This window comes from Marinomonas transparens (assembly GCF_016463975.1).
GTDB classification, from domain to species: Bacteria; Pseudomonadota; Gammaproteobacteria; order Pseudomonadales; family Marinomonadaceae; genus Marinomonas; species Marinomonas transparens.
Window position 1 is genome coordinate 1 of the sequence record NZ_JAEMNX010000019.1, and the last position, 115,343, is coordinate 115,343.

Sequence of the window (115,343 nt, forward strand, 5' to 3'; positions counted from 1 at the left end):
TCGCCTTTACCGCCTTCGAGATGATCGTCGCCCGTTGAGCCACTTAAGGTATCATTAGCCTCTGTACCCCTTATCCAAGAAGCATACTCAGCAATATCCTCTTCCGACCACTGTTCATCATTAGCAAAAGTGATTGTATTAATAACACTAAAAAGAAACTGATTACTTAACCTAATAGTTTCCCCTGTTGGATTAACTGTGATAACAGCATCATTACCTTCTCTAGAAATACTTACCTCACTAGCATTAATGTCTTTTAAAATGAGAACATCACTACCAGAGAAATCATCAATAACATCATTACCATCACCTTTTTGGTAATGATAAGTGTCGTTACCATCGCCGCCGTATAAAGCGTCATTACCTTCAGCACCGGTCAACACGTCATTACCACGCCCTGCACTTAAAATATTATCAGCCTGATTACCAATCAATTGATCATCACCGATTCCGCTCACAGCATTCTCAATCAAGGCATTAGAAGCAATAGAGGAAACACTTGATAACTCATCTTCCAACACTTGCAACTCTTGTTGAAGAGTCAGAACTTGGTTTTCTAACTCAGCCACTTCCGCTGCTAAAAGAGGAATACTCTCTTCAACAGCAAGCAGTTCGCTATACAAAGCATTATGAGTGTCAATGCTACTGTTATAATCATTATTCGCATTGTTGTAGATATTGATCACATTTTGATAAGCACTATAGTCAGCCTCATATTCACTAATACCAAGATTCCCCGCACTATAGGTTTTTACAATATAACGAGGATCGCTAGCATCAAGTGTATTGTCTAACAACAAAATAGAGCCATTACTAATAAGCTCATTACCGCGACCAAAACTCTCATACCAAGCGTTATAATTAGCAATAGCCTGATTAACAATAACTTCTTTTTCTGTTACAGCTGTATATAAATTACCAAGGGTGATAATTCCATCTGCTAAAGTAATATTTGCCGCTTCCAACTGGGTTTCTGTGGCGGCTAAATCGCTATTAACCATACTGAAAGAGTGTTGTGTCTCTGCCAGTGCGGCTTCAATCTCAACAATTAAAGCTTCTTTTTCATCCTCTGAAATTTGTAGAGAAAAGTCATGGCCATTGATATGACTAACGCCATCAAGATTAATAACCGTATTACTGGTTAGTGCCGCGGTATTGATGGTATCGATACCGCCAATTTCTCCCTGCAAGCCATTAATCTGTCCATTAAATTCACTGGTAAAAACATACAAGTCATCTTCACTGCCTTGCTCACCATAGAGCCGCAGCTCCCAGCTCTCTAATGTGCCCGTTTCACCCGTCACTTTGTCGCGCAAGACCAGTGTCCAATCACCGGCGCTGTCTTCCCCCCAATGATGAGTTGATGATGTTGTCCATGTACCCTCAAATTCACCCTGACCGCGGCCCGCTGTCTCACCACTTGGGGCCACTCCCGGACGATTAACTAAAATGCTTTCCGTGCCATCAGGACTGATTAATACAATCTCTACATCACCCATTTGCGCATGTTGTAAATCAAAGGTGACTTCTATGCTTTCTAACTGGATAGAATCTGTAACCGTGATCGTACTCGATAGCTCATTGCCATCATCAGGAATGGCCAAATTTACCTCACCACTCTGATAGATAGCTTCTTCTTCATTAGCAGAGGTATTTTGATACGACCAAGATTCTGCCAATCGCACTGCGGCCTCAGCATCCACCAAGCCAAAACCATAGTCATTGCTGAAATGCATGCCTCCACCATTTAGGTTGGTTGCACCATTGGTTTGCCATTCAGTATTGGGGTCGTCAATTTGCTTAGCTGTTAAAGCAAGAATCTTCTGCACATCACGCCATCCAAGGTTTGGATTGGCTTCCAACATAAGTGCAACCACACCAGAGATGATAGGGGCGGCAAAAGACGTTCCTTGAGCCGTTTCATAATCACCGCCAAAAGTAGAACCTTGCTCATTTTCAACCAGTCGAGAGGTAGAAGTGATATTAGAACCAGGGGCTGACACGAGAATAGAGGAACCGGGATTAGAAAAAGGATCACTGGCAATTTGCAGGTTACCAAGATCGCCTTCTGCATTAATGGCCCCCACGGTAATGCCATAACGGTTATTGGTTAAATCCGAACCATTGGTATCGTGACCAGTTTGACGGTCATTGCCTCCCGCCATCACCATAATAGTCCCTAAGCTATCTCGACCATAGGTCACCGCATTTTCCAACAAGGTGTAGCTGAACCCCTCTCCCACGCCATTGGTGATGGTATGGCTAAACTGATCTTCCGGCCCCCAGCTATTATTGACAACGTCATAGTTTTGCCAGTTTAGTAACGCACTGACATCACCCTCGCTAATACCTGCGCTAATTAATGTCGCATCATAAGCCACACCGACAGAACCAATATCATTGCGTGCCGCAGCAATCACACCCGCGACCAAAGTGGCATGTTGAGTGGGCTCTATATTGGGGTTTTGAGTACGTAATGACTCAGCATCAATATTCGGCAGTAAATCAGGATGGCTATAATCAATTTGTCCATACTCTTCCCCATCCCAAGGGCCAACTTCAGTAATGGCAACCGTCACCCCTTTGCCTGTGTAATCCTGCCAAACGGGCAATACATTGATATCAGATAAATACCATTGATCGACAAAGTTGGGGTCATCAGGGTGATGATCCAATATCAGAGTCACTTGCGCACTCATTTCTGCCGTTTGGGTCGAATTTGTGACGCCAACTTGTACGCCGTTATTGCCATTCGCATCTTGCACTCGATAAGAAAAAGTAGGGATGCCCGTAAAGCCTTCGTCCAATAAAAAGACGACCTCATCCCCTTCGATAGAAACCGTGCCGCCTTTAGCATTAAAGGCTTCAGTTAAGCTTAATGTATCCTCTTGATAATCTAAGTCATTGACCAATAAATCACTCATTGCCACACGGTAGGTTCGACCATCGGCTTCGGCCGACACCCTAATGCTATCTTTAACAGGCAATGGATTGTCACCATCAATGCGGACTTCGTTAATGTCCGCAAAATTTAAGGCTTCGATATCTTTTAAGGTATCTATGCCATCAGCACTATCCGTACGACGATCCGTTACCCTATAGGTGCCATCATCATTCGCTTCAACCACATAATCGGCATAGGAACCACTATATTGGGCGACATCGTAGCCTTCTCCACCGTCTAGGTAGTCATTGCCCTGACCGCCATCTAATAAATCCTCTCCTATATTACCAAACAATATATCGTTCCCTAAACCACCTTGCAGGATATCCTCACCACCACCACCGACCAGTCTATCGTCGCCGCGCTGTCCTCGGATAAGGTCGTCGCCCAAATGCCCATATAATGTGTCACTTCCTTCTTCTCCATTCAGCACATCGTCTGCGGAGCCCCCTATGATCACATCGTTACCCGCCCCGCCATCAATAATACTTTGGCTGGACGAGCCAGAAATAAGGTGATCTGCCTGATCGGTACCAATGGCCATTTCCACCTGCGACGCTTGCAGGTTGAAAGTAACGCCCTTATCGCCGACAAACTGCACGATATCAAAGCCATCACCGCCTTGAATATTAGCTTGTGTGGCCTCAATATCCGCAGCATCGGCCACCAAATAGTCATTCCCCGCACCGCCAGACAATTGATCCTCACCCAGAGAGCCGACCAACCAGTTATCTTCCGCGTTACCCGTTACGACATCATTGCCTATGCCGCCAATAATATTACTGACCGCTTTGTCTGTGGCGTCAACGGTTTCACCATTATTATCTCCTACCGAGTAGGTAGCAGAACCTTCTTGCACCTCAATGCGCTTACCCGTGCCATCCACCTGCTCACTTAAACCGTTAGGGTCGGCGATGAAATTGACCGCTGCCAGAGTTTGCGACCCACCATTAGCCCCAACATAAGTACTATTGGATTTCACCTCATTGCCACCAATAAAGGCACCATCCGAACTATCCGCTAATGATAATTCAGTAATACCTAGGTCGGTTAAACTCTGCAGTTCTCCCTCATCGGTTACACCGTCTTGATTCGCGTCTTGCCATACTTTTAATTCTGCAAAAGCCTCATCCGAGGCATTAATAACGCCATCATTATTACTGTCTAAACTGGCCAGTGCGGCAAAACTGGAATCAAAAATGGCCCCTGTGCCCTTCTCAGCCCCATAATATTCCGACAAGGTTTCGGTAATATCATTGATTTGCCCATCCGCATTTAGATCATGAACTAGCATGCCGTCGTCTTTACCAACCCAACCAGTGCGTTCTTGGCTGCCATCGTTGTCTATATCAAAGAAGAGGTATTGATCGGCAAACGGTGTTAGTTCAATGCCGTCCCCGTCAAGGTCTAAAACTAAAGGGTCGATCTCAGCAAGATCGGTTGAAAAATCAAATATAAAAGACAGATCCCACGGATCTGGAGTAACAGGGGCTGGAGTCGGTTCACTAGATACTAACGGGCTATACCAGATGTCACTCACTTGATTACTGACTTGATTGGTTTCTAGGTTACTGCGTCCTGGCTGATAACCTTCCGTTATAGAAGCATTCGCAATCGACCAAGTTCCTCCCTCATTGGCGGTCGAGCTGTTTACACTGGCATTGCCTGTGTTATACACATTGCCATCTTGCACATCCGCAGCCACCTCTTCAGAGGTTGAAGTTTCTTGCTCGATATTGCCGTGGGTGAAATCAGTACTAACATCTACCTCGTGATCATAAGTATCTGGATTCGTGCCATTTTCAAAAGCTTCTTCCTCCAATCCATCTTGATCAAAAAGATTCTGGAAAGCCTCAAAGGTAGCAAAAGCACTATCTAAAGCCGTTGTTGCAGTATCCGTAATCGAGTCACCAATATAACCAACAGTTGCAACAGCTGTTACTGCAGTTATATCCAAAATTGCATCTACATTAGATAACTTGCCAAACCAATCATTAATGTCTTGTCTCGTAGAGTCTATTTCTTCTTGGTTAACCGCCGTTGTCTGAACCGTTAGGTATAGATCCCCTAAGCGCTCCACAGTAGATAAAGTGAGCGCAATCTCTTTATCAAAATGACCAGCTGACTCCAATACCTCCCCCCAATATCTTTGAGCTTCAGCCTCACCTAATAGTGTAAAAGGCGCTTTTAACGTCCAAGCATTTACTCCCAAACCAGATTTTTCAAAAACGTCATCGTGAAACTCCTCTATTTCACCAGCTTCCAGTTCTCGTTGGAGAACTCCGCCCTCATCGACTAAAGTACTATTAAGCGCTTCCAAATAACTCGTCGCCATACTAACTCGAATGTCTTGGTTCTCTGCCTCCCCCCAAGCTTTCCCTTGTTGTATAGCCGTATGCTCCATAAACTCCAAAGCCGCTTTACCAGACACCGTATTGCCTTCTACAACCCCTTTCGCCAAGGTGGAATATCGATCCCCTTTACTGGCTAAATAATCATACATTTCACTAAGCTGACCATTTTCTAATAAGCTTTGCGCATGAGCCAAATCGTCTGTTGTGATTAATACTTGCTGAGTCGTCATAAGATAAATTCCTTTTTAATATTTAGTGTAGAAAGGTTTATTAATTGATCTTTTCGTCTACCTTAAAGCCCAATAACAGAGCCTTAATCTCGGCTTTTATTTCTCGCCATTGTGATACTCGCGACCTAGGATAGACTAACATCACAGATACCTTCATCTCTGGAAATTCAAATCGATGAGTACAACGATGGTAGCTATTAGGATTGGGCATTGCTCCGTTATAACAATTGATAAAATCACTTACTACAGCCTGCCTATCACCCTTCCAGTAAAGGAGATCATTCCAAGTATGAAACAGATCTGTATAGGGCCCCACTGGCTCGGCCCACTCTAAACCAGTTATTTCATCTACCCCTCTAAACTCATAATGAACCCGAACCTTCTCGGTCTTCATCCAAGGACCACCGTTAACAGCTTTACTGGCTAAATTTTGTACTTGCCAATTTAATCTTCGAGCCAACCCATTGGTTGCAGACTCTGGCGGTCGCTGACTAGATATAAAATCACTATTAACACTAACCCTTAACCAAGAGTGATTCGCATTTTCCTTAAAGTTTCTATAGCTGGCGACATTATCCCAATTACGCGGCTGCATATCAGGCCAATGCACTGCAAGGGTAAAGCCCGCGATACCATCGTCATAGGTTCTTTGATCGTAGGGAATATCACCGGGTTTTGGTGCTTCCCAAATACTCTTATCTAGATAATGAAACGGAAAATAAAAATAATTACTTGGTATGGCAATAGGAATACCGTTGATATTTCCTTTACGAATCGTTTGACTTCCGGGAAAAGGCCCTCTATCTACATTTTTTTCAATCGCCTTATACGACACATTATCGGGCTTATTTTTCAATGGCTTATAGGGTGTAAAAACCAGCAAGAATATCGCAAATGAAATAATGGCAAGCAAAACCGCAGCAATGCCATAGCCTTTGCTACGAGGCTGTCGACCACCACGAGATAAAGCCCCTTTACGAAGAAAATAAACCACGGATAAAACAAAAGGCATGCCCGAAAACAACAAGCTCGCACTCAAGATAAACAACAAATTAAAGACCGAATAATGGCCATACAAGGTGAAGGTTGAATAATAAGTCGCTAGAAAAACATACAGGTAAACGAGCATGAAGTTGCCCATTCCCAGCACAAAAATACTTTTATGCCAAAACGACTTGCGGAAAAACAGCAGCAGAAAAACGATTTCAATAACAGGCAGGTAAGCACTCCAATAAAAATTGAAATACTCCTTTAACCACAGGCTAGCCGCCATTAAGAAATTATGCAGAACACCATCATTCACAACCGATGGCACGGCTGTTTCTGCGAATAAGCCAGAAGAACTAAACAATGAAAAAAATACACACGTCGCTATAAATAAAGATCGACGATGAAAGAAGCAAGAACCCAAATACAAGCTAACACTTTTAAAACTTAGAAACATGGTACTTCCTGTATAAAACAGTCCATTGATCTACATTGAGCAACCTACTTCATTGCTTTGTATCATTTTATGATCTGGATTTTTGAAGAACAGAAATTCGAACAGGCTTTTCTAGAAGCAAAGCAGATACAGAAGAAGGAAGAGATAGGTGACAATAGAGAGGGAAAAAACACTTTCAAAATTCATCCTTAAAATACTAGGTATTAATATCCATTTAAAGCTGTCCTTTTTATATCCATAAATGTAAACAAGGTCAATGATTATGTAAAAAAATGTCACTTCCCAATGACGAGTGAAATCCTACTTAAGGCAGAAGAACTAAACAATGAAAAAAATACACACGTCACTATAAATAAAGATCGACGATGTAAGAACCGATAGTCCAAATACGAGCTAACACTTTTAAAACTTAGAAACATGGTACTTCCTGTATAAAACAGTCCATTGATCTACATTGACCAACCTACTTCATTGCTTTGTATCATTTTATGATCTGGAATTTGTGAAAAGCAGAACTCGAACAGGCTTTGCTGGAAGCCAAGCAGATACAAAAGAAGGGAGAGATAGCTGACAATATGAAGGGAAAATCATTTTCAAAACTCATCCTTGAATAATAGCTATATAATATTTTCTAAAAATTTCCTTATTTATATCTATGAATGTCTCTGAAATCAACGAATGTGTAAGAATGTGTATGGTTTTTTGTTTCGAAATGTAAAAATATCTCGATATGGGAACCCAAAGCCCCTAATGCTCTTGTCCCTGCAAGGTAAGCACGAAGCGTCTCGAACCGCCGTGATCTCGATGTTCTCCTAGGTAAATGCCTTGCCAAACACCTAAATACAGACGGCCATTTTGAATAGGAATGCTCAAAGCAGAACCTAACAAGCTGGCCTTGATGTGCGCAGGCATGTCGTCACTGCCTTCATAAATATGCTCATAGTAAGGCTGGTCTTCCGGCACCATGTGTGAAAAGTGCCGCTCCATGTCTCGTCTTACCGAAGGATCGGCATTTTCGTTGATAGTTAAGGACGCAGAGGTATGCAGCAGTTGAATGTGTAACAAGCCGATAGCAACCGGCTCCATCTCAGCCAATGCCGTTTCAATATGATGGGTGATCAAGTGAAAACCGCGACGCATCGCAGGCAGTTGATGTTCCGCTTGTTGCCACATAACCGAATTACTCCGCACTGCTTCTTTGATAAACAGAAAAGCGATAGTCGTAAGGGTTAGGCCCTTCTGCAGCAAAAGCCTCTTCGCCAATAAGAGTAAAAGATGGCCAATCAACTTCTGGGAAAACAGCATCACCCTGCACTTCCGCATCCACATGGGTAATGTACAAGCGCTGTGCTTTTTCGAGCGCTAACTGATAAATTTGTGATCCACCAATTACCATGACTTCTTCTTGTCCGTCTACCAAGCAGATATCTTCACCAAGAGAAATGGCATCTTCCAGAGACGCTACCACATCCACACCTTCCGCTTGATAATTCGCATCGCGACTGATCACGATATTACGGCGACCCGGCAAGGGTTTACCAATGGATTCAAAGGTCTTACGCCCCATCACAATCGGCTTACCCATGGTGGCTTGTTTGAAATATTTAAGGTCATTCGGCAAATGCCAAGGTAAAGCGTTATTTATACCAATAGTGCGGTTAGTGGACATGGCGACAATGAGTGACAACATAAAATGACCTTATCTAAAAAATTCATCTAAGCTCCCAAAGCTCATTCATAAGCTTTGGGTTCTGGTATAATCGATGGCAATCATTATACCTATGGCAGCTTGGAATGCATTTCCTAGACAAACTCTGAAATGCGATACTGCCCAAATCGTAAAAGGTAACCGCCATGAAACAATATTTAGACCTGTGTGAACGCATCGTCAACGAAGGCGTGTGGGTCAACAACGAACGTACTGGCAAGCGTTGTCTTACTGTGATTAATGCTGACCTAACCTACGATGCTAGCAAGGGTGAATTTCCCCTCGTCACAACTCGAAAAAGTTACTACAAATCAGCGATTGCTGAGATCATCGGCTATTTACGTGGCTATGGTAACGCGGCAGACTTTCGCGCTTTAGGCACGAAAACATGGGACGCCAACGCCAATCAAAACGATGTTTGGCTAAACAACCCTTACCGCAAAGGCGAAGATGACATGGGGCTTTGCTACGGCGCGATTGGCCGCAACTTCCCTAAACCAGATGGTGGTCACGTTGACCTATTAAAACAGATCATCGACGACCTTAGCCGTGGTGTGGATAACCGTGGCGAGATTCTTACCTTTTACCACCCCGGCGCCTTTCACATGGCGTGTCTTCGTCCTTGCATGTACAGCCACCACTTCTCGTTGCTTGGCGACACCCTTTACCTGAACAGTACTCAGCGTAGCTGTGATGTGCCGCTAGGCCTCAACTTCAACATGGTGCAAGTGTACGTATTGCTCGCTATTGTTGCGCAAATTACTGGCCACAGGCCGGGGCAAGCCTTCCACAAGATAGTGAACGCTCACATCTACGAAGATCAGCTAGAGCTAATGCGTGACGTACAGTTGAAACGCGAGCCCCATCCACTACCCACACTAAAAATCAATCCAGATATCAAAACCCTAAAAGATATTGAAACCTGGGTCACCATGGATGACTTCGAAGTGGAGGGCTATCAATTCCACGACCCCATCGCATACCCGTTCTCAGTGTAAACAGCTCAAATAGCAAAAAAACCAGCCGTTGGCTGGTTTTTTTGAAAGCTCTGCATTCCTAGTGTTTAGGGAATACCTTCATTTTAAAGCCATAAATCACCAGCCCAGCGCCGATAACCACCATAGGTAGAGACAAAACCTGTCCCTGTGTTACCCAACCAAACGCTAGATAACCAATTTGTGCATCGGGTTCACGGACAAACTCCACCAAGATACGAAAGATCCCATAGCAAAGCAGGAACATACCTGACACGCAAAACCTTGGTTTTGATTTTTTCGAGAAGAACCACAGAATACAAAAAAGCGCCACGCCTTCTAAAGCGAATTGGTACAACTGAGATGGATGACGAGCGAGCTGTAAAGGGTCATTTGGAAAAATCATCGCCCAAGACACATCGGTCTGCTTCCCCCATAATTCGCCACCAATAAAGTTACCCAAGCGGCCCGCCCCTAAACCTACAGGCACAAACGGAGCGATAAAATCCGTTACGTCCACAAGATTCTTTTTATAACGACGCGCAAAAAACAATAGGGCAACAATAACGCCTAATAAGCCGCCATGGAAAGACATACCGCCTTCCCAAATACGCACCATAATTAGCGGGTTGTCGATAAAGGCAGGGAATTGATAGAACAGAATATAGCCGATTCGGCCACCAAAAATGACCCCCATGGCACCATAAAATATCGCATCGCTCACCATCTCTGGTGTCCAGAGTCCGTTAGAACGTTTGGCACGGTATATACCTAAAAGATACGCGCCAGCAAAACCAATCAAATACATAATGCCGTACCAATGCACGGCAATTGGCCCTATAGAAACCGCAATAGGGTCAATGTCTGGATAGGAAATCATAATCTAAAGGCAAACCTCTGAGGTGGGTATTAATTTACGCTGCTTGATTGGGCTGGTCGGATTAATCGCTCGATTTTGGCTTCACGCATTAACCGAGCCATAGTCTGTGTGACCGCATCGGCGTGGCTAAGTTTCATGACTTGCTCTAGCATATCGTTGGCTTGTTCCATAGAAATATTACGAATCACCGCTTTTACTTTCGGTAAGCTAGTAGAACTCATAGAAAGCACATCGTAACCCATCGCCATCAATAAAATAGCACCCATCGGGTCGCCCGCCATTTCACCACAAACACTCAAGCCTACGCCTTCATCTTTAACCTGCTCCACAATGCTATATAAAGCACGTAATACAGCAGGATGAAAGGAATTATAAAGATCCGCAACACGAGGGTTATTGCGATCTACTGCCAGTAAATATTGAGTAAGATCATTACTGCCGACCGATAAGAAATCGACCAATTCCGCCAGCTCCTTTACTTGATAAACGGCGGCAGGGATTTCTATCATCACACCGACACGGGGCATTTTAATATCATAGCCTTCTTCTTTGACCTCTACGTAGGCTCGACGAATCAGCGCTAAGGCTTCTTCCACTTCGGCGACATTAGAGATCATCGGCAACATGATTTTTAAATTATGCAATCCGGCACTGGCTTTGATCATGGCACGTATTTGCGCCATGAAAATTTCTAAATGATCCAAGGTGACTCGAATACCACGCCAACCTAGAAAAGGATTTTCCTCTTCAATAGGGAAATAAGGCAAAGCTTTGTCACCACCAATATCCAGTGTCCGCACCGTCACAGGCGCAGGGGCAAAACCCTCTAGTTGCTGACGGTAAATATGCACTTGTTCGGTTTCGGTTGGAAAGCGGTCTCGCACCATAAAAGGTACTTCTGTGCGATATAAACCAATGCCTTCTGCACCACGATCCAAAGAGCGAGCAATGTCCGCTGATAAGCCTGTGTTCACAAACAAAGACAAACGCTGGCCATCGAGGGTTTCACAGGGCAAGTCTTTGAGGGTTTCGTATTCTTTCTCTAACAGTCGTTCTTCATCGACAATTTGTTGGTAGCTGTTAATTAACGCTTCTGATGGGTAAGTAAATATTTTCCCTAGATAGCCATCAACAATCAGATCCACTTTATCTAATTGGGCATAGGGTAAATCTAACGCCCCCATAACCGTCGGAATGCCCATTGCACGGGCGAGAATCGCCACATGCGAGTTACCTGACCCCATCACAGAGACCAAGCCTTTAATTTTATCGATAGGGATTTCACCCAACATAGAGGCAGTCAATTCTTCCCCTATGATGATTGAAGGTTCAGTAAAACGTTCTGCTAAATTAGGGGCTTTTTCCTGTAGATGAGACAGAATACGACGGCCTAGGTCACGTAGGTCGGAAGCACGCTCACGTAAATAAGGGTCTTCCATACGATTGAAATGACCAATGTGCGCTTTAATAACCTGTCGTAATGCACCTTGCGCCCAATTACCTTCGCGAATTTTACGTTCGATCTCTCCCGCAATAGAGTTGTCGTCTAGTATTTTTAAATAGACATCAAACAAGGCTTTTTCATCAGCGGAGAGGTGCTGGCTCAGACGATTACTGGCAAGGCGAATATCTTGTCTTACCGCCTCAAGTGCTTGATAGAAATCTCTAATTTCTTCCTCAGAGTTTGTGGCTTTGCGGTCTGGAATAACATCGAGATCAGCGGGAGGAAATACCACCACACCACGGCCAATCGCTACACCAGAACTGCCTGGTACGCCCTTATAACGAAAATCTGACCCGGAAGGTGGGGCATTTGTATTTAAACTGGTAATCGCACCAGTGGCTTCTGCATGAGCAATCACACCAGCTAGCTGTGCTGACAGGGTAATAAGAAAAGCTTCTTCCCCTTCATCAAAGCGACGTTTCTCTTCATGCTGGGCCACCAGCACACCCAAAACTTCACGATGATGAATAATAGGCACACCAAGAAAAGAACAATAACGCTCTTCTCCTGTACCAATTAAGTAATGAAAAGCGGGGTGAGCACTGGCATCTTCGAGGTTAACGGGTTCAGCACGACGGCCAACCAAGCTAACCAAGCCTTCATTCGACTTAAGACTAACGCTGCCTGCGACATCCGAGTTCAAGCCTCGAGTCGCCATTAAGACATATTCGCCGGAGTTGGGGTCTACTAAGTATATAGAGCAAACCTCTGCACGCATTGCTCTGCGGACACGTCGAACAATAATGTCCAGCGCCTCAGGTAACGTCTGTGCAGCGGTAACCTCTTGGGTAATCCGTCTTAGTAAACTTAGCATAGCTCTCCCATTGCTTTAATTAACCTCCATTGGCTTTTCTACTTTTTCTACCCAACTGTGGGCATTAGGAATCAACTCTTTTAGGGCACGGCGGTAAACGTCTTTTTTAAATGCCACCACCTGCCCTAGGGGATACCAATAACTCACCCAACGCCAGCCATCAAATTCCGGCACCTCTGTTCCATCCACACACACACAAGCATCTGGGCAACGAATGGACAGAAGAAACCACTTCTGTTTTTGCCCAATACATAAAGGCTTACTATTGTGTCTTAACATGCGTTTAGGAAGACGATAACGTAACCAGCCTCGGGTTTTTCCTACGATCTCAACCTGATCTGGCTCTAAGCCTACTTCTTCTTTTAACTCTCGAAATAAAGCTTCTTCAGGTGTCTCGTCCGATTTAATACCGCCTTGGGGGAACTGCCACGCATTTTGTCCTACACGCCTCGCCCAAAGAAGTTGGCCACGCTCGTTCATCAGTATGATGCCCACATTCGGTCTGTATCCGTCTGCATCAATCACGAGCTATCACCTTTTACTATAAGAATAAATTGAATTCATTGTTCCATAATTCGCCCATTCACACAATTAAGACTAATGTTATTTATTGTCTCCAAGGCTACAATACAGGCACTTTAGACGAAATTAAGGATAGGCCGTGACACTCGCAATTTTTGATCTGGATGGCACATTATTAAGTGGCGATAGCGACTACAATTGGGGACAATTTTTAGTAGAAAAAGGCTTAGTAGACACGCAAACCTACCAAGCCGCTAACGATAAATTTTTTGCCCAATACCAATCAGGTACTTTAGATATTCATGAATATCTCGCTTTTAGCCTAGCGCCTCTTACTCAGTTTTCCAGTACGGAATTAACAAAACTGCACAAAACCTTTATGGCTGAAAAAGTGCAGCCCATGATGCAAGAAAAAGCCACAGATCTAATAAAACACCATAAAAATCAAGGTCATTACCTATTAATGATCACGGCGACAAATCAGTTTGTTACAGGGCCTATCGGTGACGCCTTGGGTATGGATCATATTATTGCCCCGGTACCAGAAGTAGTAGAAGACCGTTATACAGGCAAGATAGTGGGTGTTCCTAGTTTCCATGAAGGCAAAGTCATTCGCCTTAATCAATGGCTAAAAGAAACCGGATATTCAATGGAGGGAAGTTACTTTTACAGTGACTCTCGTAATGATTTACCCCTGTTGGAATTGGTTACACATCCCATTGCTGTGGACGCAGATGAAACACTCGCAGAAATAGCAAAAGAGCGTGGCTGGCAACATATCTCGTTAAGAAATTAAGAAGATAAATATTCTTATCAAAAAGAAAAAAATGCCATTAGAAGTCATCTAATGGCATTTTTTAAGTAACTAATGCTTTTTATAGACCCATATTGTTATGGATTCGATAAAACAAGGCTTTTAGATATTCGGTTTCTTCTATAGCAGGATGTACTGGGTGGTCTGGTGCCTGTGTTCCACGGTAGATTAATTGCGAAAAACGCTCTAGCTGACGACTATTACTACGCACAATATCATGCAATCGGCTGGTCTCAAGGTGCATAGAGCAAGAAGCCGAAATTAAGATTCCCCCCTTAGCAACCAGACGCATCGCAAGTTGGTTGGCTCTATGGTATGCCCCTTCACCTGCTTTAATGTCTTTACGACGCGCAATGAACGCAGGCGGATCCATCACCACCACATCAAAACGTTGCTTTTCTTCGATCAACGACTGCATGGCTTCAAATGCATCACCCTGCATAAGATTAGAGCCACCTTCATACTGATTCAATTTCAAGTTGGCATCTACATGGCTCAATGCGCTTTCAGAAGAATCAATAAAAGTCACATCGCTTGCATCCGCTGAAGCCGCTTGTACCCCCCAGCCTCCAACGTAAGAAAAAACATCTAAAACGCTTTTTCCAGAACAAAATTTCTGCATCGTTTTACGGTTTTCTCTATGGTCATAGAACCAACCTGTTTTCTGGCCGTCCCACACTGGCGCTTGAAAGAGCACATCATTTTCTTGTAAGAAGACCAACTCTGGAACCGTACCAAAAGCTTCTTCTACGTAACTGTCTAAGCCTTCGATTTGACGCATCTTGCCATCGTTTTTCATTAGTATGGCAGTTGGTTTAATCACATCTTGCAAGGCTTCAAGAATTTCGTTCTTAATGCGTTCCATACCTGCAGTAGAAATTTGCACTACAAGAATATCTGCAAAACGGTCAACAACTAACCCGGACAAACCATCTGAGTCACCAAATACCAAGCGATAGTATGGCGCTGGATAGGTTAGTTCACGCAGGGACAAAGCAATTTTAAGGCGATGGACAAGGGTCGATTTATTTAATAAAGTGTCGGTACTTCTGCTGATTAAACGTCCGCAGATCAAGGTATTAGGATTTATTGTCGCAACCCCAATAGGCTTACCTTGTGCGGTTTCGACAACGACCTGATCCCCTGGAGTAAATTGTTTTAGTGGGGTTTCAGAGGTATTGACCTCGTTACTATAGATCCATTGGTGCCCAGCTCTAAGGCGGCGATCAGCTTGCCCTTTTAGTCGAATAACGCTCAATTTTTTCACCTAGTGAGTTTAAAAACATCATTATAAATGCTACTGAAACAATTACTATCTATATACTAAATTCCGCAATCACTTAATTGAGTAAAGCTATGTCTACCGACCTAAATACTGAACACATCCAAAAAGTTCTTCGAGGCATCAGCATTCCACCTCAACCTCAAATAATGGTTGACTTACATATGGAACAGGCCATGCCTGACCCTGACATGACGGCCATTGCCAACATCATATCGCAAGATATCGGCCTCTCCGCAGCGGTTCTTAAGCTGGTTAATTCGGCCTACTTTGCCCTACCAATAAAAACCACCTCAATTAATCAAGCCGTTATGATTCTAGGCATTGAGAGTGTCAGTAATATCGTCAATGGCTTGGCCATAAAAAGAGAGCTATCAGACTCTGAAATAATAGGCATGCAAACCTTTTGGGACAACGCCATGGACGTTGCAGCCATTTGCTCAAGCCTTGCTCGGCAAATCGATTTCAAACACTCAGACGCATGCTATTCCCTAGGCCTATTCCATAATGCAGGTATTCCATTGCTAATGGAGCGCTTCGATAATTACCTAGAAGTACTGCAGGAAGCCTATCAATCACCTGATTTTGACCTGACCAATTTAGAGAACGAATCCTTTCAAACTAATCACTCAGTGGTTGGCTATTATCTTGCAAAATCATGGGGAGTACCAAAAACGTCCTGTTATGTGATCGCCAACCACCATAGAGTAGAGAAGCTTTTTACTAACCGTATTCCAGGCGATAAAACCACGCTCACCTTCATGTCCCTGTTGAAAATGTCAGAGCACATTGCAAAAAGTTATCAGCATTTGGGCAAGGCAGCGGAAGACTACGAATGGCAACAAATAGGCCATCATGCCCTTGAGCATTTGGAGCTCACTGAATATGAATTTGAAAACCTAGTCGCCACCTGCCACGAGCAAGGCCTTGGTAACTAAAAAAATAGCCCGTTAAAATAACGGGCTATTTTTAAAACTCTAATCTACATCCAACACTTGGTGTCGCTATTTTGGAAACATCACCAAATGATCCAAATTGACGCTTAAACCTATTTTTTCACCCATTGAGTGATTATGGTGAGAAGAAACAAAGCAATACACTATTTTACCAGACGCCAGTTTCACACGATAAAGAAAGTGAGATCCTCGGAACCATTTGCTAACAATCACCCCCATAAACTCACTATCATTGTCATGAAGAATATCATCAGGACGAACCAATAATTCCACTTCCGTATTATCAGCAAAACCATGGTTTAGCTTGCCTCGAATCGTCCCTAAATCAGAATGAACGCAATCTGCACCACATACCTTTGCGGGAAGAAAATCCCCATGTCCAATAAAGCTAGCGACAAAACGTGTTTCTGGTCGATGGTAAATTTGATACGAAGAGCCAGTTTGATGGATCTTCCCTGCATCCATGACAGATATTTGATCCGCCATAGCAAAAGCTTCCATCTGATCATGGGTCACTAAAATCGCACTCATTTTTTCATGTTTGAGAATTTCTCGGATATCAGGTACCAGCTCTTCTCGAAGCTTGGCATCTAACCCAGAAAAAGGCTCATCCATCAGAAGAAGCTTAGGTTGCGGGGCAATGGCACGAGCCAATGCGACTCGTTGCTGCTGACCACCGGAAAGCGAATGCGGGTAGCGTTGTTCGAATCCCGACAAACCAACCAAGTCCAATAAATAAGCAACGCGCCGCTGCGCGTCGCCTTTACTCCATTCACCTAATCCAAAAGCAATATTCTGACCTATGGTCAGATGGGGAAATAAGGCGATATCCTGAAAAACCATACCAATATGGCGATGCTCAGGGCTAATCATCTGTTGATGATTCGAAATCAACTCATCATCTAGTAAAATCTCACCCGACATCAAAGGCTCAAAACCTGCGATAGCACGTAACAAGGTAGATTTTCCGCAGCCACTTGGACCCAGCAGGCAGCCTATTTGTCCTTCCAACAAGGTAAAAGAAGCACCTTGTACGACGGCACATTTATCATAACCGACTGACACATCGTTCAGCGTGATGTCCTTTAGCGTATTATGAGAAGATAACGAAGCCATATTCAATCCTATTTAGAGTGCTCTATTGGTGAAGAAATAGAACGACTCAATAAAATAACAGGGGCCAAACCCACCAACACTATCATTAAAGACGCTGGAGCAGCATCGATCAAACGTTCATCTGACGCTAGCTCAAAAGCTCTCACAGCCAAGGTATTAAAGTTAAAAGGCCGCAAAACCAATGTTGCAGGCAACTCCTTTAATACATCAACAAAAACAATCAGGATAGCCGTCAATACTGAGCTTTTTAATAGGGGGATATGAATACGAGTTAACACCTTATAAGGGCTTAGGCCTAGCGAACGCCCTGCCATATCCATGCTCGGTTTAATTTTTCCAAGACCATTCTGTACCGCCCCTAGTGAAACCGCCATAAAGCGTACCGTATAGGCAAATAAGAGCGCCACTAAAGTACCCGAAAAGAGTAGACCAACCCTGCCTTCTGTATACTCTTTTACCAACTCAATAATTCTGTGGTCTAACCAAGCAAGGGGAACAATGGTACCAATCGCAATAATGGTTCCGGGTAATGCATAACCTAAACCGGCAATACTCACAGAAATACTGACACTGCGGCTTTTATTTAGGCGAACCGCATAACTCAATACCAAGGCTAAAGCCACCGCAATTAACGCGGCAAGGGCAGCCAAGTAAAAGGAATTCCAAGCCAATTGTAAAAAGCTCGCTCCCGGTAGCTCCGCCTTAAACATAGCCCAATAAGCCAGTACCGCTGCGGGAATCATAAAGCCAAATAGTATCGGCAATAAACAAAACACACTGACCAACAAAGCTGCCCCCCGCTTCAGCTCGATTCGACGGTGGCTGGCTTTCTTCATGCCCGAACCATGATAACGAATACGATGACGAGAATAACGCTCTAACAAAATCAATACCGCCACAAACAACAACAGCATTCCCGCTAATTGCGATGCGGCAGCGATGTCACCAAACCCGTAGAAGGTTCGCAAAATACCTGTAGTAAAGGTGCTCACACTAAAATATTGCACCGTTCCGTAATCCGCTAACGTCTCCATCAACGCCAAGGTAAGACCCGTGATAATTGCAGGACGAGCAAGGGGCAATGCTAATTTAAAAAATGCAGCGCGACTTGAATAACCTAAGGTACGGCTGACTTCCAAGGTATTTTCCGACTGTTCTAAAAATGCTGCGCGACTCATTAAATAAACATAGGGATAAAGCACCAAGGTCAACATAACAATAGCACCACCAAGAGAGCGTACTTCGAAGAACCAATACTCCCCATAGCTCAAGCCAGTTAGGTCACGAATAAAACTCTGCACTGGCCCAGCAAAGTCCAGAATCCCAGTATAGGTATAAGCAATGATGTAGGCAGGAACCGCCATAGGGAGAAGTAGAGCCCAAGACAAGAACTTACGGCCAGGGAACTGACACATGCTAGTCAACCAAGCACAGGGCACACCAATACATAGCACTCCCACTCCCACTCCCAGCATTAAAAGCAGAGAATTAGTCACATAGTCAACTAACACAGTTCGGTAAAGATGAAGCCAAACCTCACCATCACCAATAAATAAATTTACCAACACCACAAAAATAGGCAGAGCTAAAATCGCAGCAATACTAATCGATACTGCTTTCAGCCAATTAAATTTAGCTTTTTTAACAAGGCTCAAAGTGGCATCAGACATGAGTAATTAAAGCCCACCCAATACACAACGTGTCATTTCCAACCACCAATATCCATCAGTTCAACCGCCGCGCGATTATTTTCACCCAGCTTACTCAGAGAAATCGTATCGGCACGGAATGTACCGTATGGAGCCAACATCTCAGGAGCATCAATACCTTTGACAACAGGGTATTCATTATTGATATGCGAATACCATTGTTGAGAAGCCTGATTGGTTAAAAACTCAATCAACAAGGTCGCATTTTCAAGATTCGTTGCCGCCGCAGTTACACCTGCGCCGCTAACATTTACGTGAGCACCGCGATCACCTTGCCCTTGATTAGGCCAAAACAGTTTTACTGTGTCGTAAACTTTTCTATCTTCAGCATGATCACTTTGCCCAAGACGACCATAATAGTAGGTGTTTGCCAGTGTTACATCGCATACACCTGCTGCGACAGCTCGCAATAAATCGATATCACCACCAAACGGAGGTCGAGCCAAATTCGATACTAAACCTTTAATCCACTGCTGAGTTTTTTCATTACCATCAGCAGCCATCATGGAAGCCACTAAAGATTGATTGTAAACATTAGAAGAGGAACGAATGCAAAGACGCCCTTTCCACTTAGGATGAGCCAAGTCTTCATAGGTCGAAAATTCATTGGCGGAGACTTTATTCGGATTATAAAAAATGACTCGTGCTCGTTGCGATAGGCCAAACCAATAGCCATCGACGTCACGCAAATTACTTGGGATATTTTTATCAAGCACATCGCTTTGAATGGAACGCAACACACCCGCTTTTTTAGCACGATATAAACGTCCAGCGTCTACAGTAATAAAGATATCAGCAGGACTCGCGTCCCCTTCTGCTCTTAAGCGACTAAGCAAGGCATCTGCGGAACCGGTGATAAGGTTCACAGCAACATCATTTTCTTTGGAAAAAACCTCCAATACTGGAGCAATCAGGGCTTCTTTACGAGCAGAGTAAATATTCACCTCGCCCTTTGCCATAGCGCCAGTAGATACAAGTAAGGATGAGGTGATCGCCAAGAGTCCAATGCTAAAAAAAGACGCCGTGTTTTTCGTCTTATCCAACCTATGACATTTCAACATAGTATTCATACCCTTAAAAAGTCTTAACAGCCCTGAACGTAAGCAGGCACTTCAAAAAAGAAAGCGAGATCATAAATAAAAGTGATTCTTAGCGTTACCAAAATCCGCCACCTAACCTCGTTTTAAAGGCATGTTTCCGGCAACAATTTATCGAATAAGCGCTCTTAGAATATCAGGAGTACTGAGCTTATCTGGACTGATGGATTAGAAATAAGTGTTCCAACCCATCTATCAGAATCAGAAAGGAAAATTAGCACAACAGGAGATTAAACACTACTGACTATCATTTAATTATTAGCCTAACAATTGATCGAAAGCACCTTCAATGATGAGCGCATCGTCTAATTCATAGATTATACTTTCCGGAAGACCAGCCGCTTTACCCACAGCACCGGGGAACCCCTCACGAACTAGGTCAGAGTCACGCTCATGAGCAATGCAAGCGTTAATATAACAAGCCAAATTCAACACACAAGCTAATGCTTGAGGCTCATCACTACCATCACCAAAAGGATGCTTATGTTCCTGCACCGCAAGACCTAACTGGGGTGGAAACTTCCAAAGATCCATTAACGCTTTACCCGCTTCTTGACTGGTAAAACCAAGCAAGTCCCTTTCAGCCTTTACCCGTCCCATTTTTCGATTCGCAACTAACGTCTGAATTTCTATAGCAAGAGAAGGCTGAGCCAGATGCAACAATAAGCGACCAATGTTGTGAACAATACCAGCCGTAAAAGCCTCATCCTCGGATACTAGGGGTGTACGTTTAGCAAACCATTGGGCAAGCTCAGCCACTCGAAACGAGTCCATCCAAAAATCATTTAGCTTAAGACCATCCACTTTACTCACAGAATTAGCAAAACCAGAAGCGATGACCAATGTTTTAAGCTTTTCCATCCCAAGCAATACAACGGCTTCGTCGATAGAGGAAATTTTCCTAGATAAACCAAAATAGGCAGAGTTGACCATGCGCAGTACTTTTAGCGAAATTGTCTGGTCATACACGACTCTAGAAGCAATATCTGAATAATTCGCATTAGGGTCATTAAAAAGTTGAATAAGTTCACGCACTACATCTGGAACATTTGGTAGCTTATCAGTTTGATTAAGTAGGTCTTGAACTTTCATGAGATTGGCCTTGTACTGTGATAGAAAGAACACTGAGAATATGGCAGTGGTAGTTTTTTTCAAGCGATAAGAATGTAACCTTTTGAAACTAAAAACACATTTTGTATCAATGTGTAAGCAACCCATTCAACCCACAGGCAAAAAGAAGGTAAAACGTCAGGAAAAAGAAGACAATCCTGCTGCACGAGCAATGAGCTTCCTCTTCAAACTTAAGTTTTGATTAAAACGTTTCATTCCCCCATTACGAAGTTGCACAATGAGAGGTTGTTGGGTCGAAAACAACCGCTTAAAAGCCTCCATTCCAGCCGCCATTGCTATGTTATCTAGCATGCGCGCTCGCTGATAACGCCTTAATACCTTACCGGCTCCCAATGACTCCCCCCTTTTATGGGCCTTAGATAAGACTTCAACTAAAGACTTCACATCAGAAAAACCTAAATTCGCTCCTTGTCCAGCAAGGGGGTGAATGGTATGAGCAGCATCACCAATCAAGGCAATGCCTGTTTTTACATAATGTTTTGCATGACGCTGACGAAGCGGAATCGATTGACGAGCAGTCATCACACCCAATACCTCGAAGCGCTTACTCATAGCATAGTGCAGACGCTGGCAAAATGTGTCGTCATCTAATGCCATTAGCTGCTTTGCTTCACTTGGCGGTACCGACCAAACAATTGACACAAAGTGTCTTTCATCTACCGAAGGCAGTGGCAGAAAAGCCAAAATACCTTCTTCACCAAAACTTTGCCAAGCGGTATTTTCATGGCTTTGATGGATTTCTATGGTAGCCACAATGGCTGAATGACCGTAATCCCATTCAAGCGTCTCAAAAGCATTTTCCGTACGCAGTTTAGACATGGCGCCATCAGCAGCAATAACCGCCTGAGCTTCTAATACTAAGCCGGATGACAACACCACTTTGGCTCCAAATTCATCTAATTCATGGGAATCCAAGCCATCATTAAAAAATAAATCTATATTAGTTGAAGAACGAGCTTGTGAAATTAATCGCTCACAAAGCACGGCGTTTTCCACCAAATGTCCCAATTCCGGCATTTTTGTCGTTTGAGCATCAAAATCAATGTAACCATCGCCCAGCCCATCCCAAACCACCATATTGTCATAAGAAGCAACGCGATTTTGAGCAATACCCTGCCAAACACCAGCCTCTTCAAGCAAACTTTTTGATTGGCTCGAAATAGCACTGACACGGGAATCATAAGCAGGCGGCGTAGATAAAGTATAATCACCATGATGTTTATCTACCAAAGCAATACGTAATGAGGATTTAGCAAAAAGTATCGACGCCAAAGCCCCCACCATACCCGCACCTACTATGATCAAATCATACTGCTTAGCCATTCGCTAACTCCGCCTCTTTTATTAGTAATAATTAACGGCTTTCCGCCATCAAAGCTTCAATCTCGTTGATTTCTTTTGCTAGGCCATGGGTTAGCACATAAGGACCCTCAGCACGAATCAGCACATCATCTTCAATGCGAATCCCAATGCCCCGCCACTTTTCATCAACAGACTCATTATCCGCTGAAACATATAACCCCGGCTCGATTGTCAGTATCATGCCTTCTTCAAGCGGACGTGATTGACCAGACAACTTATAAGCACCGCAATCATGTACATCAAGACCCAACCAATGCCCTGTATTGTGCATATAAAAGTCCCGATAAGCTTTGTTCTCGATCAGGGTATCGACATCACCATTTAATAGCCCATGAGCCACCAAACCTTCCGTCAAGGTTCGAACTGCTGCGTTATGACAAGCTTCGTAAGGTGTTCCAACCGTTAACTCTTTCATTCCCGCATAATAAGCGTCGAGTACCACTTGATATAAAGCCGCCTGAGGTTCACTAAATTTACCATTAGCAGGAAAAGTACGAGAAATATCTGCAGCATAGCAACCCAGTTCAGCGCCTGCGTCGATCAATATCAAATCGCCGTCTTCGATCACTGCATCGTTTTTTATATAATGCAGCACACAAGCATTGCTGCCAGATGCCACTATATTGCTATACGCAGGCTGACGGGCACCGGATTTCATAAAGACATAATTAAGCTCAGCTTCCAACTGGTATTCATGCATGTTAGGGCGCACCGAGCGCATGGCTTGCTTATGAGCTTCAACACTAATTTGTGCCGCCGCTTCCATAATGGCAATTTCTTCTGCGTCTTTACGTAAACGCATTTCTGCCACCACAGGCGCCAAATCAACAAACTGTGTAGGGGCAATAGCTCCCATTCTTGCTCGACTAGCAAGATGATTTCGCCAGCCGGCAACTTGCTCACGCAGTTTTCCATCGGCAAACAAATACACCAGACTCTCAGCACCATCCAAAGCAGTACAAGCAACCTCATTAAGACTATCTAGTACTGCAGCATCATCAGCACCAAAGTCTTTAATCGCGCCTTCGGTACCAAAACGAAAGCCATCCCACTGCTCCTTTTCGGGGTCTTTTGGCAGAGTCACCAAGGTCATGTCACCCTTGCCATAAATTAAGGCATAGGCACTTGATTCAGGAAAACCGGTCAAATAAAAGAAACTACTATGGGGACGAAACTCATAATCACAGTCATTATTGCGCGTCGATAACTCACCAGTGCGTATTACTACAACACTATTTTCAGGTAGCGATGCCATTAAGCGTTCACGGCGAAGCTGATAAGTTTGCGTCTTAATTTTCATAGATGATCTCTCTCTTCGATTTAGCACAGAAGTCGTTTTACACCCTAGTGCAGAGGATTCTTGTTGTCAGCATCTGGGTTAACATCATGGTGCTCGGAGTACAACAACATGGCCGACAATCTCACGTATTCAACCAATTCCGTCAAATCCGCTTCATTATCATTGTTATCTTCTAGCACCTGCATTTCTGCCTGCATTCCTGAGATATTCGCGAAATCACGAAGAATCTGTTTGGTCTCATCTGTTAAACCATTCTTTTGTCCTGACAAGCCATAACCCGCCAAGAAGCCATGCGCCCACTGAGACAAGGTCACGCCTCTTTCAGAAAGCTCTGCATCGTCATCAGAAATACAAGGCACCAGCGCGTATTCACCATTTTGGTAGAGAGTGAGGGTTGAAGTATAAAGTTCAACAAGAGCTGCACGGCTCGCTTCTTCTTTCCACGCTTCGATATCACAAAACTCAACCACCATGGTCAGCCAGTCTTCTAGTGGTAGAGTGACGCCTGATGCCAAATAGCCACATAACTGACCATGTAATTCAGCAGGCGACGCACTAATGGACTCACTAACAAAAACATCAGCAATCAGGTCAAAGTCCAAGGCATCTTTTAACATTTCTGTAGACATGTAATTTCTACCCATTTCTGTTCAATTTGTTATAAAAAAGAAGCCGCACCTAATGGCGCGGCTTGCTATCTAATACTATGGAGCAGCAGTAATAGAGTTTCAACCTAGCTGTTTCAAACCAGATTCTAAGGTTTGTAAAATCAAAGTATTAATTGTCATCGGGCCAACCCCACCAGGTACTGGTGTATAAGCAGCCACTCGATCAGTTAACGGTGTCAACTCAATATCTCCTACACCACCAGGGTGATAACCCGCGTCAACCACAACGGCGCCGTCTTTGATCCATTCCGCTTTAATGAACTCTGGTCGCCCGACAGCACCAACCACAACATCGGCTTGTTTAATTAGATCAGGAAGGTTCTTAGTACGAGAATGGCAAATGGTCACGGTTGCATTGGCATTCAGCATCATCATCGCCATTGGTTTACCCAAGATTGGACTACGACCAACAACGACAGCATGTTTACCTTCAAGGTCTACTTCATAGGCTTCCAAAAGACGCATGATGCCGGCAGGTGTAGCAGCGCCATAGGCCGGCTCTTGCATTGCCATACGACCAAAACCTAAACAGGTCACACCATCCACATCTTTGTGGGCTGCGATGGCATCAAAGCAAAGACGCTCGTCAATTTGCTCAGGCACAGGATGCTGCAACAAAATACCATGAACATCAGGATTCGCATTTAAATCTTGAATGGTATTTAACAGTTCTTCTGTGGTGGTTTTTTCAGATAGCTCAATTGCCATAGAATCCATACCAACACGACGACAAGCATTGCCTTTCATCTTCACATACGTGGCAGATGCCGGATCTGCACCGACTAAAATAGTCGCTAAGATTGGCGTACCACCGGTACGTTCTTTAAGCTCAGCAACCTGTGCTTGTAATCGAGTTTCGGTTTCTTTGGCGCAAAGCTTGCCATCTAGAACCTGTGCAGTCATTAATGAGCTCCAACAAAATAGAGTGATGTATGAGGGAGCGATATTATACCTCAAGTTAGCAATCGATAGGCAGCTTCAGATAAGATTTGTTGGCAAAAATATCAGCCAAATAAGGCAATACTTTTATGCTAAACGGGCTCTAAATAGTCCACGAGAAGCTGAAGGTTTCGTTGCCCACGAAACTCATTTATATCTAGCTTATAAACCAGCCGCACCTGACTAGCCAATTCATTTGGCCATTTTTCTAAGTCCACAAAAAAACTAATCGCATCAAGCATAATGCCACTATTAGGCTCTCTCACCATGAGTTTTAGATGCTTTTCTCCCACAATACGCTGTTGCAAAACATCAAACACCCCATCAAAGCTAGGTTCTGGGAACGCCTGCCCCCATGGTCCAGAAAGCCGAACTTGCTCTGCAAAACTCAGGCTAAAATCTTCTGCGGAAAGAGCACCATCAGTAAAAATAGCCGCCTCTAGTTGCTCAGGCGTTACCCACTCCGTAATAATGGCATCAAAGGCCAAACGAAAAGCATCATAATGGGATTCTCGAATTGTCATACCCGCCGCCATAGCATGCCCACCAAACTTACTCAGTAACTGCGGATAACGCTTCGCCAATAGATCCAAGGCGTCACGAATATGTACTCCTGAAATCGAGCGTGCAGAACCCTTTAATTCATCTTCCCCCACACGAGCAAAGGCAATCACCGGACGATGACATTTCTCCTTCATTCTAGAAGCGAGAATACCAATCACCCCCTGATGCCAATCCGCATCATAAAAACACATACCATTCGGCATTTCCTGCTCATCATCCAGTAAAGAGGCTAACACTAACTCAGCCTGCTCTTTCATATCCGACTCGATGGCTTTGCGCTCACGGTTAAATTGATCCAACTGTTGAGCATATTGACGCGCTTGATAGGGATGAACCGCTAACAAACACTCAATACCAATCGACATATCATCCAAACGTCCAGCAGCGTTTAGTCTAGGCCCTACGACAAAACCAAGATCCGAGGCCTTAAGACGAGAATAGTCACGATTACCCACTTCTAATAAGGCAAGAATTCCAGCGCGCGCTTGCCCAGCTTGAATACGCTTAAGCCCTTGCTGTACTAAAATACGGTTATTCGCATCCAACGGCACCACATCAGCTACCGTTCCCAAAGCCACTAGATCTAAATAGTCCGCCATTTTGGGCTCTGGTATATGCTGATCAACAAACCAATTACGTCTATTCAGCTCCGCCCTTAACGCTGTCATCACATAAAAGATCACCCCAACACCCGCTAAATTTTTACTGGGAAAAGCACATTCAGGGTGATTGGGATTCACGATGGCATCAGCGGCAGGTAAAGTATCGCTCGGCAAATGGTGATCGGTGACCACCACCTTCATACCATAAGATTTTGCCGCCAGCACACCGTCAATACTGGCGATGCCATTATCTACTGTGACTAACACCGCAGGGGATTTTACTTTTGCTACTTCAACAATTTCTGGCGTAAGTCCATAACCAAACTCAAAACGATTCGGCACAAGATAATCTGGCGCATCCGCCCCCATCGCTTCAAGCGCTAAAATCCCTAAGCTAGTACTCGTCGCGCCATCCGCATCAAAATCCCCAACAATAAGAATTTTCTCACCTGCCATAATGGCATCCGCCAAAATACAAGCGGCAGCCTGCAAATCAAATAATGGCTCAGGGCGTAATAAGTGAGGCAAGCGATAGTCTAACTGCTGCACAGAAGAGACATGGCGAGACATAAACACCCGCTGCAAAGTCGAGGACATATTTCTGGGAAAATCATTCTCTTCGACCAAAATAGGGCGACGTTCTATACGCATAAAAATCTCAAAAGCAGACTAAAATTCAATTAAAAAAGAGAATACCACGAAAGCAAAAGGAAACTCAGCTAGGGAAATCGGATGGAAAAAACCTTAATTGACTTTAGAAAGTAGGAAGGCTAGCCTGACAACTGATGCAGTAACTGCTTTTGCCATGTGCACGAGTACGTTGCTGCATTCTCTGTCCGCATGCCGGCTTACTCAGTCGACATGCGGGCTTTTTATTTCTGCACGACAAGTTTGATTACGCCCCGCCCGTTTAGCACTGTATAACCGATTATCAGCCTGCTTCAATGCTTTATTCAATGACACATCATCAGCCGAGGTAGCCACACCGAAACTCAAGGTAATGTGGAAGCTAAATTCAGCATACACAAACTCATGAGCCTCAACCTTTTTACGTAAGACTTCCGCAAATTCATACGCTTCTTGACCAGAGACGTTACACATAGCAAGTAGAAACTCTTCACCGCCCCAGCGGGAAGCACTGCTATTTTCAGGCATTGATTCCGTTATAAGACGCGATAATTCACTTAAAACATAATCACCAACATCATGTCCATATTCATCGTTTACCGTTTTAAAGTAATCCACATCAGCCAATAACAAATGAATAGTATTAAAGGTACTAACCTCCAAGCGTTGCTGCATTCCCCGTCGATTTAGCAACCCAGTCAAAGCATCCGTTTCCGCCGCCAGCTTCAGTTTTTGTGAAATATCCTTGAGATCTTCGTTATAGCGCGACATGGAATATTCATAAATAGAGGATAAAAAAATCACCACAAAAAATGACATCAGTACTCTAAGTTTTAAACTTACAGGGTAATCATAAGCATGAAATTCTGCCGAGGAAAAAAACATGATAAACACTAAAGCCAGCGTAAAAAGCCCAACCTCGATTAAGCCTCTCTTCATACCATTAAGAAAAAGCGCTATTGCGGGAACACAATACATCCAAGTATGACCTGTGCCATCAACGCCACCGCTATAAAAAAGATAAAGCATTAAAATATAAAGGGGGTAAATGATTAGCCCCCCAGAAAGGATATGATTATGGGTATAACGTAGAATTAAGTAATTAACGACACACAGGAGAGCAATAAAGATCAAAAATAAGCCTAAAAGAGTTTTTCCCTGTAAAAGAGAAGACACACCTAAAGGAAAAGTAAAAAATACGCCGACTATAGCAAATAGGTTAATGACTAAAATTCGGCGAATATCATCAGAAAGAGTGTCAATAGATACGCCTGCATAAAAAAACCTAAGCAATATGGATTTAGGCAGCTCATCCTTTGACCTTAACTCAGTAAACATAGGCGATTTTTTATTTTCCATGCTCTCTCTTACTGCGTAATATTATTAAGGCAACTCAATATCTCATCCTATCTAAATATAGAATATGCTTCACCTATAAACTTATAGCGCTAACAAATCAAAACAAATAAAAAACGCTTATAGATTAGAGGCTAGGGTAAAGCCGTGATAGTAATACAGGAACAACGGTTTCTACCTTTAAAATACGCTCACCTATCTGCACAGATTCCATGCCCATCTCTAACCATTTCCCCACTTCAAATTCATTCCAGCCGCCCTCTGGACCGAGAGCTAACACACAAGGATCTTTGATATCCACAGGGCAAGGCTTTGCGAAATAAGGGTGAGCTAACAGTCCAACCTTTCCTTGTAAAATAGCTGGCAGCTGGTCTTCCACAAAAGGACGAAATCTCGGCACCAATGAACACCTAGGCATCACAGTGTCTTTCGCTTGTTCAAGCCCTTCCATTAAACTCTGACGAATCGACTCGGTTTGTAGAACAGGACTTTGCCAGAAACTTTTTTCCACCTTAGCAGAGTGAATCAGGTACAACTCTTTAACCCCCATAGCACTAATATTTTGCAAAGTACGCTTAAGCATATTAGGCCTTGGTAACGCCATCACTAAAACCATAGGAAGCGGTTTAGGAGGTGATTGGGTCAAACTTATGAAGTGAATATAACCAGGAGAAGTATCGCTTGGAGGCTCATATTGCCCTTCGCCCATTTTGCCGTTGAGCACACCGACTCGGAGAATATCGCCCGACTTTGCCTTAATCACTTTTGAAATATGAGCTTGCTGCCTATCAGAAAGCAGATAGCGACCTTGATCTAACTGGTGCTCAGTATCGAGTAAAATGAGATTCATAAATTAGGTATTTAAAAAGGAGAGAAAGCGACTAGTCCGAAATAGACTAGCCGCTGTAATAGCACTATATTTTTTCAGTGACAAAAGCTTGCACATCAGCAAGGTTGTTTTCAAGAACAGCATAAGACTCTTTACGCTCAAACAAGTCTTTCAAATGCTCTGGCAAACTTGGCGATTCACATGCGGCTTTTTCAACCGCTTCAGGAAACTTAACCGGATGCGCCGTTGCCAAGGTAATCATAGGAACAGCCAGATCCTTCCAACACTGACGAGCTGCTTCAAGGCCGATTGCCGTATGTGGATCTAGTAAATATTGCGTCTGTGCAAAGACATCCGCAATCACTTCACAAGTCTTTTTGTCATCTACCTTATAGCTATCAAAATTCGCTTTAACAAAAGACCAAGCTTCATCATTTAGAGAAACATCCCCCTGATTAAAACGAGCCATTAGATCATCTATCGCAGCGCCATCACGACCATGGGCATCAAACAAAAGACGTTCAAAGTTACTGGATACCATGATATCCATACTGGGCGACAAGGTAACATTCAACGACTGACGGCTCATGTCATTTTCAGCAATCACGCGATGGAGAATATCATTTTGATTGGTAGCAACCACCAATTGATCAATCGGCAAGCCCATCTGTTTAGCCAAATAGCCAGCGAAAATATCACCAAAATTCCCTGTTGGCACAGAGAAAGACACCTTACGATGGGGGGCTCCGACAGACAACGCAGAAGAGAAATAATAAACAATCTGCGCCATAATTCGCGCCCAGTTGATGGAGTTTACCGCGCCTAATTTTGCCCCTTTCAAGAAAGACTGATCAGCAAAACTCGACTTCACCATACCCTGACAATCATCAAAATTACCTTTCACCGCAATATTGAACACATTATCATCAATCACCGTCGTCATCTGACGGCGCTGCACTTCTGACACACGTTCAAATGGGTGCAAAATGAAGATGTCTAAATACTCTGAATGACGGCAGCCTTCAATTGCAGCTGAGCCTGTATCACCAGAAGTCGCCCCAAGAATCACCAGTTTTTCTTTTCGCTCGGCCAGTACATAATCCATCAAACGACCAAGCAACTGTAGCGCAAAATCTTTAAAGGCTAAGGTTGGACCACGAAACAGCTCTAGAATCCACTCGTTGTTACCCACTTGCACCATAGGCGCAACCGCCTCATGATTAAAACCAGCATAGGCATCATTAATCATGATTTTGAAAGCGTCCGCTGGAATATCACTTTCAACAAATGGCCACATCACTTTGAAAGCCAAGTCTTGATAACTAAGGTTGGCCCAAGAGGCTATTTCTTCTTTACTATAACTTGGCAAGGTCTCTGGCACATACAAGCCACCATCATTTGCCAATCCCGCTAACAATACATCCCCAAAAGACAAGGCCGGGGCTTTTCCTCGAGTTGAAATATATTTCATGCTTTCTCTCCTAAAGCAAAGCTTCGACACGGATACGCTGTACAGCACCCGCCACATCGGGCAAAGCTTCAATAGCAGCAATCGCTAAGTTCATATTGCGTTCTTTAACGTCATGGGTCATCACAACTAAAGGCACTAAGTCGCTGCCCTCGCGCTCTCTCTGAACCAAAGATTCAATGCTGATGCCATTGGTTGATAAAATCTGCGTGATATTAGCCAGCACACCAGCCCTATCTTGAATCGTCATATTGAGGAAAAAGCCACATTCAATTTCTTCCACTGGTAAAATTCTCACATCAGACAAAGAATCAGCTTGGAACGCCAAATGAGGAACACGATTAGTAGGGTCGGCGGTTAATGTACGTGCCACATCAATAACATCAGCAACAACAGATGATCCCGTTGGCAATGCACCAGCACCAGCACCATAAGTCAAAGTAGGACCAACCACGTCGCCATGTACCATGATGGCATTCATCACACCATTCACATTAGCTAGCAGCTGTTTATGGGAGATCAAAGTGGGATGAACTCGTAGTTCAATGCCTTGTGCCGTACGACGAGCAATACCAAGGTGCTTGATGGCGTAACCCAGCTGATCAGCAAAAGCCACGTCTTCAGCCGTAATACGGCTAATGCCTTCGGTATAGGTTTTTTCGAACTGTAGTGGAATGCCAAAAGCGATAGAGGCCAAGATGGTCAACTTATGTGCCGCATCAATACCTTCCACATCAAAGGTCGGGTCCGCTTCTGCATAGCCCAGAGCCTGCGCTTCTGCTAACACATCTGCAAAATTACGTTTCTTTTCACTCATTTCAGAAAGGATAAAGTTACCCGTACCATTAATGATACCAGCCAACCAATCAATGCGATTTGCAGAAAGACCTTCACGAAGGGATTTGATGATTGGAATACCGCCAGCAACCGCCGCTTCGAAAGCAACAATAACGCCTTTTTCTTGTGCCTTGGCAAAGATTTCATTGCCATGTTCGGCGATCAGGGCTTTGTTCGCTGTAACAACATGCTTACCGTTCGTTATAGCAGTAAGCACTAACTCTTTGGCAATAGTGGTACCGCCAATTAGTTCAAGAACAATATCAATCTCTGGATTATTAACGACATCAAAAATATCACGGGTAATATCTATTCCGGCAGTATCGCAAGTATCGTTATCACGACGCGCACCGATTTGCTCGATTATAATACTGCGGCCGACACGTCGTGTAATTTCCTCCGCATTGTTACGAAGAATATTAAAACTACCAGACCCCACTGTCCCCAGCCCACAAATTCCGACTTTTACCGGTTTCAAAACAATACCCCACAGAGATAGTTTAATTTTTATAGGGCTCTTTTACGAAGAGCCAAAACTAACTCATTATACCGTCTGTATTGTTCAAACCCAACGAAGAAAAGGCTGAAGACCACTCATGTTTAGTGGAATATTTTGCTATAGCGCTATAACCCTGCCTCTTTTGCCAACTTATCAACAGGTAAATAGCCAGGCAACAAAGAACCATTGGCTAAAATGATTGTTGGCGTGCCTCGTACTCCCACCATTCGCCCCAAGTTAAACTCGTCCGCAACCGGGTTCACACATTTGTTTTCTGGAATGCTTTCTCCTTGCTTTGCTTTTGTTAACCAAGCTTTAGGGTCCTCAGAACACCAGACACTCACCATTTTATTGTAGGCCTCAGAACCAACACCTGCTCTTGGAAAAGCCAAATAACGTACCGTAATTCCCTTCTCATTAAGCGCTGGAACATCGTTATGAAGCATACGGCAGTAGCCACAATCCACATCGGTAAACACCGTAATATGGGTTTTTTCCTGCGCCGCTTTAAAGACAATCATTTGCTCTTCAGGCAAAGCCTCAACCTTGGCGAGCTTCGCCACTTCCGTTTCATTTTCTAGTTGAGTGCCATTAACCTTATACAGATCACCCGCGACAAAATAACCACCATCAGCCGTCATATGTAGCGTCGGTCCAGCTTGCATTTCAACGACATACAAACCAGACGCTTGATGAAATTTGATACTACCCACTTCATATTGGGGAAGGGCTTTTTTTAAGGAAGAGAGCACTTGGGCTTCATCAGCCAATGTAACATTCGAAAACAAAGTCAAAAACGCAGATAAAACTAAGGAAAGAGAACAAAAACGAGAAAACATCGTCATTAGACACCTCAAGTAAAATAAGAAATTATCTACCATTAGGCCATAGGAAAGGGCGTTAGTTCCATACAAAAGAAAGTTAGTGCCATAAAAAAAGGCGACTCACGTCGCCTTTTTTTGATCAAATCAAAATTAACGTTTAGCCAATTTTTCTTTGATACGTGCAGATTTACCAGAACGCTCGCGTAGGTAATAGATCTTAGCCTGACGCACGTCACCGCGACGCTTAACTTCGATGCTTTCAACCAAAGGGCTGTACGTTTGAAAAGCACGCTCAACACCAATACCGCTAGAAATTTTACGCACGGTAAATGCTGAGTTAAGACCACGGTTACGCTTAGCAATTACAATACCTTCATAGGCCTGTAGACGCTCGCGTGAACCTTCTTTTACTTTAACTTGAACAACAACAGTATCACCAGGCCCAAAGGCAGGGATTTCTTTTGTCATTTGTTCAGCTTCTAGCTGCTGAATCAGTTTAGTTTTATTACTCATGGATTTGACTCCTAATAGTATGGTTTCCTACCGGATGAAGGCTCTTCTGTCCGATAAGCTCGCAATTCTTACTCTGCCGAGGTTGAATCTTCAGTTTCGCGAATAAACTCTTCTAACAACTTCTGCTGTACCTTGTCCAACTCAAGTTCTTGCAGAAGGTCTGGCCGGCGCTGCCAAGTTCTTCCGAGCTTTTGCTTTAATCGCCAGCGTCTAATCTCCTCGTGGTTGCCACTAAGCAGCACAGATGGCACAGGTTCACCATTCAATACTTCAGGGCGAGTATAATGCGGGCAATCAAGTAAACCATCAGCAAACGAATCCTCGTCAGCCGATGCCTGCTTACCCAGCACTCCGGGCACCATACGAAATACAGTATCCATGAGCACCATTGCCGGCAACTCACCACCACTTAGGACAAAGTCGCCGATGGACCACTCTTCATCAATCTCAGACTGAATCAGTCGCTCATCAACACCTTCATAACGACCTGCTACCAGAATAAATTCTGCTTGTTTAGCAAGCTGCTGCACACCTTCTTGAGTCAGTGTGCGCCCTTGAGGGGATAGATAAATAACTTTTGCATTGGGCACCAATAATTTGGCACTCGCAATGGCATCTTTGAGAGGTTGAACTTTCATCAACATCCCAGGACCACCACCATAGGGCCGGTCATCCACTGTCTTATGTTTGTCATGGGTGAAATCACGAGGATTAAAAAAATCCACTTCAACCAACCCCGACTTAATGGCTCTGCCTGTTACACCATATTGGGTAATGGCCTGAAACATCTCCGGAAAGAGCGAGATAACGCTAACCTTCACGTTGTGACCTCAGCCTGTCTGTTTAAAATTCTGGATCCCAATCTACCATCATTTGCTCTTGCTCTAGATTAACTTCTAAAACATAAGTGCCTGGGGCATAAGGAATCAAGCGTTCTTCACGATCAAAGCTACCTTCACACGCACGGACAACAATCACATCGTTCGCACCAGTTTCCATAAGTTGAGAAACCTTGCCTAAGAGGACACCCTCTTTGGTTATGACCTTAAGACCTTCCAGCTGACTCCAGTAATAATCACCGTCTTCTAACGCTGGCAGCTCTTTCGCATCAATGTAAATGTCCACACCGCAGATCTCTTTTACTTGATCTCTGTCGTTATAACCCTTTACTGATGCAACCAAACCACGCCCTTGCAAACGTCCTTGGCCAAATTCTACGGTTTTCCACCCACTAGGAGTTTTCAACCACCAATGCTTGTAATCAAAGATCCCTTGCATTGGTTCAGTGTGTGAATATAACTTCACCCACCCTTTAACACCATAAACTGATGTAATGCGTCCAACCACAAGGGCTTGCTCAGGAGCGGCCACCTGTTTTAAAGCAGACATAGCATTACCTCAGTATTAAGCGTTTGTACTAGCTTCTTTAACAAGCTTAGCAGCACGGTCAGAAAGTTGAGCGCCTTGGCTAACCCAGTGGTTTACGCGATCTAAATCGATGCGTAGACGTTCTTCTTGACCACGAGCGATAGGGTTAAAGAAACCCAAACGTTCGATATAACGACCATCACGTGCACGACGGCTATCAGCCACGTTCAAATGATAGAATGGGCGCTTTTTAGAGCCACCACGAGAAAGACGAATAGTTACCATATTATTGGTTCCTTATTGCTTAACGAAACGCCTCTTGCCGAGTCGATTTTTGACTCATACTACAAGAAGGCGGCATATTCTAGTCGATTCACTAGAAAAACGAAAGGGCGAATTGCTCGCCCTCCCACTTAAATTAGCAGTTTTTTTGACACTTCCAATAAAAACAACTAGATAGTGCTATAACTTGGGGAAGCCACCACCGCCAGGTAGGCCACCACCGGGCATCATCCCCCCCAAACCTCGCATCATTTTCTTCATCCCACCTTTGGAACTCATCTTCTTCATCATTTTCTGCATTTGCTTATGTTGTTTCAAAAGGCGGTTCAAATCTTGGATCTGTAAACCTGCGCCCGTTGATATGCGTTTTTTACGAGAACCATTAATCACATCAGGGTTACGACGTTCGACTGGCGTCATGGAGTTAATTAGAGCCTCCATCTGAACAAACATCTTGTCGTTCACCTTGTCTTGAATATTCCCCAGTTGCCCCATGCCAGGAAGCTTATCTAACATGGAAGTCATCCCCCCCATGTTTTTCATTTGCTGAAGCTGCTCTTTAAAGTCTTCTAGATCAAAGCCTTTGCCTTTTTTCAGCTTACCTGCCAGTTTTTCCGCTTTCTCTTTATCAATTTTTTGCTCTGCTTCCTCGATTAAGGAAAGCATATCGCCCATACCAAGAATCCGAGAAGCAAGACGATCTGGGTGGAAAGGCTCTAAAGCGTCGGTCTTTTCACCCACACCCAAAAATTTAATCGGCTTACCTGTAATATGACGAACAGATAAAGCAGCACCGCCACGGGCATCACCATCCGTCTTGGTTAAAATAACACCGGTTAAAGGCAGAACATCACCAAATGCTTTCGCGGTATTCGCTGCATCTTGACCTGTCATGGCATCGACCACAAACAAGGTTTCAATTGGATTAACCGCTGCATGAAGGGCTTTTATCTCTGCCATCATGTCGCCATCAATTGCCAAACGCCCAGCGGTATCAACAATCAATACATCTTTATGGGCCTTCTTTGCATAATCGACCGCATTATTAACAATATCAATGGGCTTTTGCGACAGGTCACTGGGAATGAAATCGACACCGACTTCGCCAGCCAGTGTTTCTAACTGCTTGATCGCCGCAGGACGATATACGTCAGCACTGACTACCGAGACGGATTTTTTCTCACGTTCCTTTAAGAACTTGGCTAACTTGGCCGCCGAGGTGGTTTTACCCGCCCCTTGCAAGCCCGCTAGCAAGATAATCGCTGGACGTGCAGCACGTAAGTTTAGCTCGTCATTGGCTTGACCCATGACGTTTTCTAACTCTTGCTTAACTATCTTAAGAAAAACCTGACCCGGGCTTAAGCTTTTAGAAACCTCAGTTCCTATCGCACGTTCTTTAACCGCAGCAATAAAGTCTTTTACCACTGGTAAAGCAACGTCCGCTTCAAGCAGTGCCATGCGAACCTCGCGCAGCACTTCTTGGATATTGTCTTCCGTTAATTTAGCTCGACCTCGAATGCGATCAAGCGAGGATGTTAAGCGATTCGATAAATTGTCGAACATATTGCCCTCAAATTTTTGGCTCTAAATGGAAAAAACCTATCATCACGGTTTATCCAAGGTGAAATTGGCCCTATTATAGCGGATAAATGATTATCACCCTATACCTTTACCCAGCGGAACCCTTAGTTTCATGACTCAATTATCGCTTTGGCTTGCCTTTATTGTCTGTTTAGCCGCAGGTGCGACCTATTATTTCCGCCCTGAGAGTCGCCACACTCAAAATTTGGGAGCGATAGCAATTGCGCTACACACCCTATCTCTCACCCAAGTATTGCTACATAAAGATGGTTTTAATTTTTTAACCATAGGTATGTTAATTGCTATAATTGGCAATAGTTTGCTTTGGTTCAGCAACCGCGACAAAGACTTATCATTGCTTATCACTGCCGCATTCCCACTCACTGCTATTATTATTGCACTCAACGCCATTAGCCCTTGGGATTTAAAACAACTGCACAGCGCCTCTTGGGGGACCAGCGCCCATATCCTAATTGCATCCGTTGCCTATAGCTTATTCACAGCCGCTTGCGGCGTCGGTATTTTGCTCGCCATTCAAGAATACCAACTTAAACACCACAAACTAAAACAATTGCTGCGAGTACCACCATTACAAGTACTAGAAAGGCTGATGTTCGAATTTATTTGGGCTGCCTTTATTTTACTCACGGTCACCATAGCTACTGGCTACTATTTTATTGAAGATATGTTTGCCCAACACCTAGTCCATAAAACTTTTTTCACTATCGCTTCTTGGTTTGTTTTTGCAGGGTTATTACTCGGCCGACATTTCGCGGGATGGCGCGGCCAGCTTGCGGTTAAGCTGACACTAAGCGGTTTTTTCTTATTAATGTTAGGCTACTTCGGAAGTCAAATTGTCTTACAAATTTTGCTAGTAAAATAAGTCATGTGTGAAAGTCATTTGACAGCACCTTTTTAAGCACTAATAATCCATCTATCCTAATTATTGAGGCACCCCCTTCTTGAACGATGTCCCCTTAGGTATTCTTGCTGGAATACTCTTTTGTCTAATCTTACTTTCCGCTTTTTTCTCCAGTTCAGAAACAGGAATGTTGTCGCTTAATAAGTATCGACTCAAACACCTAGTGAAGAGTAACAATCGATCTGCGATCAAGGTCAGCAAATTACTCGAACGCCCCGACCGCCTGCTAGGCTTAATCTTAATAGGAAATAACTTTGTTAATATTTTAGCCTCTGCTATTGCCACCGTTATCGCGGTGCGCATATGGGGAGACGCTGGCATTGCCATTGCAACTGCCGCTTTGACCATGATCGTTTTGATTTTTGCAGAAGTGACACCTAAAACCTTAGCGGCAATGCACCCAGAAAAAATTGCCTTTCCAGCCTCCTGGGTACTAACAATTTTATTGAAGGTCTTTTACCCTCTCGTCGTTCTGGTCAACATGCTATCTAATGGATTATTACGTCTGATTGGAATAAACGCTGCGCAACACGCCCATGACGCAATGGATTCGGAAGAACTGCGCTCTGTCGTTAACGAAGCCAGCGGTTTAATTCCTGCCGCCCACCAAGAGATGCTTATCTCCATCCTCGACCTAGAAAAAGTCTCGGTGGAAGACATCATGGTGCCACGCAACGAAGTCATAGGTATCGACATTGATGACTCAATTGAAGAAATTATTGAGCAAATTTGCCAAAGCCGCCATACACGCATGCCAGTATATAATGGTGAAATAAACAAGGTCATAGGCATTTTGCATGCTCGCCATGCAGCGACATTCCTACGCGACCCAACACCATCTAAAGCCACCCTTTTAAAAGTAACTGTGGAGCCCTACTTCATTCCGGAAAGCACCTCACTGAACACAGCACTACTGAACTTTCAAAAGGATCACCAGCAAATGGGGGTTGTCGTTGATGAATATGGCGACGTTCAAGGTATCGCTGCACTCGAAGACGTACTAGAGGAAATCGTTGGCGAATTTACGCCCCCTACACTAGACGAAGAAGAAGAAATACAACCTCTAGATGATGGAGCCTTTAGAGTAGAAGGCTCTACTCACATTCGTGAAATCAATAAAACCCTAGAATGGCACCTACCCACTGACGGCCCTAAAACACTCAATGGCCTTATTATAGAAACCCTAGAATTCATTCCAGAGCACCCCATCACCCTCTGGGTCGGACATTACCTCATTGAAATTCAAGAAATTGAAGACAAAGTTGTAAAATTTGCCAGATTACAGGTCAAACATTAAGGAAATGTCATATGAGATACTGCCCAAACTGCGGACATGCTGTCGATATGCTTATTCCTCTCGGGGATAACCGTGAACGTGCAGTATGCCCAAGTTGTGATCATATTGATTATGACAACCCTAGAATAATCACAGGGACCATTCCATTATTTGACGGCAAACTGTTACTCTGCAAAAGAAACATAGAACCACGCTTAGGCTACTGGACACTGCCAGCAGGCTTTATGGAAAACCAAGAAACCACCAGCGAAGGCGCATTACGGGAAACACTGGAAGAAAGTGGATCGGTAGCCATCTGCAAACAAGCCTTTAGCATGATCAGCATTCCTCATATCAATCAGGTGCATTTGTTCTATCTTGCTGAATTAGAAAGGGAAGACTTTCACATCACAGAAGAAAGCTCTGAAGTTGCCCTATTTGAGCTAGACCAAATTCCTTGGGATCAACTGGCCTTCGGCAGCGTCAGTAAGACATTAAAGCTCTTTCTCGAAGACCATAAAACAGGCCTGTACGGCTTCCATGAAGACACTATACTCATCGACTCAGTGGCTGAATAAATTCTTCGCCAGCACACGTGAGAAACTAAAGAAACAAGCTCCTTAGGCCTTCCGTCAAATCACCCTACCAAAAACTCGCTTGCTCTTGGCTCTGGGGTAGCACCAATTGAGTTTGATAATTGGGCAGCAACACACTTACCTTCTCGTCTAATTGGGCCGCCAAAGTTGGTGCCGCAATATTATCCGATGAATGCACAAACACACTAGGCGTTAAACCTTCAACGAGCCATTGGGAGAGCTTCATAGCCCATTGATCGAGCCATATTTTGTTACGTGGCAAATCTGGATGCCCAATAAAGCGCACCACCGGATGCTGTGCCGTTGCTACTGGGTGGCAAGGCACCCGTGGCTTTTTCTTTTGTGCATCCACTAAACTCTCGCAATAAGCCTCGGTTGAGAATACGGGACGAGAGTCCATCACTACGCGATTAACCGAACGCTCAGACAAGCCAGTCAAAAACCGCCCTTCGACATTAGTCTTATCAAAATACGCCAAATGCCGCACCTCTACAGACAAGGGAGTCGATAAAACCCACATATCACAAAGAGCGAGCATCATATCCATAGTTCGCTCGTCACATGTAGCGGGAAATTGCAGCATGGTAGGCCCCAGCTTTAAGGAAAGGGGCTCAAGGGACGCCATAAAAATTTGCCAATCTTGAACCACCTCAAACCAAGATCGCTCAGCCAAACGGTGCGTCACTGCTTGCGGTGCTTTGAAGCTAAACTGAAAATCATCACTAACCGCGTCATACCAACGCAATAACTGACCTTGATCGACCTTAGTATAAAAGGTACTGCCCACTTCCACCGTAGAAAAAAATTCAGAATAGCGGCCAATTCTTTCAGCCGCTGGCAAAGCAACAGGATACAGCCAATTCAACCAAGCTGGATGCTGCCACTGGGCCATTCCATAATGAATTTTCATAGGGGTACAGGGCGGTATTCAATGCTATCAATAAAGTAAATTTTCTCTCCTGCGGACAAACGGATCACCACCTCATCCCCTGCCTGCTTTTTCAATAGCGCCTTCGCTACTGGGGAATCAATACTGATGTAGGCAGGATCATGATCTAGCTCATCTGGCCCAACAATACGATGGGTACGCAGCTCACCCTCTTCATCCTCTAAGGTCACCCAGGCACCAAAAAAAATTTTCGTTTGGTCTGCAGGCAAACGATCAACCACAACACAAGCATCTAACCGCTTTTCAAGATAACGCACTCGACTATCGATTTCTCGCAACTGTTTTTTACCATAAATGTATTCGGCATTCTCTGAGCGATCACCTTGAGCGGCTGCCTCTCGTACTGTTTCGGTAACGGCTGGGCGCTTTTCTTTCCACAAATACTTCAGTTCGCTCAATAAGGTTTGAGCACCTTCTTGGGTAATATAAGCGGACTTTGGCGCAGCAGGGGGACGATATCGACTCATAAATTGAAGCCTAAAATTAGAAACAAAAATGCCGCTAAACTTTCGCTTAGCGGCATTAACATTATACGAAAAAACTAAGACTCTTGTTTGTGCACATGCACATCCATTTGTGGATATGGAATACCCACACCCTTTTCATCAAATGCGTATTTCACCTGCTCTAGCAAATCTGCACGAACTGTCCAGTAATCGGCAGAATTCACCCAAGGACGTAAAATAAAATTCACCGAGCTATCTGCCAGTTCGGAAACGGCAATAACACACTCAGGCGCCTTCAAAATACGCTCATCTGCAGCAACAAGGTCTTCCATAATCTGCTTGGCCAAACGAATATCAGCATCATAGCTGATGCCAACAACGAGATCCAAACGACGTGTCGCCTCACGGGAGAAGTTGACAATTGAACTGCCCATAATAGACGAGTTAGGAATGATAATGACTCGATTATCTGGCGTCTTCAAATAGGTATGAAACAATTCAATTCGATCTACTGTTCCCATTTGGCCTGCGGCGTCAATAAACTCGCCTGAACGGAATGGGCGCAACAGAATAATAAGTACACCAGATGCAAAATTCGATAACGAACCTTGTAGTGCCAAACCGACAGCCAAACCTGCCGCACCCAAAATAGCAATAAAGGAAGTGGTTTGAACCCCAACCTGACCCAATGCCATCAAGATCACGCCTGCAAACATCAAGGCGTACAAAATACTTGAGGTAAAGCCCGCAACTGCTTTATCCACAGAAGCTTTTAGCATCCGCTTCTCACACCATTGAGAAACCTTAGAAGCAATAAACTTACCGACAAAGAAAACAACAAGACCAACCGCTAGGTTAATGACAATATCTGTCAACAGAGGCATCCACTCCGCTCCCTGGTCCAATAACGTATCTATCTCACCCATAACCACTCTGCCCTTTTCGATTTCATTTAAAAAGTCAAACCGTATAGTTTGACTTGTGTTGCCATTCATCCAATAACATTTCTAACTGACGAATCCCTTGCTTATTAAAGGAAATACACTGCTGCCCATTAATCAAACAGGTCCCTTTTACGCAGGATTCATCAATCAAAAGGCACTTTTCACGTAACGTTTCTAGCGCCTCGTTATCCCGAATGCTCATGCCGACAAATATATGCCATTCTCGCTCTGGCAGCACCCCCTGAATGGCCTTTGATAACAAAACAACACACTGCCTTTGGGTCAACCTATAATAGGGTACTTTAGTTTGATGACGAACATAAAACAGCGTCAACCCCAACAAGAGCAGAAAAAAAACGCCAGCGGATATCAGTATTTGCAACAACATTATGACAAAGGGTAAGCCAACAACGCTACTTTCGCTCTATGCAGATGCCCCTTATATTCTGCCTCGTAAGCATCCATTTCATTACAAAATTTTACCTTAGCCATCTTCGGCAAACTCCCCCACTGCTCATGGGTTGGGATATGCTGAGTTTTTTCTTCAATAATATAGAAAGCAACAATATCCTCATGGGCTGACAAATCAATGCTCAGTTGATCCAATAAATTTTTAATTCGAATACTCGCTTCAATCCAGTTCAATTCATCGGTCCCCGCCACCTTTAGCAAAACCTTAATACTATCGATGCGTTTTTGGCGCTCCTCACGTAAACGCTCTTCTCCTTCACGAATTTTGTTTTCTCGAACGCGACTTAATTTCAGCTGATGAAATATAAAACCTATCGAAATAACCATCACACCAAGAGCAAGAAACAAGGCAATGAGAAACGTAGTAACAGACATAATCTACTCAATAAAAAAACATACAGTTAGTTAGAATAAGAAAACTCATTCACCTTCAAAATTTCAATAAAGCAATCATACAAATCTGGTGTAGAGACCAACAAGGCATTCCCATTTATAGGCTTAGGCCAAGCATTTTTTTGCTCTTCATAATAACCCACCTTAGCCCCTGCCTCCTCTGCAATCAGAACACCAGCCGCCATATCCCAAGGTTTAACCGTCTCAAAATACGCATCCAACCGCCCCGCAGCGACCCAACAAAGATCTAAAGCCGCCGAGCCATTACGACGAATATCTTGGCATTGATGCAAAACACGAGAAACGCGTTCCACCAGAGGCACCAAGGCGTTTTTTTGATAAGGGAACCCAGTTGCCACTAAAGCACTTCTTAAATCAGTCCCACCTGAGACCCGCAAGGCTTTGTCGTTACAAAAAGCACCGCCACCTCTCAAGGCCCAAAAACATTCATTAAGAAAAGGGGCATTAACCACACCAAGAATTCGCTCTTCGCCAATAAAGAGTCCAATCGATACCGCCACATGAGCATGTCCATGGGCGAAATTCACCGTGCCATCAATTGGGTCAATAACCCACACTGGTTTATCACTCGGTCGCGCCTCAAGATTCAGGCTCGGCGAAGACTCTTCCGACAGAATCAAATGAGAAGGGTATTTTTCAGCAATACTTGCGCACAAATATTTATCTACAGCAATATCGGTTGAGGTGACTAACTCATGATCCGACTTATAGTCACGAACAAAGCTAGACTCTTCTCTGGCCTGCTGAATAATACGGCCAGCCTCAAATGCCATGTCCTTGGCAAACGCCAACCACTCAGAATATTTTTTAGGCATTCCAGCACCTCACACAAGCATTATAGATTAAGCAAACCTAGCGTTTAGCCAGTTCGAAATATCGACAACCTGATCTGGGCAAACAGAATGAGGCATATCATAGGATTGGTATTCCACTTGAAAGCCCTGAGCTAATAGTGCCTCTCTTGCTTGGGTCGCCAAACTTGGAACAACAACAGGATCTTGAGAGCCATGATGAATTAAAATAGGCGCCTTGCCATTCACACAATCTGCAGCACTAGGCAACGTATGCTTGTTAACCAAGTAGGTAGATAAAGCTAACACACCAGCTAGCGCATACTTTGTTCTCAACGCAAGTTGGTATGCAATCACGCCACCTTGAGAAAAGCCAGCCAATACAATACGCTCAGGAGCAATGCCTTGATTTATTTGATCAACAATCAAGGCCTCAACCTGCTCACATGACTCATCAATATTCACCATATCGACCTTACGATCTATGCTCATTTCATAAATATCGTACCAAGCGCGCATTTCCATTCCACCATTAATCGTGACCGGTCGAACTGGTGCATGGGGAAACACAAAACGTACTTGCAATTCAGGCTTCAAAGTTAACGCCGGAACCAAAGACTCAAAGTCATGACCATCAGAGCCAAGGCCGTGCAGCCAAATAACCGCAGCATCTGGCTGCTCACTCGTTTCAACTAATACAGAAGGTAACAAATTGGTCATTCCTCATACTCCAAAAAAATAGGCTATAGCAAATCGCCATAGCCTATCATACTGACACTAATTTGTTGCTTCCCCCCAAGAAATCTACCGCTAATGCTCAACAGGGAAGCGAACTTCTGTAACCTCTTGGTCCTCATTAAGTGTAAACAATACATCGGCCTTTTCTGGCATCACATTCAGCATATGCTTAGTCAGCCTTTCATAATGCTCCATAAAGCCTTTCAACTCTTCCGGCGACATCACCTTCAGATCAATGGTATCCAACAGAACACCATGAATGTCGTTAAGGTGCGCCTCTAATAAACGCTCTTGTTTATTACGCCACTGATACACAACCTCATAGTTCGGCGCCTGCATCCACGCCATAATATCAATATGTGAAAACAGCTGTTTATATTCATTCACAAGCAATTCATTGACCTTATTTCGCCAAATGCCGTCTTTATCTCTTACTTCCTCAAGTTGATTAATAGGAATATCTAAACCGTCGCCCATCGACGGCGCTCCAACACACCAACCTTCGAATAACAAAACATCGATAGGCCCCGCAACCTCCTGCCATAAATGCACAGGCTTTCGTTCATCAAGCGATTTATCAAAACAAGGCAATCTCATTACCTCGCCGTCTTTCAGGTTTTTCAATCGATCAAAAAGGTTTAAAGCGAGATCTATATCATGGGTTCCTGGTGCCCCTCGAGTCGCAAAAATGGGCGACGTCTTATCGGCAAACTGAAAACGATCCCCTCTCGTACTGTATAAATCATCCAAACTAACAACCACACAATTTAAATCAAAGCCCTTTACTAAAATCCGACTGACAACTGTACTAAAGGTCGTTTTACCGCACCCTTGAGCACCGCCAAGGCCAACAATCAAAGGCCCACGACCAGACTTTGATTTATTACTCAGCCAGCTAGCGAAAGGCAAATATAAATGCCCTAGCTGGTCAATCAATGATGAGTTGGCATACAGTTTTTTTAAGGTTTGCTCTACCTCAAAGCGCAATCGATCAGCCAAGGGACCAGGCATACCTGGACCCCACTTAGCTAAGTCTCCACGTTGTTTTAACATAACACACCCTCCGCGTTTGCTTTCTTAAACTATAGCAGGCAGCATAGAAACTGGTTATTTTTTAAACTATTCAAACAAAAAAGAAAGCTGCAATGGTGCTGGTGGTGACAAACGATAGCCGACACCAATCAATCTCACTGGGCGCTGATACCTATCATAAGCCTGTTTTAGCAAGTTCATAAAAATCTCATGAGATAATTTATTCTTAATAGGTTGCTCTATCGTCGTTTGTTTAAAATCATCAAACTTCATTTTGAGATAATACTTACTCAGCTGCGCCTCAAAATTCCGCCCTTTCATACGTTTCTCCAAATCTGCCAGCAGCATAGGTAAAGCAACGCAACATTCATTCAATCCTGCTAAATCTTTTGCAAAAGTATGCTCCACTGAAATACTCTTTCGCTCTCGGGAAACACTCACAGGTCGGTCATCAATTCCTAAAGCGTACTGAGAAAGCTTAAACGCCATACTACCCACTTTTTTTTGCAGTACAGAAAAGTCTATTTTTTGCAGGTCTGCACAGGTAAAAACATTTATTTCGGCTAACTTTTCCTGAGCCACCTTACCCACACCGGAAATACACTTCACTGGCACTTTTGAAATAAACTCAAACTGTTCATCTGGCGCTATAACCGTTAATCCGTCCGGTTTATCCCAATCGCTTGCCACCTTAGCAATAAACTTGTTCGTCGCCACACCAGCAGACACGGTAATACCTACCGCTTCCAAGACCTTAGATCGAATCTCCTGAGCGATCAGAGTCGCACTACCTTGATGCGCCGACGAATCCGTCACATCCAAATACGCCTCATCCAATGAAAGAGGTTCAATCATATCAGTGTATTCTTTAAAGATTTGATGCATCTGTTGGGAAGCAAGGCGATACTTTTCCATGTTTCCATTTAGAATACGCAAAGAAGGACAAAGTCTTTTGGCAACAGAGGTTGGCATTGCAGAACGCACCCCAAAGGTACGAGCAACATAATTCGCAGTCGATAAAACCCCTCGTGCATTAGAAGGACCACCTATGGCAATAGGAATATCTTTCAAACTAGGGTCATCACGCATTTCTATCGCGGCATAAAAGCAATCCGCATCAATATGAATAATTTTACGCGGCAAAGACATAAGATTTTGACTTCATAGCTGTATAAAAACACAGTATATATCTTTTTTAAAACACCTCCACCCTTCATAAAAAAAACAGACATGCATGCCTTCCATTTTTCTACCTAACATGGCAAATAATCAAATAAATCAGAAGAATACGAGTTAAAATCTAGATTTCCACTCAAATGCACAGAAAAAAACAGTTTTTAGCGCATCAAACATGGACGCTAGTAAGCAAAATAGTTTACATTTTCTCTATTAGAAATAAGCACCTAATATTAAAGGTGCTTTTATTAAAGGCTATTTAAATTAAAACGCCTTAATCAAGACAAACAACCAACTCTTGTCGCAGTAACGCAAAGTACGAATAAAATCAAAATCATCAGATTTTTTCGTGCACAGGGGATTAAAAGGTAAGGATATACTCTCAAAGGGTGCAACTATGACATCAATCATGCGAATTCTTTCAATAGCCATAGGCGCAATAATTCTTACTGGTTGCCAGAACCTAATGCAACAACCTATTGACGACCCACTTTGTACAACCGTTGCCCCTTGTAAAGGAGACAACACCATAGGTGGATCAACATCACCTTACACACAGGCTGGTGCTTTAAATGCCAACAATACGATCGCAGTAATCAAACAAGAACCCATCATCATCAATGCCACTGGCTACGCCGCTATGGTTACCAGTAAGCGTTACTCAAAATCTCAAGCACGCATTATGACACTACGCAGCTCAATGCTTGATGCCTATCGTAACTTATCAGAACGAGTTTACGGTCTAAAAATTGATGGCTCCAGCTCGTTAAGCAATATGGTTCTGCAAAATGATGAATTAAGAACCTATGTGGATGCCTACCTAGTCGGGGCAAAAGTCGTATCACAACGAGAACATGAAGACGGCACCTTTGAAACCGTGGTTGAAATGGCACTACAGGAAAATTTCCGCCAATGCATAAACTCACCTCACAGCATACAATCTGATCCGAACTGTAAAATCCAACCCGGGTATCGTGCTATTAATGTACAAAACGAAAGCCCAACAACTAACTTTTATAACATTGAATGATGCCACCTCTGTTCAAACAGCTACTGCTGATCACTTGCTTATTCGCCATGCCGCTAATCGCTTTAGCAAAAAGCGTTGACGCGGTAGGCGAAGCAGTAATCTACGATGATGACCTTGTTGATGCCCGCTACCGGGCAACTCAGCAAGCCATCAAGCAAGCTGTGCTCGAGTCCAGTGCAAGAGTACGAGTAAAAGACGAGCTACGTAATGGCGACCTAGACTCTAGCCTCGAAATTCGCAGTGAAGCACGCGTTCAAAAAGCACATATCATATCCGAAGTCCGCAAAGGTGATTTTCTTACTGTCGTTGCCCGCATCGATGTCACCGCAGATTCTCAATGCAGTACAGGTGCAACAAGCTTCTATCGAAAAACCGTCGGCATTACTGGTTTCGAGCTACAAACCCCACAACAAGCAAGCCTTGGAGCACTCAGCAATATCTCCAGAGAGCTACCAAAAGACCTAGCCGCAGAAATCAATAAAAAGGGCTACCTAAAAGCATTAGCAGCAACAAATATCGCCATTTACCCAGACATCATCAACGCCCCATCTTCTACCAACACCAACGGATCACTAACAAACGTCACCCAAATTGGCGAAAGGTTAGGAGTGCAATACATACTCAGTGGCATCATTAGAGACATAGGGGAAGTTTACTTAAGGTTCCCTAACGATAAAAAGACAAAAGAGGCCGCCGACCAAAAAACAGATAAAGAAAGAAACTTTGTGGTCGACATATATATCTATGATGGCTTTAGCGGTGCATTACTTTTTGAAAAACGCTACTCGGAAGTAGGCAACTGGGATATTTCTGATCATGCCAGAGTCGGTTTCGGCAGCGCTAAGTTTTGGACTATTCACTATGGTAAAGTAGTCGATCAAGCTCTAAAAGAAAGCGCATTAGATACTAGTGAAAAATTACGCTGCCAACCCTTTATCGCGAATATCTTTCGCATTGAAGGAAATCGAATTCATATATCTGCAGGTTCTTTGTCAGGCATCAAGCAAGGAGATAAATTTAGCGTTTACCGACGCTATGAAGTCTTTGATAAGATGCAAGCAACACAAACTCAGCTTAACAATGCCAATATCAATGTTACAATAAAACAAGTACAGCCAAACTTTTCAATCGGAGAACTTGTTGTTGACGCTCAAATACTTAACGTTCAACAACAAGATGTTGTGATCGCTTGGTGATTTTTATAGCCGCGCCAATAAAGCGATATTTTTACCTTTAGGATTAATATAATGAACAACGAATTACTACACCACCTAGAACAACGCATCAATGAAGCCGTAGAAGAAATAGGCTCTTTGCGTAAGAAGGTGGCCGAGCTTGAAATGCAAAACTATGAGCTCAGTGAAGAGAAAAATGAAATAAGCAATAGCCTTAACCAAACAAAAGAGCAGCAATCAAACTGGGAATCCTCACTTTCTCAGATGCTGAACCGCCTTAATCAAATGGATGATAAGCCATGAAATCACTCTTGCTTGCAGCTTTAGTTCTCGTTAGCGCCCATGCGTCAGCAGAAGGTCAAATTGCGAGTTTATTTAGCTTTGAATCTGCAGCCTCCCGCCCAGATGCTGACAGCGGAAACACCCCTTCCAGCAATGTTACCTCTATTGTCAATGCTGGAATGGAGTTTACTACACCGCAAAATATTGCTGTTCATGGCGGGGCTTCATTTATCATCGGCGAAGAGTTTGAAAGCGCAATAAATGTAGGCGTTCGTTTTTATAGCTCAGCCCCCGCTTTTCAAATTCTCCCTAACGCCCCTATATGGTCCTTTATTGGCGGTAGCGTGTCCTTTTTTGACGAGACAGTCTATTACCCAGAAGCAGGGTTTCGCATAGGGATATCTAATGTTTCAAGGCTAGATGTGTTTGTAAAACTATTAACCAGCGACAGCGACACCTATAACAACCATGTTATGGTTGGAGCAGGGTTAACATTTTAATTTTCAAGATGAAATACATGCCTTTTCTGATCGTCAGCTTGCTAATAGCATCTATTTATATTTGGCGGCAAAATAGCAACATAATACCCGTTACTCTACCCAGTGAAATGCAGCGACAAGAGATGATTGGCACCGCAAATACATCAAGCATCTCTCTGACTCCGTTATAAAATATTTGAGCCTTGTTTTATGGAACAACTGATTGCCCAACTCGAAGCAAAAGTGAACCAGCTAACTGAGCAACTGAAAAATGCTTACGAGGAAATACAGCAATTAAAGGGTAATAACCATGGCGCCATTGAACACAGTGCGTCAATGGACTTACTGCAACATATGGCTGATCGCTCCACAGAAGATCAAGTACAACTCTATATCGAAGACTCACTTAACCTTTTAGAGACAGCATCAGCCCCTAAACAAGCAGCAAAGGCAAATCCAGTTGAAACCCAACTTAGCTTTGACTTACTGTATGAATCCGCTGCTAGCAGCACCACATCCACGACAACAGAACAGACTGATTACATGACCATACAAGAAACTGAGCTTAACAGCTTACCAGAAGCACAAAATGACAAGTTAGTGGACAACATCTCTAGCACACAAGAAACAAATGACGGCCCAATAGACGACATAGCGACATTGACGCCCGAACAAAAAAAGCGCCAAAAGAACCAGAAGAATAATCGCCGCCTCATTAAGATGCTTGAAGATCGCTACCCTAAAGCCTTTGACTGGAATCAGCCAAAACCCCTGAAGGTCGGTATAGACAAAGATATGGTATTAGATGAAGACTTCAATGCCAGTAAGCAAAAACGCGCCCTAGCAGCCTACACACGCTCAGACCGCTACAAGAAGTGCTTGCTTTCAGGCCAACCTAGGGTCGACCTAGAAGGGGTTGCAGTCAATAATGAGCCTGCCTTACCCGCAGCTATGATACCCAAGAAAGAAAAGACAACCTTTAACAGACCAAAGACAGATAAATCCGCTCGTCCAAAAGGCAAACTTCAAGCAAAACCAAAAGCATCAAGGGCACAACAAACCACCCCCTCACGTAAAAAAGAGGACGATGTTTATAGCAATCTATCCACTGAAGAGCGTATGAAAGCGAAACTTGAAAAACTATTAAATAAATCCTAAAAAGTATTTACATAGAATAGCGCGGCATATATTATGTGCCGCGCTGCTGTGGAGGGGTTCCCGAGTGGCCAAAGGGAGCAGATTGTAAATCTGCCACGAAAGTTTCGGTGGTTCGAATCCACCTCCCTCCACCATTAGCATTTTTCTTTATAGATCAAAATCTTACCCCATAATCCCTATCGCACAATAAATTAACCTAGAACAAGCAATCAGCCATATCTCAGAAATTCACACACTTAAACTAGAAACACATCAGGCACACCTTCATCTAAATTCTGCCACCACCAAAACACTTCAACATATAGCATTCAAAAATACAAAACAAAGCCATCACTAGACCAAATACCATTTCGAATAATAGACGATAGACGATAGACGATAGACGATAGACGATAGACGATAGACGATAGACGATAGACGATAGACGATAGTAGAGAGCTTAAGAAAAACTTAAATAGAGGGAAGGCTTTAAAAAGAGAGAATAACAAGGAAATGGTGGGTCGTACTGGATTCGAACCAGTGACCAATTGATTAAGAGTCAACTGCTCTACCAACTGAGCTATCGAGGAATGAATCAGATTTTTTAAGAATAAAGAGCTGCAGAGATAGTTGGTGGGTCGTACTGGATTCGAACCAGTGACCAATTGATTAAGAGTCAACTGCTCTACCAACTGAGCTATCGAGGAATGAATCAGATTTTTTAAGAATAAAGAGCTGCAGAGATAGTTGGTGGGTCGTACTGGATTCGAACCAGTGACCAATTGATTAAAAGTCAACTGCTCTACCAACTGAGCTAACGACCCAACTATCAGAGTAATGGGGTGGACGATGGGGCTTGAACCCACGACCGCCGGAATCACAATCCGGAGCTCTACCAACTGAGCTACGCCCACCATTACTAGGTGATCAATAAAATTGGTCGGAGTAGAGGGATTCGAACCCCCGACATCCTGCTCCCAAAGCAGGCGCGCTACCAGACTGCGCTATACTCCGATGGCTCCTCGAACTGGACTCGAACCAGTGACCCAATGATTAACAGTCATTTGCTCTACCAACTGAGCTATCGAGGAACTAATTTTATTCTGTTCGCAACAACTTCCAATAAGGAAGATGGCGGAGGAGGAGAGATTCGAACTCTCGGTAGGCTATTAACCTACGCCAGTTTTCAAGACTGGTGCATTAAACCGCTCTGCCACCCCTCCGTTGCGAGCGAGGTGTATATTACTGATTTGAAATTTCAGTGCAACATTTTTCTGAAAAAAAGTTAACTTTTTTCACTAACATAGCCCTGTTCAGGGGAAGTACGTATCCAGACATTAGAATACCAATAATAGTGCTTACCTGAATAATCCGGCATAGTGCAGTTAATTCGACCACGACCGACACCAAAAGGCTTTTTAGCTGTCGCTGTTACCTCCTTTTCAGAGATCCATTCCAGGGTCGCTTTTCCCTGGCCAGACACATAGCAAGTTAGGTCTTTTAAACGATATTTTCCCTGCTTAAATGTCAAGGTAATAGCAACAGGCTCATCTGTAGCAAAGTCCCCGCCCGTCATTTCATATAGTAGCGGCATAGGTTTCGAGTTTAGCTTCGTTTTTAACGTCGATAACTTTGAATAAGCCCCAGATGCAGGAAAACGAGGCAAGTTTTCAAAATTAGAACCTGCATTCACTACACCAGACTGCTGACCAAAAGCCATCATTCCCTTTTCCTTAACAAGCTCACGAATCGTGTCATTAGATTCGCCGAAAGGGTAAGCCAACATCTTTGGAGAAGAGTCTAAATTTTTAAGCAGTAAGGCTTCAACTTCATCTAGCTCATTGCTCATACGAGACAACCAAGCTTCATCCGTTTCGCCCTTTATTTTGCGCAGCATATAAGGGTGTCTAACAGTATGATTGGCAAATACTCCTCCCGATAACTGCATTTCCTTCATCTGTTCCCATGTCAAATGCTTACGCATATGACGCTCAACCGGTTCGGTATTAATAAAAACAGTGAAGGGAAAATTTCGTTCTTTCAAAATTGGAAAGCCTGCTTGATAAATACTACGCCAAGCATCGTCAAACGTAATAGCAACCGCTTTATCTGGTAATGCTTTATTCGCTTTTAGGTCAGCAAGAGCTGAAGCAAGATCAACCACCTTGAAGTTAGCTTCTTTAAGATAATCCATATGTTCGGTGAATTGTTCTGGCGTCACAGAAGTAGAAGACGGTGTACTCGAGTTTACATGATGGTACTGAAGCACTGGCAAATAATCCTGAGCTTGAACAAGTGCACTTGTACTCAACGCCCCCAACACAACCCCATAACGAACCTTTGATAACATACCCTCTCCTCTTTGCTTGATATTTACCCTCATTCTACGCGACCAAGGCTCCATCTGGCCACCTAAGGAAGCACACCTCGATGAATGGCAATTACTATCTCTGTATTTCCCCAACACAACGCGACTATTATGAACAATGCTTCAGGTATTCTAGGGGGATAAACTGAAATAAATTCAGCCCGAGTTATTGCGTCCAAAGGATGATCGCGTTAGCGTAATTCTTTCGGCCCAAAACAGAGTATTGGCATGTTAGAAATTGGCACTCAAGTGCACCCTTACCCTCACCAAGATGCACTTTATATATTACTTCATCGCAATCAGATTCTAATCGAAGGTGACAATCAATTCCTCATCCCTTTTTCACACTTTCAACCTAACAGCAACATGCGCCCCGTGTTTTGTGGCCAATGGCATGGACAGGATGTGTTCACCTGTCGCTTTGACTCCATGCCTAAAGGCTTCAAGGAAATAAACCTACGCGATCTACTGTTTCTACAGGATCAAGATAATTACATTCTCTTAAGTCGAGCCCATCAGTTGGCATCATGGGACAGAGACCATCAATTCTGTGGACGCTGCGGCACGGCAATGAAAGACAAGCATCCTAAAGAACACACCAAGATTTGTCCGCAATGCAACTTACGTCACTACCCTCGTATTTCTCCTTGCATCATTGTTTCCATTCGAAAAGACGACCAGATTCTCCTTGCCCGTGGACCTCTTTCTACAAAAGGCCAATACAGTAATATTGCTGGTTTTGTTGAGGCAGGAGAAACACTAGAGCAAGCGGTTGCCCGCGAAATACGTGAAGAAGTAGGCCTTGAAGTCACCAACATTAGCTACACAGACAGCCAACCTTGGTCTTTCCCCCACCAATTAATGGTAGGTTTTTTTGCTGACTATCTAAGCGGCGACATCACCCCCGCCCCTGGAGAAATTGAAGAAGCTAATTGGTATCCTATCGATAATCTCCCTCACACCCCCAACCTAGTGACTATTTCTGGCCAGCTTATTCATAAACATATTGCGCGTATAAAAAGCGGCAATTAAAACACCTTCTGCTGAGCACAAAAAAGGGCGGTCAAGTCCTCTACAAAGGGCTTAATTGCCCCTAATTCAACATCAAAATTACACTAGGGATTTGCCTGCCCTTTATCTATACTAGCCGTCCTCTAAGTACTGTAAAACGAGAATAGTGTGGACGATTTACTAAAATCAATAAAGCAAAAGGTACGACCATTAATAGGTCAGGGTAAAGTCGCAGACTACATCCCGGCCCTCGCCAATGTCGACCCAAATCAATTTGGCATTGCTATCTATAGTAACGATGGCGCTCTGTACCATACAGGTCAAGCCAATAAGAACTTCTCCATTCAAAGCATCTCAAAAGTCTTTAGTTTAACACTTGCCATGAAGCATTATGGCGAAACTATGTGGCAACGGGTTGGGCGCGAGCCATCAGGCAACCCTTTCAACTCATTAGTACAGTTAGAGTATGAGGAAGGCATTCCACGCAATCCCTTTATCAATGCTGGCGCCCTTGTTGTTAGCGACATGAATCATTCACGCTTTGCCACCCCCCATTACGCCATGCGAGAGTTTATCCGTCGACTAGCAGATAATCCAAAATTGCGTTCAGATAAATCCGTATCAAACTCAGAATATGAATTCCGTTCCCGTAATGCTTCCATGGCCTACCTGATGAAAGCCTTTGGAAATTTCGAAAACGATGTCGAAGCAGTACTACACAATTACTTTGATAACTGCGCCATGCGCATGAATTGCATTGACCTTGCTAAAGCCTTTAGTTTCTTGGCGAATAAAGGCTATTGCCGGCACACTGGTGAGCAGGTCCTGACTCACCGAGAAACCACTCAAGTTAATGGGTTGCTCGCCACCAGCGGCCTCTACGATGAAGCAGGTAACTTTGCTTACCGTGTTGGCCTACCGGGGAAAAGTGGTGTCGGCGGTGGAATTCTTGCCATAGTACCCAATCGCTTTTCTATCTGTGTTTGGTCACCAGAACTCAATAAGGCTGGCAACTCTCTCGCGGGTATGGCGGCATTAGAAGCGCTTTCCGAGAACATCGGCTGGTCGGTGTTTGGTTAATTTTTAAAAGGAAACGTCGAACATAAAGAAGGGCCAAACGGCCCTTCTCATACGTCATCTAACACTGAACACTTAATCTGTAATAACCCGATAGCAAGGTTCATAAACACTACCTGGTAACTTCATCCTCTGCTGAACGACAAACGCCTGTAGTAGCGCATCTAATTTTGCCAGCAAGGCTTTATCGCCATGAATTTCAAACGGTCCGTGCTCTTTAATATAAGCCACACCTTGTGCTTTTACATTGCCTGCCACAATCGAAGAAAAGGCCCGACGTAGATCCGCCGCCAACAAATGCGTATCTTGATCAAAATGCAAATTAAGCTCTCGCACTTTTTCATGGGTTGGCTCAAAGGTATGTTGAAATTCTTCTGGAATAAACAACTTCCAGTTGTAATAAAACGCATCATGATGAGCCTTACGATACTGACGCACCTCTTCCATACCTAACTTCATCACTCGCGCCACTTCTACCTCATCGTCAATAATAATGCGGTACTTGTTCTGCGCTTCTTTGCCCAATACATCGCCAAGAAAGGCGTGAATTTGCTCAAAGTAATCAGCACTTCCTTTTGGCCCAGTGAAAACCAATGGAAATGGCACACCAGCATTTTTAGGATGTAATAGAATACCCAAAATATAAAGAATCTCTTCCGCCGTTCCTGCACCGCCTGGAAACACCACAATACCATGTCCTGCACGAACAAAAGCCTCAAGACGCTTTTCAATATCTGGCATAATAACCAATTGATTCACAATAGGGTTTGGCGACTCTGCGGCAATAATACCCGGCTCGGTCAAACCAAGATAAACACCATTTTTTACCCGTTGTTTAGCATGGGCAATAGCCGCCCCCTTCATCGGCCCCTTCATGGCTCCCGGACCACACCCAGTACAAATATTCAATTCGCGTAAGCCCAATTCATGACCTACCCGCTTAGTGTAATCGTATTCATGACGAGCAATAGAATGCCCGCCCCAACAAACGATCATATCTGGGTGCTGTATGCGACGAAATACATTGGCATTACGCAATAATTCAAACACCACATTGGTCAGTTTATCTGAACTGGCGTTTTCTAAGCCACGGGCAAGAATGTATTCATGATAAGTAAAAATAATATCTCGTAATACACTAAACAACATCTCCCGCACACTGCTGATCATCTTTCCATCAACAAAAGCACTGCCCGGCGCATTTTTTAACTGTAACTTGACGCCACGTTCTTGCTGTACGATTCGGATTTCAAAATCATTAAACTCTTCCATCACGGCTTGCGGATCATCAGAATCACTGCCGCAGTTTAAAATCGCTAAAGCGCAACGATGGAACAATTCGTGTAGGGAGCCAGAATCTTCTGACATACGAGAAATCTCATCTTGCGATAACATTTCTAACGAACCTTTTGGTGCGACTAACGCATCAACGCGATCTTCATACTGCATAATCGCTCTCCTTTTCTCATTATTTAATTGTCGTTAACTAATACTGGTCATGGACGCCACTTTTAGCAAGTTTCAACCATGAACAAAAAAAGAATAGATGGATTCAAATCAATTATTTAGAAGGCTCTTTAGAACGCAGTGCCTGATAATAATGCGACTTCATTTCAATTAGGCGACTGTAGGTACGACGAAATTCAAACAGTAACGCCCCGTTCAAATACAAAGTACCCAAGGGCACATCGGCATTCAATAAAAGCACGACCTGATGGTCATAACATTCATCTACTAAGCTAATAAAACGTCGTACCGAATCATCATTAATACTAAGCGAAACCATGCGTTCACCAGTCTGACCAGAACCTATAGCACCATCTTCCGTACCTCGTGCTTTAATCTGCTCAAATGGCTCACTACTCAGTTCCGGAATTCCCGTCACCATAATATAAGGGTAGTGTTGTGCTAGCTCGATATAATCCAACGCTGACCTCGGCCCATCGCACAAATCATAAAAATCAAACCACGCCAGATTACCTGATGACTGAATCACATTGATAGAACGATGACACACAGACAAAGCCTGTTGAGACACAGCACCTTTTGAATATTGATCAAATAGCATCGCCATATCCCGCTCATCTTGCACAAAATAAATTGTACTAAACCCCGCATGACGAAGCCTATGGTCTGCTTCACCACTAAGATGAATACTAACCAGACGATTCTGTAGCAAAGCAATCGAAGGCTGAAAACGCACTTTTTCTAACTGGTCTTGAAAGAGATTCTCAATCGCAATATTAGAGGTTGCCACCAAAACCACCCCTTCCTCAAATAAGGCTTCGGTCAAACCACCTAACAACATAGCATCTGCTATATCTGCAACAAAAAACTCATCAAAACATAACACCTGACATTCTGATGCTAAGCGTTTCGCAATGGCTTTTAATGGATTTTTCAGCCCAAATGCCAGATTCAATTCCTGGTGCAAGCGCGACATAAAATGATGGAAGTGAAGCCTCAAACTCAGCTCTTTTGGTAAACTCTCGTGAAACAAGTCCATCAAAAAAGTTTTCCCTCGGCCTACATCCCCCCACATATACAAGCCTTTGACTTGACCCCTAGCCTTTCTTCTCTCTCCCCTTTTTATAAGCTGATCATAAATACGCTCCAACTCAAGCAAAGCAGATTGCTGATACTCATCATAGGTCACAAGGTGTTCGTTTAATCGAGTTTGATAAAGTTGCAAAGGTGATGGCATAACGAAAACAGCTACCTATTTATAAAAAGCCAATTTGAAGTGCTTTAAAGCCAAGGCAAGGAATTTAAACAGTCTCAGCACGAAGACGCGCGACAGGACGCTCATCGATTACAAAATGAATCAGCGCCGTAAGCCAAGCAATTATGCACGCTGCCCACCAAACAACATCGTAAGAGCCAGTTACATCATATAAATATCCACCTAACCAAACGCCACTAAAAGACCCCAGTTGATGGCCTAAAAACACAATGCCATATAATAGCCCCATATAACGCAGACCAAACATTTGCGCGACTAAACCAGAGGTCGGAGGTACAGTTGCCAACCACAATAATCCCGTCGCTATTGAAAAAATGTACACAGACCAAGTCGTCATTGGAAAGATCATAAACGCGGCAATGACCAACGCTCTCAAGGCATAAATCACCGCCAGCAACTTCTTCTTCGAATAGGTTCCAGCCCAAGAGCCCGACAACAAACAGCCAAGAATATTAAACAGTCCAATCAACACTAAACTGACCACCGCAACATCCGCTGAAAAGCCCTGATCAGACAAAAACGACGGCATATGAACGGTAACAAAAGCCAACTGAAAACCGCAGACAAAAAAGCCTATTACCAAAAACCAATAATGTGAGTGCCCTTTCGCTTCCCGTAACGCTTCCCCCATTGTCTGAGCCACTTCCTGTACGACAGTGCTATTTCCACCTTTCTCTTGACGAAAAGGCCCCGCCAATAACACCATCATCAAGGCACACAATGCCATTAATATGAGTGCATCACTCCAACCATAGGCCGCAATAAAACTTTGAGCGACAGGAATAACCAGTAACTGTCCAGCCGACCCAGCCGCGCTGCCTAAACCTAACGCGAGAGAGCGCCTTTCCGGTGTGACCATACGCGCCATAGCAGGCAGTACCACACCGAAGCCAGTTCCCGCAATGCCCATCCCCATCAAGACACCCGCCCCCATATTGAGACCCAACGCCCCATCAGCTGTAGCAGTTACGTACAAACCAAGTGCATATAATGCCGCGCCAATCAAAAGTGTTTTCAGCGTTCCATAGCGATCAGAAAATGCACCAGCAATCGGCTGAAACAACCCCCAACATAAGTTCTGTAATGCTATAGCAAAGGCAAATACTTCACGCTGATAACCGAACTCCTGTGAAATAGGTACCATGAAAAAGCCCATCGAAGAACGTAGACCAAAATTCAACGCCAATAATAGACAAATAAGAACAACTGAAAGACTGAGTAATTTCACCGGACGTGACATGAAGGTTTTCCTAGAAACAACAAGAGATATTGTTTTATATTATTCATGACGTGTTGATAAGTCGAGTAAGACTTAGGCATAAAAAAACGCCCAAGAAAACACTTCAAAGGCGTTTTAATAAGCTAAAAGGTAGCTAAACTAAGGAACCAAAGGCCGGTAAAGCCCTACAACTCTATCTTTGAAAGTCAGCGTTTTAACCAGTGCTTGTAACTTTTCCTGCGTTAACCCAGAAGCCAGCTCGCCCATTTCATTTAAATATCTTGCGTCACCATAAAGCGTTTCACTCAATACGAGACGGTGCGCCAAGGTGGCATCAAAGGCATTTTTTAAACGGGTTTGCTCGACATCCACAAAGGCATCATGAACTTCATTGGCCCAATCTTCGGTCACCATATTAGATAATTCGGATAACGCCCTCTTGGTCATCGCGGCCAAATCGCCTAATCGAGTAGGAGAGCTCGAATATTGAATTGTTAACTCAGCACGACCTGTGTCCTTGTTGTGTTCCAACCCCACTCTGACACTATAGACCCCCTGTACTTCACCACGAAGACGCTGCTTCAATTGCGCTTCCAACCGCTCTCCCAAATACGTCAATTGAAGCGCAGCAATGGGCGACCAAGGCATAGATTGATACGCATACAATCGATATTCCGCTTTCGGTTCATTATTCAGAGCTAAGTCGAGAGTAGATTCACCAGCAAGCTGTAGGAAGGGAGTAACGCCATTGGCTTCACTTTGATTTACCAACGTTCGTGGAATGCTCGCAAGATAAGTAGAGGATAAATCTATTATTTCCGCCTCAGGTAAACGAGACACCACAAAATAGTGAACTGGTAAGCCCACTTGTTTCTGTCGAGTTTTCTCAAGTTTTGCAAGGGATAATGACGTCAATATCGGCATGGTTGGTGTCATACTAGTATCACCAAAACGCGTTTTGGCTAAGCGCTTATAGAACACCTCGCTCGGACGAACCGCGGTAACCTGAGCGCCTCTTTTTAAGCTTGCCATAACGCTATCGTAAACATCAGTGTCAATTTTCGGCATCACCTGATTAACCCAATAAACCCCCAACAGTTTCTCTAGTGCGCCATCATCAATCACACCTCGATAAGCAAGGCTTTGCGCCTTTTGCTTAGCAGATAAAAACACGCCATTAGTACGCCGCCATTTCTGGAACTCATCATCTGTCCAGCCATAAACCCCTGTGGCTTCAGACATTTGCAAGGCGATCTGCTCCGCCCATGTCGAGCCAAGCTGCACATGATAGCCTGCGGCCGAAATCGCTGTGAAATGGCTCTTTGCATCGCCCTCAACCCTATCAATGCCATAACGTTCAGCTAATACCCTAGGATCAAGCAAGGTTAACTTATCACCATTTGACAACGACCAACGGGATAAACCTAATGTTGCCTGCCTTGATAAAAGCGCCACAGAACCGTTTTTATCAACAGAGGGCAAAGTTTTTTCAGCCACTTGCGGCGCTGTCTCCAATGGCGCTAAATCATCCGCTCGCATCTCGTCAAAAATAGATTCAATGGCGCTAATCGAGCCAACCTCTATCTCTTTTCCTGCCACTGCTTGACTATATAAAATCCGATCTTTCGCCGCTAACCACTTGCGCAGGCGAGCATTAACATCTTCTAAGGTAATCGTTTTTAGCACCCGCAACACTCGATCATTGCTTTGCTCTGGGTCATACAATATTTTGTCTGAGGTAACCGCCTCCACCATCTTCAAGGACCAGATAGTTCCTCTACTTTTCGCAGCAGCTTTATTGCTCTCTGCTTTATCTTCAACCTCTTTATAAATTTGATCAAAATCTTGCTGTAAAAAACCATGCGTTTCAATACGTACCAGCTCTTGGATAAGCGACTCTAACCCTAAAGCATGAAAACCTTCATCCACATTCACCGAAAAACCTAAAATGGCAACATTAGGAGACACCGTTCCTTTGGTACTTGATAACGCACGAACATGCTTAGGCAAGACCTCCCGCTGGCGACGAATTTGTTGCGTTAACAGACTTCGCGCCATGTAACCTATCAAACCACCGCGCCTTCCCTCATCGGTATTGGTGGTTTCACTTGGAAAACGATATAACAACGCCACTCGGTTTATTTTACTGCCCGCATCCTTCAATTGACCTATTTTTAACGATTCATCTAGGATAGGGTCTTTGGGGTGTCGTTTTGGTAAAGTTCGAGAGGGCTCAGCGCCAAAAATAGCTTTAATTTGCGCTTCTAATGCGTTTGTATCCACGGGGGCAAACATAACTAACGCCATGTTATTTGGCGCGTACCAATCGTTATAAAAGATTTGTAACTGTTCCGCTGGTGTCTGTTGTATAGACGCTTGAGTGCCAATCACAGGACGTTCTGGGTACAAGGAACCGACCCGTAGCAGAGCTTTTTTATTTTCATTAATGCGCGAGCGATGGCTTAACTTACCACGCCATTCTTCCTGAATGATTAAACGCTCTTTGTCTAAAGAGGCAGCTTTGATCTGAGCATGAAATGCAATCTGCTGATAAATATCCAGTATGCTAGTTAAACGATCTGGCGTGGTATCTCTCAGATTCACCATATAGCGTGTGTTTTCGCTGTTCGTCATAGCATTGAAATCACGACCCTGCTTAAAGCCCATATCGGTAAAGGCTTTGCGCACCCCATTCGGCAACCCCGCACTTTCATGGAACACCATATGCTCCACCATGTGCGCGACCCCCAATTGATTTTCTTCTTCATCAATAGCACCTGAAAGCACCACCAAATTCGCCAGAGTTAATCCTTTAGGGGCGTCTTTTTCTTGTCGTGAATCAAAAAGATAATAACGAAAGCCATTATCCAAGGTGCCATGAACAATGCGTTTATCCCAACCTAGTACACCACTATCAGCTTGCGCTGACAAAGAAAACAAAAACACACAGACTAGGCCAATAGAATTAAACCAGTTGCGATAAAAATACGTAAATACAATCATAAGGAATCACTAAATAAAAATGCAGGCGCTCTAGCGAACACCTGCATACAAGATAGAAAAGGGAGTAAGAAAATCGCTTGTTAGAAACGCATACCGACGTCTAAGCTAAATGAACGCCCAAGGGTGTATGAAAACGTTCCCGAACTAGTGGATTTATCAATATAATCATCAAATACGTTATCTACTGATATTTTTATATAGCCATCGATATCTTTAAACAACGAAGGTGTCCATGTAACTGCCGTATCTAGGGTAATCAGAGTATCAAAATCCAAGTCCTCGTATACATCATAGGTACCCGTTAAATCAGTATAGTTTTCTTGAGTATCTTGGGCAATTTTGCCACCTGAATCAACATTAATCGCGTTGTCCCAAACCAGGTTCCAGCTTGGAATTTGAGTTTCCGTACTAAAGAACACACTAAAAGGAATATTAAAATCCCAACGAGGCAGTTGAGACTCATAAATGACATCACCTTTATAATAAATTTCATCAGAACTTACTTCATCTTCATAAGCAACATCGCTAAGAGAGTTCGATTCGCTCTTTTGATGGCTGACCATAAACTCTAAATGTGTCAGCGTAGACCCTAAAGTAATAGGTTCACGTGTTTCTAGTTTTAATGAAACCGTATCGGTTGAGCTACGACCGTCATTAGAGTAGTAATCCAATCCGTCCTCGGTCTTATCACGAGAAACCTGATCGCGGGTTTCACGATTGACGTATTTAAGAGTTGCATCCATTACTCCCAGCCTTTGCTTGACGATAAATGACAACTCATCAGAATAAGGCGTGTCTAGATCATAATCGTAAAAAGAATTATCGGTATAAGTGGTTTCTCGATTCAGAGTACTATCCGTATTATAGCGGTACATAGAACGCCATGAACGCAAAGTACTGTTCACTTCATAACGGAAAAAATCACGTCCATAATATCGACTCGTTCCAGCAATTGCTTGGGTACCTTGATCACCAAAAACATCCCACATCATAGAGGTTCGAGGTGATAAATCAGTATTTTCTAAGGTGGAGCCGTAATCAACTCGAGCCCCAAAATTATAGGCCCAATTACCTATACTTATTGTATCTTCAAGGTATGCAGCGACAGAATGGCTTTCTTTTTCAAATTTATTAGCCTCGATAATACTGTAAACTCTCAGATATTCATCACCGTAATCAATCACCCCATCGCTGTTGTTATCAGCGCACCCGCTGTTAATACATTGATAGTTTTCATTCACAATGTCGCCATCAACTTGGTAAAATTGCTTTTTATAACCTAACTCAATACCAGTGTGCAAAACATGTCGATAATCGCCGACATTAAAGGCATTTTGCACCCAATCCAACTTAAATTCTGAACGGTTCTGCTGCTGATTTATATCACCATAACCGCCTGAATAGGGCCAATTACCATTATAATAATCGACATAATGATAAGTATAGGTAGAGTCATCAGAATCTAACGCGTCTTTTGCTTGGTCATAGGAAAGTTTCGCTATCAAGGTGCCCAATGGCGCCTTATACGTTGACTTAGCCACAATTCCTGCTGCTTGATGAAGTTTAACAAAGGAAGAATCGTAAGATGCATTAGTAATTCCATCATGATAACGATTAGCGTAAAGCATCGAAACAGTAAGATGAAGGTCTTGGTTTGCGTCGTAATCAAAACGCGCATTCATATTATCAATAGTATCGTCATAAGCTTTACCCTGCTTGCCATAGATGCTACTACCAATATTCTTCACATAGCTTTGATCAAAATTTGATCTACCTCGTGAAGCCGTAAAGGTCATACCAAGCTTGTCAGTAATACCCTGAGCGCCCGTTATTGTATACCTTTGCTTAAGAAAGTTTGGTGTGTACTCTCCCTCAATAGAGTCACCATCATTCATCTCCTCTACCAAGGAGTCATCCACATGCATCTGGTCCCATTCATCTCTCGAAATACCATACTTAAAGGATAAATAGTCTTCACCGTCATAACGCTTTAACTCGGATTCAATGACCCCCCCAAGAAAACCACCAAATTCAACCGGTATGTTGGAGTCATAGACAGTCACAGAACCCAGTGCTTCGGGGTCAACATAATAACTTTGAGATGAACTGCCTGAGAGCATGCTTAAATTCGTAGGCGAAATTGGATTAGAATAAGTGTCCTCAGAATCACCAGGGTTTAAATCATTATTGGCCGACATTCCGTCGATAATAAATGAATTTTGATAATGTGATTGACCATTAATAGATACTTCATCTGGACGCATACTAGCGCTATTGGCAGAAGAGCTGGCAGAACGGCTATAACGCACAGAACCATTCCCTTTTAACAGATCCGTTAGGTTTGATGTATCACCTGCCATGCTTTCAATTTCGCTCGCACTTATGACATTTTTTCCTAACGTTGTGATTTCTCTATCAGCTCTTACCAATAAAGGCGACATGGTAATACCATCTTCACTTTTGGTGACAATATTAGCGTCAATCAAGACAATGCTATTACCATCGCCTTTTTTATAAGACAAGCCTGTGCCAGCAAGGAGTAAGTCCAATGCTTGCGCGGTGGAATACTCGCCTTCAAAGCCAAGTGTGCGTTTACCAGAAAGTAACTCTCCACTACCACCTAAAAACATCCCCGACATGGCAGCAAAAGAATTCACGGCTTGCGCCAAGGAACCGGCTGGAATTTTATAATAATGGCTAGTCACAGCGGCCGACTCTGCATAGACGATAGGGGTCGTTAAGCCGCCGGCAAAAGCGATGCTCGCCGCCAGTAACGTTAAGGTACTACGACGTTTAATAAGCCGTATTGAAGCATTAGATGACATAAGAAGATTCCGTAATAATAATGGTTCTTACTACTATTACCGAGTGAGGGGTAGAAAAAGGGACATAAAAAAATACTTTTTTATTTTTTAATTCTAATTGAGACCTTTGCACGAAGTCGCGAGCAAAGCCAAGACGAGGCAAAAATAGACGAAAAGGCGGAGTTTATGGGTTATAAATGAGCACTTTGAGTCTATTTTTAACAATGTATTGGAGCGCACAGTAGTCGTGCAAAGGTCTCTAATTAAGCCGCAGAGATGCTCGTCCACCAAGGTAAAAGGCGCTTAATTCGAATAGGAAAAGCATTTTCCAGCATGTCGAATACTAGGCTTGCATCCTGTGCTGGATAAGTGCCAATTACCCGTAGCGAAGCAATGCTAGGGTCAAGGTTAATGTAGCCATGACGATAGCGCCCGACTTCGGCCACAAAATCGGATAGTGTCATGTCATCTACGACCAATAGGCCTCTTGTCCAAGATTCATGAATCGCCGAAACCGAGGTTATCTTATCCACCAAGGTGTCGTTAAAAACCACCTGCTCTCCCGCTCGAACCTCAATCACTTGATGAGATGCTAACGGAGCAAGTGATATCGCGCCCTCATAAACGGCCAAAATCGCCTGTTGATTTGCAAGATGCCGCACGCAAAAGCGAGAATTTAACCCTGTGGATGTCAATATCGCCTGCTCACAAGCAATGCTAAAGAGGCGGGAATCAGACTCGCCATTGACGGCCAAAAAAGCCTCGCCTTCGAGTAAAGAAAGCTGCCGAAGAGTCGAGGTGTAAGTACGGTTCATTGCGCTATTGGTATTGAGCCACACTTTAGAACCATCATCTAACTCAAACTGGCTGACTTCACCAGTCATGGTATGGAAATCAGCAGACCAAGCCGTCACCATGGATGGAAGCGGTGTTTGCTGCCATCCCAACCAGCCTAAAGACGCTATTCCAGCCATGCCCATCACCCCTTTCATCAATTGACGACGACTGACTTCTCTAGTCTGACTACTTGATAAAACGTGCGCTGCGGATCGATGCACATTTTGTCCCTGAAAAGCAGAAAACATCGCCCCCACGGATTCAACCTGCTGCCATGCTTTACGATGCTCCGCATCGGCTTCAAGCCATTGTCGCCAAGCTTCACGCTCAGCCGCTGAGGCCGACTCATCAGATAAAACAGCAAACCACTCTGAAGCCGTTTCTAAATGAATAAAATGCGAGGGTTTAGAGGATGCCATAAAATAAAAGTCTATTGATCAGATTGCAGTAAAACGCATTGCAACATAGCCTGTGCCATATAGCGTTTAACCATGCGTTCAGACACCGACAAACGTTCGGCAATATCTCGGTACGTTAAACCGTGTACTTGCGACAAAATAAGGGTATTCGCTACTTTTTTGGGAAGCTTAGCGATCATCTCGTCTAATTCACAAAGTAGCTCTATCATTGAAGCAGAATGTTCAGCAGAGGGAACATATTCTTCTTCCCTATGGGCCAAAGACTCCAGCCAAGCTTGCTCAACTTGCTTTCTACGCCAATGGTCAATGTACAAACCTTTAGCAATCGTGCTGAGAAAAGCCCTTGCCTCTCCTATCTTAAAAACCGAGCTTGGCTTCTTGAGTAAGCGAACAAATGTATCTTGAGTCAAGTCTGCCGCTAACTCATCACAACCTAACTTTCTACGAATCCATCCTGTTAACCATTGGTGATGCTCCACATATAAATCACCAACTTCCTGCGTTACTCGCCGTTCAGGATTCATCGGTCGAAAATACCCCGTATCATCTATAGAGTTTGAAGAACGGACAAAATAACTCAAATGATAATCAATATCAACAAATAAGCTAATAACATACGACGTAATATTCATTAGCTTACAAGGACCCTCATAAAGTAGTGAAGGCACCGCCTTTGGCGATGGCTTTTTGATAAGCAGGCTGCGCTTCAACCTGCCTAATAAAACGTGCAATATTAGGAAAATCTGACAAGTCCAGACGTGTACTAGATGCTTGCAGTGGAAAACTCATTTGAATATCGGCTGCAGTTAACGCATCACTTACAAACCAAGTATGTTCACCAAGTGTTTTTTCAATAAAACTCAGCTGGGGCTTGATGCGCGGCATGATAAATCTTTCTTGAACCTTATCGGTTAAGGCTTTAGCAATCGGTTTAATAAAGAAAGGCATTGGGTTCTTTGGCACCTTCATCATCACTAGCTTCATCACTAATAACGGCATCAAAGAACCTTCAGAAAAATGCAACCAGTAACGATAATCTAGTAAGTCTTGACCCTCGCTTGGTCTTAACCTTTTTTCTGTATCATATTGATCTAAAAGATATTCAATAATGGCGCCCGATTCAGCAATAGTTAAATCACCATCCGTAATCACTGGCGATTTTCCTAATGGATGAACCTTTTTCATAGATTCTGGAGCCGCCACCGTTTCAGGGTCACGCTTATACTCGACAATCTCATAATCCAACCCAAGCTCTTCTAATAACCATAAAACACGCTGAGACCGAGAATTTTCTAAATGATGTACGGTAATCATATTGTCTCCTTACTGTCTGGTTTGGATATAATGTAAGCGGAAAAGCATCTTAATGCTTTATACCATAAGCCAGGAAACAAAAAGTAATAAATGACACAGCCGATAGCAATTTCCTAAGGAAGAAGCCTTCTTGCCCCAGCAATTACTCTTAGATCGCCCTAATAGCCTACATTCATGTAGACACTCTAAAACTGGGGCTGAGTAGTCTTATTTACACCTTCTCTGTCTATGGGTTCCATAGACGATGATAGCGCTGATTGCTTATTAATAACTCTTGATGCTTACCACTGGCACATAGTTCACCGTTTTCCAACATAACAACTTGGTCGGCGTCGCGCACTAGGCTTTCCCGATGGGCGATCATAATGAGGGTTTTGTCTTTTTTCAGTTCCTGTAGCAGTGCGAGGATGTGGGTTTCATTTTTCACATCCAGTGCCGAGCTTATTTCATCCAACAACAGTATTTTTGCATCTAACAATAATGCTCTTGCCAAGGACAAACGCTGCCTTTCTCCACCGGATAATAGGTTACCCGACTCCCCTAAATGGGTATGGTAGCCCTGCGGTAGTCGGCGAATAAAGTCGTCGCACTGGGCCTGACGACAGGCCTTAAAAACGGCATCTTCCGTTAAGCCATCTTTCATCATGAGTAGGTTGTTCATCACGGTGTCGTCAAACAATTGTACGTCTTGACTGATTAACGCCAGTTGGCTGTATAAGCCGTGGTCGCTAAATTGTTCTAGTGATGTATGGTCTAGGAAAATCTGTCCACTTTGGACAGGCCAGAGACGGGCTAATACATGCAATAAGGTGGTTTTACCCGCCCCTGATGGGCCGACGATGGCGGTTAAGGTGCCTTTTTTAGCTGTGAAATGAATATTATTAAGTTGTTGTTTGGTGGATTTTTCATAAGAAAAGTTAAGCTTGTTGACGCTGACCGTCCCAAATAAGGGAGATTCTGTGGTGCCAATTGGACAGGTGGCCACTGTCAGTAGGTCTTTTATTTTGATCAGGGCATGCTTCATAAAGCGAGATTCAGCCATGCCAATGGACAGTTGGCCGAGCGAGGAATACAAACGCACCGACGCGATTAAAAACACTGCAAAGGTTGTCAGTGACAATGTACTGTCAAAGTAGATGTTCAGACTCGCCCATAGAAACACTGCAAAACCTGCCTCAGGCAACACCATAAACACAAGAGGAATCAGACCCACTCTGGCTTCATGTTTTAATGACAGGGCTTGTGTTTCTCGTATCTGTTTTTCCAATAGGTTCAGCTGTTCGCGCCCCTTGCCTGACAGTTTTTGCTCACGAATACCACACACCCAATCCATGCTGTCGTTATGGGTTTGCTTCATGGAGTCTAGCATGGCAACCGACATTTGATCCGCTCCTTGCTTTAGGAACACCTGCAAGACAAAGGCGATGGGAAGCCCTGTGAGTAAGCAAAGTGCTAAACGCCAATCTAACCAGAAAAAGCCAAGGGTCATCGCCACCATAATGGTGAGGCAAATGATCAGTTGCGAGAGAAAATGCCCAAAAATGGTTTCTGCAAAGGCTACGCCCTTGTTCATCACCTGGCTAATGTCGCCCGTATTATGTTGATAAAAGAAGCCCATCGGCACACGAAACAAATGCGCCGCGAGACGTGTGCGGAGTTTGCCGCAACTGGCGTAAGACATGTAGGTGGTTCTCACCATACTTTGCTGAGTAACACAAATTCTTATCAGTAAAACCAATACCATGAATAGCAAAAGTTGGCCTAGCAACAGCAAGTCGACACTTGGCTGAATTAACGCCTCAATGACCAGCAGCAATAAAGCATAAGGCAGGCAAATACAAAGCCCTTCCACAACGCATAATGCACCACATAACAGCCATTCTGTTTTTTGAAAAATAGGCAACTCACGTAGTGTACTAAGCATGCGGTGCTCCTTTATGAGTGCTCTTATTTTGCAACCCACTACTGTGACTCAATGCCTGTAGTTCTTGATAAACATCGCAGTGCTGTTGTAGCCATTCATGCGTGCCTGTCGCCACAACGTCACCTAGCTCCATGACGACAATACGATCAGCAAAGGCCGCTGACTCAAGACGATGAGTCACGTAAACCATGGTTTTTTCCGTTAGTGCCTCAAATAGGTTATTCAGAATATTGCGCTCTGTGATGGGGTCAAAAAAACGGGTTGCTTCGTCAAAAAAATACACATTTGCGGGTTTTATCAAGGCTCTGGCGATGGTAATACGTTGCTGCTCTCCTCCACTTAATCGGGTATGTTGCCCAGACAATAAAAAATCTAAGCCCCCTTCTTTTTCACTGACAAACTGCCGAGCCTCAGCCCTTTCTAAGGCTTCCCAAATATCCTTGTCTGCAACCGTCAATCCCATTGTGATGTTGTCTCGAATCGATTGGTTAAAAAGGTAGTTGCTTTGCATTACACACCCAATGTGTTGATACAAATCATCCGAGTCATAGTCGAAGAGATGACAGTCGTTATACTTCACCTGACCAGAAAGCGGTGGGTTGAATCCCGCCATCAATTGAATCAACGTACTTTTTCCAGAGCCAGATGCCCCCACAATGGCGATTTTCTCACCCGCTTCGATGGATAAAGACACCTTGTTTAACGCAGGAATATCACGTTCAGGAAACTGGTAGCTCACATTGTCTAATTGGATGGCTGGGGTTTGGCGAGGCCATTTTTTTGTGCCGAAGGTCAGTTCTTCGGCCAGCTGAACTTGCTCTATACGCTGTACACCCTCAAAGATATGGTTCAATAACCCAGAAAACATCAGCAAGTTGTAAAAGGGTTCCATCAGGGTTAACCCCAGCATCATTAATACAACAAATTCCGCTAAGTTTATTCCACCCTCTATCGTTAAATAGGCCGCCACGGGCAGCAGTAAGATAAAGCTAAAATCCAACGCGACCTTAAAAAAGGCAAAGGGTTTACTGGCCTGCCGAGTCCAGTCATCCACCACCTTCACATAATTGTTGATGCTGTTATTCAGCTTTTTTAACCCTGTACCAGAACGTGACAACATGCGCAGTACTGACACGCCCTGTATCAATTCCGACGCTTGCACGTTCATATCCACCAAGGCTTTTTGATAATTCTTCACCTTGCCACTGTAGCCACGAAACATAATCGCTTGGGTCAGTAAGGCTACTGGCAAAGGCAGTAAGGCAATAATCGCCAGCGGCCAAGAAAAGTAGAATAATACAAACGCCGTCAGAATAGGCGTAATAACGGCGGTAAACACATCGTTCAAATGGTGAGAAATGAATAATTCGATCTTGCCGATGTCTTCATCCATCACGCGGCGTAAATCCGCACTGTGGGCTTGGCTAAAAAACGTCATGGGAAGAAACAACAGCTTACGTGATACCTCGACTTTTAAGTCGGCAGCCAATGCGAAGGCCGCGGCATGGGATAACAACACCGCGCCAAATAGCAGCAAGTAACGCACCACCATGGCCACGACACACACAACGAGCCAATTTATCGCCTCTGGTAACGTTAAACTGCCTGTGACCATGCCCTCTACGATGAGATAAATCATGATCGGAGCAATGAGCCCAGTAATGACTTTTAAGAGGGTAAAAAGCAATGCCAGTGACAATCGACAATATTCACTTTTGCTTGCCCTAAGCAACCATTTAAGGCTGTGTATCGCATTCGCTTGCATAGCCTTTCCCCTACTGCACAACGGCTGAACAGTTACTTTCTTCTAAGCTCTTGTGCTTATGAAATATCACCACTAGCAAGGCTAGAATGATAAACGCAAGGGCAATAGAGAAATGCGCTAGGTATCCAAACTCTGCAATAATAAAGCCCGCTATAACGGCGGTTATAATCGCAATCAATACATCAGCTGATTGCAATACACTAAAATCAACACCTGACTGATCACCTTTAGCGTTATTCATCATTAGGGTATAAAGCGCCACAAATTTTGCAGCGGTTATCATTGATGAGGCAATAAACAACGCGAGTAACGGTATTTTTATGCTGCTCAGGCCATGAACATCTGCCGCTAATAATACAAAACCGAGAAAACAGAAAAATTCGAAGAACATCAGCAGAGGTAAACTTCGCCAAGCTCCCACTTTACGAACTAAAACGCCGCCAAGTAACACCCCAAGAATAGAGGCTGGCGCCCCGCCACCTGCGGCCAAAAGACCAATGTCGGACAATTGAATATTCTGATCCACCATGAAAGGCATCATCATAGACAAGACCAGTCGTGTGCCAATTTGAGTGATACAGACAATCAACAGAGTATTTCTTACCAAAGGATTGCGAAAAGCACGGCCAATAGATGGCATGGAAGGTGACGCCATTGAATCCGTGTTGGTTTCTTTAGCTGGCTCTATTTCTGTACCAGACGCACTAGGATAACGTAATAACATCAGCGGTAATGCCATACACACAATACAGGCGGCCACACCACAAAGCGCAATGCGCCAGCCAAAGATGTCCACCAAATAGATGAATGCACCGCCACCAATCATGGCACCAATATAAGAGCCACCGACCTGTACGACATTGCCCAGACTGTGGTTTTTATGGGACAGCTGATCAATAGCAAAACCATCACTGGTAATATCCACCACTGTTGCAATGAGTGCCATCAGTAACAGGCAAGCCAACATCATTTCCCATGCACTTTGTGGTGGAAAAAATGTCATCAATAGCAGAGAGAAAGCCAATAAAAAATTGCCTGTCAAAGCGAGCTTGCTGTGATTAACAAAGCCGATGCCTTTTTTACGATAACGCTCTACTGGAGGAGCCCATAACACTTTTAGCACCCAAGGCAGCATCATCACATACAATGCACTGATGCCAACCGTCGAGACACCTTCAGCGCGCAATATGGCAGGTAAGCCTTGAAAGGTGAACATGCCTATCGTGCTCTGAATAATATAAGAGCCTAACAATGTGCTTAATAACAAAGGTAAGCCTAAAGCAACGCGGTTTTTTGCGGCGTTTTCTAGGGTTGTCGGTGAGGAGCCATTAGCTGACATAGATTAAAACTCCATACTCAAATCAACCCCTAGCGTTCGGCCATCAGCGTAATTACTTAATACATTTGCTCCTTGCGTGAAGCGGTAAGAGACGTATTCTTTGTCCGTTAGATTTTTACCATAAAACTTAATATCTAATGCATTCCAATGGTATGTGACAAATGCATCCAATAATGAGTAAGCATCTTGTAGCAAGGTATTACTCTCATTGAAGTAGGTTTTTGAGTAGTAGCTGGCATTTGCGCCAAACGTGACCGACTGTTCTGGTAGATCATATACAAAGCCTGCAATTAAGGTCGTGTCGGGGGCATAAGGCACGTTATTACCTGATAGGTTCAAGCTTCCGTTGTTCTTAAAGCGAGACTGACCAAGGGTCGCTCCAGCGTTTAACGTAAAATCAGACGTCACGGAATAATCTAAATTGATCTCGATGCCCTTACTTTCTGTTTTGCCAAAATTGCTAATGATTTGAGAGCCGATAGGACCATTGTATAGTTGGGTATCAGAAAGCTGTATCCAATACAGGGCCGCTTCAACAAACAAACGACTGTCGGCACATTCACAGCGCCAGCCCAATTCAACATTATCGGATTTTTCAGCATCGAACCCCTTAGCATCATCAGCACTGACAACGGTGTAATTAAATCCACCCGGACGGTAACCACGAGTATAGGACGCATACAAACGATTATTGTCATTCATTTGCCAACCAATGGCGGCCTTTGGTGAGACAAGCGTTTCACTTGCATCTTTAGAGAATGCAGCAATACTGCCATAACCAAAAGAAGGGGCATAACCGGTACGTCCACCATAATTTATGCTGGCATCTTCATTAGATATTCTCAGCCCCGCAGTAAAATCAATATCGTCGGCAAGAGGAATTTGCGCCTCACCAAACAGCGCTAATGTCTCTTTTTTGATTTCATTTAGAGACGCGGTGTAATAAGGCATGAAGCCATGATTATTCAAGTTATAAGTGTTTTCTTTATAATTTAGCCCCACAACAGAAGAAACACCGTTAGCATATACACTGCTTAAACGTACCTCTTGATTAAAGCTATCTTGATCTTCATCCCATGTTCCGCCGACGTAGGTACGGTCCATAGTGCGATCTTGATAAGACGTTACGCTCGTCAGTACGCCGGCATCCAGCTCATAATCAGCACTTAAAGAATAGGTATTTACCTTTCTTTCCATGATAGGAATAGCGCTAGCGGTTTGCCCAGCCTTATAGTCTGCTTCGCTTAAATACCATTCTTCGTGGGTTTCAAGATCATCATGGCCCGCTGCAAACGTCAGTTCTAAAGGCGAGGAGTTTGAAAGGTAATGCAGGCGCACTTGGCCCGATAGCGTTTCTGAGTCATTTGCATCACTGGTTCTTTCAGTACCAGAAACATAGTCAATATCGCCATCTTCATTAAATTTGCGTAGGTTTATGTCCGCAAATAATTCATCACTTAATTGACTTGCGTGCGACAGGCTAAGGCCACTTTCATTATTCGCTAATGTTGCCGAAACCTTACTGCCCTCACCGTCTTTACGCGTCACTATATTGATAATGCCACCCTGAGCATTACCACCGTATAGTGTTCCTTGAGGTCCTCGTAACAACTCTACATAGTCGACATTAATAAGTTCCTGAGTCATAAAAGCACTGTCTTGAGGAACGCCATCTACATAAATCTGTACGGAAGGTGAATAGAAATCGGGAGAGCTGATACCGCGTATAGTGGCACTTGAGTACGCACGATTCCCGCGAGTACGGATCAATAAACCCGGAAACACTTTTTCAAGGTCTTGTACCTGGGTCACCTTGGCGTTCTCAAGCTCTTCTGCTGTTTTAATGGTGACCGCACTATCAATTTGATCCGCCGCCACAGAACGTTTGCTTGCATTAACAACCAGCGCTCCTAAAACATTCGTTGTTTGATCGGCAACCTCCACAGCGTGTGCATTAGATAAAGAAAGCGCTAACGTTGCAGCACTAACAAGTGAAACATTCTTATAATTTGACATAACAACATCCTCGTAAGTATTAACAGGATTATGCCAAGGGGAGTTGTGTAAAAACCGACGCTATACGGATTTTAAAAAGCACATTTGGGATTTTTCGATATCAGAGTAAAGCACCAACTCACTTATGATTCTGAAAAATAACGGATGTATTATCGATATCGACCAATAAAAGCCACGTCTATATCGAACCTTGCATTTACATTCAGCAGACCATAAAATCGAGAATGATTCTTATTTGATCTTTTATTATTATATTTAAATAACCATAGGGAATTTGGTGAATTGTATTAAGGAACCTAGATCTAATTTTCACAGAGCATAGACGATATGAATGTCCCAACACCTACCAGTCCCCGTTCAAAGAGGCGGCTTAGTGATGATGCTAATTACACTATTGATCCGTCCTTTGATAAATTCCAATGCCGCTCTGAGCAAGTCAGTGATTTTCTTCTAATAAGAAGAATGAACTGCCGTCTAGAGGAAAACCTCTGTGGTTACGTCGAAGGGACAGGCGTCACCTGCATGTCGATTTTTATTAATGCACATGGCTCATTAGAATTTGATTCACAACATCGTTTAGCCATAGAACCCAATACCATCATGATTACCCAAGGTTCCTTTTGCGCTTTTGAATTACGCATGGGAACCCAGTTAAATTTGCTAGAGTTTTTATTTGATACTCGTGTTCTATTACAGCAAGGCTTTGATTTATTTAAAGCAGAAAGTGATGTCTTTGCGGGTCGCATTAGCAAAGACAATTCCATATCGGTTTCTAAAACACTGTCCCCTCACTCAATTGAGCTCGTCAACAGTATTATTCAATGTAAAACAGAGGACATAACGGGCAAGTTACGGCTGCAAGCCAAAGCACTGGAACTACTGTCTGAAAATATGCGCAGCAATAACACGCCAAAGAAAGCTCGAATAATAGAAAGCATTGATCAAAGCAAGATTACTAAAGCAACAGAAATTATTGAACAAAGTTATAACGAGCCGTTAACCATTAAGGCCTTATCGAAAGCGGTAGGGTTAAATGAAAAGAAACTCAAGGATGGTTTCCGCGAAATACTCGGTACTACCGTTCATAATTATATTGAAAACGTTCGTTTGCATACGGCACGAAATCTACTCGAAGAGGGTAAAAAGATCACCGAGACCGCACTTGAAGTTGGTTATGCAAGCCCAAGCCACTTTGCCAAGCGCTTCCAAAAAAACTTTGGCCAAACCCCTAAAAGCTGGCAAATGACAATGGATGCCATTCATTAAACCCTAATGTCCAGAGTACCTAAATGAACAGACAACGCTTCCCTCTTATTACTCTGATTAAATGATGAAAGAAACCATTCAACTTACTTCGTTAACACCCAATAATGAGCTATCTCCCTTCATTGAAAGCTTTTGGGCGATCATCAACCCTAGCGATAACAATGAAGAGCTTGCAACGTTTCCAGATGGGGGCATTGATTTATATTTTTTCCATAGCACTGAATACCCTATACACATTTCTCTCGTTGGTTTAGAAACGGATTCTAAATTAGGGATTATGCCTAGCCACTCAATTCTATTTGGGGTTCGCCTAAAATTACTTGCGATAGAATATTTATTACATACCTCTGTTGCTGAAATACTCAATGATCAAATGACACTCAAACAGGGTTATGCGGGTATCAATCAAGAGGATTTTTTGAACTTCAGCGCATTTTGTGAAAAGTTAAGCCATTATTTTAGTTCACAACTCACCACGCCTATCGACCCTCGTAAGAAGGTTATGTCAGAATTGATTTATGCATCTAAAGGAGCCGCTTCTGTTGGCGAAATAGCTCAATCGGCCCATTGGAGTAGCCGACAAATCAATCGCTACTTTAATAAATGGCTTGGCGTACCACTGAAGAGTTACTGTGACATTTTACGCTTTTCTAACAGCTTTGAATCCCTGAAAACAGGCCAGCTATTTCCAGAAGAGGGTTTTAACGATCAGTCACACTACATTAAATTAATTAAAAAATACTCTCACCTGACTCCTAAACAGCTCGCCCAAAACAAAAACGACCGATTTATACAATTATCCTCCATGAAATAGCGCTACCATCCATTCCGTTTTGTATCTGATAACGAATTGTCTTTTTATAGAAGGCCAGCGTGCTTAGTTTTCATCGCACTTATAACAAAACTTTATTTTTGACCGCTGTAAGTTCTCGCACACTTACCAGCCGTTAAGTTTAATTTGTATGGAACAAAACCAATATGAATATAATTATCATTATCGCTTTTACTTTTATATGCACTTTCCCTGCTTGGGCAAGCGAGAACTCGCCATTTCCCATTAGGATTGAACACGCCTTTGGTTCATCCGTTATTACGCAAAAGCCCAAACGTGTTGCCACTGTCGCTTGGGCCAATCATGAAGTGCCATTAGCACTAGGTATTGTCCCCGTTGGTTTTGCTGCCGCCAACTTTGGAGATGATGACGGTGATGGTGTGTTGCCTTGGGTGGCTGATCGACTAAAAGCCTTGAATGCAGACACGCCCATATTGTTTGATGAAGGCGATGGCATCGATTTTGAGGCCGTAGCGGCAACACAACCCGATGTTATTTTAGCCGCTTACTCAGGTTTAAGCCGTTCCGACTACGAGACGCTGAGCATGATAGCGCCAGTGGTTGCCTTTCCCGACAAACCTTGGTCAACCAATTGGCGCAGCATGATTCGCATTAATAGTGCTGGCTTAGGCATGATGGCAGAAGGAGAGGCGCTTATTACTAAAATTGAAACACAAATCGCCGAACGAGTCGCTCAATATCCAGAGCTAAAAGATAAGTCTGCCATGTTTATCACCCACCTAGATCCAACGGATCTCAGTGTCATACATTTTTACAGTACAAACGATGCCCGTGTGAGCTTCTTTGATGACTTGGGACTGCACTCTCCACCAAGCGTGAAAAAAGTCAGCCAGAATGGACAGTTCTCTGGTGAAAGTAGCATTGAGAAAATAGATGAATTTAATGATGTTGATATTTTTGTTACCTATGGCAATAAAGCACTATTGACCCCGTTAACAGAAAATCCACTGATGTCAAAAATGCGCGCTATTAAACATGGCGCCATTGTTATGCTCAGCAATGGTCCGCTCGCCACCGCTGCGAACCCGACTCCATTGTCAATTAGCTGGGTACTGGATGATTACCTTGAAGCCCTTGCTAAGGCGGCACGCAAAGCTGAATTAGCCCAATGATCAGAACTCGATTCAGAAAAGGCCCAGTTACTCGGCCTATCGCTCTCGTTATCCTGTTTGTCATCTTGATCGCCTTGTGCTTTTCATCCATTGCAATCGGTACAAGAAATGTCTCTTGGCAAGAAATCTTGGGTGCTCTTCAGGGTCAAATGAACACCATGGGCGAAGCCGCAGTGACCATGCGCCTACCACGTACTGTTTTAGCTGTCGTTGCTGGCAGTGCACTGGGTTTATCCGGTGCTCTTATGCAAAGTGTGACTCGTAATCCTTTAGCGGACCCTGGTATTTTGGGTGTCAATATTGGCGCGGCTTTCTTTGTGGTCATTGGGCTAGCGTGGTTTGGCATAAATCAGCTGCAAAGCTATGTCTGGCTCGCCATTTTGGGAGCTGGAATAACCGCAATATTTGTGTATTTTATCAGTTCATTAGGCCTTGGAAGACCCACTCCTCTCAAGTTTGCTCTAGCGGGGGCTGCCACCTCAGCAGCCTTGTCTTCATTCACCGTCGCAGTCGTGTTACCTAGAAATGACATTGCTGGCGGTGCCAATTCCTGGCAAATGGGCGGTGTCGGCGGCGCTACATTTGACAGTATACAACTGGTGCTTCCCTTCCTACTCATAGGGTTTCTGATGAGCGCTGTTGTCGCTAAAAAGCTCAATTCTCTTGCGCTTGGGGACGATGTCGCAGCAGGGTTAGGGGAAAATGTTGCTTGGACTCGAGGCATCGCTTGGTTATCTGCCGTTTTACTCTGTGGAGCAACCACCGCTATTTGTGGCCCGATTGGTTTTGTTGGCTTAGTCATTCCTCATTTATGTCGGCTACTCGTCGGGGTAGACAATCGCTGGCTACTCGTTTTTTCTGCACTAGGTGGTGCTTGTTTGTTATTAATAGCCGATATAACAGGACGCATTATATCTCGACCCAGTGAGCTATCAGTCGGTGTGGTAACCGCATTCATTGGCGCGCCTTTCTTTATTTGGATAGTACGTCGTCAGCGAGTGAAGGAACTATGAAAAATAACGTCAATGCTACCCTTTCTCGGATCAAATATGGACGCAAACAGAGATCAAGCCGTTGGAACTGCCTGATTGTCATTCTTTGCCTCTTGGTCATGGCTGCTTTTTCCATCACCTTAAGTTTGGGTCAATCCTTTACCTCTCCAACAGAGGTCTTAAAGGTGCTCTTGGGTGAAAATGTGCCGGGAGCGTCTTTTGTCGTTGGCCACCTGCGCCTCCCCCGGGCTGTCATTTCACTTCTAGTCGGCATGAGTTTTGGTATGGCAGGCGTCGCCTTTCAAATCATGTTGAGAAACCCACTTGCCAGTCCTGACATTATTGGCGTGAGCTCCGGCACCACGGCCGCAGCCGTATTTGCCATTATTGTGTTGAATATGGATGGAGCCAGCGTAGCGTTTTTCTCCATAGTGATGGGGTTACTGGTCGCCATATCCATTTATGCTTTGTCTTATCGCAACGGCGCCGCAGGTACACGACTTATTTTGATCGGTATTGGGGTCTCTGCCATGATTGAAAGCGGCATTGTCTACTTACTATCGCAAGCGCCAGCATGGGACCGACAAGAAGCGCTACGCTGGTTAAGTGGCAGTGTGAATTCCGCTCAATTACATCAAGCCTTGCCATTGCTTATCTCTTTATTGCTATTTGGTGGTTTGTTACTGAGCCGTACGCGGGATATTGAAGCACTGCGCATGGGAGACGATACCGCCCAATCACTCGGTGTTCGAGTTGGAGTGACGCGTATCATCGTCATCACTTCATCTGTCGGCCTAATTGCCGTCGGTGCCTCCATAACAGGTCCCATTGCTTTTGTTGCCTTTCTTTCTGGGCCAATTGCCATGCGACTCATCCAAAACAATGGCTCACTGATTATTCCTTCAGGTCTTATTGGGGCTTGTTTAGTGATGATGGGAGATTACATTGGGCAATTTTTACTGACTAGCCGCTACCCTGTTGGTGTGGTCACCGGCGCCTTAGGCGCACCTTATCTCATCTATTTAATTATTCGCGTGAATCGTAAAGGTGGCTCTCTGTGACACTTAAACACCAATTGATCCTAGATAACCTTACTGCCGGTTATCGTGATAAAACCATCCTTAAAAATATCAACATAGATATTTCGCCCGGCCAAATTACCTCTATCATAGGAGCCAATGCCTGCGGAAAATCCACATTATTGCGCACTATGTCACGCTTACTTACGCCATATAAAGGCCAAGTATTACTCGATGGTAAGTCGATACATAACGCTCCCACTCGACAACTAGCACAAACCCTTGGGCTGCTTCCTCAGTCCCCCATTGCACCAGAAGGCATCACAGTGGGTGACCTTGTTAGCCGAGGACGGCACCCTCATCACGGATTAATGTCTCGCTGGAGCAAAACCGATGACGAAGCCGTCGCCAAAGCGCTAGAAACCACCAAGACCACAGAACTATTAGACCGAGAAGTGGATGAACTTTCTGGCGGCCAACGTCAACGTGTGTGGATAGCCATGGCATTAGCACAAGAAACCGACATATTGCTATTAGACGAGCCAACCACATTTTTGGATGTTGCCCACCAAATTGAAGTCTTAGATCTACTGGTTGAGTTAAATCAAAGTCGCGGTACGACCATAGTGCTGGTATTGCATGATCTCAATTTAGCCTCTCGGTACTCAGATCAGCTGATTGCCATGCAACAGGGACAGATATTTGCCAGCGGCACACCAGAGTTGGTTGTCACAGAAGACATAATTCATACGGTATTTGGTTTACACAGCCACATCATTTCTGACCCTATTTCCGGCGCTCCAATGGTGCTACCCATTGGCCGACACAAAAGAGTCACAAGCCCCTAAACAAAACCATGAGATGTAAGAAGAAACAAATAAGTTATTAATAATCATTAACACTAGCGTTTTTAATTAAGTTATTTGAAAAATAGAAAACGGAGAAGAATATGACCTTAAAATTAAAGCAAAGCCAATGCGCCGCCATGACGCTTTTCTGCTATTCAATTATCACACCAGCGGTTACCTACGCCGCAAACAGTGAAGACGAAACCTTTCGACTGTCTCCCATTATCGTTAATAGCCACGTTGAGGAAGACAACGATTCTGAGTCGATTGTGGCAAAGGAACTATGGGTTGGTGGAAAAGTCGCCACTAGCCTTTTGGATACCCCTGCCTCAGTTAGCGTCATCACGGAAAAAGAAATCCAACAGCGTAACGCCAGCACCACAGAAGAAGTCCTTGAATACACTCCAGGCACAGTAACGGGCTACTACAGTACCGACGACCGAAATGACTACTTCCAAATTCGCGGATTTAGTGCCACAACCTATCGTGATGGATTAACACTTGGCTCCATGAGAGGTATTAGAGAAGACGCTTATGCTTTCGAACGCGTTGAGGTGATTCGTGGCGCGAACTCTACCTTGTTTGGCCCAGCAGACCCCGGTGGGTCAATCAACTTTGTCAGTAAACAGCCAAAATTTGATAAATTCGGAAATGCTTACGTCACCTATGGCTCCAACGATCACAAAGAAGTCGGCATCGATGTTGGCGATACACTCAATGAAGACGAAACACTAGCATATCGATTAACAGGTAAAGTGAAAGACAGCGACCGAGAATACGATTATTCGAAAGACGATTCGCAATTTATTATGAGTGGCCTTTCGTGGGAGCCCAGTGACGATACCAGAGCGAACTTGATCCTTGACTACCTCAAAACCGATTCATCACCAAACAGCGGCGGTTACCCTGCGGGCAAAGAATACGACAGCAGCATACTCTATGGCGAACCGGATTATAACTCCCATGATGTGGAGCGCACCAACATCAGCGCACAAATTACCCACAACTTTGATAACGGCTTCAAAGCCATTTCAAATTTACGATACAGTGATGCCGAAGACAATTTTGGTTATTTGTATTTGAGTAAATATTCTTCAGACACATCTGGAACAACTATGGGTCGCGACTACTATGGCCAAGATTCCAAACTGGAACAGTTTAATGGCAATTTGCTAGGACAATACGACATCAGCTTTGATCGTCTCGACAGCAGCACAGTATTTGGCATCGAGTATCAAGATTCGACAACCGATTCCACAGCCTACTATGGAAGTGCGTCAAGCATTGATATTAATAACCCAGTGCATTCTGGTGCCCCTACAAACATACCGGTTTACAGCAGCACACAAAGCAATTACCAAACAAAAGCCCTGCTGATCCAACAAAACTTCGCATTAGATGACAAATACATTCTTACCCTTGGTGCGCGACACGATGACATTGATGTTGATCAATTAAACTATTTAACCGAGACAAAATCGTCTAATGATTTTTCAGAAGACACATTTCGCTCGGCATTCACATACAAACTTACCAATGAAGTCTCTGCCTACATCAGTCAAGTAGAATCCGTCGCACCACCATCTGCAACGAGTACAAAAATTGTCCGTGGTGAACAACTTGAAATTGGCGCAAAGTACGCTCCAAACAGTATAAACGCCCTGTTCTCTGTGGCGGTTTATGACCTCGAAAAAAGCAATGTAGAAACCGCTTCTTTCCAAGGTAGCGGTATCGTTCGTGAAACCATTGGTAAAAATCGAGTGAAAGGTATTGATCTAGAAGCCAGAGCGGAATTGACAGAAAACCTAAGCGTATCAGGTGGTTACTCCTACATGGAGCCAAAAATCACCAAAGATGATACATACGAAGGTAAAAGCATCTCATACACGCCAACACATTCCGCTTCTGTATGGGGACACTACACACTACCACGTCAAGACATGTCTGTAGGATTAGGCGCTCGCTACATCGGCTCTTACTACTTCAGTAATAGCAATGATGCCAAAAGTGAAGCCGCTATGATCGTTGACGTCTCTTTTGGTTATGACATAACCAAAGCCACACAACTTTCGATGAACATCAGCAATTTGTTTGGCAAAGAATACGTGGCAGGATCAGGCTCCGCCGATTTCTACAATCCTAGCCGAAATATAACAGCAACACTCAAGCACGATTGGTAATACAACACATAAAGCAAGATAAGTTAAAACAGTTCCCTTTATCAGCCAGAGTGCCCTGCATTCTGGCTTTTTTATCGCATTCAAAAACGATTTAGAGATAAGCACTAAGCTATAAATTAGGAAAGGTATTCATAACAAGGGTTATTAACTTATGAAAAATGGTACGCCCGAGAGGATTCGAACCTCCGGCCTTCGCCTCCGGAGGGCGACGCTCTATCCAGCTGAGCTACGGGCGCATGACAATGGCTTATTTAGTCAAGCAATTTGGAGTGCGTATTCTAAAGGAAATTTTTCAGGATTCCAGTGCTTAATCACATAAACATTGCGATTGTTAAGAAGAGAAGCTAATTCGCTGAAGTTCTTTAATTTCAAAATCAGCCACATACTTTGGGTTTTCTTCAAGAAACGCTTTAAAGACCTCTGTTTCCATATTATTTAGCCAATGCGCTCTACTCTCCCAACGCTCAAACACAACAAAGACATCTGTCCGGCCTTTCTCTTGATATATATCGTACTGTAAACAGCCAGAAGATTGTCTTATGAACTCCAAAAGTGATAGTACTTTACTCTTAAGCTCACTCACCTTACCAGAGCGGGCAATAATGGTTACTGTAAAAACTAATTCATCCGTCATATTGCTCCCTTATCTATCAAATAGTACTGTCCTTCATCATCTTATTTTCTATACTAAAATAGCTTGTATAGAAATGATATTGAAACGAATTTAATCTATAACCACATAAAAGCGCCTAACACCATTACATAGGAATTCCAGTGGCATTAACATCTAAACGATTGCACCAAGGTATACAGCTTATTATTTTGTACACCGCTTTATTTCTTTTACCAAGTAATTATGCGAACGCGCAGCGCACAGGGGATCAGCTTTTCAATACCTATTGCATCGCTTGCCATATGAGCGGGGTCGCTGGTGCCCCCAAGTTTGGTGATAACACAGACTGGCAACCACGCATCAACAAAGGAATAGACAAGTTACTAAGTAATGCAATAAATGGCATAAAAGCCATGCCACCACGAGGGTTTTGTATGGACTGTAGCGATGATGAGTTAAAGATCGCGATTCAATATATGATAGAAAACAGCCAAAAATAGCAAAGCATATCAATCATTAAGCATGGCTTTTAAAGCCGATAAAGAGGCTTGGCCCCGTTCTTTTTTAGCCGTTTCACCTTCATCGCCTCGGCCTTCCCAAACCAAATCTTCTTCAGGCAGCTCATCTAAGAAGCGACTCGGTAAACAGTCGATTTCTTCTCCATATTGGCGACGCTTTGCCGCCATGGTAATGCATAAGCTTCTTTTCGCACGAGTAATGCCAACATAAGCAAGTCGACGCTCTTCTTCGATGTCATCATTTTCAATACTGTTTCGATGAGGTAACAGCTCTTCCTCACAGCCAATTAAAAACACATGAGGGTATTCCAAACCTTTTGAGGCATGCAGAGTTAGCAGCTGCACCTTATCTTCGTCCTCTTCTTCCTCTTGACGTTCCAGCATATCGATCAATAACAGCTTACTAATAGCCTGATCGAGTCCGGCGGTTTCATCTTCTTCCCAAGCGGACTCCATCATGCGCTGAATCGAATCCAATAAGAAACGAACATTTTCAATACGACGATCTGCCGCTTTGCTAGAAGAAGTTTGCTCCTGAATCCAGCCGTAATAATCCATGTCATGAATCATTTGTTCAATCACAGGAACAGGAGAAGCGCCCTCTAGCCGTTGACGTAATACGGACATCCAACGCTCAAAGTCTTGCAGGCTTTTTAGTGAACGCCCTGTTACCGTTTCTTCCAGTTCTTTATAACCAGATGCCTCAAATAAGCTAACCCCTCGCTCTGTGGCAAGGTTACCCACCTTTTCTAAGGTGGCAGGGCCAATTTCTCGGCGCGGCAAGTTCACGATACGCAAAAAAGCATTATCGTCTGATGGGTTTACCAAGAGGCGTAAATAACTCATTAAATCTTTGATCTCAGCACGGGAGAAAAAAGAAGTGCCGCCATTTATCTTGTAGGGAATACGATAAGCTTGCAGCTTGATTTCTAACAGACGAGCTTGGTGATTGCCTCGATAAAGAATCGCGAAATCTCGATAGGGAATCTCATGGCGTAAATGCCGTGATTGGATTTCTGCGGCCACGCGCTCAGATTCAGCATCTTCATTACGGGTCACCATAACGCGAATAGGGTCGCCAATACCAAGATCACTCCACAGCGCCTTGTCATAAACGTGAGGGTTATTGGCAATCAGAGTGTTGGCCGCTTTCAAGATGGTTTTAGTAGAACGATAGTTTTGCTCTAATTTGACCAATTTTAAATTCGGATAATCTACCGATAAGCGCTCTAGGTTTTCAGGACGTGCGCCACGCCATGCATAAATGGATTGGTCATCATCGCCCACTAGAGTAAAACAACGGCGATACCCTGCCAGCAAACGAATCAACTCATACTGACTACCGTTAGTATCTTGGCACTCATCCACCAATAAATAGCGCACTTTTTTCTGCCAACGATCACGTAACTCTTCATCCGCCATCAATAAGCTAACCGGCAACAAAATTAAATCATCAAAATCCACCGCGTTATAAGCGCGTAAATACCGCTGATATTGGGCATAGACTTGTGCTGCTAATAAAAACTCTTCGGTATCAGCATTGGTCATAGCCTCATTCGGGGTGGTAAGGTCATTTTTCCAATTCGATACCGTGTTCTGACAATAGGCCGCAGAGTCCGTTTGACCATTGAATTCTTTGTCCAAAATTTCCTTGATCAAACTTAGGGAATCTTGGGAATCAAATAGAGTAAAACCTTCCTTTAAGCCCGCCCTACGAAATTCTCTGCGCAGAATTCTTAAACCAAGATTATGAAATGTCGAAATACTCAGACCACGGCTTTCTGGCTTGGAAAGCATACCAACCACACGCTCTTTCATCTCACGAGCCGCTTTATTGGTAAAGGTTACGGCAATAATACTATTAGCTTTAAAGCCGCAGGTTTGAATTAAGTAGGCAATTTTTGTGGTGATTACACTGGTCTTTCCAGAACCAGCCCCAGCCAATACCAGTAAAGGTCCATCAATTTTCTTGACCGCATCGAGTTGACGCTCGTTCAGGTTTCTCAAACGTTGAGATATAGATGGAAGGGATTCACTCATGAAAAACTCAGGCTCAAAAGGCAATTAAAAATCAATGCTAAGTGTACCCGACATTGCATCGGCTCGCACAAGGTTCATAACAGTCAAAATAAAAAGCGAAAACAAATAACTCTGCTGCTCCATTTTAAAAAGACATCATGAGAGCAACACCCCATTCATTAGAGTTGTTAGCAGGTACAATACGGTTGCCTTGGGCATTTGTTACTACATCAGACTCGGCAATATCCCAATGCTCATAAAAGGGCTCGATAATGACACCGCCACCACCTTGCTCAGCAAGCGGCTTCTCGAAGCTCACGGCAATACGAACGCCATAGCCATCATCTTGCCTGAAGGTAACATCAGAATTACCAGGAAGGTCGCCAAAATTCGAATGATTAACACCTTTAATTAAACCATCATATTCAATACGACCACCTACTAACCACATCAGACCATTAGGTAATGCCTTCCACTCAAGCCCTATAGGGTTATAAAAATAAACCTGCTCTCGCTCATACCCCACATTATCAGTTGCACTCAAGTTGCCTCTAGAATCATCATTCAGATAACGATACCCCAAGCCCACAAAAGGCGTCATGCGATGGGTGTCATTAAGGTTAAAGTCTCGTCCCAGCATGGCCCTTAGTTCATAAACAACATTAGGAATATCTTCAAAAAAATCCGAGGCCTTATAATCCATATCGCCGCTGGCATAAGACGCTTCGAATATGGTGGCAGCAAAACCGTTATGGGACGAAACACGCCCAGCCACACCAAACAAGGAACCTTTTTGGCGCATGACGTCAGGTTCTTTGTACTTAATAGAAGACCAATAAGGCCCAAGACTAAACTCGAGAGGTTGAGGCTCCTCTGCAGCCAATAATAATGGACTGCTGAAAGCCAGAAAGACTAAAACAAAACCCTGTTTTACATGAGACATACCCAACTCCCAAGGCACCTATGTCTTTATTATAGTAAAACGCTATCCTAACCTTGCCAACTGTCTATTTTATAAACAATGCATTTTTTATTAAGATGCCACCGAGGTAAGCGTCTTCTCCATTTTCCGATAACTCAAAGATTCCATTAAATGCTTTCTTTGTACTTCACAGGCACTTAAATCTGCCAAGGTTAATGCCACTTTTAATACCCTGTGATAAGCGCGAGCCGAGAGTTTTAGGGTTTCTAAGGCTTGCTGCATAAAAGCCTTATCAGCATCATTCAATGCACAAATAGTCTCCAGTTGTCGTCCGCTAAGTTGATTATTACGCAAGCCTTGCCTTGCTCTTTGCCGCTCTACCGCCACTTCAACTCGCTGGCGTATTACCTCGCTAGATTCCCCTTCTTCTTGAGCGTTGACTAAAATAGTTGAGGGCAAAGGAGGCACCTCCACATGTAAGTCAATGCGGTCTAAAAAAGGTGCCGAAAGTTTTTTGAGATATTTTTGGCTGGCACTGGACTGGTAATAATCTTGCCCTCCCGTATAGGCTTCATTACTGGCATTCATTGCGGCGACCAATTGAAAACGTGCCGGAAAGGTAACTTGTCCTCGAGCGCGAGAAATGTGAACTTCGCCGTTTTCTAGTGGTTCCCTTAAAACCTCCAAGACTTTGCGGTCAAACTCAGGAAGTTCATCAAGAAATAAAACACCACAATGGGCCAAAGAAGCCTCACCTGGTTTAGGAATGGAACCGCCACCGACAAGCGCTGCAGCCGAACAAGAATGATGCGGTGAACGAAAGGGTCGCTCAGACCAATGCCAATCTAGGCCCATTTTTCGCCCTGCCACCGACTGCACTGATGCAACCGCAAGGGCTTCTTCTTCTGTCATCACTGGCATAATACTGGGCAAACGGGACGCCAGCATGGTTTTACCTGTTCCCGCAGGCCCAATGAATAAAAGGTTATGGCCGCCTGCTGCTGCAACTTCTAGAGCTCGCCTCGCCTGATATTGACCTTTTACATCCTTCATATCTTTATGCTCTAGAGGCAAAGGTTCAGAAGGTTTAACAAGGCAAGCAGGTAATAAAGATTGTTTGAGTAAGTGCGCCGTTACTTGAGTAAGATGTTTAGCGAACACGGCATCACCTTCCACCAAAGCCGCTTCTTGCTGATTTTCTTCTGGCAATATTAATTGTCGATTTGATTGATGGCAGGCAATAGCAGAAGGCAATAAACCGGGGACGCCACGCACTTCACCTGACAGAGCCAGTTCACCAATGAATTCAAAGCCACGTAGATTTATTTCTCCCAATTGGCCTGACGCAGCCAATACACTAATGGCAATAGCCAAATCATAACGACCACCTTCTTTAGGTAAATCTGCAGGCGCCAAATTGATGGTGACACGCCGGGTAGGAAATTCAAAATGGCTGTTAATAATAGCGCTACGCACACGATCTTTTGCTTCACGTACCGCCGCTTCAGGCAGACCAACAATGTTAAGAGAAGGTAATCCGTTGGAAATATGTGTTTCCACCGTCACCAATGGAGAAGCCACGCCAACACGTGCACGGCTATAGAGGGTCGCTAAACTCATGATCACTCCTTGATCTTACTTCATTTTATAAAGCGACAAGCAATCCAGCTCTTCACTTCTTGCGTATAAACATCCTTATCTATTATGAGATTGCACATTCAAATGCATCAGATAAACCCAACCAAATTACTTCTCTCTAAATGGACGTCGACTTCACCCAAGCAAAGAGAAAAGCATTTCATCGTCATTAAGCTCATTCGTGATGAACAAAATACGATTGTTAACTGCATCCTTGAGGCCGCAATAACCAAAAAGCAGTACACCATAAGATGGCAGGATCTCAAAAGTACAGAGAATTGGCAACAAGGCTGGAAGTAACGACTTACTCTTTAGGTTCTGCCTCTGCAGGTGCGGCACTCTTAGTCGCCGCCTTAGCAGTCGTTTTTCTCACTGGGGCCTTTTTGGCCGCAGGCGCTTTTTTTGCCGCAGGTGCTCGCTTCGCCGGTGCTTTCTTAACGACCAAAGCAGGCGTTTCTAATTCAGTAATACGTGCTTCTAAAGCCATCAAACGTTCACGGTACTTTGCCAACATAGCCGCTTGCACTTCAAATTCTTCACGAGTCACCAGATCCATCTTCATCAAAGTATTTCGAGCCACCTGATGCAATTGTCCCTGTATTTCTTCTTTCGGTAATTTAGCCAAGGTATCAGCAGCTTGTTCTAAGCCTGCCCCTAATTGCTTTATAAATTGATTTAGCATTTCATCCTCACTTTATCACTTACAATATCTCTTTAGTATAAAAGCCTAAGTGCCAAGTGTCTTGGCCTAATATCTCGCTAAGTTAATAAAGGTCAATTATGAGCACGCCCCCCAACGCACATGTTGCGCCCCTATACTGTGCAAAAAATAGATACAGCTCCGTAAAAACAAGACATTTTTTTCTAAACAGGGCACACCGTAAGCACATAAGAAAGCAATTATTTTATATATAAAACAACACAATAGAGTTTTCATACAAACCACAAAACAAACATCGCACCAAAAAAGAACGCAAAACAAACGACGCCCCTAAGATGCCGCACTAAATCAAGCCTATTTGGTCATTGGTACTTCCTTAAAAATAACAAAACCTTTACAGCATGGCGGTTACACTGGTGTTTTCACATGTGGCACACATATTGAATAAGCCTACCTACCTACGATAAGACAATAAACTGACTTTAACTATAAAAGGAGACAGTGGGTATGAAGCTTATAACAGCCATCATCAAGCCATTTAAACTCGATGATGTTCGAGAAGCCCTTTCTGAAATTGGTGTTCAAGGCATCACCGTAACAGAAGTAAAAGGTTTCGGACGTCAAAAAGGCCATACAGAGCTATACCGTGGTGCAGAATACGTAGTGGATTTTCTACCAAAAGTAAAAATCGAACTCGCCATTGCTGACGATATGACTGACCAAGTTGTCGAAGCAATAACTGGTGCAGCGAATACAGGTAAAATCGGCGACGGTAAAATCTTTATCGTTAATCTAGAACAAGCGGTTCGTATTCGTACCGGAGAGACTGGGGTAGAAGCAGTTTAATCACTGCTCGAATCTTACAAGCCTTTAGGGGGGCGAAACATGCAAGATCAAATTTTTCACTTACAATATGCCATGGACACCTTTTACTTCTTGGTGTGTGGCGCACTGGTTATGTGGATGGCAGCTGGCTTTGCCATGCTTGAAGCAGGCCTAGTACGAGCTAAAAACACGACAGAAATTCTGACTAAAAACGTCGCTTTGTTCGCGATTTCCTGCATCATGTACCTAGTATGTGGTTACCACCTAATGTACGGTGGTGATTGGTTCCTAAGCGGTATCCAAGACGTAGATGTTAGCTCTACTCTAACTGACTTTGCAGGTCGTGAAGACGGTTTTGAAGGCGGTTCAATCTACTCTGGCGCTTCTGACTTCTTCTTCCAAGTGGTATTCGTTGCAACGGCTATGTCCATTGTATCTGGTGCTGTCGCTGAACGTATGAAGCTTTGGTCATTCCTTATCTTTGCCGTTGTTATGACTGCCTTCATCTACCCAATGGAAGGTAACTGGACTTGGGGTGGCGGTTCTGTATTCGGTATGTACAGCCTTGGCGACATCGGTTTCTCTGATTTCGCAGGCTCTGGTATCGTTCATATGGCAGGTGCGGCTGCTGCACTAGCTGGTGTAATAATACTTGGGGCTCGTAAAGGCAAATATGGCCCTAACGGTGAAGTACGTGCGATTCCTGGTGCTAACCTACCTCTAGCGACACTAGGTACTTTCATCCTTTGGATGGGTTGGTTCGGTTTCAACGGTGGTTCTGTATTGAAACTTGGCGATATCGCTAGCGCTAACTCTGTTGCTATGGTGTTCCTAAACACGAATGCTGCAGCGGCTGGTGGTGCGATTGGTGCTCTTATCCTTGCTCGCATTCTATTCGGTAAAGCGGATCTAACCATGCTTCTTAACGGTGCATTGGCAGGTCTGGTTGCTATTACAGCTGAACCTTCTACTCCTTCTGCCCTTGGTGCAACACTCATTGGTGTTGTCGGTGGTCTGATCGTAGTGGTATCTATCCTGACTCTAGACAAACTCAAAATTGATGATCCAGTGGGCGCGATCTCTGTTCACGGTGTGGTTGGTCTTTGGGGCTTGTTAGCAGTGCCACTAACTAACGATGGCGCTTCTTTCTACGCACAAATCGTTGGTGCAATCACCATCTTTGTTTGGGTCTTCGCTGCCAGCCTTGTTACTTGGTTGATCATCAAAGCCATCATGGGTGTTCGTGTCTCTGAAGAAGAAGAATACGAAGGTGTTGACCTTTCTGAATGTGGTATGGAAGCGTACCCAGAATTCAGCAAAAAATAAGTCATTCCGTAAGCATTAAAGCTTGCTCAATAAAAACCTCGCTTCGGCGGGGTTTTTCTTTTTGTAAAAAGAAATTCTTTATAACTCATAGCCTCGTCATAATGTTTAACGTCATAATGTCTGAAAATCTAACCGATTATTAGGGTTCCTCATGCTAGAAGATTTACATTTAAAAATTCGTAATTTGACCAACAAAGATTACGAGGAAGTAAAAGTATTAATGGATAAGGTCTACCATGACATAGGTGGTTCTTGGCCTGAACACACCATACATAAATTAATTAAAGACTTTCCTGAAGGCCAAATTTGCCTCGAAGATCATGACAAGATTGTCGGCATTGCCCTCTCCGTGCAAGCGAGCTACCAACGCTTTAGTAACCCCCACACCTATGACGACCTAATTGACCAAAAAGAAAACCTCTTGAACGATCCTAAGGGCGATGCCATGTACGGTTTAGACCTATTGATCGCACCGGAATACCGAGGCTACCGTCTTGGTCGCCGCCTTTACGAAGCCCGCAAAGAGCTCTGTCGTCAACATAACCTCCGTGCCATTCTGGCTGGTGGCCGTATCCCTAACTACCATGAACATGCCCATGAAATGTCGGCAGCTGAATACTTGGATGCCGTCCGTGAACGTCGCGTTTATGACCCGACTTTAACCTTTCAATTATCCAACGACTTTCAAGTCACTCGACTATTAAAACGCTACCTTCCAGAAGATGAAAAGTCACAAGGTTATGCAACACTTTTAGAATGGAAAAATATCTTCTTTGCACCGGAAACCACCGTCATTCGATCAAAAAAGACACAAGTTCGAATTGGTGCGATTCAATGGCAAATGCGTGAAGTAGAAAGTGTCGATGAGCTATTAACACAGGTAGAGTATTTCATTGATGCTGTGTCGGATTATCAGAGTGATTTTGTTTTATTTCCAGAGTTCTTCAATGCGCCATTAATCGGCTTAAGCCCAGACCAAAAAAACCAGACAGAAGCCATTCGTTTTCTGGCAAGCTTTACTGAACGTTTCAAAAATGAAATGTCTCAACTGGCGGTCAGCTATAACATCAATGTAATTACTGGCTCTATGCCGTTAATTGAAAATGATGTCAGCTATAATATCAGCTATTTATGCCGTCGCGATGGCACGGTAGAAGAACAGAAAAAAATCCATATCACACCACATGAGCGACGTGACTGGATTATAGAAGGTGGCAATGATCTTAAGGTCTTTGACACCGATGCAGGCCGTATTGGTATTTTGATTTGTTACGATGTGGAATTCCCAGAGCTGGGCCGTTTGCTCGCAGAACAAGATATGGATATCCTTTTTGTCCCCTTCTGGACCGATACTAAAAACGGCTACCTACGAGTACGCAATTGCGCTCAAGCCCGTGCCATAGAGAATGAATGCTACGTGGTTATATGCGGCAGCTGTGGCAACTTGCCTCAAGTTGAAAATTTGGACATTCAATACGCCCAAAGTGCGGTATTTTCTCCATCCGACTTTTCCTATCCACATGACGCTATCATGGCTGAGACGACCCCTAATAGCGAAATGATCATGTTCTCAGATCTAGACCTTGATAAGCTGAAGTTAACTCGAAGCGAAGGCTCGGTAAATAATTTAAAAGATCGCCGAACTGACCTTTATTCACTTAACTGGAAAAAATAACTCTACAGTTTGCCCTATGATAACATGGACGTTATTCACTAATTCATTATCACGAGAAGCTGATAAATCACCTTCTCGCTTCATAAAGAGAAGATCATGGCCAAAGCAAAAACTGCCTTTGTCTGCAATGAGTGCGGTTCTGACTACGCTAAGTGGCAAGGCCAATGCCAAGCCTGTGGTGCATGGAACTCCTTATCCGAAATCCGCTTAACCTCTGGAAAAACCTCAGCACGCGTTTCTGCGAACCAAGACCCACGCTATCAAGGCTACGCAGGCGCCGTTACTGGCATACAGAATTTATCAGACATTGATTTAGGTGACGTACCACGGTTCAGCTCTGGCGCCAATGAATTTGACCGCGTATTGGGGGGCGGTTTAGTCCCCGGCGGTGTGGTATTAATCGGTGGTTCACCCGGCGCCGGTAAAAGCACCCTATTGTTGCAAACCATGTGTTGGTTGGCACAACAACAAAGTGCCTTATATGTCACAGGAGAAGAGTCCCTGCAACAAGTTGCCATGCGGGCTAAGCGTCTTGGATTGCCGACTCAGAACCTGAAAATGCTATCGGAAACCAATGTAGAAGCCATCTTAACCACCGCTCAACAAGTCAAACCGAAAGTCATGGTCATCGACTCCATTCAGGTTATGCATTTGGATGGTATTGAATCGGCACCAGGTAGCGTTTCTCAAGTTAGAGAAAGTGCCGCTGTTCTCACCCGTTTCGCCAAGCAAACCCAAACCGCAGTCTTGCTAGTAGGTCACGTAACGAAAGACGGCACATTGGCAGGCCCAAAAGTATTGGAGCATATGGTGGATTGCTCAGTACTATTAGAGGGTTCCGAAGACTCACGTTTTCGCACCCTAAGAGGTATGAAAAACCGCTTTGGTGCCATCAACGAACTGGGGGTTTTCGCCATGCTAGAGAATGGCCTCAAGGAAGTAAAAAATCCAAGTTCGATCTTCTTGAATCGTAGCAATCACCCTGCTGCTGGCAGCCTTGTCATGGTCGTTTGGGAAGGAACTCGCCCGTTGTTAGTGGAGCTGCAAGCGCTGGTGGATGACTCTCTGCTTGGTAACCCAAGACGAATCACAGTAGGCTTCGATCATAATCGTCTCGCTATGCTGTTGGCTGTTTTGCACAAACACGGTGGTTTGCTGACATCAGATCAAGATGTTTACCTCAATGTAGTCGGTGGTGTAAAAGTGCTCGAAACCAGCGCAGATCTGGCCGCAATTTCTGCGGTGGTATCCAGCTTTCGCGATATGGTTTTACCACACGATCTGGTGGTATTAGGAGAAGTTGGGTTATCTGGAGAAATTCGCCCTGTCCCATCAGGACAAGAGCGCATTAGCGAAGCAGCCAAACATGGCTTTACTCGAGCCGTCGTTCCAAAGGCCAATTGTCCTAAAAAGCCTATCGAAGGCATGACCGTCATTGGCGTAGAACGACTTTCGGAAGCCTTAGAAGCGATTTTCGAACACTAAACCTTAGTCATTGCTCAATTGAAATAGGTCTGCCACGGGCTCATCCTCCATACCATAAGGTAGAGCCTTGGCCGAATCGGCTTCTAAGCGGTCAGCTCGAGCTTTAAGTAAACGTGCGCGTCGATGTTTACATAATTCTAAGATGTGAAAACGTTCTTCATTAGATAAAGAAAACCAGTGAAAGCGTTCTTCTCGACTGCGCAAACAACCTTTGCAGAAACCCTTTTTGCTATTCACACACACACTACGACAAGGGCTTTCTACGGTAAACAGTTCAATTTGCTCCATACGCCCTCCTCCGTCTTATTGCGTAACTAGTTGAAAGTCATACACTTCTTCTGGAGATAGAAAATACACCCTGTCTGCGGGCGCAGCGTCTAGCGAAAACCAATAAAATCGATCTGGCACGCCCATTTCCAAGTAAAAATTCACATAGGTTGCGTGAATCGAATCAGCCATATTAACTTCTGTTGCTTTAATGCTAGAGCCATCAGACCAAGAATGCACACCAACACCCGCTCCGGCACCAATGGTACGTTCAATACCGCCAAGAAAGAGATCCACCCCACCAGATAAAACATAGCCAGTTCGAGCAATATGAGTATTCAGCCCAAGACGATGAATCAAACGAGCGCCTTCCATGGTAGCTTCTTGATCCACAGACCCAGGAATATCAACCAACACAAGATCCGTGATATTAGGGTTTTGCTTAACAAAATCCGTTAGCTTCTCAACTAAATCATGGCCTAAGACACCAGATAAATAAGCCGTGTTGTTTTCTACTTCAATACTTAATTCGCCATCTGTGAGTCCATTATTCTGCTGTACAGAGGAGGCAACACAACCGGCAAGCACAATAGAAGCACAAAGCAATAACCACTTGATCGTGCTTAAGTAGGGTATCTTGGTATTCATTCAGCATCCAATGAGTTGAAAAATCATCTTAGTATTCAGCCATACTAGGCTAAAAACGCAAGTAATTCCTAGGGAAGGTGCGAATAAGTCTACTAAGCCTCAGTCTTTCAGAGAAATCGCCAGATAAGACGTGGCTCTGAAGGAATGTAGGTACCTTTCAAAGAGTCACAACGAAGTATGGCGTTTTCTCTGAAAGACCCGTATGCCTACATGGATGTAGATAATTAGGGCAATGCATAAGCACAAGGATGTGGTGTAGTAGGGCAATGCAGGAGCGATTGCCGTGACAAGAGGGCTTGTTCGCACCTTCCCTAGACCTTGCAATAACTAACACTTTTTTAAACATAAAAAAATGGCCACTTATCATGTGATAAGCAGCCAATAAAACATTTCTCACTGAACTAAAGAGAATAGAAAGAAACATCTGGAATTAAACTAAGAGGGGAAAGCAAAACTCTTCCCCTCACGCACACCCGCTGAAGGCCAACGCTGAGTAATGGTTTTACGTTTGGTATAAAAACGCACCGCATCTGGACCATATGCATGAAGGTCACCAAACAAAGAACGCTTCCAACCACCAAAACTGTGATAGGCCACTGGCACAGGTAAAGGCACATTGATACCAACCATACCCACTTCAATATGATCAGAAAAATAACGCGCCGCTTCACCATCACGGGTAAAAATACAGGTACCGTTGCCGTATTCGTGGTCGTTAATTAAGGTCATCGCTTGTTCCATGGTATCGACTCGAATCACTTGCAGTACTGGACCAAAAATTTCTTGCTGATAGCTTTCCATCTCTTTGGTCACACCATCAATTAACGTCGCGCCCACAAAAAAACCATTCGCATAACCTTCAACGCTTGGGTGACGGCCATCAACCACAATCGTTGCACCTTGCGCTTCAGCGCTATCAATAAAGCCCACCACTTTATCTTTATGCTCTTTGGTAATAACAGGACCAAAGTCGTTCGATTTGTCTGAGCACTCCCCTACCTTGAGAGGTTTCATCGCTTCGGCCATTTTACTGATTAAGGCATCACCCGCGTCTTTGCCAACGGCAACGGCAACAGACAACGCCATGCAGCGCTCACCAGAAGAACCAAATGCCGCGCCAAGTAATTGACTTACAACGTTGTCCATATCGGCATCAGGCATCACGATGGCATGGTTTTTTGCACCCCCCAAAGCTTGGCAGCGTTTACCATTGGCGCTGGCTTTGCTATAGATATATTCCGCAATAGGAGTAGAACCGACAAAGCTCACCGCTTTGACACGCTTGTCTTCTAATAATGTATCAACCGCAACCTTATCACCGTTTACCACATTAAAGACCCCAGCAGGCAAGCCAGCTTCATGCAAAAGTTCGGCAATATACAAAGCCGTACTCGGATCTCGCTCAGATGGTTTCAATACAAAGGTATTACCGCAAACTATCGCCATCGGAAACATCCACAAAGGCACCATTGCGGGGAAGTTAAAGGGAGTTATGCCAGCCACCACACCAAGCGGCTGGAACTCACTCCAAGAATCAATATTCGGACCGACATTTTTGCTGAATTCACCTTTCAATAATTCTGGCGCACCACAGGCATATTCAACGTTTTCAATACCGCGTTGCAGTTCGCCGGCCGCATCGTGACAGATCTTGCCATGCTCAGCCCCAATCAGTTCACAAATACGATCAGAATGTTTTTCCAATAACACCTTATAGTTAAACATAATGCGAGCACGTTTCAGGGCCGGTGTATTACGCCATTCAGGATAGGCTGCTTGGGCAACGGCGATGGCCTCTTCAACGGTTTCTTTTGAAGCAATGGCCACCTTTTTAGCCACTTTCCCCGTGGCAGGATTAAACACATCTTGAGTACGTGAGGCTTGCTCAGATAACTTGCCGCCAATTAAATGTCCGATGGTTTCCATGAACGCTCCATATAGTCAGTGATAATTGTTTTTAGCCTTTTGATAAGATAATAAAGGCAAATAAACATTGAAGATTGACACTACTATGCCAACAGTCATAGATTATAGAAAGTCGATTCTATTAACGCTTAGTTAACCCATTAGTTAACTAATCTTTTACTTAGAAAACAGCAAATAACTGGTTCGCTAGATACAACAAACTCATTCTATTACGGAGCTGTTAATGAAAAAGTTTCAGGGGCAAACAAGCGATGCAGACTTACGTATCTTGCGTATTTTCAAAACGGTTGTGGAGTGTGGTGGGTTTTCTGCTGCGGAAGTAGATCTCAATATCAGCCGAGCCGCTATAAGCATTGCTATGTCTGACTTAGAGGTTCGTTTAGGTTTTAAATTATGCCAACGGGGACGATCTGGTTTTTCTCTCACCAATGAAGGCAGTCAAGTGTATGAATATACCTTGCAGTTGCTTTCCTCTTTAGAAGATTTTCGCACTCACATCAACGCACTCCACCAGCATCTTAAAGGTGAGCTAAACATAGGTATTACCGATAACCTAGTTACCTTACCCTATACTCGAATTACCCATGCACTAGCTGGGCTAAAAGACCAAGGGCCACAGGTGAAAATTAACATTCGCATGATTCCACCCACCGATGTGGAGCGTGGTGTACTGGATGGACGATTACATGTTGGGATAGTACCAGACCTAAAAATTTTAAGCGGATTGGAATATCATCATCTGTATGAAGAAGAGTCGAAACTTTATTGCTGCGATACTCACCCTTTATTCAGCATAGAAGATAAAAAACTCTCTAAAGCGACATTAAAAGACTACGATGCCGTATTGCCTGCTTACGCTCAAACTCCAGAAATCAAGGCTCAGCATCAACCCTTAACACCTGCCGCTAGCGCCACAGATAGGGAAGGTATCGCTTTTTTAATTCTTACTGGCCGTTATATTGGCTTTTTACCAGACCATGTAGCCGAACGATGGGTTCGCGATGGCAGAATGCGCGCTATTTTACCAACCCAATGCCATTACATTACTCAATTCTCTGCCATTACGCGCAAAGGCGCTCGCACCAACCTCGTTCTAGAAACCTTTCTCAAAGAATTAGAAAAAACAAAGTAACGATTTAGCACCTTCACTTCCCCAATTTCCTTCATTTCGACCTAATATCTATATTAGAACTCTTAATACTTGAAAAAATCACAAGGTATTCCAATTTCTGTATATCTCTAATATATACTTTAAAGTTTATATCTTTTCAGTAGAGATATAATATTGGGTTATCTGATTATTATTTCCAATGTCCTTACGGAGAAATGAATGAATTGCCCAAAGCGTACCCATCTATTTATTGGTGCCACACTTGCCACTTTCCTCTTACTCACTGGTTGCTCTCCAGATGACAATGATGAAACGGCAGTCACAAAAGAAATTATCCGACCTGTAAAACTACTGACTATTGAGCAAAGTAATGCGATTAATATTCGTCGCTTCCCTGCGGAATTAAAAGCCAGTGAAAAAGCCGATTTGGCTTTTCGCGTTGGAGGCCAATTAATGGAACTGAATATCGTTGCAGGGCAGCATGTTAAGAAAGGCGACCTGCTTGCCGCACTTGACCCAACAGACTTCGAACTCAAGGTAGAACTTGAGAAAGCCAATCAATATCTTGCTCAAACGCAATTCAAACGTATTCAAACAATATTGAAGCAAGGTGCCACCACACAGTCTGAATATGATTCGGCCAAAGCCAATCTGGATCAGGTTAATAACGCCCTGCAAACTGCAAAAAACCAACTAAAGTACACCAAGCTCTACGCTCCCTTTGATGGTGTCATAGCGTCTGTTTCCACGGAAAATTTCCAGTACGTCAGCGCAACCCAAACCCTAATCCACATCCAAGACATCAATAATTTGAGTGTCGAATTTCAAATTCCTGATGACCTAGTCGTTAGTATCAAATCGGCACAAACAGGCTATATGCCGAAAATCGTTGTCGATGTTGCACCTAATGAAGAACTATACGGTGCCTATAAAAAACATAAAACCACACCAGATCAATCCACCATGGCCTATGACGTTACGTTGAACCTGATTCGGAATGGCGATAGAAAAAACACCCTATTACCCGGTATGGCTGCGAACGTGGACATAGACCTAGGCAAGCTTTTAGGCGAGAAACAACATTTTGTAGTGCCTGTTGAGGCTGTCATTCGCCATGAAGATATCAACACAGGTGAAGCAAACAGTGCCGTATGGGTATTTAATAAAGAAACCAATAAAGTCGAATCTCGCAAAGTCGAACTAGGGACGCTACAGGGTAATTTGATCGAAATTAAATCTGGGTTAAACATTGGCGACCAAGTCGTCGCGGCAGGGGCTAATAACTTGAACAATACAATGCAAGTTCGCCCTTGGACACGTGAGCGAGGCCTATAATGGATATTGCAGCTTATTTTATTGAACGCAAAGTCATCAGTTGGATGCTAACGCTAATTCTCTTAATTGGCGGTACGCTTGCTTTTACCAATCTTGGACAGCTAGAAGATCCGGAATTCACCATCAAGGACGCCATTGTCATTACCAGCTACCCTGGCGCGTCACCAGAACAAGTAGAAGAAGAAGTTACCTACCCTATTGAGGACGAATTACAGAATCTACCTTATGTGGATAAAGTCGTTTCTACGTCAAAGGCTGGCTACTCAAGAGTTCAACTAACCATTAAAGAGTCCTATCGGGCCCGAGAGTTAAAGCAAATTTGGGACGAGGTACGAAAAAAAATTAGCGATATTTCTGGCCGTTTCCCAGCTGGTGTTTCAACACCTATGGTCATAGATGACTTCGGTGATGTGTATGGCGTTATGCTTGCCGTACATGGTGATGGCTATCCCTACAAGGATCTGAAAAACTACGTAGACTATTTGAAACGTGAATTGGTTCTCGTTGATGGCGTTTCAAAAGTGTCTATCGGTGGTGAGCAAGATGAGCAAATTACGTTAGAAATTTCTCGTGCCAAGTTAGCTCTTATGGGTATACCACCAAGTCAATTTCAAACCCTACTAGCAAACCAAAATAGTGTTTCCAATGCAGGGAAAGTAAAAGTAGGCAGTGAGTACGTTCGCATCAGCCCAACCGGGGAATTTAAAGATATTTCTGAACTTGAAAACCTCATTATTGGGCAATCTACAGATGGCAACGGCAAGCTGATACGCTTAAAAGATATAGCAACGATCAAGCGTGAATATGTTACACCAGAAACCAATATTGTCGACTTCAACGGAGCTCAATCACTGCTACTAGGAATTTCATTTACCTCAGGCGTCAACGTAGTAAAAATAGGTGAGTCACTAGAAAAACGCATTGAAGAGTTAAAGTATCAACAACCTGTTGGCTTAAGCATGGATCCTATCTACTTCCAGTCCAAAGAAGTAGACCGTTCAGTTTCCAACTTCCTGCTCAATCTTGCAGAGGCTGTTGGTATCGTTATCCTTGTGTTGTTAGTCTTCATGGGCCTTCGATCAGGTCTTTTAATTGGTATTATTCTGTTACTGACCATTCTTGGTACCTTCATTGTAATGGATTATTTTAAGATCAACCTACAACGCATCTCCTTAGGCGGCCTCATTATCGCCCTTGGTATGTTAGTTGATAACGCCATAGTGGTAACGGAGGGCGTACTTATCGGAATGAAGCGCGGTCAGACTAAGCTGCAAGCTTCAAGCGCTATCGTTAAACAAACCAAATGGCCCCTACTTGGTGCTACCATTATTGCAGTTACCGCCTTTGCTCCTATCGGCTTGTCTCCAGACGCGGTAGGTGAATTCGTTGGTTCACTCTTTTATGTGCTATTGATTTCGCTGTTACTAAGTTGGTTTACCGCCATCACACTAACACCTTTCTTTTGCGATCTTTTCTTTAAAGAAACCATTGCGGCAGGTGAAAGTGATGAAGACACGGATCCCTACAAAGGCTTTATTTTCACCGCCTATAAATGGCTATTAGACAAAGCGATGCGCTTTCGTTGGGTATCTGTGGCCCTTATACTTGCCTGCCTAGTGACTTCTGGATGGGCATTTCAATTTGTTAAGCAAAATTTCTTTCCGCCCTCCACAACACCTATGTTTTACATGGATGTTCAGATGCCTGAAGGAACGCATATTGAAGATACCTATGCAAAAGTACAAGCGATTGAAACAGACCTGCTGAAAGATGATCGTATTGATTATGTCACCTCGACAACAGGTCAAGGGGCGCTACGCTTTATGTTGACTTATGAAGTGAAGCAAGAAAACTCAAGCTATGCTCAATTCATCATTCGCACCAAACACAAAGAAGATATTCCTCAGATGTTCCTCGACCTTCATTCAAAAATGCAGGAAGACTACCCTGAGCTTGAAGTTAAATTACAACGTTTGCAAATAGGGCCTTCTACAGGCGCTAAAATAGAAGCTCGTATTAGTGGGCCAGACCCCAAATTACTACGCCAGTTTAGCGCTCAAATTCAGGAGATCTATCGTAACGATGGCGGCCTAGAAAGTATTAAAGATAATTGGCGTCAGCCAGTAAAGGTACTACGTCCTATTTTTAATGATGCCCAAGCACGTCGTTTAGGTATTAGTAAAACAGACCTAGATGATGTCCTGTTAACCAACTTTACGGGCTCTCGTATTGGCTTGTATCGAGAAGGTACTGATTTGCTGCCTATCATGCAAACGTCTCCGGCACATGAACGTGTTTCCATTGACCAAATTCGAGACTTGCAAATATATAGCCCGTCTTCTGGTTCTTATGTGACTTTATCGACCTTGGTATCTGGCTTTGAAACTGTATGGGAAGACCCAAGTATTGAGCGCCGTAATCGTAAGCGGACCATTACCGTTATGGCAGATCCCAGTATATTGGGCAACGAAACCGCAATCAGTATCTTCAATCGTATCCGCGGCCCAATTGAAGCGATCCAGCTACCCCCAGGTTACGAGCTAGAATGGGGAGGCGAATACGAGAGTAGTAGTGATGCGCAGGCAAATATATTCAAGGCTCTGCCTATGGGTTACTTGTTTATGTTTATCATTACTATCGTGCTATTCAACTCAGTACGAGTCCCTCTTACCATCTGGTTCTGTGTGCCACTGGCATTAATTGGTGTATCAACTGGGTTACTGGTAATGAATGCCGCCTTTAGCTTCATGGCTTTGCTCGGCTTCCTAAGCCTCTCTGGCATGATAGTCAAAAATGGCATTGTGCTTGCTGACCAAATAAAGGTTGAGCAAGATCAAGGTACCGAAATCTATCAGGCTATCTTCAACTCTGCGGTAAGTCGTGTGCGACCAGTCTGTATGGCGGCCATCACAACAATCCTGGGTATGATTCCACTACTCTCCGATGATTTCTTCCAAGGCATGGCCGTCGTTATTTCCTTTGGTCTTGGTTTTGCCACCATATTAACCTTGATCATGGTGCCGGTTTTTTATTTGCTGCTATTCCGTGTCAAATACCGTAGGCAGAGCGAGTTTGATTAAGCTTTATAATATCTATTCTTTTTAGCCCAAATGTGCTGCCCAAATAAGTTATTTGGCAGCACACTATTCTTCACCTTTTTTATATATTGAGAGCCCTATGCATTTAGACGAAATCTTAAAACTGGATATTAAGCTACTCGTCGCCTTTGTTACCATTATGGAGGAAGGCAGTGTATCTCGTGCTGCGGAAAGACTGGGAGTAACTCAGCCAGCGCTGAGCAAAAGCTTGCAACGCTTAAGAGAGTTGTTTAAAGACTCGCTATTCACACGTCAGGCCTATGGACTTAGCCCAACCGCGCGAGCCACTGAGCTACAGGATATGATTCAACCGATTTTGCATTCACTTTCAACCCTGATGATTCCATCAGAATTGAATTTAAAAACCCTGAAAAGACGCTTCAAAATAAGAGTCAATGAAGCCGATTTAGAAACCTTCATAGAACCATTGCTTGCTGAGCTCCACTATCAAACTCCTGGAGTACGGCTATCTATCAGCAACTGCGAAGAAAATATTTTCGATGAACTGTTGGCTGGAAATACCGACTTGACCATCATGCACATGGCTGATACACCAGGAAACATACGCTCTAAGCTAATTGGTTACATGAGTTCTTGTGTGATTATCAGTGAAGCCAATCCTCTCTTTAATAAAGAGGAAGTATCTCTCGATGATTTACTAAAATACAATACCGTTACCCATCACCTTCCCAGCCATTCAAGTAGTGCTTTTGTGGCAACAGTTAGTAAATTAAAGCAACAAGGTTATGCAGTCGAGCCTACCTTAGAAACAGACAGTTTAATGGTGGCTATGCAGGCAGTTAAACGTGGCATGTCTTTTTTTGCACCACGCTCTATTGGAGAATTGTTTTTGGAGATAACACGCAATAAAAACAATTTTTACCCAGTAAGAGTTCTGCCCATGCCAAAAGAACTATTGAAAGCTGACACGAATGGTGGCGACCGCCCTGTCCAAATTTGCTGGCATGAGCGCTCAAATAATGATCCATCTCACCGTTGGCTACGGGAAAAAATCATTCACTTTATGCGTGAATCCCCTTGGATTAAAGCCACTATTTAACGGTACAACAGGATCCATTATGGCAATCACTATCCCGCGTTACGCTCGGCTCTAAGCCAGTCAAAACGCGGAATACTTTGACCATCAATTTCAACCGATTCTTGAAACATGGCTAGGGGTCTAGCCCACCAGCCACATTCGCCATATAAAGCCTGATAAATGACTAAAGGCTCTTCCGTTTCGCTGTGTTTGACGACACGTTCCACCCAATATTCAGCACCTTTGTAGTGACGGTAAATACCTACTTTCATCTCAAACACCTCAATTCTTTTTAAAAAACGACCTCTATCAACCATAAACCTGAAGAGGTTGTCGCAAATACAAAAGTTTCCCACTTACTCCGAAAACTGAAGTCAGCAATAATATTACTTTCTCATTCAAGCTATTTCTCAAGGCTCTCATATGTATCTAGTACGACCTGTGGATTTTCCTGACCTTCCCGCGTTAGAGCGTCTTGCGCAGCAGGCAGGTATTGGTACCACCAACTTCCCAGCCAATAGAGAACGTTTGAATGACAAAATAGCCTCATCACATCGTTCACTACAAACCGATGTTGTGCAACCAAGCGATGAATCCTACTTGTTTGTATTAGTGGACACCAGTACCGATCAAATTGTTGGTACCTGTGGTATCGAGGCCATGGTCGGAAGTGATACGCCTTTTTATAGCTACCGAATTGACGAGGTCATACACGCCTCACCACAACTACAAATCCACAATCGTATCTCGGCACTTTTTTTATGCCATGACTACAATGGCAACAGCCGACTGATGGCATTAGTGGTTGATAAAGCGCACCAAAATAAAGTGGCTATGTCACTACTTTCAAAAGCTCGACTATTGTTTATTGCCCGTTACCCAGAGCGATTTACCAAGCGCCTGTTTGTCGAATTGCGTGGTGAAAGTGATCGACACGGTTACTCCGCATTCTGGGATGCCCTAGGGAAACACTTCTTTACCATGGACTTTCAAAAAGCCGACTACCTTTCAGGTATCAGCAATAAACACTTTATTGCAGACCTTATGCCACGCTACCCAATCTATGTGCCGACTTTACCAGAAGCCGCACAAGAGGTGATTGGTGTGGTACATGAGGACTCAATGCAAAGTACAGATATTTTGCTTGAAGAAGGCTTTGAGTTTCGAGGTTATGTGGACATTTTCGATGCAGGTCCAACCATCGAAGCCAGAACAGAAAACCTTCGCACCATAGCCCAACAAAAAACAGGTAAGGCACTGACCCAAACTGACAACCAAAAAGGCGAGATGCATCTTATCGCCACAGGGCATTTAGAAAACTTTCGGGTCACAGCCGCCATTGCGGAGCCTCAGTCTACTGGCTTAGCCATGGATAAGGCGACTCAAGAAGGCTTACGCATTTCCTCTGGAGGTTATATTCAATGGTCAGCACTTTAATTTTGTATCGTCACCAGCCGTTTCAATTAGACCATAGAGGACTTCTATTATGATGGTCATACGCCCAATTCGTCAAAGCGACTTAAAGGCACTTTATCGGCTCGCCGAAAAAACCGGCGTCGGCTTTACCTCTTTAATACCTAACGAAGCCATTTTGCAAAAAAAAGTAGATGGTGCCACCGCATCATTCGCCAAAGAAAGCGTCTCCACTCCCAATAATGAAGATTATCTCATGGTGCTTGAAGACACCGCGACAGGAGACATTGTCGGCACTTGCGGCATACTCGCCACCGTGGGCCTAGAAGAGCCTTTTTACAGCTATCACCTGGGCACTATTACCCATGCCTCTAGAGAGCTTGGAGTTCACAATGCTATCCCTACTCTCATACTGAATAATGACTTCACAGGCTTCAGTGAGATCTGCACCCTATTTCTAGAAGAAGACTACCGCCATTCAAAAAATGGCCAATTTCTCTCCAAGTCACGCTTCATGTTCATGGCTCAGTTTCCAGAACGTTTTACCGAGAAGGTCTTTGCAGAAATGCGCGGCATCAGTGATGAAAAAGGTGTGTCACCATTTTGGGAAGGCCTTGGCCGCCATTTCTTTTCTATCGATTTTGAACGCGCTGATGAACTGACGTCGTTAGGCAGCAAGCAATTCATTGCTGAGCTCATGCCAAACAATCCTGTATACGTAAATTTACTGCCTCCAGAAGCACGGGAAGTACTAGGTAAAGTACACAAAAATACTCAACCAGCTCGGCATCTGCTCGAGCAAGAAGGTTTTCGCTATGAAAACTATGTAGACATTTTTGATGGCGGCCCTTCTTTAGAAGCCAGAGTACAAGATATTCGTGCTGTACGTGATAGCCGTTTGTACCTCGCTAATATTGGCTTGCCTAAAGGCATAGGAGAAGGTAGTTATTACTTAGTCTCAAATACCAAACTCATGGACTTTCGCTGTATTTTAATTCAACGCGCTATACCACCGAGCAGTGCGATGACCTTAACACAAGAAGAAGCGGAGCATCTTTGCATCATTAACAAAGAACCTATACGCATTGTCGAACTGTCTCCCTATGCGGGTCGCTAAACAGCCCTTTACCTTTAAAAGGAGTCACTATGAAACAAGCACATTACATTGACGGTCAATGGCAACAAGGCGAAGGCAAATTATCATGCTCTATTGACCCAGCCGATGGTAGCCAAGTATGGCAAGCTCACACTGCGACACCAGAACAGGTCAACTTGGCGATCAAAGCCGCTCGCCAAGCCTTCCCAGTATGGTCAAATCGATCACTAGAAGAACGCTTAGCCATTATCGATACCTTTGCGTCCTTGGTAAAAGACAATAGCGAGGCTATTGCTACTATTATTAGCCAAGAGACAGGCAAGCCAATTTGGGAAACCCGTACAGAAGTCGCTGCTATGGTTGGCAAAGTCACTATATCAAAGCAGGCTTACCATGAGCGTACTGGAGAAAAAAGCACCTCCATGCCCGGTGCAACCGCACGTCTACGCCATAGACCTCACGGGGTTGTCGCTGTCTTTGGCCCTTATAACTTTCCTGCTCACCTACCAAACGGACATATAGTACCAGCCCTTATCGCAGGCAACACCGTCGTTTTCAAACCCAGCGAACAAGCGCCAGCCACCTCAGATTTGGTGATTCAACTTTGGGAGCAAGCAGGGCTACCAAATGGCGTCTTAAACCTTGTGCAAGGTGAACGTGAAACGGGTGTCGCCCTAGCAAACCATACTGATATCGATGGCCTTTTCTTCACCGGTAGCCCACAAGTGGGACACATACTTCATAAGGACTTTGCAGGCCATCCGGGTAAAATTCTAGCGTTGGAAATGGGTGGAAATAACCCTCTACTCGTTTCGGAACAAGTGGTGAATGAAAGAGCAGCGGTACACGAAATTATTCAATCTGCATTCCTTTCTGCGGGTCAGCGGTGCACCTGCGCCCGCCGCTTGTTGCTCCCCATAGGAACAAAAGGTGACGCCATTTTAGCGGCCTTAATTGTTGCGACAAAAAATCTTCGCATTGACCGCTATGACGCTATCGAGCCACCATTTATGGGGCCTTTGGTATCCGCTCAAGCGGCAGATGCATTGCTTCAAGCTTATCAAAGTCTCATCAAGCTTGGTGCACAACCCTTGCTTGATATGACCCGTGGTGAAGCTAACACAGGCTTCATCACGCCAGGAATTATTGATGCAACTAATATACTCAATGAGTTACCTGACCAAGAATACTTCGGCCCATTACTCACCGTAATACGTTACGACAATCTAGAACAAGCCATGAGCATTGCCAATAACACAAGCTATGGATTATCGGCAGGTATTTTGTCGGACGACAAAAGTGAATATGAATGGTTCTTACAACATAGTCGCGCCGGTATCATCAACTGGAACCGTCAAACTACAGGCGCTTCCAGCACCGCACCATTTGGTGGAACCGGTGCCAGCGGCAACCATAGAGCAAGCGCTTACTACGCCGCCGACTATTGCGCTTATCCGGTTTCTAGTATCGAAGCAGACGCTTTAACATTACCTGAAACATTAGGCTCAGGACTGACACTATGAGCAATGCAATTGAAGCTAACTTTGATGGCTTAGTAGGCCCAACCCACAATTATAGCGGTCTATCCTTTGGCAATGTCGCTTCCTTCAATAATTCGTCACGACCATCTAACCCTAAAGCTGCCGCCAAGCAGGGCTTAATTAAAATGAAAGCCTTGGCAGATCTCGGTTTTGTACAAGGCGTATTAGCGCCCCATGAACGTCCACATATACCAAGCCTTCATCGTTTAGGTTTCACTGGCTGTGATGCAAAGATATTAGAGCAAGTCGCCAAGCAATCCCCTAAGCTGCTAGCTGCGGTAAGTTCCGCTTCCTGCATGTGGACAGCAAACGCTGCGACCGTCTCGCCCAGTGGCGATACTCTAGATGGCCGAGTGCATTTCACACCTGCTAACCTAGTAAATAAATTCCATCGTTCTATCGAACACGAAACCACGGGGGCAATTTTACAAGCCACATTCCATGATGAAAAACACTTTGCCCACCATCAAGCATTGCCAAGCGTGGATCACTTTGGTGACGAAGGCGCCGCCAATCACACTCGCTTTTGTGATGACTATGGTAAACAGGGCATTGAATTTTTTGTGTATGGTATGGAAGCCTTTAATAACAAGGCTCCACGTCCCAGAAAATTTCCAGCCCGACATACTTTGGAGGCTTCTCAAGCCGTTGCCCGTATGCATGGTTTATCCACATCACAAGTCGTCTACGCACAACAAAACCCAGCAGTAATCGATGCTGGCGTATTTCATAACGACGTGATCGCCGTTGGTAATAAAAACGCCCACTTTTATCACCAAGAGGCCTTTCTGAACACAAGCAAAATGAAGCAAGATCTTATAGCTGCGTGGGGGGAAAGAAGTGAAGAATTTCATCTAATTGAAGTGCCCAGTCACGCTATTTCAGTAGAAGACTGCATTCACTCTTATTTGTTCAACAGCCAACTATTGAGTCGTGGTGCAAACGATATGGTGCTAGTGGTGCCAGGGGAATGTGAGAATAACCCTACGGTTTGGTCATACTTAAACAGCCTAGTAGCAGACGAGTCTCCTATCAGGGAAATAAAGGTATTTGACCTTAAACAGAGCATGAGCAATGGCGGCGGCCCAGCCTGCTTACGACTACGAGTTGCGTTAAATGAAGCAGAACGCAAAGCCATTAACCCTGCGACCTTAATGAACGATGCTTTATTTGAAAAATTAAATAACTGGGTGGACGCTCATTATCGTGATGAGCTCAGAGAAGCAGATCTAGCAGACCCTCAATTACTGATTGAAAGTAGAAACGCGCTAGATGAATTAACACAACTATTAAATCTTGGCTCTGTGTACGAATTTCAACAGTAAATAGATGAAGATAAAACAGCGAACGGCTTGGTTACTCTTCATCTACATATTCAAACGCACGTGTATCGATAACCTTACCATCAAGTACTGTGTCTACACTCCAAGTACCATCAAAGCCAGGCAATAAGCGCTTACTTGACCATACTCGCCAGCGGTCGCCACCGATTTCAAAAAAAGGAATCTCAGCATAAACTTCGCCATCTAGCTTCCAGCGGTGAAGCACTTGGCTTCCCGCCATGTCACGTAGATCAGTAAAGAAATACACCCGCTGAATGCCACCATACTCAACTTTCACCGTAGTACCGATATCATCAATCGGTTCACGATCAATCACGTCCGTTGAAAACTGAGCTCGAGCAATAGTTGCTTCTGCCCAGACAGGTAAAACCGCTATGAATGATAAAACACTGGCTAAAACAACGCGAATAAGCACTTGCCACATACTTAAGTCCTCTGGTGATCACCACATTCATTTACCATGCAGTGAGGTTACATAACTGTCCAGCTTGGACTAATAAAGCTAACCCAAATGATGAGGAAGCAACACGCTAAAATTGTATCAACCAGTAATGATTTTTCATTTTCCCGAAAAAAACCTAATAAATACAAGACTTAAATACAGTAAACAAAGTTACAAATTTATTTGTCTTGACGATCTGCTAAAGGTGTAGAGAAGGTATATTCCATATCCCAAGGAAAGCGAATCCAAGTATCTTGACTCACTTCCGTCACAAAAGTATCCACTAAGGGTTTACCTGCGGGCTTAGCATAAATAGTGGCAAAATGTGCTTTTGGCAACATTTCACGAACCTTTGCTGCCGTTCGACCAGTATCAACCAGGTCATCAATTAAGATAAAGCCGTCACCGTCTCCTTCCACTCCCTTTAAGACATTTAGCTCACCTTGCTTCATGGCGGCACCACTTTTTTCATCAACACCATAGCTAACGACACAAATGGTATCGATCAAGCGAATGTCCATTTCACGACAGAGGATAGCGGCAGGCACAAGACCGCCACGAGTAATGGCAATAATCCCCTTCCAAGGCCCCTGCTCTAATAAACGCCAAGACAAAGCACGAGCATTTCTATGTAATTCTTCCCAAGATACGGGAAAATCTTTTGAATAAGGTGTCATGGAAAGAAGCTCCTACGCTGTTTTATTTAGCAAAGTAATCATGCTGATCGTTAAAGGGTTGGGATTTTAGCGGCATAGGTAGTCCTGCTGCAACCAAAGTTACCCGATCGGTCAATTTTGCAAGCAATTGATTCATAGTCCCTGCCTCATCACCAAATCGTCTTGCCAACGCATTCATTGGCATGATACCTAATCCTACTTCGCTAGAGACCAAAACGAGATCACCTTGAAATGCCTCTACAGCTTTCACCAACTCTGCTTTTTCTTGCTCCAGCCTTTCCTCATCCTCTAGACCTAGCAAGTTTGTTAGCCATAAGGTCAGACACTCTACAATTACCGCTTGGTCTGGAGAGTTGAACGAATTGAGTACATTAGCGAGCTCGATAGGTTCTTCGATAAGTTGCCATTCGCTAGGACGGCTTTCTTTATGAAGGCGTACCCGGTCAGCCATTTCATCATCCCAAACTTGAGAAGTCGCCACATAACAAACTGGCTTACCGCTCGCAGCAACTTGCTCTTGTGCAAACGCACTTTTCCCACTGCGTACACCACCAAGTACTAGGTGTTTCATGCTAAATCTCTGCCTCCTGCACCCTTTAATAATCGAATCAAAGCTTTATCGAGCCTATCCATTTCATTCATCGCAGGCAAAGCAACTCGAATCCAGCCATCTCCAATACGAATATGAATACCTACCTGATGCAGCATATGAAACACTTGTTCAGCGTATTCCTGACTCTCAAGCTGCCAGGTTATAAACAAAGGATTCATAGCCCTTTCCTGTGAATCGAAAATAGTATTAAACTTCGGCATCACTCGCTCTATAAACGCCGCTTGCCGAGCTTCCAAGGACAGCAAAGCTGAGGATTGCCAATCTTTATCCGAAAACGCCAAGCCAACCAAATGCAGACTCACTGTCGATACAGGCCAAGGCCCCATTAAATTCTTCAAAGCTTTTTGCCAGCGCGGTGCGCAAAAAGCAAAGCCAACTCGAGCACCAGCCAAACCAAAGAACTTACCCACAGACCTAAGTACAAATAGAGACTCACTCCAGTTCTGTTGTTCTTGATTTGCTAATAAACTCAGTTCTGGACGAGTATCAATAAAAGCCTCATCAACCACCAGCACAACGTCTTGCTGCTCAGCATAGCTAGTAAGTTCTGATAGGCTTTCAGCCGAAGCCCATTCACCCGTCGGGTTATTCGGGTGAATCACAACGGCCACTGTCCAGTTTTGCTCCAGTAATTCATCCAACGAATCATAATAAGCCAGATCATATCCCCACTTTTGCCAAGCAAAGGCGTGCTCTTGATAACCTATTCGTGGAATCAAAACACGTTTTAGGAACTGGCCCCCATCAGCACAGTCGCCGCGTAACAAGAGTGGTAACGCCTCGATAATCTGCTGCGATCCAGAACCAATCACACTAGGACGAACACCATAATAATCCTCCGCTAGGTCAAGCAAAGCCGTTTGGTCTGGTAATGCCATCCATAAAGCAGAATCGACCTCAGGAATTGGCCAAGGCTCTCGATTACAAGCAGACGACAAATCCAACCAGTTCAATGCTTCACCACCAACCTTTCGCTGCCAATAAGCCAAATCACCACCATGTTTCGGCGATTTTAAATCCAGCTTTGCAGACACGCTGTTTAAGCTATTCAAAACAAAAGGCATATTACTAACCCCCATAAATATACGCTTTTATCTACCAGAAAAATCGCCTGCTCTAAATGCTTCGGTCTTGGTTCATCGCCTTCGCCCCAAACAGGACGAGTTTCAACCTTGCCAAAATAGGGCGCTTCGCCACCAAGCTGAACGCCTAATGCACCCGCACCTGCCGCCATCACAGGGCCAGCGTTAGGGCTTTTGGTTCGAGCAGAAGGTTGACGAGAGCTTCGAATCGCTTGCTTCCAGTTACCACAGGCTGCATAGGTATAAATAACCAATCGAGCTGGCACGTAATTCAAGACATCATCGAAACGCGCTGCAAACCAACCAAAATGCAGAAATGAATCTGTTTTATAACCCCACATAGCATCCAAAGTATTTGCCAGCCGATACAATAATACCCCCGGCGCACCCAAAATTAAAAACCAAAATATTGGAGCAAAAACCGCATCGCTGCCGTTTTCCAACACAGATTCAATGCCTGCCTTCGCGACATCAGACGCATTCAAATTTTCTGTGTCGCGGCTAACAATACGGCTCACAGCAATACGCGCTTCGACAAGTTTTTCTTCAGGTAACGGTTCTTGTGATAAAGGAACGGAGATCGCCAAAGCATGTTCACGAAGACTTTGCCAACCAACAGTGAAATATAAGACGATCACAGACAAGACAGTATCTAGCCAATCCGGCAGTAACCAAAGCAAAAGACAAAAAACGATCAGCCAAGGTAATACGGCAAGCAGCCAAGCCAGCGTCCCCATCAGCCTTTGTTGTGAAGGTTTGGCCTCTAATGGCATTTGCATTTTTTCACGGCAAAGATCGACCCAACGGCCAAACCAGATAAGCGGATGCCAACTTTTTGGCTCTCCTAATAGCCGATCAAGAATCAAAGCCGCCAATAATATAAGGCTGGTTGACGATAAAAAGTCAAAAATAGAAGTGATCATGAATATAGGTCGTTTTTCACTGAATGGGTCAATGGGGTAGAATTCTAACATCTTATTGATTTAAAGCGTGATGAACCTGAATGCCAGCCTTTAGTTTAATGATCCAAGGAACCACCTCGGATGCCGGAAAAAGTACCTTAGCCACCGCTTTATGCCGGCTATTCGCCCGACGAGGTATTCAAGTCGCCCCCTTTAAACCACAAAATATGGCACTCAACAGCGCAGTCACTCAAGATGGCAACGAGATTGGCCGAGCACAAGCGGTACAGGCTTATGCGGCAGGACTCGAACCCCATGTGGACATGAACCCAATTTTGCTCAAACCGAATACCGACACAGGCGCTCAGGTCATCATTCAAGGCAAAGCCATAGGTAACATGAACGCCGTGGGCTACCATGAGTACAAGAGCATAGCCAAAGTCGCCGCACTAGATTCTTACCACCGACTCGCCGACCAATATCAAGCCGTCATAATTGAAGGGGCTGGCAGTCCAGCAGAAATCAACTTACGCGCCCGCGACATCGCTAACATGGGATTTGCCGAATCCATCGACTGCCCTGTTATCATCATCGCGGATATAGACAAAGGCGGCGTATTTGCTCATCTAGTTGGCACCTTAGATTTATTGAGCCAAAGTGAACAAGATCGGGTGATCGGCTTTGTTATCAATCGCTTCCGTGGTGATATCAGCTTACTGCAATCCGGCTTAGACTGGTTAGAAGAGCGCACTGGCAAGCCTGTACTCGGCGTTTTACCCTACCTAAAAGGCTTTCACCTTGAATCAGAAGATGCCATAGCCAAAAGCCCAATCAAATCGAATTCCGCCATCAAATTAAATGTCGTTATTCCGATTATGCCGCGGACCAGCAACCACACAGATTGGGATGCTTTGCGCCTGCACCCAGATGTACAAGTCACCCTAGTAGGTGCAAATGAATCTATCCCACCAGCTGATCTCGTCATTCTTCCTGGCAGCAAAAGCGTACAAAGCGACCTCGCCTTTCTACGCCAAGAAGGCTGGGAAGACTATCTCAATAAACATCTAAGATATCGAGGTAAAGTCATTGGAATCTGCGGCGGTTTTCAAATGCTAGGTAAACGCTTACTCGACCCACTCGGCTTAGAAAACCAACAACCTAATAGCGAATCTAACGGGTTTGGTTTTATACCGATGGAAACCGTGCTAGAAAAAGAAAAACAACTGAAGCAAAGACAAGGACTCTTAACCCTAGGAGGACAAAGCAGCACAATGACGGGCTATGAAATTCATTCCGGAGTTTCCCGTTTCTCAACGCCGGTAAAACACCTAGCAACGCTAGAAAATGGAGAAAAAGAAGGTTTTATCTCAGACGATGACAGCATAATAGGGGCTTACCTACATGGCATATTCGATCATAAAGAAGCATTAGAAGCGTTATTACACTGGGCAGGCATTAGCCAGACAACCAACTTCGATTACGAACAATATCGAAACAAAGAAATCGACCGATTAGCAGATAGCACAGAACAACACATGAAGATCGATGACTTAATTGAGCAGTGCGAAAAATTTAAAGAGGGGATTACCCAAACATAACCATATCTACATATTCTAGCAGTGAAAAATCCGATGTTTGGCGCAGCCAAAACGATACATTAAATGCCCATTTAAATAATTTTAGGCTATCATTTACACGCAATAATATACTCGCTTTTTGGAGCCTAATTAAGTCTTATGTATCTTGTTGGGAACAAGCGATTTTTACATTCAAACTATTTTGGTGGATTACTGGCCTTTTTTTAGAATTCACAAATCGTTCAAAAAATACAGATAAGGATTAACTGATGCGTACTCTCGTAATCGTTCGAACATTAAAAGTAGGAGGGATGGAACGAGTCGCAGTGAATCTTGCTGACGCTTTTGCTGACGAAGGGCATGAAAGCCATTTACTTTATTACAAAAAAAGTAAAGAGCCTCTTTACCCTGAAAATCAAACAGTTTCGGTTCATAAGTTCAACATTAATAAGCTATCAATTTGCCGGCCTCTAGACACCCTTTCTC

99 protein-coding genes and 7 tRNA genes (1 of these 106 running past the window's edge) are annotated in these 115,343 nt (G+C 43.9%); 37 read left to right on the top strand and 69 right to left on the bottom strand.

The features are described 5' to 3' along the window. The 4 genes from I8J31_RS14495 to folA form a co-directional block, all read right to left on the bottom strand. A partial coding sequence (locus tag I8J31_RS14495) for an SPM autocatalytic domain-containing protein (protein ID WP_199469302.1) occupies positions 1-5,528 on the bottom strand: 5,528 nt, incomplete at its 3' end. Positions 5,529-5,568: 40 nt separating this feature from the next. Beyond that, positions 5,569-6,972 (bottom strand): hypothetical protein, encoded by a 1,404-nt coding sequence (locus I8J31_RS14500; RefSeq protein WP_199469303.1) that lies wholly within the window; start codon positions 6,970-6,972, stop codon positions 5,569-5,571. 747 nt (positions 6,973-7,719) lie between these two features. Further along, entirely contained in the window at positions 7,720-8,145 is a 426-nt protein-coding gene (locus tag I8J31_RS14505; protein WP_199469304.1) for a secondary thiamine-phosphate synthase enzyme YjbQ, read from the bottom strand. Between the two features lie 7 nt (positions 8,146-8,152). After that, the gene (gene folA, locus I8J31_RS14510) at positions 8,153-8,662 is read right to left on the bottom strand and encodes a type 3 dihydrofolate reductase (RefSeq protein ID WP_199469305.1); all 510 of its coding nucleotides are present in this window, start codon (positions 8,660-8,662) and stop codon (positions 8,153-8,155) included. A gap of 164 nt (positions 8,663-8,826) precedes the next feature. On the opposite strand from folA, the gene I8J31_RS14515 reads away from it, so the two are divergent. Then, on the top strand, positions 8,827-9,678 hold the full coding sequence (locus tag I8J31_RS14515) for a thymidylate synthase (protein WP_199469306.1): 852 nt from the start codon (positions 8,827-8,829) through the stop codon (positions 9,676-9,678). 58 nt (positions 9,679-9,736) lie between these two features. On the opposite strand, the gene lgt is transcribed toward I8J31_RS14515, so the two are convergent. The 3 genes from lgt to I8J31_RS14530 are packed head-to-tail and all read right to left on the bottom strand — an operon-like array spanning position 9,737 to position 13,377. Then, positions 9,737-10,534, bottom strand: a complete 798-nt coding sequence (gene lgt / locus I8J31_RS14520; protein WP_199469307.1) for a prolipoprotein diacylglyceryl transferase — start codon at positions 10,532-10,534, stop codon at positions 9,737-9,739. Positions 10,535-10,563: 29 nt separating this feature from the next. Beyond that, entirely contained in the window at positions 10,564-12,852 is a 2,289-nt protein-coding gene (gene ptsP / locus I8J31_RS14525) for a phosphoenolpyruvate--protein phosphotransferase (protein WP_199469308.1), read from the bottom strand. 15 nt (positions 12,853-12,867) lie between these two features. Further along, positions 12,868-13,377, bottom strand: a complete 510-nt coding sequence (locus I8J31_RS14530) for an RNA pyrophosphohydrolase (RefSeq protein ID WP_199469309.1) — start codon at positions 13,375-13,377, stop codon at positions 12,868-12,870. Between the two features lie 136 nt (positions 13,378-13,513). Between I8J31_RS14530 and I8J31_RS14535 the strand changes: the two genes are divergently transcribed. Continuing rightward, entirely contained in the window at positions 13,514-14,170 is a 657-nt protein-coding gene (locus tag I8J31_RS14535; RefSeq protein WP_199469310.1) for a histidinol-phosphatase, read from the top strand. A 79-nt stretch (positions 14,171-14,249) separates the two neighbouring features. Here I8J31_RS14535 and I8J31_RS14540 read toward each other — a convergent pair whose 3' ends face one another. Next, the gene (locus I8J31_RS14540) at positions 14,250-15,446 is read right to left on the bottom strand and encodes a class I SAM-dependent rRNA methyltransferase (protein ID WP_199469311.1); all 1,197 of its coding nucleotides are present in this window, start codon (positions 15,444-15,446) and stop codon (positions 14,250-14,252) included. A gap of 98 nt (positions 15,447-15,544) precedes the next feature. On the opposite strand from I8J31_RS14540, the gene I8J31_RS14545 reads away from it, so the two are divergent. After that, a complete protein-coding gene (locus I8J31_RS14545; RefSeq protein WP_199469312.1) occupies positions 15,545-16,408 on the top strand; it encodes an HDOD domain-containing protein in 864 nt (287 codons plus the stop codon). A 66-nt stretch (positions 16,409-16,474) separates the two neighbouring features. Here the strand turns inward: I8J31_RS14545 and I8J31_RS14550 are convergent, their stop codons facing one another. The 19 genes from I8J31_RS14550 to ffh all read right to left on the bottom strand — a co-directional run bounded on the left by I8J31_RS14550 (position 16,475) and on the right by ffh (position 37,080). Beyond that, on the bottom strand, positions 16,475-17,542 hold the full coding sequence (locus I8J31_RS14550; RefSeq protein ID WP_199469313.1) for an ABC transporter ATP-binding protein: 1,068 nt from the start codon (positions 17,540-17,542) through the stop codon (positions 16,475-16,477). Between the two features lie 8 nt (positions 17,543-17,550). Continuing rightward, the gene (locus I8J31_RS14555; protein WP_199469314.1) at positions 17,551-19,212 is read right to left on the bottom strand and encodes an ABC transporter permease; all 1,662 of its coding nucleotides are present in this window, start codon (positions 19,210-19,212) and stop codon (positions 17,551-17,553) included. 32 nt (positions 19,213-19,244) lie between these two features. Then, positions 19,245-20,312: a Fe(3+) ABC transporter substrate-binding protein gene (locus tag I8J31_RS14560; protein ID WP_199469315.1), complete on the bottom strand. Its 1,068-nt coding sequence runs from the start codon at positions 20,310-20,312 to the stop codon at positions 19,245-19,247. A 294-nt stretch (positions 20,313-20,606) separates the two neighbouring features. Then, entirely contained in the window at positions 20,607-21,440 is an 834-nt protein-coding gene (locus I8J31_RS14565; protein WP_199469316.1) for an HDOD domain-containing protein, read from the bottom strand. A gap of 156 nt (positions 21,441-21,596) precedes the next feature. Continuing rightward, complete coding sequence (locus I8J31_RS14570) at positions 21,597-22,802, bottom strand: UbiH/UbiF/VisC/COQ6 family ubiquinone biosynthesis hydroxylase (protein ID WP_199469317.1); 1,206 nt, start codon at positions 22,800-22,802, stop codon at positions 21,597-21,599. Positions 22,803-22,833: 31 nt separating this feature from the next. Next, complete coding sequence (locus I8J31_RS14575) at positions 22,834-24,141, bottom strand: aminopeptidase P N-terminal domain-containing protein (protein ID WP_199469318.1); 1,308 nt, start codon at positions 24,139-24,141, stop codon at positions 22,834-22,836. Positions 24,142-24,185: 44 nt separating this feature from the next. Next, positions 24,186-24,770 carry a UPF0149 family protein gene (locus tag I8J31_RS14580; protein WP_199469319.1) on the bottom strand — a complete coding sequence of 195 codons (585 nt, stop codon included), beginning with the start codon at positions 24,768-24,770 and terminating at the stop codon, positions 24,186-24,188. A 99-nt stretch (positions 24,771-24,869) separates the two neighbouring features. Then, positions 24,870-25,712 carry a bifunctional methylenetetrahydrofolate dehydrogenase/methenyltetrahydrofolate cyclohydrolase FolD gene (folD, locus tag I8J31_RS14585; RefSeq protein WP_199469320.1) on the bottom strand — a complete coding sequence of 281 codons (843 nt, stop codon included), beginning with the start codon at positions 25,710-25,712 and terminating at the stop codon, positions 24,870-24,872. 128 nt (positions 25,713-25,840) lie between these two features. Beyond that, positions 25,841-27,565 (bottom strand): single-stranded-DNA-specific exonuclease RecJ, encoded by a 1,725-nt coding sequence (recJ, locus tag I8J31_RS14590; protein ID WP_199469321.1) that lies wholly within the window; start codon positions 27,563-27,565, stop codon positions 25,841-25,843. A 201-nt stretch (positions 27,566-27,766) separates the two neighbouring features. After that, positions 27,767-28,900 carry a GGDEF domain-containing protein gene (locus I8J31_RS14595; protein ID WP_233402804.1) on the bottom strand — a complete coding sequence of 378 codons (1,134 nt, stop codon included), beginning with the start codon at positions 28,898-28,900 and terminating at the stop codon, positions 27,767-27,769. Between the two features lie 124 nt (positions 28,901-29,024). Next, complete coding sequence (locus I8J31_RS14600) at positions 29,025-29,747, bottom strand: 16S rRNA (uracil(1498)-N(3))-methyltransferase (protein WP_199469322.1); 723 nt, start codon at positions 29,745-29,747, stop codon at positions 29,025-29,027. 64 nt (positions 29,748-29,811) lie between these two features. Beyond that, positions 29,812-31,197 carry a threonine synthase gene (thrC, locus tag I8J31_RS14605; RefSeq protein WP_199469323.1) on the bottom strand — a complete coding sequence of 462 codons (1,386 nt, stop codon included), beginning with the start codon at positions 31,195-31,197 and terminating at the stop codon, positions 29,812-29,814. A gap of 10 nt (positions 31,198-31,207) precedes the next feature. Further along, the gene (locus tag I8J31_RS14610; RefSeq protein ID WP_199469324.1) at positions 31,208-32,509 is read right to left on the bottom strand and encodes a homoserine dehydrogenase; all 1,302 of its coding nucleotides are present in this window, start codon (positions 32,507-32,509) and stop codon (positions 31,208-31,210) included. 146 nt (positions 32,510-32,655) lie between these two features. Next, positions 32,656-33,375: a thioredoxin fold domain-containing protein gene (locus I8J31_RS14615; RefSeq protein WP_233402805.1), complete on the bottom strand. Its 720-nt coding sequence runs from the start codon at positions 33,373-33,375 to the stop codon at positions 32,656-32,658. 129 nt (positions 33,376-33,504) lie between these two features. Further along, entirely contained in the window at positions 33,505-33,867 is a 363-nt protein-coding gene (gene rplS, locus I8J31_RS14620) for a 50S ribosomal protein L19 (protein WP_199469325.1), read from the bottom strand. A gap of 68 nt (positions 33,868-33,935) precedes the next feature. Continuing rightward, positions 33,936-34,688 carry a tRNA (guanosine(37)-N1)-methyltransferase TrmD gene (gene trmD, locus I8J31_RS14625; protein WP_199469326.1) on the bottom strand — a complete coding sequence of 251 codons (753 nt, stop codon included), beginning with the start codon at positions 34,686-34,688 and terminating at the stop codon, positions 33,936-33,938. Positions 34,689-34,710: 22 nt separating this feature from the next. Further along, positions 34,711-35,256, bottom strand: coding sequence for a ribosome maturation factor RimM (rimM, locus tag I8J31_RS14630; protein ID WP_199469327.1), 546 nt, complete (start codon positions 35,254-35,256; stop codon positions 34,711-34,713). Between the two features lie 15 nt (positions 35,257-35,271). After that, a complete protein-coding gene (gene rpsP, locus I8J31_RS14635; protein ID WP_199469328.1) occupies positions 35,272-35,520 on the bottom strand; it encodes a 30S ribosomal protein S16 in 249 nt (82 codons plus the stop codon). Positions 35,521-35,697: 177 nt separating this feature from the next. Next, on the bottom strand, positions 35,698-37,080 hold the full coding sequence (gene ffh / locus I8J31_RS14640) for a signal recognition particle protein (protein ID WP_199469329.1): 1,383 nt from the start codon (positions 37,078-37,080) through the stop codon (positions 35,698-35,700). A gap of 130 nt (positions 37,081-37,210) precedes the next feature. Here ffh and I8J31_RS14645 point away from each other — a divergent pair, with 130 nt between their 5' ends. The 3 genes from I8J31_RS14645 (at position 37,211) to I8J31_RS14655 (ending at position 39,874) form a co-directional block, all read left to right on the top strand. Beyond that, on the top strand, positions 37,211-37,981 hold the full coding sequence (locus I8J31_RS14645; protein ID WP_199469330.1) for a cytochrome C assembly family protein: 771 nt from the start codon (positions 37,211-37,213) through the stop codon (positions 37,979-37,981). A gap of 79 nt (positions 37,982-38,060) precedes the next feature. Further along, the gene (locus I8J31_RS14650) at positions 38,061-39,317 is read left to right on the top strand and encodes an HlyC/CorC family transporter (protein ID WP_199469331.1); all 1,257 of its coding nucleotides are present in this window, start codon (positions 38,061-38,063) and stop codon (positions 39,315-39,317) included. An 11-nt stretch (positions 39,318-39,328) separates the two neighbouring features. Then, positions 39,329-39,874 carry an NUDIX hydrolase gene (locus tag I8J31_RS14655; protein WP_199469332.1) on the top strand — a complete coding sequence of 182 codons (546 nt, stop codon included), beginning with the start codon at positions 39,329-39,331 and terminating at the stop codon, positions 39,872-39,874. Positions 39,875-39,938: 64 nt separating this feature from the next. Here I8J31_RS14655 and I8J31_RS14660 read toward each other — a convergent pair whose 3' ends face one another. The 9 genes from I8J31_RS14660 to dinB all read right to left on the bottom strand — a co-directional run bounded on the left by I8J31_RS14660 (position 39,939) and on the right by dinB (position 46,826). After that, on the bottom strand, positions 39,939-40,802 hold the full coding sequence (locus I8J31_RS14660; protein ID WP_199469333.1) for a DUF72 domain-containing protein: 864 nt from the start codon (positions 40,800-40,802) through the stop codon (positions 39,939-39,941). Beyond that, entirely contained in the window at positions 40,799-41,308 is a 510-nt protein-coding gene (gene greB / locus I8J31_RS14665; protein WP_199469334.1) for a transcription elongation factor GreB, read from the bottom strand. The genes I8J31_RS14660 and greB overlap by 4 nt, the downstream gene beginning before the upstream one ends. A gap of 74 nt (positions 41,309-41,382) precedes the next feature. Continuing rightward, positions 41,383-42,171 (bottom strand): mechanosensitive ion channel family protein, encoded by a 789-nt coding sequence (locus I8J31_RS14670; protein ID WP_438941495.1) that lies wholly within the window; start codon positions 42,169-42,171, stop codon positions 41,383-41,385. 76 nt (positions 42,172-42,247) lie between these two features. Continuing rightward, entirely contained in the window at positions 42,248-42,493 is a 246-nt protein-coding gene (locus I8J31_RS14675) for a hypothetical protein (RefSeq protein ID WP_233402806.1), read from the bottom strand. Positions 42,494-42,618: 125 nt separating this feature from the next. Then, positions 42,619-43,077 carry a DUF2489 domain-containing protein gene (locus tag I8J31_RS14680; protein WP_199469337.1) on the bottom strand — a complete coding sequence of 153 codons (459 nt, stop codon included), beginning with the start codon at positions 43,075-43,077 and terminating at the stop codon, positions 42,619-42,621. A 26-nt stretch (positions 43,078-43,103) separates the two neighbouring features. Further along, positions 43,104-43,931 carry an inositol monophosphatase family protein gene (locus I8J31_RS14685; protein ID WP_199469338.1) on the bottom strand — a complete coding sequence of 276 codons (828 nt, stop codon included), beginning with the start codon at positions 43,929-43,931 and terminating at the stop codon, positions 43,104-43,106. 27 nt (positions 43,932-43,958) lie between these two features. Beyond that, the gene (locus I8J31_RS14690; RefSeq protein WP_199469339.1) at positions 43,959-44,627 is read right to left on the bottom strand and encodes an alpha/beta hydrolase; all 669 of its coding nucleotides are present in this window, start codon (positions 44,625-44,627) and stop codon (positions 43,959-43,961) included. 90 nt (positions 44,628-44,717) lie between these two features. Next, the gene (locus tag I8J31_RS14695; protein WP_199469340.1) at positions 44,718-45,698 is read right to left on the bottom strand and encodes a hypothetical protein; all 981 of its coding nucleotides are present in this window, start codon (positions 45,696-45,698) and stop codon (positions 44,718-44,720) included. A 66-nt stretch (positions 45,699-45,764) separates the two neighbouring features. Further along, positions 45,765-46,826 carry a DNA polymerase IV gene (dinB, locus tag I8J31_RS14700; RefSeq protein ID WP_199469341.1) on the bottom strand — a complete coding sequence of 354 codons (1,062 nt, stop codon included), beginning with the start codon at positions 46,824-46,826 and terminating at the stop codon, positions 45,765-45,767. Between the two features lie 424 nt (positions 46,827-47,250). Between dinB and I8J31_RS14705 the strand changes: the two genes are divergently transcribed. The 6 genes from I8J31_RS14705 (at position 47,251) to I8J31_RS14730 (ending at position 51,111) form a co-directional block, all read left to right on the top strand. Further along, the gene (locus I8J31_RS14705; protein ID WP_199469342.1) at positions 47,251-47,883 is read left to right on the top strand and encodes an LPP20 family lipoprotein; all 633 of its coding nucleotides are present in this window, start codon (positions 47,251-47,253) and stop codon (positions 47,881-47,883) included. Next, positions 47,880-49,079: a flagellar assembly protein T N-terminal domain-containing protein gene (locus tag I8J31_RS14710; protein ID WP_233402807.1), complete on the top strand. Its 1,200-nt coding sequence runs from the start codon at positions 47,880-47,882 to the stop codon at positions 49,077-49,079. The genes I8J31_RS14705 and I8J31_RS14710 overlap by 4 nt, the downstream gene beginning before the upstream one ends. 51 nt (positions 49,080-49,130) lie before the next feature. Continuing rightward, on the top strand, positions 49,131-49,361 hold the full coding sequence (locus I8J31_RS14715; protein ID WP_199469343.1) for a cell division protein ZapB: 231 nt from the start codon (positions 49,131-49,133) through the stop codon (positions 49,359-49,361). Beyond that, positions 49,358-49,840 carry a hypothetical protein gene (locus tag I8J31_RS14720; protein WP_199469344.1) on the top strand — a complete coding sequence of 161 codons (483 nt, stop codon included), beginning with the start codon at positions 49,358-49,360 and terminating at the stop codon, positions 49,838-49,840. The genes I8J31_RS14715 and I8J31_RS14720 overlap by 4 nt, the downstream gene beginning before the upstream one ends. A gap of 189 nt (positions 49,841-50,029) precedes the next feature. Further along, entirely contained in the window at positions 50,030-50,977 is a 948-nt protein-coding gene (locus I8J31_RS14725) for a ProQ/FINO family protein (protein WP_199469345.1), read from the top strand. A 50-nt stretch (positions 50,978-51,027) separates the two neighbouring features. After that, positions 51,028-51,111 (top strand) — tRNA-Tyr (locus I8J31_RS14730). A gap of 593 nt (positions 51,112-51,704) precedes the next feature. On the opposite strand, the gene I8J31_RS14735 is transcribed toward I8J31_RS14730, so the two are convergent. From I8J31_RS14735 to I8J31_RS14760, 6 genes are all read right to left on the bottom strand, one after another. Next, positions 51,705-51,780: transfer RNA gene (locus I8J31_RS14735), tRNA-Lys, on the bottom strand. A 14-nt stretch (positions 51,781-51,794) separates the two neighbouring features. Then, a tRNA-His gene (locus tag I8J31_RS14740) sits at positions 51,795-51,870 on the bottom strand. A 23-nt stretch (positions 51,871-51,893) separates the two neighbouring features. Continuing rightward, positions 51,894-51,970: transfer RNA gene (locus I8J31_RS14745), tRNA-Pro, on the bottom strand. 1 nt (position 51,971) lies between these two features. Beyond that, positions 51,972-52,047: transfer RNA gene (locus I8J31_RS14750), tRNA-Asn, on the bottom strand. 41 nt (positions 52,048-52,088) lie between these two features. Next, positions 52,089-52,179, bottom strand: a tRNA-Ser gene (locus tag I8J31_RS14755). A 62-nt stretch (positions 52,180-52,241) separates the two neighbouring features. After that, positions 52,242-53,306, bottom strand: a complete 1,065-nt coding sequence (locus tag I8J31_RS14760; RefSeq protein WP_199469346.1) for a polysaccharide deacetylase family protein — start codon at positions 53,304-53,306, stop codon at positions 52,242-52,244. Between the two features lie 246 nt (positions 53,307-53,552). Here I8J31_RS14760 and nudC point away from each other — a divergent pair, with 246 nt between their 5' ends. Both nudC and glsB read left to right on the top strand, forming a co-directional pair. Next, positions 53,553-54,356 (top strand): NAD(+) diphosphatase, encoded by an 804-nt coding sequence (gene nudC / locus I8J31_RS14765; protein ID WP_199469347.1) that lies wholly within the window; start codon positions 53,553-53,555, stop codon positions 54,354-54,356. A gap of 147 nt (positions 54,357-54,503) precedes the next feature. Beyond that, positions 54,504-55,415 carry a glutaminase B gene (glsB, locus tag I8J31_RS14770; RefSeq protein WP_199469348.1) on the top strand — a complete coding sequence of 304 codons (912 nt, stop codon included), beginning with the start codon at positions 54,504-54,506 and terminating at the stop codon, positions 55,413-55,415. A 72-nt stretch (positions 55,416-55,487) separates the two neighbouring features. On the opposite strand, the gene ppnN is transcribed toward glsB, so the two are convergent. The 12 genes from ppnN to I8J31_RS14830 form a co-directional block, all read right to left on the bottom strand. Beyond that, on the bottom strand, positions 55,488-56,861 hold the full coding sequence (ppnN, locus tag I8J31_RS14775; protein WP_199469349.1) for a nucleotide 5'-monophosphate nucleosidase PpnN: 1,374 nt from the start codon (positions 56,859-56,861) through the stop codon (positions 55,488-55,490). Between the two features lie 112 nt (positions 56,862-56,973). Beyond that, on the bottom strand, positions 56,974-58,116 hold the full coding sequence (gene zapE, locus I8J31_RS14780) for a cell division protein ZapE (protein ID WP_199469350.1): 1,143 nt from the start codon (positions 58,114-58,116) through the stop codon (positions 56,974-56,976). 64 nt (positions 58,117-58,180) lie between these two features. Continuing rightward, positions 58,181-59,395, bottom strand: coding sequence for an MFS transporter (locus I8J31_RS14785; protein ID WP_199469351.1), 1,215 nt, complete (start codon positions 59,393-59,395; stop codon positions 58,181-58,183). 138 nt (positions 59,396-59,533) lie between these two features. After that, on the bottom strand, positions 59,534-62,377 hold the full coding sequence (locus I8J31_RS14790; protein WP_199469352.1) for a M16 family metallopeptidase: 2,844 nt from the start codon (positions 62,375-62,377) through the stop codon (positions 59,534-59,536). Between the two features lie 80 nt (positions 62,378-62,457). After that, positions 62,458-65,202: a TonB-dependent receptor gene (locus I8J31_RS14795; RefSeq protein WP_199469353.1), complete on the bottom strand. Its 2,745-nt coding sequence runs from the start codon at positions 65,200-65,202 to the stop codon at positions 62,458-62,460. Positions 65,203-65,444: 242 nt separating this feature from the next. Further along, complete coding sequence (locus I8J31_RS14800) at positions 65,445-66,437, bottom strand: DUF4880 domain-containing protein (protein ID WP_199469354.1); 993 nt, start codon at positions 66,435-66,437, stop codon at positions 65,445-65,447. Between the two features lie 11 nt (positions 66,438-66,448). Further along, a complete protein-coding gene (locus I8J31_RS14805) occupies positions 66,449-67,069 on the bottom strand; it encodes a sigma-70 family RNA polymerase sigma factor (RefSeq protein ID WP_233402809.1) in 621 nt (206 codons plus the stop codon). A gap of 16 nt (positions 67,070-67,085) precedes the next feature. Continuing rightward, entirely contained in the window at positions 67,086-67,751 is a 666-nt protein-coding gene (locus I8J31_RS14810; RefSeq protein WP_199469355.1) for a glutathione S-transferase family protein, read from the bottom strand. 226 nt (positions 67,752-67,977) lie between these two features. Next, entirely contained in the window at positions 67,978-69,675 is a 1,698-nt protein-coding gene (locus I8J31_RS14815) for an ABC transporter ATP-binding protein (RefSeq protein WP_199469356.1), read from the bottom strand. Further along, a complete protein-coding gene (locus tag I8J31_RS14820; protein WP_199469357.1) occupies positions 69,668-71,440 on the bottom strand; it encodes an ABC transporter ATP-binding protein in 1,773 nt (590 codons plus the stop codon). The genes I8J31_RS14815 and I8J31_RS14820 overlap by 8 nt, the downstream gene beginning before the upstream one ends. Before the next feature lie 10 nt (positions 71,441-71,450). Beyond that, the gene (locus I8J31_RS14825) at positions 71,451-72,779 is read right to left on the bottom strand and encodes an MFS transporter (protein WP_199469358.1); all 1,329 of its coding nucleotides are present in this window, start codon (positions 72,777-72,779) and stop codon (positions 71,451-71,453) included. 3 nt (positions 72,780-72,782) lie between these two features. Continuing rightward, complete coding sequence (locus I8J31_RS14830; RefSeq protein WP_199469359.1) at positions 72,783-74,795, bottom strand: TonB-dependent receptor; 2,013 nt, start codon at positions 74,793-74,795, stop codon at positions 72,783-72,785. A 327-nt stretch (positions 74,796-75,122) separates the two neighbouring features. On the opposite strand from I8J31_RS14830, the gene I8J31_RS14835 reads away from it, so the two are divergent. From I8J31_RS14835 to I8J31_RS14865, 7 genes are all read left to right on the top strand, one after another. Further along, a complete protein-coding gene (locus I8J31_RS14835; RefSeq protein ID WP_199469360.1) occupies positions 75,123-76,061 on the top strand; it encodes a helix-turn-helix transcriptional regulator in 939 nt (312 codons plus the stop codon). A gap of 64 nt (positions 76,062-76,125) precedes the next feature. Then, on the top strand, positions 76,126-76,875 hold the full coding sequence (locus I8J31_RS14840) for a helix-turn-helix domain-containing protein (RefSeq protein WP_199469361.1): 750 nt from the start codon (positions 76,126-76,128) through the stop codon (positions 76,873-76,875). 164 nt (positions 76,876-77,039) lie between these two features. Then, positions 77,040-78,026, top strand: coding sequence for an iron-siderophore ABC transporter substrate-binding protein (locus tag I8J31_RS14845; RefSeq protein ID WP_199469362.1), 987 nt, complete (start codon positions 77,040-77,042; stop codon positions 78,024-78,026). Then, on the top strand, positions 78,023-79,039 hold the full coding sequence (locus I8J31_RS14850; RefSeq protein ID WP_199469363.1) for a FecCD family ABC transporter permease: 1,017 nt from the start codon (positions 78,023-78,025) through the stop codon (positions 79,037-79,039). The genes I8J31_RS14845 and I8J31_RS14850 overlap by 4 nt, the downstream gene beginning before the upstream one ends. Continuing rightward, positions 79,036-80,079 carry a FecCD family ABC transporter permease gene (locus tag I8J31_RS14855; protein ID WP_199469364.1) on the top strand — a complete coding sequence of 348 codons (1,044 nt, stop codon included), beginning with the start codon at positions 79,036-79,038 and terminating at the stop codon, positions 80,077-80,079. Before I8J31_RS14850 ends, I8J31_RS14855 begins: the two co-directional genes overlap by 4 nt. Further along, positions 80,076-80,885 (top strand): ABC transporter ATP-binding protein, encoded by an 810-nt coding sequence (locus I8J31_RS14860; protein ID WP_199469365.1) that lies wholly within the window; start codon positions 80,076-80,078, stop codon positions 80,883-80,885. The genes I8J31_RS14855 and I8J31_RS14860 overlap by 4 nt, the downstream gene beginning before the upstream one ends. A gap of 101 nt (positions 80,886-80,986) precedes the next feature. After that, the gene (locus I8J31_RS14865) at positions 80,987-83,065 is read left to right on the top strand and encodes a TonB-dependent siderophore receptor (RefSeq protein WP_233402810.1); all 2,079 of its coding nucleotides are present in this window, start codon (positions 80,987-80,989) and stop codon (positions 83,063-83,065) included. A 159-nt stretch (positions 83,066-83,224) separates the two neighbouring features. On the opposite strand, the gene I8J31_RS14870 is transcribed toward I8J31_RS14865, so the two are convergent. Both I8J31_RS14870 and I8J31_RS14875 read right to left on the bottom strand, forming a co-directional pair. Next, positions 83,225-83,301: transfer RNA gene (locus I8J31_RS14870), tRNA-Arg, on the bottom strand. A 95-nt stretch (positions 83,302-83,396) separates the two neighbouring features. Next, a complete protein-coding gene (locus I8J31_RS14875) occupies positions 83,397-83,699 on the bottom strand; it encodes a putative quinol monooxygenase (protein WP_199469366.1) in 303 nt (100 codons plus the stop codon). A gap of 140 nt (positions 83,700-83,839) precedes the next feature. Between I8J31_RS14875 and I8J31_RS14880 the strand changes: the two genes are divergently transcribed. Then, positions 83,840-84,178 (top strand): c-type cytochrome, encoded by a 339-nt coding sequence (locus I8J31_RS14880; RefSeq protein ID WP_325101213.1) that lies wholly within the window; start codon positions 83,840-83,842, stop codon positions 84,176-84,178. Positions 84,179-84,187: 9 nt separating this feature from the next. Here I8J31_RS14880 and rep read toward each other — a convergent pair whose 3' ends face one another. The 3 genes from rep to I8J31_RS14895 all read right to left on the bottom strand — a co-directional run bounded on the left by rep (position 84,188) and on the right by I8J31_RS14895 (position 88,757). After that, complete coding sequence (gene rep / locus I8J31_RS14885; RefSeq protein ID WP_199469367.1) at positions 84,188-86,236, bottom strand: DNA helicase Rep; 2,049 nt, start codon at positions 86,234-86,236, stop codon at positions 84,188-84,190. 124 nt (positions 86,237-86,360) lie between these two features. After that, the gene (locus I8J31_RS14890) at positions 86,361-87,158 is read right to left on the bottom strand and encodes an autotransporter outer membrane beta-barrel domain-containing protein (RefSeq protein ID WP_199469368.1); all 798 of its coding nucleotides are present in this window, start codon (positions 87,156-87,158) and stop codon (positions 86,361-86,363) included. A 90-nt stretch (positions 87,159-87,248) separates the two neighbouring features. Then, the gene (locus tag I8J31_RS14895; protein WP_199469369.1) at positions 87,249-88,757 is read right to left on the bottom strand and encodes a YifB family Mg chelatase-like AAA ATPase; all 1,509 of its coding nucleotides are present in this window, start codon (positions 88,755-88,757) and stop codon (positions 87,249-87,251) included. Positions 88,758-88,859: 102 nt separating this feature from the next. Between I8J31_RS14895 and I8J31_RS14900 the strand changes: the two genes are divergently transcribed. Next, entirely contained in the window at positions 88,860-89,075 is a 216-nt protein-coding gene (locus I8J31_RS14900; RefSeq protein ID WP_233402811.1) for a TIGR02450 family Trp-rich protein, read from the top strand. Between the two features lie 4 nt (positions 89,076-89,079). Here the strand turns inward: I8J31_RS14900 and I8J31_RS14905 are convergent, their stop codons facing one another. Next, complete coding sequence (locus tag I8J31_RS14905) at positions 89,080-89,457, bottom strand: accessory factor UbiK family protein (protein ID WP_199469370.1); 378 nt, start codon at positions 89,455-89,457, stop codon at positions 89,080-89,082. Positions 89,458-89,943: 486 nt separating this feature from the next. Here I8J31_RS14905 and glnK point away from each other — a divergent pair, with 486 nt between their 5' ends. The 4 genes from glnK to radA all read left to right on the top strand — a co-directional run bounded on the left by glnK (position 89,944) and on the right by radA (position 94,747). Continuing rightward, positions 89,944-90,282 (top strand): P-II family nitrogen regulator, encoded by a 339-nt coding sequence (gene glnK, locus I8J31_RS14910; RefSeq protein ID WP_024023270.1) that lies wholly within the window; start codon positions 89,944-89,946, stop codon positions 90,280-90,282. A 39-nt stretch (positions 90,283-90,321) separates the two neighbouring features. Then, positions 90,322-91,587, top strand: coding sequence for an ammonium transporter (locus I8J31_RS14915; protein ID WP_199469371.1), 1,266 nt, complete (start codon positions 90,322-90,324; stop codon positions 91,585-91,587). 151 nt (positions 91,588-91,738) lie between these two features. Beyond that, a complete protein-coding gene (locus I8J31_RS14920) occupies positions 91,739-93,262 on the top strand; it encodes a carbon-nitrogen hydrolase family protein (protein ID WP_199469372.1) in 1,524 nt (507 codons plus the stop codon). Positions 93,263-93,358: 96 nt separating this feature from the next. Continuing rightward, entirely contained in the window at positions 93,359-94,747 is a 1,389-nt protein-coding gene (gene radA, locus I8J31_RS14925; RefSeq protein WP_199469373.1) for a DNA repair protein RadA, read from the top strand. Positions 94,748-94,750: 3 nt separating this feature from the next. Here the strand turns inward: radA and I8J31_RS14930 are convergent, their stop codons facing one another. From I8J31_RS14930 to I8J31_RS14940, 3 genes are all read right to left on the bottom strand, one after another. After that, positions 94,751-95,035, bottom strand: coding sequence for a DUF1289 domain-containing protein (locus tag I8J31_RS14930; protein WP_199469374.1), 285 nt, complete (start codon positions 95,033-95,035; stop codon positions 94,751-94,753). Between the two features lie 15 nt (positions 95,036-95,050). Continuing rightward, positions 95,051-95,662, bottom strand: a complete 612-nt coding sequence (locus tag I8J31_RS14935) for a COG3904 family protein (RefSeq protein WP_199469375.1) — start codon at positions 95,660-95,662, stop codon at positions 95,051-95,053. A gap of 435 nt (positions 95,663-96,097) precedes the next feature. Continuing rightward, on the bottom strand, positions 96,098-97,588 hold the full coding sequence (locus I8J31_RS14940; protein WP_199469376.1) for a CoA-acylating methylmalonate-semialdehyde dehydrogenase: 1,491 nt from the start codon (positions 97,586-97,588) through the stop codon (positions 96,098-96,100). Positions 97,589-97,811: 223 nt separating this feature from the next. On the opposite strand from I8J31_RS14940, the gene I8J31_RS14945 reads away from it, so the two are divergent. The 4 genes from I8J31_RS14945 (at position 97,812) to I8J31_RS14960 (ending at position 104,192) form a co-directional block, all read left to right on the top strand. Continuing rightward, positions 97,812-98,720, top strand: coding sequence for a LysR family transcriptional regulator (locus I8J31_RS14945; RefSeq protein ID WP_199469377.1), 909 nt, complete (start codon positions 97,812-97,814; stop codon positions 98,718-98,720). Positions 98,721-98,918: 198 nt separating this feature from the next. Further along, on the top strand, positions 98,919-100,034 hold the full coding sequence (locus I8J31_RS14950; RefSeq protein ID WP_199469378.1) for an efflux RND transporter periplasmic adaptor subunit: 1,116 nt from the start codon (positions 98,919-98,921) through the stop codon (positions 100,032-100,034). Then, the gene (locus I8J31_RS14955) at positions 100,034-103,114 is read left to right on the top strand and encodes an efflux RND transporter permease subunit (RefSeq protein ID WP_199469379.1); all 3,081 of its coding nucleotides are present in this window, start codon (positions 100,034-100,036) and stop codon (positions 103,112-103,114) included. The genes I8J31_RS14950 and I8J31_RS14955 overlap by 1 nt, the downstream gene beginning before the upstream one ends. Positions 103,115-103,211: 97 nt before the next feature. Continuing rightward, a complete protein-coding gene (locus tag I8J31_RS14960; protein WP_199469380.1) occupies positions 103,212-104,192 on the top strand; it encodes a LysR family transcriptional regulator in 981 nt (326 codons plus the stop codon). A 29-nt stretch (positions 104,193-104,221) separates the two neighbouring features. Here I8J31_RS14960 and I8J31_RS14965 read toward each other — a convergent pair whose 3' ends face one another. Then, a complete protein-coding gene (locus I8J31_RS14965) occupies positions 104,222-104,443 on the bottom strand; it encodes a DUF1653 domain-containing protein (RefSeq protein ID WP_199469381.1) in 222 nt (73 codons plus the stop codon). 151 nt (positions 104,444-104,594) lie between these two features. Between I8J31_RS14965 and I8J31_RS14970 the strand changes: the two genes are divergently transcribed. From I8J31_RS14970 to astB, 4 genes are read left to right on the top strand one after another with little or no spacing between them, the layout of a single operon-like run. Continuing rightward, a complete protein-coding gene (locus tag I8J31_RS14970) occupies positions 104,595-105,608 on the top strand; it encodes an arginine N-succinyltransferase (protein WP_199469382.1) in 1,014 nt (337 codons plus the stop codon). A 49-nt stretch (positions 105,609-105,657) separates the two neighbouring features. Next, positions 105,658-106,701: an arginine N-succinyltransferase gene (astA, locus tag I8J31_RS14975; protein WP_199469383.1), complete on the top strand. Its 1,044-nt coding sequence runs from the start codon at positions 105,658-105,660 to the stop codon at positions 106,699-106,701. 29 nt (positions 106,702-106,730) lie between these two features. Continuing rightward, positions 106,731-108,203 (top strand): succinylglutamate-semialdehyde dehydrogenase, encoded by a 1,473-nt coding sequence (astD, locus tag I8J31_RS14980; RefSeq protein ID WP_199469384.1) that lies wholly within the window; start codon positions 106,731-106,733, stop codon positions 108,201-108,203. Next, positions 108,200-109,546, top strand: a complete 1,347-nt coding sequence (gene astB, locus I8J31_RS14985; RefSeq protein WP_199469385.1) for an N-succinylarginine dihydrolase — start codon at positions 108,200-108,202, stop codon at positions 109,544-109,546. Before astD ends, astB begins: the two co-directional genes overlap by 4 nt. Before the next feature lie 31 nt (positions 109,547-109,577). Here astB and I8J31_RS14990 read toward each other — a convergent pair whose 3' ends face one another. The 5 genes from I8J31_RS14990 to cbiB all read right to left on the bottom strand — a co-directional run bounded on the left by I8J31_RS14990 (position 109,578) and on the right by cbiB (position 113,301). Next, positions 109,578-109,988: a DUF2914 domain-containing protein gene (locus I8J31_RS14990; RefSeq protein WP_199469386.1), complete on the bottom strand. Its 411-nt coding sequence runs from the start codon at positions 109,986-109,988 to the stop codon at positions 109,578-109,580. Positions 109,989-110,185: 197 nt separating this feature from the next. After that, a complete protein-coding gene (gene gpt, locus I8J31_RS14995; protein WP_199469387.1) occupies positions 110,186-110,683 on the bottom strand; it encodes a xanthine phosphoribosyltransferase in 498 nt (165 codons plus the stop codon). A 22-nt stretch (positions 110,684-110,705) separates the two neighbouring features. Beyond that, a complete protein-coding gene (gene cobU / locus I8J31_RS15000; RefSeq protein ID WP_199469388.1) occupies positions 110,706-111,254 on the bottom strand; it encodes a bifunctional adenosylcobinamide kinase/adenosylcobinamide-phosphate guanylyltransferase in 549 nt (182 codons plus the stop codon). After that, positions 111,251-112,360 (bottom strand): aminotransferase class I/II-fold pyridoxal phosphate-dependent enzyme, encoded by a 1,110-nt coding sequence (locus I8J31_RS15005; protein WP_199469389.1) that lies wholly within the window; start codon positions 112,358-112,360, stop codon positions 111,251-111,253. Before I8J31_RS15005 ends, cobU begins: the two co-directional genes overlap by 4 nt. Next, positions 112,345-113,301 (bottom strand): adenosylcobinamide-phosphate synthase CbiB, encoded by a 957-nt coding sequence (gene cbiB / locus I8J31_RS15010; protein WP_199469390.1) that lies wholly within the window; start codon positions 113,299-113,301, stop codon positions 112,345-112,347. The genes I8J31_RS15005 and cbiB overlap by 16 nt, the downstream gene beginning before the upstream one ends. 80 nt (positions 113,302-113,381) lie before the next feature. Here cbiB and I8J31_RS15015 point away from each other — a divergent pair, with 80 nt between their 5' ends. Further along, a complete protein-coding gene (locus I8J31_RS15015) occupies positions 113,382-114,878 on the top strand; it encodes a cobyric acid synthase (RefSeq protein WP_199469391.1) in 1,497 nt (498 codons plus the stop codon). 248 nt (positions 114,879-115,126) lie between these two features. After that, positions 115,127-115,343 carry the 5' portion of a glycosyltransferase gene (locus tag I8J31_RS15020; protein WP_199469392.1) on the top strand. It continues 926 nt past the right edge of the window, so the window shows 217 of its 1,143 coding nt (coding positions 1-217); its start codon is at positions 115,127-115,129; the stop codon falls past the right edge of the window.

Bases quoted from the DNA above. Each gene is read 5' to 3' on its own strand.
- I8J31_RS14905 (WP_199469370.1), bottom strand. From the start codon at position 89,457: ATGCTAAATCAATTTATAAAGCAATTAGGGGCAGGCTTAGAACAAGCT.
- radA (WP_199469373.1), top strand. From the start codon at position 93,359: ATGGCCAAAGCAAAAACTGCCTTTGTCTGCAATGAGTGCGGTTCTGAC.
- I8J31_RS14920 (WP_199469372.1), top strand. From the start codon at position 91,739: ATGCTAGAAGATTTACATTTAAAAATTCGTAATTTGACCAACAAAGAT.
- I8J31_RS14960 (WP_199469380.1), top strand. From the start codon at position 103,212: ATGCATTTAGACGAAATCTTAAAACTGGATATTAAGCTACTCGTCGCC.
- I8J31_RS14565 (WP_199469316.1), bottom strand. From the start codon at position 21,440: ATGAAAGTTCAAGACCTACTTAATCAAACTGATAAGCTACCAAATGTT.
- I8J31_RS14550 (WP_199469313.1), bottom strand. From the start codon at position 17,542: ATGGCTTCGTTATCTTCTCATAATACGCTAAAGGACATCACGCTGAAC.
- I8J31_RS14955 (WP_199469379.1), top strand. From the start codon at position 100,034: ATGGATATTGCAGCTTATTTTATTGAACGCAAAGTCATCAGTTGGATG.
- I8J31_RS14685 (WP_199469338.1), bottom strand. From the start codon at position 43,931: ATGCCTAAAAAATATTCTGAGTGGTTGGCGTTTGCCAAGGACATGGCA.
- I8J31_RS14795 (WP_199469353.1), bottom strand. From the start codon at position 65,202: ATGTCATCTAATGCTTCAATACGGCTTATTAAACGTCGTAGTACCTTA.
- I8J31_RS14815 (WP_199469356.1), bottom strand. From the start codon at position 69,675: ATGCTTAGTACACTACGTGAGTTGCCTATTTTTCAAAAAACAGAATGG.
- astD (WP_199469384.1), top strand. From the start codon at position 106,731: ATGAAACAAGCACATTACATTGACGGTCAATGGCAACAAGGCGAAGGC.
- thrC (WP_199469323.1), bottom strand. From the start codon at position 31,197: ATGAAATATATTTCAACTCGAGGAAAAGCCCCGGCCTTGTCTTTTGGG.
- folA (WP_199469305.1), bottom strand. From the start codon at position 8,662: ATGTTGTCACTCATTGTCGCCATGTCCACTAACCGCACTATTGGTATA.
- cobU (WP_199469388.1), bottom strand. From the start codon at position 111,254: ATGAAACACCTAGTACTTGGTGGTGTACGCAGTGGGAAAAGTGCGTTT.
- I8J31_RS14725 (WP_199469345.1), top strand. From the start codon at position 50,030: ATGGAACAACTGATTGCCCAACTCGAAGCAAAAGTGAACCAGCTAACT.
- I8J31_RS14990 (WP_199469386.1), bottom strand. From the start codon at position 109,988: ATGTGGCAAGTGCTTATTCGCGTTGTTTTAGCCAGTGTTTTATCATTC.
- I8J31_RS14615 (WP_233402805.1), bottom strand. From the start codon at position 33,375: ATGACGATGTTTTCTCGTTTTTGTTCTCTTTCCTTAGTTTTATCTGCG.
- ppnN (WP_199469349.1), bottom strand. From the start codon at position 56,861: ATGCAGTATGAAGATCGCGTTGATGCGTTAGTCGCACCAAAAGGTTCG.
- I8J31_RS14840 (WP_199469361.1), top strand. From the start codon at position 76,126: ATGAAAGAAACCATTCAACTTACTTCGTTAACACCCAATAATGAGCTA.
- I8J31_RS14875 (WP_199469366.1), bottom strand. From the start codon at position 83,699: ATGACGGATGAATTAGTTTTTACAGTAACCATTATTGCCCGCTCTGGT.
- I8J31_RS14825 (WP_199469358.1), bottom strand. From the start codon at position 72,779: ATGTCAGCTAATGGCTCCTCACCGACAACCCTAGAAAACGCCGCAAAA.
- I8J31_RS14505 (WP_199469304.1), bottom strand. From the start codon at position 8,145: ATGTGGCAACAAGCGGAACATCAACTGCCTGCGATGCGTCGCGGTTTT.
- folD (WP_199469320.1), bottom strand. From the start codon at position 25,712: ATGACTGCACAGGTTCTAGATGGCAAGCTTTGCGCCAAAGAAACCGAA.
- astB (WP_199469385.1), top strand. From the start codon at position 108,200: ATGAGCAATGCAATTGAAGCTAACTTTGATGGCTTAGTAGGCCCAACC.
- I8J31_RS14720 (WP_199469344.1), top strand. From the start codon at position 49,358: ATGAAATCACTCTTGCTTGCAGCTTTAGTTCTCGTTAGCGCCCATGCG.
- I8J31_RS14785 (WP_199469351.1), bottom strand. From the start codon at position 59,395: ATGTCACGTCCGGTGAAATTACTCAGTCTTTCAGTTGTTCTTATTTGT.
- I8J31_RS14940 (WP_199469376.1), bottom strand. From the start codon at position 97,588: ATGGAAACCATCGGACATTTAATTGGCGGCAAGTTATCTGAGCAAGCC.
- I8J31_RS14805 (WP_233402809.1), bottom strand. From the start codon at position 67,069: ATGAATATTACGTCGTATGTTATTAGCTTATTTGTTGATATTGATTAT.
- I8J31_RS14855 (WP_199469364.1), top strand. From the start codon at position 79,036: ATGAAAAATAACGTCAATGCTACCCTTTCTCGGATCAAATATGGACGC.
- I8J31_RS14790 (WP_199469352.1), bottom strand. From the start codon at position 62,377: ATGATTGTATTTACGTATTTTTATCGCAACTGGTTTAATTCTATTGGC.
- I8J31_RS15015 (WP_199469391.1), top strand. From the start codon at position 113,382: ATGCCAGCCTTTAGTTTAATGATCCAAGGAACCACCTCGGATGCCGGA.
- I8J31_RS14655 (WP_199469332.1), top strand. From the start codon at position 39,329: ATGAGATACTGCCCAAACTGCGGACATGCTGTCGATATGCTTATTCCT.
- zapE (WP_199469350.1), bottom strand. From the start codon at position 58,116: ATGCCATCACCTTTGCAACTTTATCAAACTCGATTAAACGAACACCTT.
- I8J31_RS14835 (WP_199469360.1), top strand. From the start codon at position 75,123: ATGAATGTCCCAACACCTACCAGTCCCCGTTCAAAGAGGCGGCTTAGT.
- nudC (WP_199469347.1), top strand. From the start codon at position 53,553: ATGTTAGAAATTGGCACTCAAGTGCACCCTTACCCTCACCAAGATGCA.
- I8J31_RS14645 (WP_199469330.1), top strand. From the start codon at position 37,211: ATGACTCAATTATCGCTTTGGCTTGCCTTTATTGTCTGTTTAGCCGCA.
- I8J31_RS14820 (WP_199469357.1), bottom strand. From the start codon at position 71,440: ATGCAAGCGAATGCGATACACAGCCTTAAATGGTTGCTTAGGGCAAGC.
- I8J31_RS14705 (WP_199469342.1), top strand. From the start codon at position 47,251: ATGACATCAATCATGCGAATTCTTTCAATAGCCATAGGCGCAATAATT.
- I8J31_RS14810 (WP_199469355.1), bottom strand. From the start codon at position 67,751: ATGATTACCGTACATCATTTAGAAAATTCTCGGTCTCAGCGTGTTTTA.
- I8J31_RS14595 (WP_233402804.1), bottom strand. From the start codon at position 28,900: ATGGAAAATAAAAAATCGCCTATGTTTACTGAGTTAAGGTCAAAGGAT.
- I8J31_RS14660 (WP_199469333.1), bottom strand. From the start codon at position 40,802: ATGAAAATTCATTATGGAATGGCCCAGTGGCAGCATCCAGCTTGGTTG.
- I8J31_RS14575 (WP_199469318.1), bottom strand. From the start codon at position 24,141: ATGAAAATTAAGACGCAAACTTATCAGCTTCGCCGTGAACGCTTAATG.
- I8J31_RS14865 (WP_233402810.1), top strand. From the start codon at position 80,987: ATGACCTTAAAATTAAAGCAAAGCCAATGCGCCGCCATGACGCTTTTC.
- I8J31_RS14830 (WP_199469359.1), bottom strand. From the start codon at position 74,795: ATGTCAAATTATAAGAATGTTTCACTTGTTAGTGCTGCAACGTTAGCG.
- recJ (WP_199469321.1), bottom strand. From the start codon at position 27,565: ATGCGTATAGAACGTCGCCCTATTTTGGTCGAAGAGAATGATTTTCCC.
- I8J31_RS14970 (WP_199469382.1), top strand. From the start codon at position 104,595: ATGTATCTAGTACGACCTGTGGATTTTCCTGACCTTCCCGCGTTAGAG.
- astA (WP_199469383.1), top strand. From the start codon at position 105,658: ATGATGGTCATACGCCCAATTCGTCAAAGCGACTTAAAGGCACTTTAT.
- I8J31_RS14945 (WP_199469377.1), top strand. From the start codon at position 97,812: ATGAAAAAGTTTCAGGGGCAAACAAGCGATGCAGACTTACGTATCTTG.
- I8J31_RS14500 (WP_199469303.1), bottom strand. From the start codon at position 6,972: ATGTTTCTAAGTTTTAAAAGTGTTAGCTTGTATTTGGGTTCTTGCTTC.
- I8J31_RS14935 (WP_199469375.1), bottom strand. From the start codon at position 95,662: ATGAATACCAAGATACCCTACTTAAGCACGATCAAGTGGTTATTGCTT.
- I8J31_RS14915 (WP_199469371.1), top strand. From the start codon at position 90,322: ATGCAAGATCAAATTTTTCACTTACAATATGCCATGGACACCTTTTAC.
- rpsP (WP_199469328.1), bottom strand. From the start codon at position 35,520: ATGGTAACTATTCGTCTTTCTCGTGGTGGCTCTAAAAAGCGCCCATTC.
- I8J31_RS14670 (WP_438941495.1), bottom strand. From the start codon at position 42,171: ATGCCTCTGTTGACAGATATTGTCATTAACCTAGCGGTTGGTCTTGTT.
- cbiB (WP_199469390.1), bottom strand. From the start codon at position 113,301: ATGATCACTTCTATTTTTGACTTTTTATCGTCAACCAGCCTTATATTA.
- I8J31_RS14580 (WP_199469319.1), bottom strand. From the start codon at position 24,770: ATGTCTACAGAAATGTTAAAAGATGCCTTGGACTTTGACCTGATTGCT.
- I8J31_RS14890 (WP_199469368.1), bottom strand. From the start codon at position 87,158: ATGTCTCATGTAAAACAGGGTTTTGTTTTAGTCTTTCTGGCTTTCAGC.
- I8J31_RS14555 (WP_199469314.1), bottom strand. From the start codon at position 19,212: ATGTCTGATGCCACTTTGAGCCTTGTTAAAAAAGCTAAATTTAATTGG.
- rplS (WP_199469325.1), bottom strand. From the start codon at position 33,867: ATGAGTAATAAAACTAAACTGATTCAGCAGCTAGAAGCTGAACAAATG.
- I8J31_RS14845 (WP_199469362.1), top strand. From the start codon at position 77,040: ATGAATATAATTATCATTATCGCTTTTACTTTTATATGCACTTTCCCT.
- I8J31_RS14600 (WP_199469322.1), bottom strand. From the start codon at position 29,747: ATGAATCTCATTTTACTCGATACTGAGCACCAGTTAGATCAAGGTCGC.
- I8J31_RS14710 (WP_233402807.1), top strand. From the start codon at position 47,880: ATGATGCCACCTCTGTTCAAACAGCTACTGCTGATCACTTGCTTATTC.
- glnK (WP_024023270.1), top strand. From the start codon at position 89,944: ATGAAGCTTATAACAGCCATCATCAAGCCATTTAAACTCGATGATGTT.
- I8J31_RS14800 (WP_199469354.1), bottom strand. From the start codon at position 66,437: ATGGCATCCTCTAAACCCTCGCATTTTATTCATTTAGAAACGGCTTCA.
- I8J31_RS14850 (WP_199469363.1), top strand. From the start codon at position 78,023: ATGATCAGAACTCGATTCAGAAAAGGCCCAGTTACTCGGCCTATCGCT.
- rimM (WP_199469327.1), bottom strand. From the start codon at position 35,256: ATGTCTGCTTTAAAACAGGTGGCCGCTCCTGAGCAAGCCCTTGTGGTT.
- gpt (WP_199469387.1), bottom strand. From the start codon at position 110,683: ATGACACCTTATTCAAAAGATTTTCCCGTATCTTGGGAAGAATTACAT.
- I8J31_RS14570 (WP_199469317.1), bottom strand. From the start codon at position 22,802: ATGGCTAAGCAGTATGATTTGATCATAGTAGGTGCGGGTATGGTGGGG.
- lgt (WP_199469307.1), bottom strand. From the start codon at position 10,534: ATGATTTCCTATCCAGACATTGACCCTATTGCGGTTTCTATAGGGCCA.
- I8J31_RS14545 (WP_199469312.1), top strand. From the start codon at position 15,545: ATGTCTACCGACCTAAATACTGAACACATCCAAAAAGTTCTTCGAGGC.
- I8J31_RS14680 (WP_199469337.1), bottom strand. From the start codon at position 43,077: ATGTCTGTTACTACGTTTCTCATTGCCTTGTTTCTTGCTCTTGGTGTG.
- I8J31_RS14715 (WP_199469343.1), top strand. From the start codon at position 49,131: ATGAACAACGAATTACTACACCACCTAGAACAACGCATCAATGAAGCC.
- ptsP (WP_199469308.1), bottom strand. From the start codon at position 12,852: ATGCTAAGTTTACTAAGACGGATTACCCAAGAGGTTACCGCTGCACAG.
- ffh (WP_199469329.1), bottom strand. From the start codon at position 37,080: ATGTTCGACAATTTATCGAATCGCTTAACATCCTCGCTTGATCGCATT.
- I8J31_RS14690 (WP_199469339.1), bottom strand. From the start codon at position 44,627: ATGACCAATTTGTTACCTTCTGTATTAGTTGAAACGAGTGAGCAGCCA.
- I8J31_RS14895 (WP_199469369.1), bottom strand. From the start codon at position 88,757: ATGAGTTTAGCGACCCTCTATAGCCGTGCACGTGTTGGCGTGGCTTCT.
- I8J31_RS14515 (WP_199469306.1), top strand. From the start codon at position 8,827: ATGAAACAATATTTAGACCTGTGTGAACGCATCGTCAACGAAGGCGTG.
- dinB (WP_199469341.1), bottom strand. From the start codon at position 46,826: ATGTCTTTGCCGCGTAAAATTATTCATATTGATGCGGATTGCTTTTAT.
- I8J31_RS14950 (WP_199469378.1), top strand. From the start codon at position 98,919: ATGAATTGCCCAAAGCGTACCCATCTATTTATTGGTGCCACACTTGCC.
- rep (WP_199469367.1), bottom strand. From the start codon at position 86,236: ATGAGTGAATCCCTTCCATCTATATCTCAACGTTTGAGAAACCTGAAC.
- I8J31_RS14965 (WP_199469381.1), bottom strand. From the start codon at position 104,443: ATGAAAGTAGGTATTTACCGTCACTACAAAGGTGCTGAATATTGGGTG.
- I8J31_RS14695 (WP_199469340.1), bottom strand. From the start codon at position 45,698: ATGTTAAAACAACGTGGAGACTTAGCTAAGTGGGGTCCAGGTATGCCT.
- I8J31_RS14560 (WP_199469315.1), bottom strand. From the start codon at position 20,312: ATGTTGAAATGTCATAGGTTGGATAAGACGAAAAACACGGCGTCTTTT.
- I8J31_RS15005 (WP_199469389.1), bottom strand. From the start codon at position 112,360: ATGCCTTTTGTTTTGAATAGCTTAAACAGCGTGTCTGCAAAGCTGGAT.
- I8J31_RS14900 (WP_233402811.1), top strand. From the start codon at position 88,860: ATGCATCAGATAAACCCAACCAAATTACTTCTCTCTAAATGGACGTCG.
- I8J31_RS14760 (WP_199469346.1), bottom strand. From the start codon at position 53,306: ATGTTATCAAAGGTTCGTTATGGGGTTGTGTTGGGGGCGTTGAGTACA.
- greB (WP_199469334.1), bottom strand. From the start codon at position 41,308: ATGAGTCGATATCGTCCCCCTGCTGCGCCAAAGTCCGCTTATATTACC.
- I8J31_RS14930 (WP_199469374.1), bottom strand. From the start codon at position 95,035: ATGGAGCAAATTGAACTGTTTACCGTAGAAAGCCCTTGTCGTAGTGTG.